Source organism: Ruegeria sp. 6PALISEP08, from assembly GCF_001238295.1.
Classification (GTDB): domain Bacteria; phylum Pseudomonadota; class Alphaproteobacteria; order Rhodobacterales; family Rhodobacteraceae; genus Ruegeria.
The window spans coordinates 171,593-283,388 of the sequence record NZ_LGXZ01000003.1 but is presented as its reverse complement, the minus strand read 5'-3'; the positions used below and the strand labels follow the sequence as shown (position 1 = coordinate 283,388).

Sequence of the window (111,796 nt, the reverse complement as noted above, 5' to 3'; positions counted from 1 at the left end):
CAATACGGCGATTACGGCCGAACCCGACAGGGCAGTTGCGATCAGTGAATACAGCATAGCGGCAAGGCGAAACATGGCCGGGCTTCCTTTTGGTGACTTCCGGTCAAACGTCACACGATTCGAAGGTATTTCGCTTTGATTTGGGTCAGATGCGAAATGTATCTGTGTCAGGAATTGATAAGCTCACCGCCTCCATTCACCCAATCCACCAGGCCGCCCAGGTTGTAGACCTGCTGATACCCCATGTCCTTCAGCAGCTTGCCAGCCAACGCTGCACGCCCACCCGAGGCGCAATGCAGAACGATGGGGCGATCTTTGCGCAGTTCCGGATCATGGGATTGCAGCGTGTCATCTGCGCGAAACTCCAGCATTCCTCGTGGGATATGATGCGCCCCCGCAGCGCGACCTGTGGCCTGTAGTTCCGTCGCATCGCGAATGTCCAGCAACAGCCCGCCCTGCTCCAGAATCGTCTTTGCCTGCGCGGTATCAATCCGCGCGACCACCGCGTTGGCGGCCTCCATCATGTCTTTGACCGTCACCGGCATGCGTGTTCTCCTTCACCTCACCTGGCAAAGGTTAACATGCGAAGTTTGGAAGGTGTAGCCGTGACGGACGCAGTTGCCTCAATGTTCACGAAACGCGCGCGACATGCTGTCTGACACGGGCTTGGCGATATAGGCGGCAAAGGTCCGTTCTTCGGTCTGGATCATGATTTCAGCCGGCATCCCCGGCGTTGGAATAAAGCCGCTGACCCGTTGCAATTCATCCGGTGTCAGGGAAATGCGCGCCAGATATACTTCCTGTGGGCTGCCCGAGGTCTGTTCAGGCAAAGCATCAGCAGAAATATAGAAAACCTCGCCATACAACACTGGCGTCGTGCGCTGGTTCAAAGCGATCAGACGGACCGAGGCTATCTGCCCTTGTACCACACTGTCGATTTCGGTGCGGGGAATCTGCGCCTCGATGATCAGAGGCGCATCGGCGGGTAAGATTTCGGCAATGGGTTCGCCGGTCTCAATGACACCGCCCGGAGTGTGGTAATGCAACCGAACCACCGTGCCGGTCACAGGCGCCCGGACCACGGCCCGATCCAGAACGTTGCGCGCCTGACGAGATTTTTCACGCACGCTTTCCAGATCGGCTTCGATCACGCCCAGTTCATCCAGCGCGGCTTCACGATAGGCAGATCGGGTGCGCATGATCTGTTCGTCGTATTTAAGCAGCATCTGGTTTATTTCGGCAGCTTCAGCCTGCAAGCGCGCCTGCTGTCCCTCCGCCTCGGCCTGAACGCGACGAATTGTGTTCAAGTCACCCTTGCGAACCAAACCCTTTTCGTACAGCTGGCTCTTGGCCTCGTACTCCTCCTGCAAAATCTCGGCACGCCGCATCATGCTGTCCAGCTGAGCCTCAAACCCGCTGGACCGGATTTTCAACGCTTCCATGTTCCGTTCCAGCAGCGCGACATCGTTCAGAAGAGTCTTGCGCGACACATCAAAGCTGAGCTTTTGCCCATCGAGAATAGTCATGATTTCGACATCGTCAGACGCCTCGATAAGGTCCTGAGAAAACACAAGGCGGTCGCGTTCACCGTATTCGGCCAGCAGCCTTTGGGTCATGGCTTGCAGGCGCAGTTTGCGGATGAACAGCTCGCGCTCATTGGCCTGCGCCGAGGTTTGGTCCAACGTCATCAGCACCTGACCGGCCTGAACCGACTGCCCTTCGACCACCTTGATATCTTCGATAATTCCACCCTCAAGATGCTGAACGATCTTATTGCGACCAGTGGCAACAAAACTGCCTTGTGCGATTACCGCGGCTGCCAGCGGGGCGCTGAAAGACCAGACCCCAAAACCACCAAAGCACACCAAAAGCATGACGAGGCCGATAGCGATCAGCCGGTTGATTGAGCGCGGAACCTCGGCATACCAGAGCTGAGGGTCATCGGCAGAGTTTTTCACAGGTACGAGGTCATTCATGGTCAGCCCCCCTGCTGGCCTTCAATTCCGGTTTGCTTACGCGGCGCGTTGAGCTGTTGCAGAACCTGATCGCGCTGACCGAACAGGGCCACGCGCCCATCGGTCAGCAGCATGATCTTGTCGACCACGTTCAACAGCGTTGGCTTCTGCGTGATGACAACTACGGTGATCTTGCTTTCGCGCGCCTGTTCTATGGCGCAGGCCAGTGCCTTGTCGCCGGCGACGTCGAGGTTTGAATTTGGCTCATCCAGCACGACCAATCTCGGGTTGCCAAAGAACGCACGCGCCAGCGCAATGCGCTGCTTCTGTCCGCCCGACAAAGGCGAGCCATCTGCGGCCACTACGGTCTCATATCCTTGCGGCAGGGTTGCGATCATGTTGTGAACATCGGCCAGTACGGCGGCGTCGTGGATTTGTTCGTCGGTCGCATCTGCCCGCATCCGGCCAATATTGTCCTTTATCGTGCCGGGGAACAGTTGAACATCCTGTGGCAGGTAGCCGATGCTTTCCCCGAACTGGCGCGGGTCCCAATTTCGAATATCCATCAAGTCCAGCCGCACACTGCCTGATGTAGGCAGAATGGACCCGACCAGCGTTTTCCCCAGCGTGGTTTTACCGGCGCCGGAATTACCAATGATGGCCAGCGTTTCACCGGGAGTCAGCGAAAATGTGATCCCGTTCAAAACCACACGTTTGGTTCCACCGGGCACATATAACAAGCGTTCTACATCCATACGGCCTTCAGGACGCGGCAGGCGCAGCTTTTCGAATTGCAGGGCCGAGGTCGACAGCAAAGCCTTGATCCGCCCATAAGCCCCGCGTGTCAGCAAGTAGCTGTTCCAGCCCTCAATCGAGCCTTCGATGGGGGCAAAAGCACGCCCTGCAATAATCGAAGCAGCAATCACCATCCCGCCGGTGATCTCTCCTTGCAACGCCAGATACGCACCCCAACCCAGAATTCCGATTTGAGTCAGTAGCCTGACAGCCCGTGAGATCGCCGCAAAGATCACGTTTCGGTCCTGCGCACGCACCTGCCATGTCAGCGATTGGGCGGTGTCGCGCCCCCATATCCGCACGGCCTCGGGGATCATGGCCAGCGCGTTGATGATCTGGCTGTTGCGTGACATCGAATCCAGATGCTGGTTCGCCAGGGACTGCGCCTTGTTGGCCTCGGCAAAGGGTTTAGCCGTCATTTTCTGGTTGATCAGAGCGATCGTCATAAGCAGCAGCGCGGTCACGATAACAATCATGCCCAGCTGCGGATGCACCAGGAATATCATCAGGATGAACAAGGGCGCGAAAGGTACGTCCAGGAATGAGATCAGAGTACCCGACACCATAAAGCCGCGCAGTTGCTGCAAATCGCCAAGCGTCTGATATTCGCGCCCATTGCCGTGCAACGAGGCATGGGCCGCAGCGCTTAGCACCGGTGCGCCCAGGCGGGCCGCCACTTCGACCCCTGTGCGCATCAGCATGAACCGGCGCACCGCGTCGAAGGCCGACTGAAAGATCACCGCGCCTGCGACGATTGCGGTCAGCATGATCAGAGTATCCAAAGACCGGCTGGTCAGAACGCGGTCACTGATCTGAAACAGATAGATCGGGATCGCCAGGATCAGGATATTGGTGGCGCAGGTCAGAACCAGAACAAAGGCAAGGTTGCGCCAGATCGCCCGGATCGACACACGCAGGGTGCGTTGAAAATCCTCGGGCGGGGTGCGCTTGTGAAAAGTTTGGGGTGGCCCTTTGCCATCACCGCCGCCGGTCTGATTATGCAGCAGTGGCTGGTTCGCCTCGGCCTCGATCGTGGTGCCCATGCGATTTTCGCCGGCTGCGCGAGCAGAGGGGGTCTTACGCGCAGTCGTTTCCTCGGCGGTTGACTGATCGGGACCACCAGCGTCGGCCAATGGCCGCCACCCGCCGGGTCCTTGTCCTGAGCGGGTCGCGGCTGCGCACGCCGATGGGGAGGATCAGCGCGCCGTTCTTCGCGTGAGTGGTGTTGTTCTTCGGATTGCTTCATTGTCTCAGATTCAACTGAAGTGTTCGGGTCCGGGTCTGACACACGCATCTGTTGTGTCAGATGCAAACGTGGTGCCGGTCTTGGTCCTTGGGGCGCGGGTCTTACCCTTTCGCCAAGACTTTGGATTTGCGGCCCTCCTCCGCCCTGCCTGTCCAGCGGGCTGGACAAATACGGGCGGCGCGACGTGAATACGATCGACATTTATTAACCTTTTGGTCACTCGGTAAAAATACAGGAAAAATCAGGCCAGCAAGGTTTGCAGGCCATCGTCGTTGGTCGTGGGATCGGTTGTTGGAGAGGTCAAAGCCAACGCAGCATCAGGCTGCGCGATGCTCATATCGCTCATTATGGCGGCGATGGCTTCATTGGTCATTGTCGTTATGTCTTCGTTGTTCGGCATATCCAGCAAGCTGGCCTGATGCAGCATCAGATCGGAATATGCCCCGTTGGCGGCCATGATTGTCGAATCCACACCCATCTTGGTCACACTTGCGCTATTCAACAGGGCGTTGCTGCCAGCCACCACCTGTGTCTGGGGCGCATCAGGGCCGGACAGTTCGATGTCATCCTGATCCTGCATTACGGTGGTCTGTTCGACGACGTTCACCTGCAACAGATCTCCGTCGATTTTGAGAACGCGTATCTGCTCCATTCCAGCGAAATTGGGATCATTCAACAACGCATCCTCAAGCGCAGCTATGTCGTCTTCAGCCAGTGCCATAGTGTCAGACATTTCGTGGGACATGTCCTGATAGGTATCGTCCCCTACCGTTTTGACAGAGGCTTCGTTCATGACCAGATTTTCGTCGTCCCCGGCCTCGTCTCCGTCCGCTGCCGGGTCCATGCCGCCGCTGATGACGTCGTCATCCACCAACACGATCGTCTGGTTAACAACGTCTACCGAGATCATGTTTCCGTCGATGATGATCACATCATAGTAATTGCCCAGCTGGATCAGGTCAGAGACATTGTACATTTCGTTGTCGCCCAGCGCGTACACGGTCGACGAAGCTGAAATCTCGGTCTCGATTTGGTCGATATCTGTAGCGTCGATATCCTGCTTGATGAAATTCGCGACAACCAGATCACCCTGAACATGGTCGACGATAACAATCGGTGCCGCACCCGCAGCGCCTGACGTTGCACCAAGCCAAGGTGCTGTTTTGGATTCGACCTCGATTTGCGACGTCTGCACGATGTTGGTGCCACTGCCTGTTCCCGGAGCACCTTGATCCCAGTCGGAAACAACAGCGACCTGGCTAATGGCCGTCAGGCTAACCGCCTGCCCTCCTACGGCTATGATTGGGGCATCCACCCAGGCGACAGTCGCCGCCATTGCATTGATTGCCACGTTGCCGCCGGTCACGACCAAATGCCCATCATCAAATTCAGGGTCTTTTGACTGATCCCATTCATCAGGAAACGGAAGTTCAGCTGAGTCACTTGCATCTTCGGGCTGGTGGAATTCGGGTAACAGGTCTTTCCATACCGGTGCGTCTGCCACGTGTTCGCCATTGACGATCACACCCAACGCTTCACTGCCGTGAAACTGGTGCACCGTCACGCCCTCTATGTCTGAGGTCATCGGGGTCGTCATCTGTTCGGCAAGCGCGTCGAGCATTTCCGTCGATTGGTAGTCCGCGAGTGAAAAAGATGGCGCGGCAACGGCGTGCAGCGACAGCGCCATGTCCAGCATCTGCTTACCCTGGGCCATAAGCGCCTCGGGATCCCGAAAGTCGCCCTCGCCCACAACGTCATTGTCGCGCATGAAAACAGTCTGCACGGTGACGGTTACTGCTGATCCCAACGGCACTGTTTCTGGCGGTAGAATGATCAATTCGACAAAGGAAGACGGGCCAGTATCGCCTATTTCGCTCTCTGGCACAAAACGAACGGGTTGCCCGGGGCCGTCGACAATAATCACCGATTCCGACACCGGCACACTGGGCGCATTCGGCAGCGGCATTTCGGGGTCAGAAGGTTGAAAGCTGTAGGGCAGAGCTTTGTACACGCCCGCAGGAATATCCAAATCTGCCTTGATATGGATCGAGGCCGGATCTTCCAGCCCCTCAATTTCGGCTTTGCGCCTCAGCGCTGTAAATTCCTCGTACTGGTCCCTCAGCCGGGACTGTTCGATTGTAAGCTCAAAAGTTCCAACAAAATGCGCTATCGTTTCAGAAATACTGTCAAGGGCCATGTCGGTTTTCCTTTATACCCGTGCCGGCAAAAATTTCCGCTTTGGGTCAGTTGGGCCGAGGCCGCGATTTACGGCCTCGGCAGTTTTGAAAGATCAACGGGGCCCGAAAATACGAACCCCGCTATTTGACTTAAACGTCAGTGTCGTCGCTTGCAGACGAAACGTTCATCGAGCCGCCAACCATGGTCGTATCGACCGAGTTGCCAAGCACGTTGGCACCCATAATGATCGACTGATTGAAGGCTGAAGTATCGACCACTGCCGCTGCCGAGGCATAGGACTCGCCGGTCACGATACCATCGCCACCATTGTTCGCGCCCCACGTTCCGCCATTGCCGCCTGCTCCACCGTCGCCGGAATAGGCCCCGGCCGCGCTGCCGCCCGTGATGGTGCCACCCATGGTGTCACCCGAGGTTGCGCTGCCCATCGAGGCTCCGCTGGTTCCGCCATTTGCGGCTGACGCGCCACCGGCACCACCAGCACCCGAGTTGGCTGCACCCGTTGCGTCACCAGATCCGGTCGAGGTCGCATCGTTGTCAGAGCTACCCGCGCCACCATATCCGGCAATCGCTTCGGCCAAGCTGTCAGCGGCACCATTGGTGTCCGCATCTCCGAATACATCAGCGGCTCCGCCATCACCTGCGGTATTGGCCGCATCAGCAGATCCCGCACCGGTACCGCTTGAGGTAGACGTCGGAGTTGTGCTGCCACCTGCTCCACCGTCACCATCAGCAGCCGATGTACCGGAACCCATTGCATCTGCTGCGCCGTCGGCTGTATTCGAACCGCCGTCACCGCCGCTGCCATCCGTGGCTTGCGAGTTGCTGGCTGAACCGTTCACGTCACCTGGACTCTGGTCGATATCCGGTCCGCTTGCCGACTGATCACCAACGCCCTGGGCGTCGGAAGTTGCGTCCGCTGTTCCACCGGAACCATCGCCACCCGAGCCATCGCCAGCCGTACCATCACCGCCAGAACCATCTCCTCCGGTTCCGTCGCCGCCGGTTCCGTCACCGCCTTCGCCGGGTTCGGCATCAATCATGCCAAGCTCTTCCTGCAGTTCCATGATCGCGGCTTCAAGCAACGCGGCAAAGCCACCTTCGCCGTCACCACCGGTTCCGTCACCACCTGTTCCGTCACCACCGGTTCCATCACCGCCGGTGCCGTCACCACCGGTTCCGTCACCGCCTGTGCCATCAGCCGAGCTGTCCGCGCCACTGTCTGCCGTGCCATCGGCAGTGTTATCACCCGCAGTGGCGTTATTGGCTTCGGTGTCGCTGTCGCTGGTGTTCGAGGCTGAACCTTCTGTCGCAGCGCTACCGTCACCGCCGTCTGATCCGGACGCATCCGTGGCATTGTCCGCCGTACCGGTACCGGTTCCGGTTGAATCGGAATCACTGTTGCCGCCATCTGCGTTGCCCGATGAGCTTGCACCTGACAGGCCAAGCCCCAGACCCAGACCAAACGAGTCCGAGCTGCCACCGGCACCGCCAGTACCAACGCCATCGGCGCTCGTGCTGCCATCGTTGTCCGAAGAAGACGAGCTGTCAGCAGCACCGCCATTGCCGCCCGAGCTGTCGCCCGTCGCGCCGGCTTCGGATGTCCCCACGCCCATGCTTGAGTTGGACGCGTCACCCGAAGAGCCTCCGTTTCCGCCGTCCGAGTCCCCGTCAGCACTGCCGGTATCGCCACCAGCGGCCCAGGCATGGCTGCCCAATGTTGACGAGTCTGCCGCGCCACCAACCGTGGTGCCTCCGTCGCCAGAGTTTCCTCCATCCGCATTCGCTCTGATACCTTCAGCTGCCGTGGCAGTACCGCCATTGGCGTTGCCGTTCTGGGTAAAGCCCGCATTGTTCGACACGGTCGCTGAATCCAGTGTGTCATCATCACTTAAGCTGGCAACCTGGTTGTTGACGGATGACATGGCCGTACCGGCACCATCCATCGAGATGTCCAGATTCATGTCATCGCCGGGATCATAGGTCAGGTCGCGGCCTGCGGTGATCACATCACCAACTGTTGCCGAGTCTCCAAGATCCAGATCGACCTGGTCATCGTCACGCGGAATCCACTCACCACCACCAAAATCGATATTGATGGCGTTGTTGTTCGAGTTGTCGTTGCTGTCATCACCAGCATCCAGCGTCTGCGACTGGTCTTGACCCTGATCCTGGCCCTGGTCCTGACCTTGGTCTTGACCCTGTTCCTGACCCTGTTCCTGGCCCTGATCCTGACCTTGGTCCTGATCCTGACCCTGATCGTTCGAGTTGTCGACATTCTGATCTTGCTGCTGTTGTTGCGCTGTCAGATCGGCCTCAACAAAGGCTTCCTCTACAGGAATTTCAACATTGACCGGAGCATCCAGGTTTTCGACGTTAATTTCATCGACGGTCGTTACATTGGTATTATTCGTATTGCGTCTCATGACAAAATCCCATTTCTGGAACGCCAGACCGCCATTCATCTACAAAGCGGCATCAGGCGCGGTTGAAACAAAATAAACCACACGCAGCGAGACAAGCGCTGAATGCGGACGTTGCGTGTTTATTCGAAGCCACCTCCTTTCCCGGTTAAACCGAAAGCGTGACCCCCTAAAAACAAAGCTGAAATAAGCAAGGATTGGTCACGTCAGGGACAGACACTTCATAAATTGAAGCTTGACCATGTTCGCAGCGACGAAAGCCTGCGGCTAGCTGACTGAAAGTATTATTGCCGCCTTAACCTTGATTTTGTTCACTATTTTTAGAAAACACCAAAAAAGAAACCTGATCGGCGCTCAGGTTCTAGACAAAGATACTTTCAAAAAAATAATACCATTGTTTCCAATGGTTACACAAAGCGAGGTGTAAAAACCTAACCAATAGTTCTAGGATATCAGAGCCAATCTTGCACCATCAGGTTGTAAATATTCGAGATTTAAGTTACGATTAGACATGTGTAATTAATTGATTAGTTAACGTTTTTTATTCCGAATATCTCCTTTGAATTACTCAATTTCTGGTTACGCCTGTTTTGTAGGGGGCAATAATGAGTAAGTCTTGTTTGAAAGAAACTTCCAGTCAGAGCATCTGTTCCGAAGAGTTATCGATCGTCTTTATTGGGAAAGAACTCTTCTATTCCAATCAAACACTCAGAAGTGTCCAGACCGAGTTCGGCGTGCGCGCAAAGCGGTTCGAAACGCTTGAGGCAATGAGCGACCAAGACCCGGCCGGAAGCAAGATCATCGTTGTCGACCAGATGATGATTGATGATCTGCTGTCGCGTCCCAAAGCCTATACCAAATGTACAGGTTCGGGCTGTCTGGCCATTGCCTACCGCAAAGAGGAACCGGCCCGGCGTCTGTTTCAGGGATGGGATCGCACGCAGTTGGGCGAGATCGGGTTTCTGCCGATGAACGTTGCACCAGATGCATGGCGCGCAATCCTCAGACTGTTGATGCATGAAGAGTTGTACTTGCCGAGCTTCCTGGCTGATTGCGTGGCCGTCACACAGCAGACCCCCTTGCCCAATGCGATACAGTCGCCACCGCCCGCGCCAAATGGCAGCGAGCTGCAGTCGCGCTACTCCAAGCTGACGCGCCGCGAGAAACAGGTGCTACAACTGGTCTCGCACGGCAAAAGCAACAAACTGATCGCAGCCAAGCTGGGGATCACCGAACATACGGTCAAGCTGCACATGCACAACGTCGTTGGCAAGATCGGTGTCAGCAACCGGACCGCTGCGGCTCATTTCTTTTTTGAGGTCGCGCCTCATGCGGCGCAGCTGTCCGCTCTTGACTGACACATTCGAAACCCGGTTCGACCACCTGATCCTTTTGGTGGGCAGGTTGAACTATATGTGGACCAACACCGAAAGCCTGTTGATCCACCTGATTGCGGGCCTGACAGGGGCGTCCAAAGATGTGTCTGTCATAATCTTTCTGACACTGAACACCACCCGTGCGCGAATCGATCTGGTCGAACGGTTGGCCAAGATGGACGGACGACCGCCCCAGATCCGCGACCCGATCCTTGCACATACACAGCGCCTGACAAAGCTTTCGGGCATCCGTAACAAGTACAACCATTGTATCTATTCATTCGACCCCGAAAGCGGAAACCCAAAGACCATCTTGATGCGGATCGCGGATCGCAAAACCGACATCAAACTCGGCCGCGAAGATACCGTAGATGACGAGGCACTGCGCGAGATAGAAAGTGTTGTCCAGAAGCTGTCGGCAGCAAACCGGGACATTTGGAAGCTGATCCAGGATCTGGGCTATCCGGTATAAATCAGACGCCCAGAGTCCGCTTGAAGTACCTGTGATACTCGGTGATTTCGAGAAGGTGGTCTGGTGCGGGCGGTGGGACTCGAACCCACACGGGCATACGCCCTTCAGATTTTAAGTCTGATATGTCTACCATTCCATCACGCCCGCACGGCGCAGCCCTGTCGGGCCTTTCAGTTTCCTTACAATCACAACTGGATGAGAACAATGCGCTTTGACGCAAAAGCCGCGAATTGTGGCCGGAAGCCTAATCAATAGACAACCACACTCCTCAACCTGAAATGGGAGAGGCGCTGCCCCTCCCCGGTTTGAAACTGCTCACATGCCCAGCGCTTCTTTGTACATCTCCAGAACCGCCTCTTCCTCGGCGATGTCGTCCTTGTCCCGCTTGCGTAGTGCGACCACTTTCCGCAGTATCTTGGTGTCGTAACCCCGTGCCTTGGCCTCGGCCATGACTTCTTTTTGCTGCTCGGCCAAGTCTTTCTTTTCCGCATCCAGACGCTCGAACCGTTCGATGAACTGGCGCAGCTCGCCTGCAGTCACGCGATAGTTGGCGGCGGCCTGATCTTCGATGATGTCTTCCATATGCGTCTCTCCCAAAGGCTGAAAATCTGATGCAGGATGCCGGATACAATGCTGCCGCCCGGGTCGCAAGCACCCAATCCCCAGGGCGCACTTGTACGACCTGCCCTGATCCTTTAAGCGCGGGGTCGGTTCACGAGGAAATGTGGGGCATCATGTTCGAATTCATCACCTGGGGCGGTGCAGCCCTTTCTCTGGCCGGGCTCTGCGGTCTTGTCTGGTGTATTCTTCGTGTGATGAAAGCGCGCAAAGCCGGTCTGTCGGATGACGAATTGCGCGCGGTTGTTCAGGGCGTGCTTCCCTGGAACCTGGCCTCATTGTTCTTATCGGTTATTGGACTGATGATGGTCATCCTCGGGATATCCTTCGGATGACCGCCCGTTCAGATAGGTAAGTTATCGAATTGCGCTTCCATCGCGTCTTCGCACAACGCGGCGTCCAGTCGACGCAGGCGAGATGGCACAGGCATCCTCTGCCGCCGCATACGGTCAACAACTTTGCTCACACTCGGCTGAAGCGCCAAACGCGTATCCAAGCACGCGTTCCTGAGCTTTTGTTCAAGCTGCTCTGCTTCGGAATAAAGACCATTTGCTGTCATAATATCCTCCCAGGTGTTGCCAGTATTCCAGATATAGGTAACGGGAATGCGACCCGCAGATAATAACATAAACTTGTGCGAGAATTCGCCTGACATAAACGTAATTTCGGCAATTCAGCGCAGATGGGCTAAGGTTTAATCCATTTTAATCGAATCTGCCTTGATGCGCATCAAATTCAGATTGGCGGTTGCGTCACATTCCAATTTACATATATGATATTGGCAACCGCAACGGAGGACCTCATGACGCCCACAGTGAAAGCGTTTTTCGACGATCAGACCTTTACTGTGTCCTACGTTGTTCACGAACCACAAGGACGCGCCTGCGCCATCATCGACAGTGTTTTGGATTTCGATCATGCCTCAGGGCGGACGGCGACAACGTCAGCGGATCAGATCATCGATTTTGTGCGCAGTCGCGAACTCAAGGTTGAGTGGATTCTGGAAAGCCATGTTCATGCCGATCACCTGTCTGCTGCCCCCTACGTGCAACAGGAACTGGGCGGCAAAATCGGGATCGGCGCTCAGATCGTCGCTGTACAGGACACGTTTGGCAAGGTTTTCAACGAAGGAACCGAATTCCAGAGGGATGGCAGCCAGTTCGATGCATTGTTCTCGGAAGGCGACAGCTTTCACATCGGCCAAATGCGCGGAGACGTGCTGCACACCCCGGGGCACACCCCGGCCTGCCTGACCTATGTCATTGGCGACACGGCCTTTGTGGGCGACACGCTGTTCATGCCCGATTTTGGTACAGCGCGGTGTGACTTTCCCGGTGGTTCTTCGGCGACCCTGTATGAATCGATCCAGAAAATTCTGACGCTGCCAGATGAGACACGCATCTATGTAGGCCACGACTACAAGGCCCCGGGCCGCGAAGAATACGCGTGGGAAACGACGGTAGGCGAGCAAAAGGCGCTGAACGTCCATATCGGACAGGGGTGCAGCATCGAAGAGTTTGTGGAAATGCGCGACGCACGTGATGCGACCTTGGCCATGCCACGCCTGATCTTGCCCTCTTTGCAGGTCAATATGCGCGCAGGACAGATGCCCCCGGCAGATGAGGAAGGTGATGTCTTTCTGAAACTGCCGGTCAACAAACTCTGACGCGTGTTAGCAAAGGGATAAACCTTATGAATATAGATTGGGTTTGGGGCCTGTGCGGCGGTCTACTGATTGGGCTGGGCGGAGCGGTTTACCTGCTTGGCAATGGCCGGATCATGGGCGCCAGCGGCATTCTGGGCGGCCTTGTTGACGGTAGCGCCCGAGATACGATGGCCGAGAAGTTGGCCTTTGTTGCTGGCCTGATCGGTATGCCAATTCTGCTGCGCCCGCTAATCGCGCCCGAGGTCCAAACGCATCTTACCAACAACTTGGGCCTTGTTGTCATAGCTGGTTTGCTGGTTGGCGTCGGCACACGTATCGCCAATGGCTGCACATCTGGTCACGGAGTGTGCGGCATTTCACGGTTTTCTCTGCGCGGAATCGTGGCCACTGTCTTTTACATCCTTGCCGGAGGCGTGACCCTCGTTCTGCTGCGCCATATTTGGGGGCTGATCTGATGCGCCTTTTTGTTGCACTGATTGCCGGATCACTGTTCGGGGCCGGATTGCTCATCTCGGGCATGACCGACACGACAAAGGTTCAAGGTTGGCTGGATGTGTTTGGCCAATGGGACCCGACCCTGGCCTTTGTGATGGGCGGAGCCATCCTGCCGATGTTGATCGCATGGCGATTGACAATCGGGCGTAAGGCTTTGATCGGGGACGATTTTCCACCCCCCGCCCAATCCGAAGTGGATCGCAGGTTGGTTGTAGGATCGGTTCTGTTCGGGATGGGCTGGGGTCTGGTCGGACTGTGTCCTGGACCGGCCATGGCCTCGCTGAGTTATGGCGGGCTCGGCGGTCTGGTTTTTCTGGCCGCGATGATCGCAGGCATGTTCGCGGCCCCAATGCTGGGCGCGCAACTGGACAGAGCTGCAAACGCAGCCTAAGGAAATGGCATGGAGATTCGACCGATCACCCCCCGCTATGCCGTATCGCCGCAAATCACAGTTGAGGATGTGCCGGCGATAGCCGCTGCCGGTTTCGTCAAGGTGATCTGCAACCGGCCCAATGTTGAAGTACCTTCCATCATGCAGTCCGACGCAATCGGAGATGCCGTGCGTGCTGCTGGTATGGAGTATGAAGTGCTGGAACTGACCCATCAGACCATGTCGCCCGAAAATGTGAAGCGGCAACGCGATATGGCGGAAAGCTGCAGCGGTCCTGTGCTGGCCTATTGCGCATCGGGTACACGGTGTTCGGTCGTCTGGGCCTTGGGTCAATGCGACCACATGAGTCCGGATGACATCCTGAGCGCGACGACCGATGCCGGATACCAGTTGGAAGGTCTGCGCCCGGCTCTGGAGCAACTCCGCGGCACCTCCGGCTAGGCCCCTAGTCTTCCCTGCTTCCTGGTTCTTGTGTGTCCAGCCCGGCAAGGTGAGAGATTTCGGCAACCATCCGTTCTGAATCTTCAATCAACGTATTATCCGGCACGATCTCTGTGCCTTCTGGTATCGACGCAGGTGGCAAAATGTCCATGGTGTTGGTGATTGGCTCTTGCACATTGTCCTGCGGGCGAAGCCTTCCTCGGCTTTCAATGAATTCCTGTGCCTCGGCACCGCTGAGCGCAGGTAGGGCGGCATGTTCATTCAGACGCACGGCTCGTAAACCGCCGCATTGGCCCAGGCGACCGACTCCTGCCCGCGTGCGGTCAATTGTCAGAACCACCGTTCGATCCAGACGCGCCCCAGGCAAAGGCAGAACATCATCAATCCGCATCGCGGACAGCGCGGACAAAGGCAGGGTCATCCGGCACAAGGCTGCATTCAAGTCAGCCCGCACCACGCCCGAGGATTGCTCAATCCGTGGGCCGGAATGTTCCAGATCCTGCTCAGCCACCTCCAGCGCAGCGGATGTTTCGGGTAAAAAGACCGATATGTGCCCCTGCCGCACCCCATTTGCCAGATCGACGGTCAGATCATAGCTGCGGTACACCTCATGGGTCATGGCCAGAGACAACTCGCGCAGGTTTGCCGCGCGTGTCGAATATTCATGCCCGGCCAGACAAACCGGTTCGTCGACCGTATCGATCAGGTCAGCAGATCGGGTCAGCGCCGCTTCGATCAGGGGTGCCGCCATAGCGGCATCCGTATCGGTAAAGACCCGTGGGGCCGGGTCGTCAGGCATCACTTCGCCAATCGTTTGGGTCTGGACGATGGCGGACACCAAATGCGGGTCCAGACACACCGCCGAGCGCCCTTCAACCCCCTCAAAGACCAACAACAGCCAGTCCTGACCAATCGTTTCGCCAAGATCTTCCGCCGATCGGCTGGATTGTTTGGCCCCGATCACCGCGAGCGGCAAGTTCAGGCGATCCCCCGCAGCCCGCGCGAACCCCAAACGCAGCGCCCGTAAACCCGAGCGTGGTCGGTCGCCCAAATCCTTCTTCCCAACGGACAGTTTCCGCGCCAAAGCGGCATTGACGGTTTCTGACATGTCGCCTGATCACCAATTGTTCCAGCAATTGGCAACAGGTGTACACCGCCGGACGTTACGAAGTTCTTTATGACCGTGTCACTGCGCGGCCTGTCGATGGGCCAATGGCAGACTGACTCGAAATGCTGCCCCGCCCTGCCCCGGCAAATAGCTGATCTCGCCCCCCAGCCGCTGCATGATCTCGCGGCAAATGGCCAGACCCAGTCCCGCCCCTCCGGCTTTGTCGCCGCCAACGCGCGCGAATTTCTCAAACACCATCGAGCGCGCACCGGGTGGAATGCCGCTACCATTATCGATGAAATCAATGATAATGCGCCCGCCGACGTCATATGCAGAAATGGTCAGGACGGGCTCTTCCGCGTCACAGTATTTTTGCGCGTTAGAGATCAGGTTGATGAATACCTGCCCCAACCTGTCCAGGTCCGTGTGCAAGACAATCCGCTCTGCTGCGCGTGCGCGTCTCACGCTGATCTTGCTACCTGCCCCGGCCAGTGCGCTGGACACCGCGCGATCCAGAAGCGAACGCAAGCTGTCATCGCTGATGTTAAGGTTGACCTGACCATTCTCCAGAACGCTCAAGTCCAACAGATCGTCCAGCAGACGGGTCAGGCGCAACGCTTCGTCATGGATGATCGTGGCGTATCTGGTCTGTTCGTCCCCGCTCAACCCCTCGGCGTCGCGCATGATCTCGGAAAACGCCCGAATCGAAGTCATGGGCGTGCGCAATTCGTGACTGACCTGACTTAGGAAACTGTCTTTTTGCGCCGACACCTGCGTAAGTTTGGCATTTGCTTCACGCAGTTGCCGTGCCGTCCGGCTGAGTTCTGACGACTTCACTTCAAGCTGGCTGGAATACTCCAGCAGCTGCGCCGATTCATCGGCAACTGCCAACAGGTCTTCGACCGATACCGACGAGCCGCCTACGATCTGTCCGATCATCGCATGAGCTGTGGCCGTTCCAACCGACCCGCTCAACTCACGCTCCAAACGGCCAAGGAATGCCGGTGTCGGTTCGGGAAGGTGCGAACGCCCTCCCTGTTTCTCGGCCTCGGCCTGAAAGAACTCCTGCGCGGGACCGGTGCCCAGAATACGTTGGGTCATGATCATCAGATCTTCGCTTTGCGCGACCGATCCGGACCAGCCACGTGGCGCGACCGAATGATCGAACACATTGACAAATTGCGCGCCCTGTAACCGCTCCAACGGGCTGGGAAAGCTTAACAATGAGGCCACGCAAAACGCGATTGTGTTCAGCAACAGCGACCACATCACGGAATGGACGATCGGATCGATTCCTTCGATCCCGAACAGAGCCTGCGGGCGCAGCCAGCCTAAGCCGAACAACCCGTTCTGCAGCACGGATTCTGGCATCGACGCGCCACTCATGCCGGGCAACAAGAGAGTGTAAATCCACAGCACAAAGCCAACCGTCAGCCCCACCAGAGCCCCAGTTCGCGTGGCCCCGCGCCAAAACAGACCGCCAACCAAAGCGGGCAGAATTTGGGAAATCCCAGCAAAAGCGACCAACCCGATCGACGCCAGCGCCGCACCTCCGCCAGACAGGCGGTAGTAGAAATAGCCCAACGCCATCACCACGGCGATGGACACGCGGCGGGCCATCAAAACGATATTGCGCACATCGCCCGAGACCGAGCCCGTACCCTCTTGCGTGTTCAACCAAATGGGCATGACGACATGGTTCGATACCATCGTGGACAATGCCATGGCTGTTACGATGACCATTGAGGTTGCAGACGAAAATCCACCAATGAAAGACAGCATTGCCAGCCAGTCGTTGCCCTGCGACAGGGGTACGGTCAGAACGAAAAGGTCTGGATTGGCCCCTTCTGGTAAAAGGTCCAACCCCACAACTGCGATGGGAACGACAAACAAGCTCATCAAAAGCAGATAGAGAGGAAAAGCCCAAGCAGCGGTTCTCAGGTGGCTTTCATCATCATTCTCGACCACCATCACCTGAAACATACGCGGCAGACAGATAAAGGCCGCCGCCGACAGGAAAATGAAGGTCGTCCACCGCCCGGCATCAACATGCCACTGCCCGATCTCCGACGCGTCGATCCGCTCCATCATGGGCGCGATACCACCAGCGATGCCCCATACGACAAAAACGCCGACCGCGATTAACGCAAACAATTTGACGACGGCTTCTACCGCGATGGCCGTGACCACCCCGTGGTGGCGTTCATTCACGTCCAGATTTCGCGTTCCGAAGAGGATGGCGAACACGGCCAAGCCAGCCGCAACCCAGAACACGCTGGACCCTTCGCGATACAGGCCCGATGGATCGGCTTCGGCGAAGATCGAGAAAGACAGCGTAATCGATTGTAGCTGTAGCGCGATGTAAGGTGTGCCGCCCAACACCGCCAGAATGGTGACACAGACCGCCAGCGTGTTTGATTTGCCATAGCGAGACGACAGCAGGTCCGCGATAGAGGTCACTCTTTGGCTGCGTCCCACACGCACCAATTTGCGCAGCCCCCACCACCAACTGACCATGACCAGTGTAGGGCCAAGGTAGATCGTGACAAACTCCAACCCCGACCGCGCAGCGTTGCCCACGGCGCCGTAGAAGGTCCAAGCGGTGCAATAAATCGACAACGACAATGTGTAGATCAGCGGCGAACGCAGCCATTTCCCACGCCCCGCCGCGGCCATGCGATCCGCAGCGAACGCAACGGCAAACAGAAAGACGACGTAGCCCAGACAAACCAGAATCAGAACGTTTACAGTGGCCATCACTCGGCCCCTGTATCAGGGTCCTCGGGCGTGCGCATACGGCGCGCAACAAAGCCGAAGATCAGGCCAATCACGATCAACGCGCCCCAGCAGACGAAGATGTAAAATATTGCTGAGGACAGAGGTACGGCCGCATCACCGCTGGACTTGTCCGGCCAAAGAAGCGGCAGCGCGAACAAGAGCGCCCCAAGAAACGGCAAAAGCCGGGCCGCATCGGTCAGCCTGCGACGGCGATAGCTTTGACGTTCCAGAAAAAGCGAGGGTCTCACATTTGGCGGCTGACCTTTGTCGCTCTCGTCTGACATTACATTTGGGTCGCCTGCGCGTGAAGATCACGCACAGCCGTCAACACTTCGGCGTTGGAAAACGGTTTGGTCATAAAGCGGCTGACGCCTGCATTTTCCGCCATTTCCCTGTCGCGCGACTGCCCCCGCGCCGTCAGCATCAAGACCGGAAGGCTTGCAAGCTCTTCCATCTCTCTGAGATCGCGCAGAATATCCATGCCGCTTTTACCCGGCAGCATGACGTCCAGAATAACCAGATCGGGCTGAGCCCCCTGAATAACCTGAAGCGCATCGGTGCCATCGCCATGAATCTCGACCTGCCAACCCTCGCGGGTCAACAGGAACCGGATTGCCTCGGCAATGTTCGGCTCGTCCTCGATCAGCAGAACCTTACGGCTCATATTTTCAATTCCTCCCAAGACCGGTCGCCCATCCCAAGGCCGGTCACAGCCAGATTAAGCGTTCTGTCAGGAAAGTGTCAAAAACCTTCGCTCAAAATCGACGGCTCGCGGCGTGCGGTGCAGGTGTTGCTGGGACAGACCCGGCAGTTCGACCCGACCTTTGTGACTGCTGCGTCGCCGGTTGTTTCCTGCACGGGGCGCACCAACATGACGGATCGATAGGCCGGATCCTGATCATATCCTGCTACCGTATGCGGCCAGGCATAGGCGAAACACTCGAACGTGGCCGAGGCCCGCCCAGTTTGCACAACGTGCTTGCGCACCGGAACCAATGGGCGGTTCAGAGCGGTAAATACTGGCCAAAGGGGGCAAGCCTCGCCATGTCTTGGCATGGCAAATCCCGAAACCGGCTTAAGGAACAAGATGCTGCCGGATGCATCGCACAACACCATGCCAACCGGTTCAGACACGATACTTTCGGGCAAGAGTGCCACGCGCCGGAGGGCCGTCGCCATATCGACAGAAAAGTGACGTGCCAGGTCAATCGGGTCCGGGCCTTCGCCTTGAACAAATGAAGCAACTGCATCCAGTGGCATGGCTTGGGCGTCAGCGCGGAGTGTTTCTAACATATCACGCGCAACAGCCCGGGCCGCAGCAGTGTTGAGGTTGCCCAGATCAACTGAATCGACCTCACCCCCGTCCTCCAACTCTGGGAAAATGAAATTACGGGTCTGGAAGAACGCTTCAACCTCTTCCAACGGCACACCGCGCGGGTCGACCGCGGTATCGCTTTCATCCAGAAACGTCACCAACGCCTTGGAACTGTCTGCCAACCGTTCGGCATCCTGATGCAGGTTTTTATGAAACCGTTCGCGCCATTCCGCTTCGATATCTTCGGTGTCAGCAAGAATCGCGGCCGTAGACCGAATCGCGGCTGCGGTTGACAGAACCTCGTGCATCGAGTCTGCAAGCTGGGGGTCATGGGTCAGCCGGTCCGACAGTATTTCGACATTGCGTTCCAACGAGACGACACGGCGATGCATTTGTGCCAGCACCGCCGCCCAACCGGGAAAGCGTCCGGCGAATTCTTCCAGACCGTCCAGCTCGGCCTGTTGGCCAACCGCATCCTCCGCCGCTTCGCGCAGCGCTGAAACCAAGGTGGCCTCGATCCCCTGCGTCAGCACAGAAGGTTCCACCGATAGCGCTGTGGCGATATCCACCAACAACTTGCCCCCAATCCGACGGCGATTGTGTTCGATCAGGTTGAGATAAGAGGCTGAAATCCCTGCCAAACGGGCCAATTCCGCCTGCCTGAGCCCGGCAATCTGCCGCCGCTCGCGTATGCGGCTTCCAGTCAAAGTGTCACGCATGTTTGCATCCTCCTGACCAACGTCCAGCCGATCATCCAGGCATTATTTGCGAAACATACTATATATTTCTTCCACTTAGTTCAAAATTTTCAGGTTCAATTTACATCCTTTACACGATCAAAATGCACTCTCCGACAGCGCAGTATGTCATCATCGTGCAAGATATTGCTTCACCCCTTCTCTTCTGCGCGGTTTCCCGGCACGATACGTGAATGAGCGACCCTGCCTTTGAATACGCGCCTATCGGCCTTGTAGAGTTGGAAAATCGGATTATCCGGCGCTGTAATCTGCAATTCGCGCGCACGTTCGGCGGAGAAGAAGTGGACTATCGCAACATGCCACTGCTGCACCTCTATCCCTCGGTAGCTGATTGGGAACGGATCGGAGAGCGCAGCCTGCAGGTGATGCGCGACACCGGATATTACACCGATGAACGCGTCATGCGGCGGCGTGATGGCGATCTGTTCTGGTGCCGTGCTCGTGGCCGCTCACTCACCCCCGACGACCCGTTCCGGCACGGCATCTGGAGCTTTTCAGACATCTCGGAAGAACGGCCTTTGGTTGAGTTGACGGTACGTGAACGCGAAGTCGCCATCCTGTCTTGTCGCGGCTTGTCGGCCAAAGAAATCGGCGCTGAACTGGGGCTGAGTTTTCGCACGATCGAAGCCTATCGTGCCCGCTTGCTTGAAAAGTTCGGCGCGCGGAAGTTGTCTGAGCTGGTTGCGAAGCTGTCGGGAATGCCTCTGTGACCCGACCCACCCAATAATTTAAGCTGCAAACCTGTTTGTGATGGTGCGAGTCGGCGCTTTTCATGCAGGGCTGCTTGGCCTATAACCCTGCGTAATTTGATCAGAGCCCGCGAAAAAACAAACGGGCCAAAGGGGAACCGTCGAGGACACTCATGACAGATACCAAACACGAAGCGGATGTTGCATTCATCAAAGCTCTGGCAGAGTTGCTGCGCGAAAACGATCTGACCGAACTGCAGGTCAAGCGTGAATACGGCGAGGAGGACAGCCTGAATGTGCGGGTCAGCCGCATGACACAGACCGTCGCCGCTCCGGTTCAGGTCGCAGCGCCTGTTGCGGCACCGGCCCCGGCTGCTGCTCCTGCTGCGGCAGAGGCGCCCGCTGCACAGGAAGATCCGGCAAGCCATCCTGGCGCTGTGACATCGCCCATGGTCGGCACGGTGTACATGCAGCCAGAGCCTGGTGCACCTTCGTTCATCAGCGTTGGTGCCACGGTATCCGAAGGCGACACATTGCTGATCGTCGAAGCGATGAAGACCATGAACCACATCCACGCGCCTAAGTCGGGTACGATCAAGCGGATTCTGGTTGGCGATGGCGACGCTGTGGAATTCGGCACCCCTCTGGTCATCATCGAGTAAGGCGGGCCCATGTTCGACAAGATTCTGATTGCCAACCGAGGCGAGATCGCCCTGCGCGTCATCCGCGCCGCGCGCGAGATGGGGATTAAGACGGTCGCCGTCCATTCCACCGCCGACAGCGACGCGATGCATGTGCGCATGGCGGACGAATCGGTGTGCATCGGCCCCCCGCCCTCGCCGCAAAGCTATCTGTCCGTACCAGCGATTATCTCGGCCTGTGAAATCACCGGCGCGCAGGCGATCCATCCCGGCTATGGCTTCCTTTCCGAGAATGCCGAATTCGTGCAGATCGTCGAAGACCACGGCCTTACCTTTATCGGTCCCACTGCGGAGCATATCCGCGTCATGGGCGACAAGATCACTGCCAAGGATACGATGAAAGCCTTGGGCGTGCCCTGCGTTCCCGGTTCCGACGGAGGCGTACCTGATCTGGCAACCGCCAAGAAGATCGGTGAGGAGTTCGGCTATCCCGTGATCATCAAGGCCACAGCCGGTGGCGGTGGTCGCGGCATGAAAGTCGCGCAGACCGCTAATGAGATGGAAAGCGCCTTCATGACTGCGCGGGCCGAGGGCAAAGCTGCCTTTGGCAATGACGAAGTCTATATCGAGAAATACCTGACCACGCCGCGCCATATCGAGATTCAGGTCTTTGGCGATGGTAAGGGCAAAGCTGTGCATCTTGGCGAACGTGACTGCTCGCTGCAGCGCCGCCATCAGAAGGTGTTCGAGGAAGCCCCCGGCCCCAGCATCTCCCCCGAAGAACGTGCCAAAATCGGGAAGATCTGCGCCGACGCCGTGGCCAAGATCGACTATATCGGCGCGGGTACCATCGAATTCCTCTATGAGAATGGTGATTTCTACTTCATCGAAATGAACACCCGTCTTCAGGTGGAACACCCTGTGACTGAAGGCATCTTTGGCGTCGATCTCGTGCGCGAGCAAATCCGTGTCGCCGCTGGCGAGGACATGTCATTCGGGCAGGACGACCTGGAAATCAACGGCCACGCCATTGAGGTTCGGATCAACGCTGAAAAACTGCCGAACTTCTCACCCTGCCCCGGTAAGATCACCGCGTATCACGCGCCGGGCGGTCTGGGCGTACGGATGGATTCGGCGCTTTATGATGGCTATTCCATCCCACCTTACTACGACTCGCTGATCGCCAAGCTGATCGTTCAGGGCCGCGACCGGACCGAAGCGCTGGCGCGTCTGGAGCGCGCGTTGGGAGAGTTGATCGTAGACGGCATCGACACCACAGTCCCTCTGTTCCACGCCCTGCTGCAGGAACCCGACCTGCAAAGCGGCAACTACAACATCCATTGGCTGGAGCGCTGGCTTGCGGAGAACATGGAACAGTAACCGCCAAGGACCGGAGGGCACACGCCTTCCGGTTCCCGCTTACCCAAAATGAGCTTATCCGCCGAACTTCTGCTGCATGGGTACTCCATTGGCGTTTTTCCGATGGCCGAACATCGCGATGATCCCGAGCTGTTCTGGGTCGATCCAAAGTTGCGCGGCGTTTTCCCATTGGATGGGTTCCACATTTCCCGCAGCCTTTCTCGCCGCATCCGCAATAGCGGGTTGGAAATCACGATCAATCAGGACTTTTCAGGGGTCGTGGATGGCTGCGCCGACCGGGCCGACACCTGGATCAACGCCGAACTGCACGGCCTCTATCGCCAATTGCACCAGACAGGGTATGCCCATTCTCTTGAAGTCTGGGACGGCACTGCACTTGTAGGCGGTGTCTATGGCGTGACCTTGGGGGCAGCATTTTTCGGAGAAAGCATGTTTTCACGCCAAACCGATGCGTCGAAAATCGCCCTTGCCTATCTTGTGGACCGCTTGCAACAGACCGGGTTTCATCTGTTTGACACGCAGTTTCTGACCGCGCATCTGGCGTCTCTGGGAGCCATCGAAATCCCGCGCAGTGCTTACAAAAAGGAACTGGAAGAGGCTCTGAACCGCAGCGCCGAATTCACGGCGCCGATCCGTCAGTCTGCTGCGGGGGTAATACAGCGGATCACCCAAACGTCGTAGCGTGCATGATCCAGTGCGTTCAATGCCGGGGACGTCGCAATCATCCAGCCGTCGAACAGTTGATCAGCCTTCCCGGTTTCCCAGATGGTCAGGTAAGCAAATGCGTCACCCGTCGGGTTGTCCACCGGAAAACGGCAATCTCCCAACGCAACATCCAAGCCAAAAACAGATTCGGTCTGACCGTTTTGCATTTCAACATCGACGGTCTGCCCATTGACCTTGTCCAGCCCGCGCAGCATGGCCCCCGGGCCAGATTGAACCTTTTGTTGCGCGGCAGCGCCTGTCGTTGCCAACAGCAGGGCAATCAAAGCAGCACGTATCATTCGCTGCCATCTCCGGCCACAAACTTGACCAAAAGTGAGATCAGGCTGACCGCACCTTGTGTATCTTCGATTTCGCCTCCGGGCTCGAAAAAGAACGGCGACCCGCCCGGCATGACCTCGACAAAGTTGCCTCCCAGCAACCCCTCGGATGAGATCACGATGGCGCTGTCATCCGGCACGAGAATGCCGTCGGCAATGGTGAAGGTCGTGTCTGCTCGATAAGTATCAAGGTTCAACGTCACGCCTGTCACGGTTCCAATCTTGACGCCCGCAAGCCGGACATCCGTCCCGACACCGACCCCTTCCAGCGACCTGAAAGACGCGCCAAGTTCATATCCGGCCGCCCCCTGTGACAGACCCGTCGATTGGCTGGCGTAAACGCCAAATGCCAGCGCACCGGCCAACACGACGCCACCGACAACAACTTCGGTCCAATTATGGCTCGACATCTTCGCCTCGCTTATTCCGGGCTCCAGGCCTCATAATCCTTGCGCTCGACCGGTTCGGCCCGACGCAACGATCCTGCTGGCGAATAAGCCAGTGCGGTTCCGGTCAGGTTCTCCTGATGTGGCTTTTCCCAGGATTTATGCGGCAAAGGCTTGTCTGTCGGAGGCTCATCCCAGGTGCGGTGCAACCAGCCGTGCCATTCCGGATCAACTCGGCTGGCCTCGGCCTCGCCGTTGAAGATCACCCAGCGCCTGCTGTCATCCGCCGTGCGATAAAACACATTGCCTTCATTGTCTTCGCCCACTTTGACGCCTTTACGCGACGTGTAGATCTGCGTGTTCAAAGTTGACCCGTTCCACCAGGTCACGGCTCGCAAAAGACTGTTCAGGATTCCCATCGGGTGCCTCCGGCATTTCGGTCGAGAAAAGGTATGGACCAAAGGCTCGCCAAGGTCCAGTGCCACAGGGGATACCTGCGTCACTCCGGCAGAAACGCGGTCACTTCAATCTCGATCCTGTATTTCGGATCGATCAGGCCACATTCAATCATAGTCGCAGCCGGAGGATTTGCGCCGAAGGTCTCGGCCAGGATCGGCCAGCAAGGCTCAAATTCCGCGCGATCCGGCAGCATATACGTCACGCGCACAACATTTTGAAAACCTGCTCCGGCCTTTTGCAGAGCGGCTTCAATGATGCTCAACGCGGAACGGCATTGCGCTACAATATCTTCGCCCTGCCCAACTGTGCCAGCCACATGAACCCAACCACAAGCGACTACTGCGCGGCAGTAACCCACTTTCGTTTCGAATTCACCACCGGATGAGATGCGCTGAATCGTCATGCTGCTTCCACTTTGTTGCTAGAAATCCGCAGACCGCCGTACCGAAAAAGGGTCCCTGCGTTCATCTGTTCAAAGAAACCGGGGGAATTGCTCGAAATACGGCGGGGGCAGCGCCCCCTTCCATCTTGTCTCAAGCAGCTACCACAGCCGGACTTCTTATCCAGCCGATGCTGATTCCGGGGCCGCGTCCGCATAGATGAACAGAGGCTGCGACTCGGATATTACTGCCTCTTCGTTCACCACAACTTCGCTGATATTCTTCATGCCCGGCAGTTCGAACATGGTATCCAGCAGAATGTCTTCCAAGATCGACCGCAGGCCCCGTGCGCCGGTTTTACGCTCAATCGCCTTCTTGGAAATCGCTTTCAACGCATCATCCGTGAAGTCCAGTTCGACATCTTCCAACTCGAACAGGCGCTGATACTGCTTGACCAAGGCGTTCTTGGGCTTTGTCAGAATGGTGACCAGAGCATCTTCGTCCAAATCCTCCAGCGTTGCCAGAACCGGCAAACGTCCCACGAACTCTGGAATCAGACCGAATTTCAGCAGATCTTCTGGTTCCAGATCCTTAAAAATCTCGCCGACGCCACGATCGTCATTTTCGCGTACATCGGCGCCAAAACCCATGGCCGAGCCCTTGCCACGCTGCGCTATGATCTTATCCAGACCGGCAAAGGCACCGCCGCAGATGAACAGGATATTAGTGGTATCCACCTGCAGGAACTCCTGCTGTGGATGCTTGCGCCCGCCCTGCGGCGGAACGCTGGCCACTGTGCCTTCCATCAGTTTCAGCAAGGCTTGCTGCACGCCCTCGCCCGACACGTCGCGCGTGATCGACGGGTTCTCGGACTTACGGGTGATTTTGTCGACTTCGTCAATATAGACAATGCCGCGCTGCGCGCGTTCGACGTTATACTCACTGGCCTGAAGCAGCTTGAGGATGATGTTCTCGACATCTTCGCCCACATAGCCGGCTTCGGTCAGCGTGGTTGCGTCGGCCATGGTGAATGGCACGTCCAAAATGCGGGCCAAAGTCTGGGCCAACAATGTCTTACCGCAACCGGTCGGACCGATCAGCAGTATGTTCGACTTCGCCAGTTCAATATCGCTGCCGGCTTTCTGAGCATGGTTCAGACGTTTGTAGTGGTTGTGAACCGCCACCGACAGAACCCGCTTGGCTGTGGCCTGACCAATCACGTAATCGTCCAGAACCTCGCAAATATCCTTGGGCGTCGGAACACCGTCAGACGACTTCAGCCCACTTGCTTTGGTCTCTTCGCGGATGATGTCCATGCACAGTTCGACACATTCATCACAGATGAACACGGTCGGGCCTGCGATCAGTTTTCGCACCTCATGCTGGCTTTTCCCGCAGAAACTGCAGTAGAGCGTGTTTTTCCCGTCGCCGCCTGAATTCGTCGCCATGATCTACCTTTCGGGCTTCGTCTCTGCACCCCGGAAAGGATGCGCTTACGCCTGTTTGTGCAGCTTAGGCCAGCGCTCTGGCGGCTACAATCTCAAAATGACCCCCGCGCCGGTGGCGCGGAGTGTTGGGCTCAGGCTTCTTCCGCATCCATTTTTGCGCGGTTTTCGACGATTTCGTCGATGTGACCCCAATCTTTCGCCTCTTCCGGGCTCATGAAATTGTCACGGTCCAGCGCCTTTTCAACCGCCTTTTTGGTCTGTCCGGTATGACGCACGTAAATGTCATACAGGCGATCCTTCAGCTTTTGCGTCTCGGCTGCGTGAATCATGATGTCACTGGCTTGGCCCTGATACCCGCCGCTGGGCTGGTGGACCATGATCCGGCTGTTGGGCAGCGAGAAGCGCATTCCCTTCGCGCCACCGGCCAGCAAAACCGACCCCATCGAGGCCGCTTGACCGATCACCAATGTGGAACATTTCGGCTTGATGTACTGCATTGTGTCGTAAATCGACAATCCGCTCGTCACCACACCACCGGGCGAGTTGATGTAAATTGAGATTTCCTTGTTCGGGTTCTCAGCCTCAAGGTGCAACAGCTGCGCGACCACCAGATGACTCATGCCATCGTGAATCGGGCCGTTGATGAAGATGATCCGCTCTTTCAGCAGACGCGAAAAAATATCGTAAGCGCGTTCGCCCCGGCTGGTCTGCTCGACGACCATTGGGACAAGCGTATTCATATATGTATCTACTGGATCGAACATTAGGAACCTGCCTGCTTTGCTTCGGATCGGGACACTATCCCAACAAGTATTACCCGAGTCTTAGTGTCGGCTCGGGGGGGCTGCAAGGGGGTGCAAGTGAGAACGCCGCAGGATTGTGGGGTGCGTCAGTCCCGGATGCAATTGCCCTGATCCTTGGGTTTACGAGCGAGGGTCAATCGGCCATTCGGCTCCGACCGTTTTGGTGAACAGGGGAAAAGCCCACTTGGATTCCCTTACACTCATCACAGTGTTTTGATTTATTCATATGGAACAAAATGACCAAAACATGTAAGGAATGGGTTGCGCCACTCACGCGTGACAGAACAAAAACACGCCCGCTGAACGGGTTCGCAAGGAAAGTTATCGATGGCACTTCCCCAGCTGTCTCAGGACATATCCCCAGCAGATATGGACCGCATGGTCGAGAATGCGACGCGCGCGTCCAATTTTCTCAAGGCAATCAGCCATGAAGGTCGCCTTATGATCTTGTGTCACCTGGTGTCAGGTGAAAAATCTGTAACTGAACTGGAACAGCTGTTGTCCGCCCGGCAAGCCGCAGTATCACAGCAGTTGTCGCGCCTCAGGTTAGAAGGGCTGGTTGTTCCACGTCGTGAAGGGAAGGCCATCTTTTATCGTTTGGCCGATGACCGCCCGCAGCGGATGCTTGAAGTTGTCTACGAGCTGTTCTGCACTGACGCCTCCTAAGTACTGGTTTCGCAAGCAGAAAGGTGTTACCGAGACATCATCGAGCACCAAGGAGACGAACATGATCCGTGTAATTTTGATTGGCCTGAGCCTGTTTGCCATCTCCGCCTGTGAGACCGCAAAAGGCGCAGGCAAAGACATTGAAAAGGCCGGAGACGCCATTCAGGGCGCTGCAACAGACGTGCAGGAAAACCTGTAAGCACTGCTCTTTGTGTGCTCCACAGGCATCCAAGCAAATCAAATGTCTGGCGGTTGCGTCTGCGCAATCGTTCAGCGACCTTCGACCAAGCGGTCCCGGAGCTTCCCTGTCAATCGCCAATTCGGGGCCCTTTTGCACACGCAAAAGAGCCCCGATCCCGTTCAGCAGGGGTGAGTGGTAGCCTGTATGAAACCGTGAGCCGGCAATGGAAAAGGCGTCAGGTGCTCAGACGCGGTCTTTGCATGTATCCTTGCGGATACGCCTGACGCCTTACCGGGTCGATGCACCCCAAGGGGCACCCCGATCCTTGTGCTACGGCCCCCTGAGGGGCTGCAGCCGCCGCTTTAACCCCGAAAGGTTATTGCAGCACGCATCGGCTTTCTAAGAGGACGATCACCCTGACCGAACATTACGCTCGATCTCGGCTGATCCCAACGGTAAGTCTTTGAAGTTCTGAGAAAATACCAAGACCCCCTCGATCCCTCCAAACCTCTGGACCTTTGCGTCCCACCTTCGGTTCCGAAGACCCTAGGCAGTGACAGAACTGTTACACTCCGGCCCGCGTCCGACAAGAAAATAGCACTGCAGCATGAAAAATTGACGGGGATAAAGTGTTGATATCCGCCGGGACACTTCTGTGGATAATCCGAGAAAGCGCGGCATCGCGCAGGGTTGATCGGGGGTTTGTTCAAACGCGAGGCAACCACTCATTTTGCAGCCAATGCTGCACGTGCAAACGCCTTCGCACGGCCAATTGAGCGAAAATCGCTGGGTTTATGCAGCCTTCAGACCTCGATTTTCCGAATCGTAAAGCCCGTGCGACTCACCGATCTGCTGCATCTATTTCACACCAGCACCGCGGAACCGTGCGGATGGAACCGAGGCCGGATGGCACATACGTCACCACACGCGAAGCCGCGCTGAAGGTCCGCGATATCAGATGACCCGGGCCGAGGAACGCGGCATTCCAACCCGAGGCGGTCTGTATCCTGTCGCGGGCGGTAAGCGTGCCACCCGGCCCACCTCCCTCCCTGGAGGAGACGATGGTTCCAATGTTGAGAAACGGTCCGACCCGGTCGGCTAACCTACCACTCCGCCGCATCATCAGTCGGGCGACGGTCCATACCCCTTACCGCCCGGACCGGGCCGGAACCGCTTCAGTTCACCTGACGTTCCAGAACGGTGCTATAGGTCGTTCCGTTCCGCAGGCTACGGAAATCGGCATAGATCTTGCCGTCTTCATACCGGGCATCGATCAGCGCATTGGCCCCGATCACCAGCGGTGAGGTTTCAACGATGCCGATAGACCCCGAGCCATCGAGGCTGATGGTTCCGGTGGCCTCGTATTCATTCCATTCGGTATCGCCATCACGACGCCACTTGCTGGGCCCCCAGAAGACATTGTCTTCCTGCATCTGGACGTCGAGCATCCATTCGGCCTGATTGAACCGGGGTTCGTCGCCCTTGTAGTAATGGCTGGGCTGGACGGTCGTGTAGCTACCCAACCATGTGCCACGCAGATCGGGCGTGGTATCGGCCAAAGCGGCCGTTCCAAGGCTGAGGGTCGTGGCCAAAGCGGCTGCTCCGGCAGTCATGTATCTGGTCATGGGCTCTCTCCTTTTCGTCTGGCAAACAGATTGGGAGGGCGCACACGGGTTGCAACTTACCTAAGGGAAACTTCATGATTGATTAAGCGGAGGCTTAGACTTGGAACTCAGGCCCAGGCCAGAGCTGTCCCAACAATGACCAGCGCGATGCCGATCCCCTCGCGATAGGAAAAGTTTTCGCCGAACAGGAAATACGAGGCGATGGCGATCAGCACCACCTCGGCCCCCAGAATACCGGTATAGATGATGCCCAACCGTTCGTTGCGCAGCGCGGCGAGTTCCAGCGTTGCGGCGGCCAGCAACGTGGCGACGATCAGAAGGGTCAGGCCAACACCGGGGAGTTTCCACCAGAACTTCATCGAGATCATGGCAACGGAATAGAGACCCGCCGACCCGAGGGCGATGAGGGGGATCATGGATGTTGACATAGGGGCCTCCTGCCGAGGTTGCCGTTGGGTCAACAGTAGCAGGTTGGCGGGGTTGGGGCTGTGAGGTTAGTCACAGACCCGGTCAGAACACAATCGCGATGAGTTCGGCCAGCCCGATCAGGCCCAGCAACACATTTGATGTCAGGATCAATCCCTTCATGTTGCGTGACATGACGCCTTTGGCAAAGTTTGTCTGGGCAAAAGCTTCATCGAAATCACTGCGCAGGTTTTCGACGTCTTCCAGCGCGGTCTTTCCGGCGAGAATGCCGTAGGCGGCGGTTGCAATCACCAAAACGATCAGGACCAGCGAAATCCCTTCCGGGCCGAACCCGATGATCGCGGCGATGGCGATATAGGCAAAAATCGTTGTGCGCATGATGTGATAGTAATGGTCCAAACGACCCTTGGTGATTTCGGAGCGCAGTTGAGCGTCCATGGCACTTCCCCCTTGGCAATTCGTTGTTTTCAATGAAGGGAGTTTATCACTCTTTGCGGGATTTCAGAAATTTAAGAAGACGGTTGATCAACAAAACAGAGGGCAGTGCCGGCCTGAGGGGGTGAGGCCCGTCTCGGAAACGGTCCAGTGGAGTGAGAAAGCTTCCCGGAAACCATCCAGTGGATGGTTTCGCTTTCGAACGGGCGGAGCCCTCAGGGCCGAACGGGCGGAGCTCCGGGGCGCAAACACGCCGCCCGTTTTGCCGGAGGCAAACCTTCGGTTTGACGGGGGCGGGTCATGCCGGAGGCATGCCTTAAGCATGACGCGGCCCGGCGGTGCTGCCAAAGCGCTGCACTAAAATTTTGAAATTTCACCAAACGATTTAACTGCAAATATTCAGTTTGGCATCCAGCGTCAATTAAACGGGCTTCAGACAAATCGAGTAGTTTTGTGAACTCAGATTCACTTTCGAAATCGGGATGCGCTCATCCACTCGACGTCGAATAAAATCGGGAATTCTATCGTCAGAATTTGCACCCAGAATGACCTCAACTGGTTCTAACGCCGATAACGGCTTATAGCCCGGCCTTGGATCAGACAGAGAGTGCGCTCTCCATTCTTTTTCATACTTCCATTCATCAGGTTTTTGATAGGCGAGTGCGAGTAGTACTTCGTTTTGACTATAATTACCTACTTTGCCTTTGACCCCGTCCGCAAACTTCAACAAATCGATCATCGTAAGTTTCGGGCGTTTAGACGAGTATTTGACATCCAATGGAAACCTATCATCGAACTTTTGCATGAGGTCCTCACGAACTCGATACTTGATACAATAACCTCGATGAGAATTGGAATAGTGGCTCCACATAAGAGGGCTATCCCAACTTTCGGAAAAGCAGCAGATGAAGGCCTTTCGCCGTTGCTCCTGCAAAAGCGCTTCGCCAGTCTGCATAACCCGTTCAATGTTTGCTAAAGTTGGCCTGTAAGCCCTGCGGATTCTTCTCCGTTCCCCGGGGGATGATATCTTTGGAAATAACTTAGAAACTGTTTTCTCTTCGACGATTAGTTTTCCAGGCCGATGTTTCTTGAAGTAATCGACTATTTCTTGTGCGGAACTAGACTTAAAGCTTGGATTACAGTCGAAAGGATCATTTTGGCCAAGTAACGATGAAAAATATACCCTTCTGAAACCAATCGCTTGCTTCAAGTCCTGACAAGCGTAGCGCGTTGAATTGGAACGATATCGATACAAGAATTCCGGGAAATTATTGGTGCTTTGGGTTACATTAGTGCTCATAGAACGCCGTACACCTTAAATGTATGAAACAACCAAATTAGGACACCGGAATTGCGCGCCGCCTCTCGTAAGAGGACAGCATTAACTATCCATCTTCAACGCTGAAATAAACGCCTCCTGCGGAATATCCACCTTACCAAACTGGCGCATCTTCTTTTTGCCAGCTTTTTGTTTATCCAACAATTTCCGCTTACGTGTTGCGTCGCCGCCATAACACTTCGCGGTCACGTCCTTGCGCAGCGCCGAGAGGGTCTCGCGCGCGATGACCTTGCCTCCGATAGCGGCCTGGATCGGGATTTTGAACATGTGGCGCGGGATCAGGTCCTTGAGCTTTTCGCACATCGCCCGGCCCCGCATCTCGGCCCGGTCGCGGTGAACCATGGTCGACAGCGCATCTACGGGCTCGTCATTCACCAGCACCGACATCTTGACCAGATTATCCTCGGTATAACCGGTCATCTGATAATCAAACGACGCATAGCCCTTGGTCACCGATTTCAGGCGGTCGTAGAAGTCAAAGACGACCTCATTCAGCGGCAGGTCATAGACGACCATGGCGCGGCTGCCCGCATAGGTCAGGTCCATCTGAATGCCGCGGCGGTCCTGACACAGTTTCAGCACGTCGCCGAGGAATTCGTCGGGCACCAGAATGGTCGCCTTGATGCGCGGTTCCTCGATATGGTCGACCTTGGACGGATCAGGCATGTCGGCGGGGTTGTGCAGCTCGATCATTTCGCCGTCTTTCATGTAGACGTGATAGATCACCGACGGCGCGGTGGTGATGAGCTCGATATCATATTCGCGTTCGATGCGGTCGCGGATGACCTCAAGGTGCAGCAGACCAAGGAAACCGCAGCGGAAGCCAAAGCCCAGCGCGGCAGAGGTTTCCATTTCAAAGCTAAAGCTGGCGTCGTTCAGCGCCAGCTTGTCGATCGCGTCGCGCAGGTCTTCGAATTCGGCGGAGTCCACGGGGAACAGACCACAGAACACCACCGGCTGTGCGGGTTTGAAACCGTCCAGCGCCACTTCGGCTCCGTTGCGGTCATTGGTGATGGTGTCGCCCACACGGGTGTCGCGGACCTGTTTGATCGAGGCTGTCAGAAAGCCGATTTCACCGGGGCCGAGGCTGTCGACCATCTCCATCTCCGGCCGGAAAACGCCGACGCGGTCGACATGGTGCAGGGTGTTGTTCGACATGAACTTGACCCGCATGCCCTTTTTCAGCGTACCGTCCATGATGCGGACCAGAACGATCACGCCGAGATAGGCGTCGTACCACGAGTCCACCAGCATCGCCTTGAGCGGCGCATCCAGATTGCCCTTCGGTGCGGGCAGATGGGTGACAATGGATTCCAGCGTTTCGTGGATGCCCTGCCCCGTCTTGGCGCTGACCTGAATGGCGTCGGTCGCGTCGATGCCGATCACATCCTCGATCTGTTCGGCCACGCGGTCACAGTCGGACGCGGGCAGGTCGATCTTGTTCAGCACCGGCACGATCTCATGATCGGCATCGATGGCCTGATAGACATTCGCCAGCGTTTGCGCCTCGACCCCTTGAGTCGAGTCCACAACCAACAGCGATCCCTCGACCGCGCGCATCGACCGGCTGACCTCATAGGCAAAGTCCACGTGGCCGGGGGTGTCGATCAGGTTCAGCACATATTGCTCACCATTGTCGGCGGTATAGTCGATGCGGACCGTGTTGGCCTTGATGGTGATGCCGCGTTCCCGCTCGATATCCATGCTGTCGAGGAGCTGTTCCTTCATGTCACGGTCCTTGACCGTTCCGGTCTCTTGGATGAGCCGGTCAGCAAGGGTGGATTTGCCATGGTCGATATGCGCGACGATGGAGAAATTGCGGATATGAGCGAGGTCTGTCATGGAGTGGGATATGTCGGGAGTTTTGTCCCTCGTCAAGCATTGAAGCGTTGCATAAAAGGTCCCACCCGCGCCTTTCTGTTCAGTGGCATTTACCCGAATTCAGTGAATAGTTAAGATGATCGCATCATCTGGCCGTTTCAAAAACAGAAAGCAGGGAAGACTTGGCCGATTATTCGATCTTTGTGTTGGGTGAAGGTCAATTGTCCGTCTCTGTGGCGCAGGGTCTGGACGGGATCAATCAGGGCACGGGGATACATCTTATAGGTGAGACGATTACCATTAATTCGCGCGCTGCGACTGAGGTTTTCATCACGGATGCTGGATCGGACACCAACTTTTCCGACAATGATGGTAATCAGCGGTTAAACGGCGACCAGACAATCGATGGCACGCTTTTCTCCAGCGGCACGCGTGTTGAAGCCGAATATGGTATTACGCTGACTGATGGAACAACCACATGGCAGGCGGTTGCGTTCAACGTGAACAACTCATCGCCGTCATATGCGACTGTTGAGGGCATCGCATTCATTGGAGGACCGGGAAGTTTTCCGCCGGCAGGAGTTCCCCTGACGGTCGTAAGTACACAGGAAGGCCCCAACTTTGCATCAAGCGCATATGCCAGCCCCATTTGTTACTGCCGTGGGACACTGATTGAAACCAAGTCCGGATATCGACCTATTGAAGTGTTGAAACCGGGTGATGTGATTTGGACCCGCGACAATGGCTATCTACCCGTCTTCTGGACAGGTGAACAGGATGTCATCACGGCCGGACGATTCAGAATGGTCGAAATTCCCGAGGGAACGCTATCGAATTTCGCACCTTTGAAAGTGTCTCAGCAACACAGGATACTGGTCACGCACCCTTTGGCAGAAATTCTGTGCGCCGAGAACGAAGTGTTTGTTCCAGCCATCAGCCTTGTTGATGCGGGCATTGCAACTTTGTGCAGGGAGAACAGTGCTACCTACCATCATCTGCTGCTCGAGACCCATAACGCCATTAACGCCAACGGTGCAATTTCCGAAAGCCTTCTACTCGCACCAACCACCGGCAGTCAGAACGCGGACGATCTGTTCTTTCGCGGATTGGTCGATCAGTTTTCGTATGCAATTGAAACTGCAAGACTGACGTTAAAGAGAAAAGAGGCAACATTCTTGATCAACAGTATCTTGTCCGTTGATCCGAACTCCAGTTTGATTCATACTCCGGCGCAGACCGAGAAGGGCATCAGACCCGTCCGGGCAGGCAAACACGAGGCATGAGCATGAAACAGTTCCTCTTAATCGCATTCTGCGCCACGTCGATGGTGGCGGTGCAGCAACCGGCTGAAGCGGCGCAAATTAAACGCGCGTGTCTGGCGTCGGACCGGTCGGCGGCGACACGGGATCGGTGCAGTTGCATTCAGCGGGTGGCCAATCAGGCCTTGACCCGCAGTGATCAGAAAACCGTGGCCAAGTGGTTCACCGACCCCCATCAGGCGCAGGAGTTGAAGATGTCGCAGACCGCGCGTGACGATGCGCTGTGGGATCGTTATCAGAACTTCGGCCAGATGGCGCAGGCGATCTGTAACTAACCCGTTCACAATCCTTGACCTGATGCCCACTGCGCCTCAGTAAGGACGCAGTGAAAGGTGGAGTGCATGGTGATGAAAGGGCTGACCCTGCGAGGTCTCGAGGTGTTCGAGGCGCTGGCGCGGACGGGATCGGTGGCGCAGGCGGCCGAGATCACCGGGCTCAGCCAGCCGTCGGTCAGCCAGCAGTTGCGTAATCTGGAAAAGGCGCTGGGCACCGAACTGGTCGATCACGGGCGTCGACCGATGCGGCTGACGCAGGCCGGGCGCAGCTTTCTGGCGCGGGCCGAGGCGGTGCTGGCCGAATTGCAGATGGCGCAAAGCGAGCTGTCGGTCATGGAACTGGGTCACCTGACCACGCTGTCCATCGGATTGATCGACGATTTCGACAATGACCTGACCCCCCGTCTGGCCACCCTGCTGACTGACAGCCTGTCACGGTCCAAATTCAAGCTGATCACCCTGTCCAGCCTCGATCTGTTCGAGGCCCTGGCCGAGCAGCGGCTGCACATGGCTGTCACTGCCCATAGTGGCGAGGTGCTGGAGGGTGTGGTTGAGTACCCGCTGGTCCGTGATCCGTTCATTCTGGTGGCCCCGAAAGGCTCGGGCGGGGTTGAGGCTGTGCAGGAGGGGCTGCCGTTTCTGCGCTATGCACGCGAACAACTGATCAGCCGACAGATCGAGGCGCATATGGCGCGCGGGGCGCAGGAGTTCGAAGAGCGGTTTGAGATCGGATCGCATCTGGCATTGATGGCCATGGTTGCCCGGGGCCTGGGCTGGGCGATCACAACGCCGCTGGGCTTCATGCGTGCGACGCGGTTTCATGACGGGCTAGAGGCATACCCTGCCCCGTTCGGGGATTTCTCGCGCACGATTTCATTGCTGGCCCGCACCGACTGGTCGGATCAGGTGCCTCGGGAAGTCGCGGGCATGACCCGCCGGCTGATGCAGAACCAGATCATTGAACCAGCCCTGACCAAACTGCCATGGCTGAGCGGGCAATTGAAGGTGATCGGCGGCTAACGCTCCAGATGGGCGGCCAGACCGTCGACTGCCGTTTCGATCAGATCCAGCGCGCCATCGAAATCCCGCGTGTAGTAAGGGTCGGGCACGCAATCGGCTTGGGTGTCAGTGGCAAAGTCCGTCAGCAGGCGCACAGGTGTGTCGTTGCCAGCGGGGCGTAGTCCCTCGATATCCGCGATATTGTTGGCGTCCATACCCAGGATCAGTTCGAACCTTTCGAAATCAGCAGCGGTGAATTGCCGGGCGCGCAGGTCGCTGAGGTCGAAGCCCCTGGCTTTTGCGGCGGCCTGCATGGGGCCATAAGGCGGGTTGCCTGCATGCCAGCCCATGGTTCCGGCGCTATCGGTTGCGTGGTGCGGTGCACGGGCGCGAAAGGCGCCCTCGGCCGCGGGCGAACGGCAGATATTGCCCAGGCAGACAAAGAGGATACGGTGTGACATGAACAAGCTGTACCGCGCGGAGGAGAAATGGAAAAGATCGTCATTCTGACCGGAGCCGGAATTTCCGCCGAGAGTGGGCTGAGCACTTTTCGCGACGAGGGCGGATTGTGGGCGCAGCACCGGATCGAAGATGTCGCCACGCCCGAAGGCTTTGCCCGCAACCCGGCCTTGGTACAAGGGTTTTACAATGCCCGCCGCGTTCAGGCTGCTGGTGTACATCCCAATGCCGCCCACAAGGCGCTGGCCCGGCTGCAACAGGACTGGCCCGGTGAAGTGATGATCGTCACCCAGAACGTGGACAGCTTGCATGAAGCGGGCGGCGCGCGGGGCGTCATTCACATGCACGGAACACTGGCCGGTGCTTTATGCTCGGCCTGCGGTCATCGCTGGACCGCGCCGCCTGAGATGGCGGTTGGGGAACCCTGCCCTGCCTGTGCGCAGCCCACCGCCCGGCCCGATGTGGTCTGGTTCGGCGAAATGCCTTACTGCATGGACGAGATTTATGACCACTTGGCCAGTGCGTCGCTCTTTGCTGCTATTGGAACATCAGGTCAGGTCTATCCCGCAGCGGCTTTTGTTCACGAAGCACGGGAGGCGGGCGCGCGAACGGTTGAGATCAATCTGGAACCAACGCTGGGCGCATCCGGGTTCGACGAGCGCGTTGTCGGCAAGGCCACTCAGACGGTTCCACGATGGGTCGACCAGCTACTTGCGCGACGCTCATAAGATGCAGACAACGCTTGCTTAATCTGTGTAAACTATCTCCGAAACGACTGGAGGACGAGCCATGACGGAACAAGATCCCCAAAGCGGTGAAATTATGGAAGACAGCAGTATGGCCGGGCGCGACATGTTGGGGGAGCAACTTTCCGACCTGTGGTGGACTTTTCTGCTGCGTGGAATTCTGGCGGGGCTTGTCGGCATTGCGGCCCTGTTCTGGCCGTCGGGTAGCATCGCATTGCTGCTGCGGTTGGTCGGCGTTCTGCTAGTCCTTGACGGCGGCCTGACGCTTTTGGGTGTCGGGCGACGCGGCGTATTGGGCGGCGCCGCAATCGGGGCGCTTGTGATCGGGCTGATCCTGCTGATCTGGCCGGAAGGTACGGTCAAACTGGCCTTTTTCCTGTTGGGCGCATGGGCGCTGATCATCGGAATCGGTTCGCTGGCAGCCGCCGGGCAGATGCACGAGAGAGACCCGCAGCGCGGCTCCATGCGTGTCTCAGGGTTCGTTGCGCTTGTCGTCGGGCTTGTTTTGATGATCTGGCCAGCCGTCGCGCTTGTGGCTTTGGGATGGGGCATCGCATTTTCAGCGCTGGCCATGGCAGCTGTCATGTTCTGGCTGGCATCCCGTTTCCGTCAGGCGGGCGACCGTGTCGGTATGAAGACTATCAACAAATAGGCCTACACCTGATAAACGCCATCAGGCCGGGCAATACCCGGCCTGATGCATGGATGACAGCCGCAGCGCGGCCCGAAGACAGGCGTTGACCTAGTTGGAATGTGATCCGTGGCCGCCCTTGTCTTGACGATCCAGATCGACGGGGATTTCGATCTCAACCTCACCCGCCTTTTCAAAGATCAGCGTTACCGGAACTGTGGCGTCCTGTTCAAACGGAGCGGTCAACCCCATGAACATAACGTGGTCGCCACCGCGCTTCAGCATGTGGGTCGCACCCGCCGGAATGGCAAAGCCTTCTTCGACATGCACCATCTTGGCAACGCCGTTGTCATCGACCTTGTGTGTGTGCAGCTCGACCCGGGCAGCGGCTTCAGACGTCACGCCAACAAGACGGTCGTCTGTATCGCCCTGATTCTGGATCATCATGAACGCCGCACCGGCTTTGGCGGACTTGCCCGACGACCGGGCATAGGCGTCATCAACTGTGATGGTGCCTTCGGCAAAAGCGGGGATAGCCATGGACACGGTGGCCAGAGTTGCAAGCAGAGTAGTTTTGAGGGACATCGTGCCTCTCCTGTGTATATGGTTTGAAAAGGATTGGTTCTCAAACCAGTTCAGGCGGCGCGCGCGCCGGAGCGCCCGATGCTGGCAGGGTGATCTGGTGACCAAGATGCCTCAACGGTGCAGGCTGCGCCTGTTCCGGAGCTGCGGGCAGAGCAGGATCGGCGACGGCAATCGCACCCAGCAATGATAGTGCGTATTCCGGGCAGTAATGCGGCGGCGCGGTGGGTTGACCGCTTTCGTCCATATAGACAACAACAGGGCCAGTGCCGGTGCACAGCACCATCTGCCCCACGGCCTTGTCCATACCCCGCGACATGGCAAGGCCCTGCCCGGTCAGAACCAAGAGCAGAGAGAGGACAACAGGCAAAAGTCTTACAATGGCAGGTCTCATTCTGACCCGGGTATAGGTCAGTCAGCAGAATAGCTTCAAGCGCCAAAGGGTCGCGCTTGAAGCTGATCTCAGTAATCTATTCCCGGTCTTTTCACCTTGCTTGTATTGAAGCTGGTGTGTGACCGGTTCACCCTGCGCTGCATCCGCGTACAAGCGGAAATTGCCTTGCGAAAAACCGTGGTCAGAAACAGGAAAAGGTAGAAACTTTTTAACGTCATAATTTGGCCCCCGCCTGATGAGTGATTTTGACGCTAGGTCAGATTCGAATCTCTGTATGTGAAGCAATTCACCAATCGGGGAAAATAATTTCGAATTTGAGAACAATGCCGATTGCCACTAGGCACCCACAATAAAAAAACCCCGCACCAAAAGGTGCAGGGCCTTGAAATCCATAAGTAAAAAGGCTTAGGCCGTGGCTTGTGCCTTGGCGATTTCCTTTTTCACTTTCAGAGCGTTTGCCGACAGTTCTTCGTCTTTGGCTTTGGCCAAGAACGCGTCCAGACCACCACGGTGATCAACCGAACGCAGAGCAGCGGCCGAGATGCGCAGCTTAACACCGCGTCCCAGAGTCTCGGACTGCAGGGTAACGTCGTTCAGGTTTGGCAGAAAACGACGACGAGTTCTGTTTTTGGCATGGCTGACATTGTTGCCAGTCATCGGGCCTTTTCCGGTCAGTTCGCAACGGCGCGACATGGTTTCTTCCTTTGTTTCTGGAGGCCGGGCACAAAGCCCTCGGCCAAATCACAAGGGGCACAACCCGAAGTCGCGCCCGAAAACTGGTTGGATGCGTGTAGTGGGAATCACAGGGAGGGTCAAGACGGGCTGCGCGAAATCTTTCATTTTGCGCAGCGCGTAGAATCCCCGCCCGTGCCCAACTGTCAGGTCAGCGCGCTGAGCAGTTCTTCCGCCGCCTTAGCCGGGTTCAAATATCCGGCAGAGACTTCGGCGTTCAGGCGCTCCATCTCAGCTTTGGCCTGCGGTGTATCGAGGCGCGCAAGAAGAGCATGGCGAACTTCTTGGTCGAACCAATAGCGCGCCTGCGCCGCGCGGTTGGCCTCCCAAATACCATGGTCGCGGCGCCATTGGGTCAGGGTTTGCATCTCATCCCATGCCTGCTCCAGCCCGTGCTCTTCAACCGCTGATGCTGTCATGGCCTTGGGGAAGCCTTCCGGGTCCTGCGGGCGTTTGCGCAGCAGTCGCAAAGCGCCCGCATAATCCGCGCAGGTGCGTGTGGCGGTGGCCTTCAGGTCGCCATCGGCCTTATTGATCAGGATGATGTCGGCCATCTCCATGATACCGCGTTTCACCCCCTGCAATTCATCTCCGCCCGCTGGGGCCAACAGCAGCAGGAACAGGTCCGACAGTTCGGAGACAACCGTTTCGGACTGCCCCACACCGACAGTTTCGATCAGCACCACGTCATAGTCCGCTGCTTCACACAGGGCGATGGCCTCTCGGGTGCGACGGGCAACGCCACCAAGATGGCTCTGGCTGGGCGATGGCCGGATGAAAGCATTTCTTTCACGGCTCAAACGTTCCATCCGGGTTTTATCGCCCAGAATCGAGCCGCCCGAACGGGCCGAGCTGGGATCGACCGCCAATACGGCCACACGCAGCCCCTGCCCCGTCAGCATCATGCCGAAGCTTTCGATAAAGGTGGATTTACCCACACCGGGAGTCCCCGACAGACCGATACGCAGCGCCTGACGCCCCGATCCGGCAAGCTGCGCCAATAGCTCGCTGGCCTGTGCGCGATGATCGGCGCGGTTGCTTTCGACCAGAGTGATCGCGCGCGCCAGCGCCCGGCGCTCGCCCTTCAAAATCCTGTCACCTAGGCTGTCTATCTGCATACTCATCCCGATCTTTAAGGCAGGAATAGTTGCCTTTGTCCGGGGGTGTTTGTCCAGACCGGAGGAGACAGGAAATGCGATCAATGCAATGGCTGCGTCATTTCGTGCAGTGCTTTATCCTGATCTGCCTGCCCGGCATAGCCCGGGCAGAGACGGGCCAAAGCCAGTTCTCGCGACGTGCGCTGGGGGTCAAGGTCGGGGAAATGTCACTCAGCTCGAACACGACGCCTTCACAGTACGCCGTGTCAGCTCGGTTAGCCACAACCGGGCTGGCCGGAACGCTGAAACGCATCCTCTTTGTGATAGTGGCCTCTGGGCGTCGCAACGGTAACCGTTTCTTACCTCAGCGTTACATCGAGGACATGGACACAGGTCAGCGAGGTTCCCGCGCTCGGCTGGTTTACTCTGGCGGTGTTGCACGCGCCAGTGGCCCAAAGATCGGTGATCGCGGCCCTTATGCCGTGACCGACGGGCAGCAACGCGGGGCGGTCGACCCGCTGACCGCGATTTTCATGGGTTTGCGACATCAAAGCCCTGCAGAGTTATGCCGACTGCGCCAAAGAATCTTTGATGGGGAACGGCTGACACAAATCACACTAACCCAACGTAGCGAGGCAGATGGGCGTGTGTTCTGTCGAGGCCAGTTTACACGGTTGGCAGGATGCGCACCGGGCGACCTGTCCCAGGGTAACAGCTTTCCAGTGCTGGTAATCTACGAACCACTTGACTCTGTGATGCGGGCTATGCGGGTTGAAGCCCAGACCATATAGGGTGCCGCAGTTGTTCTGAGAAAGCAGTTGTTCTGAGAAAATAGCGCGAACTGGACGCCACCTGCGCGATGGCGGATAAGGGCCGGATGACGACACGCCTACCCATCGAAGACGCCATTCCCGAACTGCTGGACGCCCTGCGCGCGCATGGGCGCGCGGTGCTGCAGGCCCCGCCCGGAGCAGGCAAGACCACGCGGGTCCCCCTGGCGATGTTCGAGGCGGGTCTGTGCGACGCAAAGATCGTCATGCTGGAACCCCGGCGGCTGGCGGCACGGGCCGCGGCAGAGCGGATGGCAGAGACACTGGGTGAGCGCGCAGGCCAGACGGTTGGGTATCGCGTGCGCGGCGATGCGAAAGTGTCCAAGCACACACGGATTGAAGTAGTGACCGAAGGCATCCTGACCCGGATGCTGCAATCCGACCCTGACCTGCCCGGTATCAGCTCGGTGATTTTCGACGAATTCCACGAACGCTCTCTGAACGCCGATCTGGGGCTGGCGCTGTGCCTTGAGGTTGCAGGTGCGTTGCGGGATGATCTGATACTGCTGGCCATGTCTGCCACACTGGACGCTGAGCCAGTTGGCCGGTTGATGGAGGCACCGCTGGTCACGTCACAGGGGCGTAGTTTTCCGGTCGAGACGCGCTGGCTGGATCGCCCCTTGGGGCCGCAGGTGCGGCGTCTGGATGCACTGGTTGATCTCGTGGTGCAGGCCGAGCGTGAAACGCGCGCCGCGGGTGGCGGCCTATTGGTGTTCCTACCCGGTGAAGGTGAAATCCGTCGGGCTGAAGCCGCATTGAAAGCCCGGCTACCCGAGGCATGCGCCGTGCATCCGCTTTTTGGGGCAATGCCCTTTGCCGCCCAGCGCGCTGCGATTGCCCCTGCCAAGACCGGGCGAAAAGTGGTGCTGGCAACGTCGATTGCCGAAACCTCTCTGACCATCCCCGATATCCGAGTGGTCGTTGATATGGGGCAAGCACGGCGGGCACGGTTTGATCCGGGTTCAGGCATGTCGCGGTTGATCACAGAACGCGTGACGCGGGCCGAAGCGACGCAACGCGCAGGCCGCGCGGGCCGGGTGGCCGAAGGCGTATGCTATCGGCTGTGGTCAAAAGGTGAAGAAGGCGCGCTGGCTGCCTACCCGCCTGCCGAGATCGAGGCGGCAGACCTGACTGGACTGGCGTTGGAACTGGCGCTGTGGGGCGCGGATGCCAGTGATCTGACCTTTCTGACACCACCGCCCGACGGAACTATGGCCGAGGCACGGGCTTTGCTAAGGATGCTGGACGCACTGGACGAAAAGGGGCGGATCACTGAACACGGGCGAGCCCTGGCCGCGCTGCCTCTGCATCCCCGACTTGGTCATATGCTGGTGCGCGCAGGCTCACAGGCCGCCCCATTGGCAGCCCTCATGGCCGAGCGTGACCCCTTGCGCGGCGCCCCGGTCGATATCGCGCTGCGGCAAGAAGCGCTGCGGGATGTGCGGGCATTCCAACGCAACCGCGTCTGGCAGGTGAATATCGGTGCCGTGGATCGAATCAAAACCGAGACCAAACGGCTGCGGGCGCGGGCCAAAGACGGGCCCGAGCACCTGAGCCCGGCTGCCATGGCCGCCCTCGCTTATCCCGATCGTGTCGGACAACGGCGCAAGGGGGAAGCGCCACGCTATGTGCTGTCGGGTGGCAAGGGCGTTGTTCTGGACAATGGCGACACGCTGGCGGGTGCGCCTTATTTGGTTGTGACCGATACGGATGGGAACCCACGCGAAGCAAAAGTACGCATGGCCGCGCAGATCTCGGAACAAGAGATCCGGGATTTGTTTTCCGATCAAATCGCCTGGGCTGACAGTTGCACTTGGTCGAAACGCGAACGCCGGGTTATGTCCCGACGACAGGAGCGGTTCGGAGCGATCACGCTGGATGAACGCATCTGGAAGGATGTCCCGGACGAAAACGTCGCGCGAGCGATGCTGGACGGGGTCCGCGATCTGGGGCTGCGACTGGACGGGGCTGCCGGCCGATTGGCGGCCCGGGTCGAACTGGTGCGCGCGGACGGGACCGACCTGCCCGATTTCTCGACCGACGGCCTGATGGCCGAATTGGAGGATTGGTTGCTGCCGATGCTCTCGGGTGTCAAAAGCGCCGAGGACTGGAAGCGCTTCGACCTGTTACCCGCCTTGCGCGCCCGATTGGATTGGACACAGACGCAAGAACTGGACCGGCGTGCTCCGGGATCGTTTGAAACCCCGCTGGGGCGCAAGGTTCCGATCGACTATAGCGCAACAGTGCCCGAGATTTCGGTCCGGTTACAGGAATTGTTCGGCGTATCTCGCCACCCGGTCGTCGGGGGCACGCCACTGAAGATCACCCTGCTGTCCCCGGCCCAAAGGCCGATCCAGATCACCCGCGATCTGCCCGGATTTTGGGCTGGCTCATACGCAGATGTTCGCAAGGATATGCGGGCGCAATATCCAAAACACCCCTGGCCCGAAGACCCAACGCAGGCTGATCCCACACTGAAAGCCAAACGCAGGCGTGATTGAGGTGGTCAAAACAGGATCCAATACACACGGTTTTCTTCAATTCACCGCCTGAGACGGCTCGTAATCAAAGAAACCCTGAAGATATCATTGAAATACAACAATAGCACTGTTAGGTCCGTCCAGTTCCGATGACATAACTTGGTTGAAGCGCTGCTTAATGGGTTCAACACTGCGAAAACTCTGGGAAGAGGTTGGACGACCTCTGTTCCTGCGCCCACAGCGGGTGCAGTTTGCAGCATTGTGCACCCGCATTCATGACGGTCAGGACGAAGTTCTGCTGATCACAAGCCGTGACACCAAACGTTGGATCATCCCGAAGGGTTGGCCTATCGATGGTCTGAATGGGGCGGAAACGGCCTTGCAGGAAGCTTGGGAAGAGGCCGGAGTACGCGCGAATACGGTTCACAACGATCCCGTCGGTCATTTCACTTATGACAAAATCCTCAAAGACGGTTCGGCACTGTCGGTTTTGACCAATGTCTACCGGATTCCCGTACAGGCGTTGGCCGATGATTTTCCCGAAGCCGATCAGCGTGAACGCGGCTGGTTTTCCCCAACCGAAGCAGCAACGCGCGTTCAGGAACCCGAGTTACAGGCGCTGCTGCGGCAAATGTAACGAATTCGCAACAATTTGATGGCACCCAGCTTGCCCCTGCAATGGGAAACCGTTACCTGCGGGCGATCTTCAAATTTCTGACCAAACCGATGTCTGACTCAAACCCAAAACCACGTTGGCAGGCGCTCGACAGCGACCTGCACCGAATTTCCCGCGTCGAGACCGCCAATATACACGTGTCGCGCCCCTTGTTGGCCCCGGGGATCGCGCTGGCGTTCATGGCGCTGGCGGGGTTGACTGCGGCTGTTCTGTTTGGTCAGGCCGACGGCGGCCATATCATCATCGCGGCGGCTGCTTTTGGGGCCTATATGGCGATCAACATTGGCGCCAATGACGTGGCCAACAACATGGGTCCTGCGGTTGGTGCGAATGCACTGACAATGGGCGGAGCCATTTTGATTGCCGCCATTGCCGAAAGCGCGGGCGCGTTGCTGGCTGGAGGGGATGTGGTCTCGACCATCTCCAAGGGGATTATCGATCCGGCCTCGGTGCAAAACAGCGATGTGTTCATCTGGGCCATGATGGCGGCGCTGATCTCGTCGGCAATGTGGGTCAATCTGGCGACCTGGGTCGGCGCACCGGTGTCCACCACGCACTCGGTCGTGGGTGGGGTTATGGGTGCCGGGATTGCAGCAGCGGGCCTGAGCGCGGTGAATTGGGGCACGATGAGTGCAATTGCAGCCAGCTGGGTAATTTCTCCGGTGCTAGGAGGCGTGGTTGCAGCCGGTTTTCTGGCGCTGATCAAGAACAAGATCCAGTATCAGGACGACAAGATTGCTGCGGCACGCAAGTGGGTGCCGATCCTTGTGGCGGTGATGGCGGGGGCCTTTGCCACCTATCTGTCCGTAAAAGGTCTGAAACGGATCGTGAAAATCGATCTGGAGATGGCTCTGCTGATTGGTTTAGGCACAGGGCTTCTGGCCTGGTCTGTGACCGTTCCCTGGGTTAAACGCAAATCCGAAGGGCTGGAGAACCGCACCCGGTCGCTGAAGACACTGTTTGGACTTCCACTTGTGATATCGGCCACGTTCCTGAGCTTTGCCCATGGCGCGAATGACGTCGCCAACGCGGTTGGTCCGCTGGCGGCGATTGTTCACGCGGCAGAGTTTGGTGATTTCGCCTCGAAGGTTTCAATCCCGCTTTGGGTGATGATCATCGGCGCGTTCGGAATTTCATTCGGTCTGTTCCTGTTCGGTCCCAAGCTGATCCGGATGGTGGGCAGCCAGATCACCAAGCTGAACCCGATGCGCGCCTTCTGCGTTGCCCTGTCGGCGGCGATCACCGTGATTGTGGCCAGTTGGCTGGGCCTGCCGGTCAGTTCGACCCATATTGCCGTTGGTGCGGTCTTTGGCGTCGGCTTCTATCGCGAATGGCATTCCGAGCGTCGGCGCAAGCAGACGAACCTTCAGCGCACTGCTACCCAACAACTGGCCCCCGAAGAATACCGCCGCCGCAAACTGGTGCGACGGTCGCATTTCATGACCATCGTGGCAGCATGGGTTGTGACCGTGCCTGCTGCCGCAACGATGTCAGCCATAATCTATTGGATGCTGACCGCCTTCACCTGACGGGTGCGGTCACATCCGGATCTGATCCGGGGTCAGCTTATGATCGGGCGCGTGTTTGATCAGGTCGGACACTTGAATGCAGATCGGCGTCGGCACCCCAGTTTCGCGGCCCAACCTTATGATATGGCCTTGCAGACTGTCGATTTCCGTCTGCCGTTCGGCCATCAGATCATAAGCCATCGAGGTTCGGGCATTGGGATCAATGGTCAACATCCGGGCCGCAATGCGGGTAAACAGCGGTGTCGGGAGCCGCAGGATATGCGGGGTCATCCAAACTGGCAGCGGCGTGGTTGAGGCCGCTGGATGCCCTGATGCCTTGAGAACCGAAAGTGCCTCAGCCATCTGATCAGCCATAAGGTTGCGCCAATCGCGGCTTGTCAGTTGATCCACAATCGTAAGGCCGGACAGTGCATTCAGCGCATTGTTCAGATTGATCAGCAACTTGCCCCATTGCACCGCCTCGATCTGGTCACTGGCCAAGACCGGCAGGTCAGGGCTGTCAAGACGGGCGGCCAAATCGCCGGGGCCGTTTTCGATGACAATCTCGCCCGATGTTGCCCGGTGATAGGACGCGGGGCCGTTGGGCACCACGTTAAAGGGCACCATCCCGGCACGCACATCAAGCCTTGGCAAGGCGGTGCGCAAGGTCGCAGCATTTTCGATCCCGTTCTGCCAGGACAGGACAGGAGAATTCTGCGGCGCCTCGGCGGCGATCAGATCGGCCATATCCGCCGTGGCCCCCGATTTGACGGTGACGATCACCAGTTCGGCATCTCCCAAACATGCGGGATCGTGGCAGAGGGTTAAGGAACTGGTCGGCGCGGTGTAATCGAGCCCGTCAAAGTCGGTGACCGTCAGCCCGTGTTGACGGATCGGGTCCAGCACACGGGCGCGGCCCAGCAAGGTGACGGAATGGCCCACCCGGGCCAGCAATGCGCCGCAATAACACCCAATGCTGCCCGCACCTGCAATAACGAGTTTCATAAAACCCTCTCAGAAACACCTGAAAGGATCACCGCAAATGGACCGTTACACAACCCCGCCGCTATCGAGGTCGATTGTCAACGCGCCAACCGTGGCTTGGTACGTTCAAGCTCTTCAGAAATAGGGATAAATTCCCGATCGTCACTCGGCGGCAAGTGGAACGCGCCATTGGCCCAATCGGCGCTTTTCCACTCACGCGTTGCGGTTTCGATCTTTTCTTTCGAAGAGGACACGAAGTTCCACCAGATATAGCGGTCTTCATTCAGGGTCGCGCCGCCCAGCAGCATGAGCCGCGCACCCAAGGAACCCGCCTTAACCGACAGTTTGTCACCGGGGCGGAACACCATCATGCGGCCTTCGTCAAACGTGTCGCCTGCGATCTCGACCAAACCCTGCGTGACGTAGACGCCGCGATCCTCGTGATCATCGGGCAGCGGAAAGGAGGCGCCGGGTTCAAGCTGCACGTCCAGATAGAAGGTCTCGGACAGCATGGTGACCGGACTGGTTTGGCCATAGGCCGAACCCAGGATCAATCGGGCACTGACGCCCGCGTCTTGAAGATGCGGCAGCGCGGCCTGTTTGTGATGCTCGAAATCAGGGGCCATATCCTCGTGCGCTTCGGGCAAGGCAATCCAGGTCTGGATGCCAAACAGGCTGTGTTTCTTGCCGCGCGTCTCGTCACTGGTGCGTTCGGAATGGGTTACGCCGCGGCCTGCGACCATCCAATTGACCTCACCCGGATATATCATTTGGTGGGTGCCGAGGCTGTCGCGGTGCTCGAACTCGCCCTGATAAAGATAGGTAACGGTGCCCAGTCCAATATGAGGGTGGGGGCGCACGTCGATACCGCCTTCGGTGATGAATTCGGCGGGGCCCATCTGATCGAAAAAGATGAACGGACCCACCAGTTGCCGTTTGACCGAAGGCAAGGCCCGGCGCACCTCGAACCCGCCCAGATCACGGGCGCGTGGAATAATCAATGTGTCCAACGCCGGGTTTTCCAAGAGACATTCTGGATTGTGGGTCGGATTCCAACTCATTGCATCACTCCCTACGCTGCACATGGCAAAGCTGACCATCGTTCGCTCATGCAAGAGATGGCCGCATCTTTCGGTCAATAAAGTGCACAAACGCACAGACTGGGTGCATTGCCGGTCTAATTAGCGGGGCCAGAGTCGGGGAAAAAACGGGCCATTGATCCTATCCCCCTCGCCGTAGCCAGCGGCCTCGAACTGCGCGCGCTCATCTTTGGCCCAGTCGCCACGGAATCGTATGACGCCATCTGGTGCAGTCATGCGCAGCGTGAAACGGCGCACCGTTTCCGACGGGGTGATCGAGGACAGCCCACCATGCAACGTCCGCATATCGAAAAAGATACAATCCCCAAGCTCCATATCCCATTGTAACAGGTCATAGGCGTCCGGGTCCGCGTTTACATCAGGTGGCGGGTGATAGGTTTGCCCGGCAACCTCAGTCGTTTCATAACTTGGGTGCCCATCAGCAAAGCGCACCCGCATGAAAAGCTTGTTCCACAGGTGTGATCCCTTGACGAAGGCGATACCGTTTTCCTTTGTTACCGGCTCCAACGGCAACCAAAGAACACACATGGTGCCTTCGAAATCGAAATAGGACAAATCCTGATGGAAAGGGGGACGCGAAGTTGATCCAGCTTCACGAAGAAACCAGTTGTCCATAACTAGGTTGATGGACGGTGCCCCCAACAACCCTGCGGCAAGCGGCGCACAGGGTGAGTTGTGAACGAACTCGGTAAATTGTGGGATTTTGTTCCAGGCCCAGTAATCCTCGAAATAGCCGGGGGTGTTCGGATCTTTGGTATGGCGGGTGAAATTATCGGTTGGATTATCAAGGTCGGCGTCGATGCCTGCGCGCAGCAACGACAGCCAGTCGGACGAGAATTTTGACCGAAGAACAACGGCCCCGTCACGCTGGAACGCCGCAATATCTTCGACTGAGACCTGATCAGTTCGCGTCATGGCATGACCTTTCGATTCAGACACCATGAGCGCAAGCTTCGCACCTTATAAAACGAAACGTCAAAGAGTTTCGGTCCTGTGGCCTCTGTCCGCCTCACAGAAGAGTGAGAGTAGCCCTTTCTGAATCTAGTTGTCTCGGAATCTGCCGGAAACATGCTATCTTACTTCTCGTTATCGGACCAAAAGTAGTAGCGGATTGGAGGTTTCTCGATGACTGACGCGTTGCTCTCCCGTCGCTCACTGATCACCCAAGGTGCCGCCGTTGTGGCAACCGGGACCTCGGGGCTTTTGTTGCCAGCACGCGCAAGCGGGCTTGTGCCAACGCCTTCGATGCGGGGCGGATCGAACAATTATCGCCCCGGTGCACCAATCGTGGACCAGATCGGTGGCGGTGGGTTCTGGATGACCGGCACGGTGCGGCGCGCAGGGGACGGAGCCCCCCTGCCCGGCCAGCGCATTCAAATCTGGGCACATACAACCGAGGGGCACGAGCGCGATCCGCACAGCCACGGCGCCACATTGACGAATGCGAAGGGTGAGTTCCGGCTGGAGATGCCGCAAATCGTGCCCGCCTTTGGTCAGCCGCACGGGCATCTGGCTTATGACAGTGAGGAGTTCGAGACCGTTTTCCTGCGCCCCGTGATGTCGAGCGCAAAAGACAAGACGTTAGCCGCGCATTTTGTGTTGCAGCCGCTCTGAAACGTGGTGAGGAGTATTGTTATCTGGGCGGTATTGGGTACCGCTGTTACCGTGCCAATCATCGCATCGGCCTTTAGCCCTTACCTGGCGTGGCGTGACCCGATCTACATTCTAGCCGGATTTGCGGGCATCATCGGGATGTGCCTTCTGCTAATGCAACCCTTGCTAGCCGGACGCTGGCTGCCCGGACTTTCACCGGTGACAAGCCGACACTGGCACAGATGGTGCGGCCTGGCACTGATCGCGGCCATCGTAACCCACGTCACCGGGTTGTGGATCACAAGCCCTCCGGACGTGGTGGATGCCTTGCTTTTTGTTTCAGCCACTCCTTTTTCGGCCTGGGGCGTAATCGCCATGTGGACCGGCTTTGCCGCTGCACTGATGGGGGTTTTACGTCAACGCTTGCGCCTGCGGTTTCTAGTTTGGCGTCTGGGTCACGTCACTTTGGCCATCGCAACCATTCTGGGCAGTGTTGCCCATGCATTACTCATCGAAGGTACGATGGAGATCATCACCAAGATCGCCCTGTGCGGTCTTGTGATTTTGGCGAGCGTCGGAACGCTCGCCAGATTGCGGGTTTGGGAAGTACGACGGCGTTAAACGCCAAGGCACCAGCGCATAACCGCTTTTTGCGCATGCAGGCGGTTTTCAGCCTCGTCAAAAATGACCGAGTTCGGACCGTCCATCACCTCAGAGGTTGCCTCCTCCTCGCGGTGGGCAGGCAGGCAGTGCATGAACAACGCATCCGGCTTGGCGTGGGACATAAGTTCCGTGTTGACCTGATAGGGGCGCAGCAGGTTGTGGCGGCGTTCCTTGGCAGACTGGGAATCGTGCATCGAGACCCAAGTGTCCGCGACCACCAAATCAGCCCCTTCAACGGCCTTGAATGGATCCCGCTCGACTACGATTTGAGACCCCTTCTGCCGCGCGAACCCCATGAACTCTTCTTCGGGGTCGAATTGCGCAGGGCCGGTGAATGTTAGGTCGAACCCGAACTGGCCTGCGGCGTGAAGGAAAGAGGCGCAGACATTGTTGCCATCGCCAGTCCAGACCACCTTTTTGCCCGCGATGGGGCCACGATGTTCCTCGAACGTGAGCACGTCGGCCATGATCTGACAGGGATGGGTGCGGTCGGTCAGGCCGTTGATAACCGGCACGTCTGAATACTCGGCCATTTCGGTCAGGATGGTCTCGTCAAAGGTCCGGATCATGATCATGTCGACATAGCGCGACAGGACGCGGGCGGTGTCGGCAATCGTCTCGCCATGGCCCAGTTGCATGTCCTTGCCGGACAGCACCATGGTCTGACCACCCATCTGACGGACGCCCACGTCAAAAGAAACACGGGTCCGGGTCGAGGGTTTTTCAAAGATCAGCGCGACCATGCGACCGGCCAGCGGCTGATCACTGTCGAGCGCTGCCTTGGGACGGCCCAGGCGCGCCTGTTTCATCGCGCCCGCCTGATCGATCATGGCCCGCAGGTCGGTGGCATCGGTTTTGTGGATGTCGAGGAAATGGTTCATTTTGCTTCGCTTTTGGCTGATGGCGGGTGGGGGCCAGCCCCCACACCCCCGGAGTATTTGGGAAAAGATGAAGCTCAGGCAGTTGCGAGCTGGGTTTCGATCTGTTTAGCAGCTTTGTCGAGGCGGATCATGGCTTGAGCGATGTCATCCTCGGTCAGTGTCAGCGGCGGCAACAGGCGGATCACGTTGTCGGCGGCGGGGACGGTGATAACCTCGTTGTCATAGCTTGCACTGACCACATCGACATTGGCAGGTCTGCATTTGAGACCGAGCATCAGTCCACAGCCGCGGACCTCTTCAAAGACTTCGGAATGATCGGCAACCAGACCTTCGAGTTTCTGGCGCAGAAGCCCGGCCTTTCGGTTGACACCTTCGAGGAAGGCCGGGGTTGCCACCTGATCGATCACGGCGCAGCCTACGGCGCAACCCAGCGGGTTGCCGCCATAGGTCGAGCCATGGGTGCCCGCTGTCATGCCGGATGCCGCGTCTTCGGTTGCCAGAACAGCGCCGAGAGGGAAGCCGCCACCGATACCTTTGGCCACCATCATGATGTCAGGCGTGATCCCTGCCCACTCATGCGCGAACAGCTTGCCGGTCCGGCCAACGCCGCATTGCACCTCGTCCAGGATCAGCAGCAGACCGTTTTCATCACAGATCTGACGCAGCGCTTTGAGTTCGGCATCAGGCACCGGGCGGATGCCACCTTCGCCCTGCACCGGCTCGATCAGGATGGCCGCGGTTTTGTCGTCAATCGCATTGGTGACGCCGTCCAGGTCACCAAAGGTCAGGTGCACAAAGCCGGGCAACAGAGGACCAAAGCCCTTAGTCATCTTTTCCGACCCGGCGGCAGCAATGCCTGCGGAGGAGCGGCCATGGAATGACCCGTCGAAGGTGATGATTTCAACGCGCTCAGGCTGACCTTTGTCATAGAAATACTTGCGGGCCATTTTCACGGCCAGTTCGCAGGATTCCGTGCCGGAGTTCGTGAAGAACACCGTGTCCGCAAAGGTGTGCTCGACCAGCTTGTCGGCCAGCGCCTGTTGCTGCGGGATGTTGTACAGGTTCGAAACATGCCACAGTGCGTGGGCCTGCTCGGTCAGCGCGGCCACAAGCGCGGGGTGCGCATGACCCAGCACGTTCACCGCGATCCCGGCGCCGAGATCCAGAAAACGTCGGCCATCCGCCTCGGTCAGCCAGGCGCCTTCACCCTTCACGAAAGTCAGGGGCGCACGGTTATAGGTCGGCAGAACGGACGGGATCATGGGATCATCCTTTTCAGATAGTATGAGCCTCGTGAGTGATACACGAAGGCCCTGTTCGTCAACAGATTTGGTGAGGTTTGTGCCTAATTGGAAGGCACATAAGATCAAACAGGCCGGTTACGCAAAGATGCGTCGGCGTCGGAGCAGTTGGATTTGCACGCGTTTGATCATGGCCGCCCGTATAGCGATGGTTGTGCAGGTTGGGAAGCCGCTATTTTGCAAGGGTCGCATTTTGCGCTTGCCAAAGCACCTGCAACCACGCACCGGTTGGCCATGTTTGAACCCAGACGCCATAATCCACCGCTGGCCGCTGCGCTGATCTTTGTCGCCACTGCTTTCATCGCGGCAACAACGCTGCTGGCCAAGGCATTGGGAACAGATGCTTTGGGCCCACCTTTGCACGCGATGCAAATCAGTCATGGGCGGTTTCTGTTTGCCCTGCTGGCAATCCTGTCCGTGGTTGCGATCCTGCGGCCCCGGCTGGTGCGGCCACATTGGGGGCTTCATATCGGGCGAACCAGCTTTGGCTGGGCCGGTGTGACTTTGATGTTTGCCTCGGTGGCCTTCATTCCGATGGCGGATGCGACAGCTATTTCCTTTCTGAATCCCGTCTTTGGCATGGTTCTTGCAATTCCGCTGTTGGGGGAGCGGGTAGGCCCGTGGCGCTGGCTGGCCGCAGCCGTTGCCCTGATCGGTGCGCTGATCTTGCTGCGCCCAACGCCTGCCAGCTTTCAGCCTGCTGCCCTTTTGGCGCTGTCAGCCGCTGCGCTGATCGGGATGGAGCTGATCTTTATCAAGAAGCTATCGGGCCGCGAGCCGCCGATCCAGATTCTGTTGATCAACAACTCGATGGGGTTGGTGATCGCCACCATTGCGGTCAGTTTTGTCTTTCAGATGCCAACCCCGCAGCAATGGGTTGCATTGGTGGGGATCGGCGTCCTGATGGCTTGTGCGCAGGCGTGTTTCGTCAACGGCATGGCGCGGGCGGATGCGTCTTTTGTGGCCCCGATCAGCTATGCAACACTGATCTTTGCCGCCCTTTACGACTTTGCGGTGTTCGATGTGATCCCCGACTGGATCAGCCTGATCGGGTCGATCACCATTCTGGCCGGCGGGCTGATTCTGGTTTGGCGAGAAGCGGTACAGCGGCAAGGGTAACAGGCAAAACACAGAGCCGACAAACTGTCAGCAAAGATAGTTTGGCTTGCTTCAAGCTTTCAACCTGTACCCGGTGCGCAACATCTGCCAGGTGATGAGCCCGACCACCAATGTCGCAAACGCGCAGACCGCCATGCCCAGCCACGGAGAACTATCCGACACCCCGATTATTCCGTAACGCAAACCGTCGATCAGATAGAAGACCGGATTCAGATGGGTCAGACGGTTTAGGACCGGGGGCAGCGCGTCGACCGAGTAAAATGTGCCCGACAGGAAGGCCAACGGCGTCACAACGAAGTTGGTGATCGCCGCCATTTGGTCGAACTTGTTTGCAAAGATACCGGCAAACAATCCCAGCGCACCCATGAATGCGCCTCCAAGTACCACAAAGATCAGCGCGACCAACGGATGCTGAGGGGCGATAGAAAGCAGAACCAACAACGCGATTGAGATCACCAGTGCAATCATCACACCACGGGCGATGCCCCCCGCGAGATAGCCCAAAAGAATCTCAAGCGGTGATAGTGGCGGCATCAAAGTATCAACGATATTGCCTTGTACTTTGGCGATCACCATTGAAGATGAGGTATTGGCAAAGGCGTTCTGGATCACCGTCATCATCATGATCCCCGGGGCCAGAAACATCACAAATGGGACGCCCATGACATCAGGTCGACTGGGTCCGATGGCGATGGTAAAGATCAGCAGGAACAACCCTGCCGTCACCAGCGGCGCCAGTACGGTCTGGGTCCAGACCGCCAGAAAGCGCAGGGTCTCGCGCTGTGCCAGCGTGTAAAGTCCCATCCAGTTGACTGCTCCGAAGCGGCGCGCGGTCTGATCTGCGGGATTCTGCATGTTTTGCCCTCAACCTGATTCGAAGACAGCTTGTAACTCGGGCTGCAGTGTTTAGAATAGGGGCTGAGACGAATTTCCAAGGCGGCCCGAATCCGGGGCCGCTTTCCGCTTTTGAAAGGCTAACGATGTCCTGGACAGACGAGCGTGTAGAACTGCTGAAGAAGATGTGGGGCGAAGGCCAGTCGGCCAGCCAGATTGCCAAGGAACTGGGTGGCGTGACCCGCAACGCGGTGATCGGCAAGGTGCATCGCCTGGGCCTGTCCAACCGGGCAACAGGCGCATCCCCGGCCAAGGCGGAACCGAAAGAAAAACCGGCACCCGCCCCCAAGGCTGAGGCCAAGCCCAAACCCACGCCCAAGACCGAACCGGCGCGCCCGGCCCCTGCCCCGACCGCCGAGGCAAAACCCGCCGTTCCGGCCCGCCGCCAGATCATCCCCGCCGGTCAACCGCTGCCGCCGCAGCCTTCGGCCAATGAAATCAGCCCCGAAGCGCTGGCCAAGGTCAACGAGATCGAGAAGAAGGCCAAGAAGCTGACCCTGATGGAGCTGACCGAGAAAACCTGCAAATGGCCCGTGGGCGACCCCGCGACCGAAGATTTCTGGTTCTGTGGCCTGCCGGTTGAAGCAGGCAAACCCTATTGCGAGGCCCATGTGGGCGTGGCCTTCCAGCCCATGAGCTCGCGCCGCGACCGACGTCGGTAAAGCTCATGCGCCAGGATCCGACAGCGATAGAGGATACCTGGCTAGCCCGGGCAAAACGCCTGTTGGCGCTGGCCGAAACCGGCCAGCATTTCACCAAGGATCCGTTTGACCGCGAACGCTATGACGAGATCGCAACCATGGCTCGTGCCATTCTGGCAGATCTGGGTCAGGTTCCAATTTCGCGGATCGAAGGACTGGTTTCGGAACATGCGGGCGGCTATGCCACGCCCAGTATCGATATTCGCGCCGCAGTGATCCGGAACGGTCGCATCCTTTTGGTGCGCGAGCGCAGTGACGGGCGCTGGTCGATGCCCGGCGGGTTCGCGGATATCGGCAGCTCTCCGGCGGAAAACATCGAACGTGAGGTCTGGGAAGAGGCCGGTCTTCGGGTTCGGGCCCGACGCTTGTATGCTTTGCGCCACAAGGCGCGGCACCCCTACCCGGCAGATGCGCGGGACTTCTATAAACTGTTCTTTTTGTGTGACGAAATCAGCGATAGCGATCCACAGGCTGGCGTCGAAACCAGCGAGGTGGCCTTTTTCCAAAAGAATGCGCTGCCAGAGTTGTCACTGGTGCGAAACCTCAGGCGGGATGTATTGGAAGCGTTTGAAGCGTTTTCCCTCGATCCCGGCGCAACGTCATTCGACTAACCTTACTGCGCCGGATGCGACGGCAGATTCGGCATCGCGACCCAACCGGGCAGCTCGTCCGGCGATACCGAGACATGTAGGCGCTCTGACTGATCTCGCCCGACTTTGCGGTGTTTGCGCAGAAGGAAAATCTTGCCCCAGCCGCGCCACGTTCCAACCGACCGTGCTTGAGTATCTATGGGAAAGCGGTCGCGCCAGCCCTCAGGCAACGGCAATCCGTGCATCTCCGCCTTATCCAGCATCCAGATCAGGGAAATGTTGCTGAGCGGTCGCGCCTCTTCAAAGCCGTTCAACTGCCCGCCGATGTCACCGTGGGTGCCCCGAAACCAGACCTGTTCCACATGACCTTTGAACTCGGGCGTGCATTTCCACAGCACCGGGTCGAACACCTCACGCGTCTCGTCCAATGCCATGGCGTGATAGCCGTGGCGGGTCGAAGGGCCCAGTTGATGGCTGTGAAAGGCGTGGCGTTCCTCGGCCCAGCGCCAGAGCAGCGGCAGCCGCAGGCCCAACGCCTTGACAGTGTCCCAGACGCCGATCATCTCGATCTCAACCCCTTCATGGCAGAACTTCCGTCGGAAATCGCGCGCGGCGGTGCCGCTGGGATTGCATTCATAGTGGCGATAGGCTTGTTGAATGTTGCGCTCGGTCGCGTGTTCGGCCTTGAGCAGACCGATCATATCGATCACCCCTGCCAGACTGCGCACGCCGTAAGCCCCGCGTGAGTAGCCGATGAAATAGATCCGGTCCCCAGGCTTGTAGCGTGAGGCCAGATAGCCATAGGCACGACGAATTTGGCGGTTGATACCCCGGCCCATCATCACATCCAGCGAGGATTTCCAGTTTTCCCACTGCACGCCCGCTTCATAAAACACCGAAACTTTGCTGCCCATCTCGCAACACAGGCGCAAGGTTTGCCCGGCATGTGTCTCGAACCCCGGTTCGAGCGTCGACATTGTGCCGTCCAGGATGATGACATGGCTGAGCGGTTCGCGGTGCCGCGTCTCGGCGGAATGCTCGGACCGCAAGGGCCGTCCAAGCCATCCCAGAACCTTTCTACTCAGCCGCGACAGTTTCATGCGTCAGCAATTCCCATACTCTTTGAGGTGTGAAAGGCATATCCGCCTGTCGCACCCCATGATCCCAGAGCGCATCCTGAACCGCGTTTGCCACTGCAGCCAGCGCGCCCACTGTGCCGGCTTCGCCGCACCCTTTCATCCCCATCGGGTTTGAGGTTGACGGAACCGGCGCCGAGGTAAACTCAATCATGGGTATGTCCGCTGCACGGGGCAAGGCGTAATCCATAAACGAAGCCGTGAGCAGTTGCCCATGTGCATCGTGCACAACATGTTCGCTCAGGGCTTGTCCGATACCTTGAACCACCCCGCCATGCACTTGCCCTTCGGCAAGCATTGGATTGATAAGATTACCAAAATCGTCAACGACTGTATAACAGTCAACCCATGTCTCTCCGGTGTAAGAATCGATCACGACTTCGGCAACATGCGCGCCGTTCGGATAGCTGCGCGCATCCAGGTTGGCGCGGGCCTCATGTTGCAGCAGATCCAAACGCCCGTCGGCGCGGGCCATTTCAGCGGCTTCGGTCAGCGTCGGCGTCAGGTTGGACCCCGGCACGCGGAATGTCTCGTGGTCAAAACTCACATCACTTTCCTCGACCCCTATCTTATCGGCAAGATAAGGCGTGAATGCGGCGATTATCTTGTCAACGGTGGCGAGCGTGGCGGCGCTTTGCACCGTAACCGAACGCGACCCACCGGTGCCGCCACCATGGCCGAGCCGGTCAGTATCGCCTTGAATGACAGTGATCTGGTTCATGGGAATTCCGGTCTGGTCGGACAGGAATTGGGCATAAACCGTCTCATGCCCCTGCCCGTTCGATTGTGTTCCGACGTACAGGTTCACGGTGCCATCCTCGCAAAACTCGACCTTCGAGTTTTCGGAAGGGTCCCCTAAAATGCTTTCGATATAGTAACAGAGGCCCTGCCCGCGTATCAGCCCCCGTTCGGCATCCGCAGCCTTGCGCGTTTCAAACCCGATGGTCTGGTCAGCCGCGCGGTTGAGGACCATGTCGAAGTCACCAACATCATAGGTTTCACCCGTGGAGGAGGTGTAAGGGAAATCGCCGGGGCGGATAAAATTCTTGCGCCGCAATTCCCACGGATCAACACCCAGTTCGCGCGCCGCGCGATCCATCACGCGTTCCAGAACATAGATCGCCTCGGGCCGCCCAGCCCCACGATAGGCATCGACCTGCGTTGTGTTGGTATAAAAACCCTCGGCCCGCAGATAGGTGGTTTGCACGTCATACACGCCCATCAGCACCTTGCTGAACAGGCTTGTCTGAATCGCCTGCCCAAAATGGCTGTTATAGGCGCCAAGGTTCACCTTGCTGTGGACCCGGTAGGCGGTGATCCTGTGATCGGCGTCAAAGGCCAGTTCGGCCAGCGACGTCAGATCGCGACCATGGTGATCGGACAGCATCGCCTCGGACCGGTCTGACATCCAGTGAACCGGTTGGCCCAGCTTCATCGCGGCGACGGCAACGCAATAGTATTCTGGATAGGGCATCACTTTCATGCCAAACCCGCCACCCACATCCGGGGTGGTGACGCGGATATCTTCCGCATCGAGCTTCATTTTTTGCGCCAGTTGCGCCTTCATCGCCCAGACGCCTTGCCCGCCATACGAAAAATGCAGACGCCCGTCAGACCAGTCGGCCTGACAGCCGCGTGGTTCCAGCGAGCTGATGATGACCCGGTTGTCCTGCACGTTCAGCGAAACCGTATGGGCGGCGGACAGAAAGGCAGCCTCGGTGGCGGCTTCATCCCCCAGACCCCAGTCAAAAGCACGGTTATCGGGCGCTTCCGCGTGCAATGTCTCACCTCCCGCCTCCACGTCCAGCTTTGCAGGGCGCTCTTCCGTGTCCATCCAGATCAACTCAACCGCGTCCAGCGCCTGTACAGGTGTGTCCGCGATGACCACCGCCACCGGTTCACCCACAAACCGCACACGGTCCTTGGCCAGCATGTGCCGATCCGGGGCCGCCGCCTTGGATCCATCGCGATTCTGCAGAACGGCGGCACTCAGCACGGTATCGATCCCCGTTGCCGCCAGATCATCCAGTGTCATGACCAGTCGCACACCGTCAGCCGCCCGTGCGGCCTCAAGATCCAACGCTGTGAGGTCCCCATGGGCCACCGGGCTGCGGAAGAAGGCAGCAAACAGAGCGTTCGAGGGCACCACATCATCCATGTAACGCCCCTGCCCGGTCAAAAACCGTTGATCTTCGGTCCGTTTGACCGGCTGGCTTTTACCGAACTTTTCCATGGGATGCTCCTGTCGTTGCCTCGAAGGCGACACTAGCCCTACGCCCAATTATGTCCAGCGCCCTAACCATTGGCGTGTGCGACAACTGTGTCGCAAACGGAATTGCAGGATCCGGCACGGGATTCGTAAGCTTGCCCATAACAAAGCCTGTGGGAGATTATTAATGCCCAAGCCTGTCACACTGACACAGGGCCGTCTGGACGCCCAAACGGTGGAAGCCTACTGGCAGGACGGGTTCGCCTTTCCCATCACTGTCTTTTCACCGGAGGAAACAGAACAGTTCCGTGCCGAACTGGAAGAGATCGAAGACACATGGCGCGAAACCGACCTGCCATTGCCCTTGACCATGTACAAGCGCCTGAACGCCCATGTGGTGATGCCCCTGGTGTCGCGCATCGCATTGGACCCAAGGGTTCTGGACGTTGTCGAAGGCGTTCTGGGACCGGACCTGCTGTTGTGGTCTGCGGAATTGTTCATCAAAGAGCCGCGCACGACACAGGTGGTCGGCATGCATCAGGATCTGACCTATTGGGGCATGGGTGAAACACCTGATCAGGTGACCGCCTGGATCGCACTATCCCCCGCAACGGTTACCAGTGGATGCATGGATTTCGTCAAAGGCAGCCACAAGAACCCGATCCTGCCCCATAATGACACGTTTTCGGACAATAACCTGCTGTCGCGCGGCCAGGAGGTCGCCGTCGATGTGGCAGACGAGGACAAGACGCATATCGAATTGCAGCCGGGGCAAATGTCGCTGCACCATGGCTTGACGATCCATGGTTCGGGGCCCAACACCTCGGATGACCGACGGATCGGTCTTGCGATCCGGTACCTGAACCCAAACGCCCAGCAAAAAGTGGCTGACCGCGACTATGCCGTTTTGGCACGGGGCGAAGATCGGGTGGGGAATTTCATCCATATCGATACGCCAACAGAGTTGTTTTCGACGCCAGCACTGGAGCTTCACGCCCGTATCCAAGAAGATCAGACCAAGGCGATGGCGCAGGGCGCATCGCAAACCACACGCCTGTACAAAGCCGAGGCGTCCGGCACGCCGTGAATCCGGTAAGAGTCACCGCGCAGACCCTTCCCCTTTTGCCATCCTTTCGCTATTGCAATCGCTGACCCGAATTTGTTGACGCAGGACGCATCCAATGGCGATGGAAAAGACATTCAACGCGGCCGAGGCCGAGGCCCGCATTTATGAGGCCTGGGAACAGGCCGGAGCCTTCAAGGCAGGCGCGAACCGCTCGCGCGACGAAAGCTTTACCATCATGATCCCGCCGCCCAACGTAACGGGGGCTTTGCACGTTGGCCATGCCTTCAACAACACACTTCAGGATATTCTGATCCGCTGGCACCGGATGCGCGGCTTTGACACGCTGTGGCAGCCCGGTCAGGACCACGCCGGTATCGCGACGCAGATGCAGGTGGAAAAGTTGCTGGCTGCCACCCAGCAACCCGGTCGGCGCGAACTGGGCCGTGAGAAGTTCCTTGAGAAAGTCTGGGAATGGAAGGGCGAATACGGCGGCACGATCATCGAACAGCTGAAACGTCTGGGCTCATCCTGCGACTGGTCGCGCAACGCGTTCACCATGGCCGGTGCGACGGGTGATCCGCGTACGGGGCATGAGAACTCGGCCAATTTCCACGATGCGGTGATCAAAGTCTTCGTCGATATGTACGAAAAGGGTCTGATCTATCGCGGCAAGCGTCTGGTCAACTGGGACCCGCAATTTGAGACCGCGATCTCGGATCTTGAGGTCGAGAACATCGAAGTCGCGGGCCACATGTGGCACTTCAAATACCCGCTGGCAGGTGGTGAAACCTATACCTATGTCGAGAAGGACGAGGGCGGGAATATCGTGCTGGAGGAAGAGCGCGATTACATCTCAATCGCCACGACCCGCCCGGAAACCATGCTGGGTGATGGTGCGGTTGCGGTTCATCCGTCGGATGAGCGTTACGCGCCAATCGTCGGTAAACTCTGCGAAATCCCGGTTGGGCCGAAAGAGCATCGGCGTCAGATCCCGATCATCACCGATGACTATCCCGATCCCGATTTCGGCTCGGGCGCAGTGAAGATCACCGGGGCGCATGATTTCAACGACAACATGGTGGCTAAACGCGGCGGCATTCCGATGTACCGCCTGATGGACACCAAGGGTGCCATGCGGGCTGATGGTGCGCCTTATGCCCAAGAGGCGGGCAAGGCACAGGAATACGCCCGTGGGCGTGAATTCACCGAGAATGAGATCGACGCGATCAACCTTGTCCCCGATCACCTGCGCGGGCTCGACCGGTTCGAGGCCCGGGCGAAGGTGGTGGAAGAGATCACCGCCGATGGTTTGGCCGTGATGACCCGCGCCGACGATCCAGTTCTGGGCACCAAGCTAGGCGAGGATGATGATCCCACAGCGCTGGTACCGCTGGTCGAGAGCAAACCGATCATGCAGCCGTTTGGCGACCGCTCGAAAGTTGTGATCGAGCCTATGTTCACCGACCAATGGTTCGTGGATGCCGAAAAAGTCGTCGGCCCCGCGCTGGATGCGGTCAAGGACGGCACGGTCAAGATCATCCCCGAGTCAGGCGAGAAGACCTATTACCACTGGCTGGAAAACATCGAGCCCTGGTGCATCTCGCGCCAGCTGTGGTGGGGGCATCAGATTCCGGTTTGGTATGGGCTAGACCTGTCTGCCGATGACTTCATCGACGACGAGAGTGACGGCGACCTTGATCTGGTCGAGATGGGTCGTTTGCTGAATGAAGGCGGCATGCTGCACCGTGGAAATGTCATGGAATGTGCAGCGAGCCTTGAGGCCGTTACCGAAAAATTTCTCGACGATAATGCCAACATTCCCAGCCCTCTGAGCCACGCGACGGTTATCGAAGTCGCCGACAAGCAGGAAGCGATTCATCAATTCGCCGAAAGCCTTGCTCAGTACGCAGTTGAACAAGACCCGACCAAGCTGGTCTACCCGGTTTGGCGCGACCCCGATGTCCTCGACACCTGGTTCTCCTCCGGTCTCTGGCCCATCGGTACGCTGGGCTGGCCCGAACAAACCGAGGAGTTGGAACGCTACTTCCCCACGGACGTTCTGATCACCGGTTTCGACATCCTGTTCTTCTGGGTTGCCCGGATGATGATGATGCAACTGGCCGTGGTCGATCAGATCCCGTTTCACACCGTCTACCTGCACCAGCTTGTACGGGACGAGAAGGGCAAGAAGATGTCCAAGACCACCGGCAACGTTATCGACCCGCTTGAAATTGTCGACGAATTCGGTGCCGACGCGCTGCGGTTCACCAATGCTTCGATGGCGGCGATTGGTGGTGTGCTGAAACTGTCCCGCGAACGCATCACCGGCTATCGCAACTTCGGCACCAAGCTGTGGAATGCCGTCCGTTTTGCCGAGATGAACGAGGTTTTCACCGACGCCGTTCCGCAACTGGACGTGGCCGACCTGAAACCCAAGGCCGCCGTGAACCGCTGGATCATCGGCGAAACCGCCCGCGTGCGGGAAGAAGTCGACGCGGCGCTGGAAAGCTATCGCTTCAACGACGCGGCCAACGGGCTTTATGCCTTTGTCTGGGGCAAGGTCTGCGACTGGTACGTGGAACTGTCGAAACCCCTGCTGCAGGGCGATGACGCCGAGGCACAGGCCGAGACCCGCGCCACCATGCGCTGGGTTCTGGATCAGTGCATGGTCTTGTTGCACCCGATCATGCCCTTTGTCACCGAAGAGCTGTGGGGCCTGACCGGCAATCGTGCAAAGATGGTCGTCCACGCCGACTGGCCGACCTACGCCGCCGCTGAACAGATCGACGCGGATGCGGATCGTGAGATGAACTGGGTGATCTCTGTAATCGAAAACACACGCTCGGCCCGCGCCCAGATGCGCGTTCCGGCCGGTCTTTACGTACCGATGCTGGTGACCGAAATCGATACAAACGGTCAAGCGGCCTGGGACCGCAACGAAGCGCTGATCAAACGTCTGGCGCGGATCGACAGCCTGACCAAGGCGGATGAACTGCCCAAAGGTACCATCTCAATCGCCGCCCCCGGCGCCTCTTTCGGCCTGCCGCTAGCCGATATCATCGATATCGGTGCCGAAAAGGAACGGCTTGAAAAAGCCAAAGGCAAGCTTGCCAAAGAGCTCGGCGGCCTGCGTGGACGTCTGAACAACCCCAAATTCGTGGCCTCGGCCCCGGAAGAGGTTGTCGCCGAAGCCAAAGCCAACCTTGCCGCCCGCGAAGAAGAAGAGGCCAAACTAAGCGAGGCGCTCGCCCGTCTGGCCGAAATCGCCTGATCTTCATCTTTTTCCAAATACTCAATTTCCGAACCCCGCCGCTGATCCGGCGGGGTTTGCTTTTATCCGCAAAGCGCTTGCCCGTCCCTGCCCCCGCTTGTTAGCAATCGGCAATCGCAACCGTCCGAGGTCGGCATGACACACACAGCCCCACCGTTCCAGACAATCTCCACCGGGCTGGTTGTTGCCATTGTCGGGTTCTTCAGTTCCTTTCCCATCGTGCTGCAGGGCATGGCCGCAATGGGCGCATCCCCAGCGCAGGCGGCGTCTGGTTTGATGATGGCCGCCGTTGCCATGGGCCTGACCGCCATCGTGCTGAGCCTATGGTATCGTCAGCCGATCAGCGTGGCCTGGTCTACGCCGGGTGCGGCGCTGCTGGCGGTGTCTGCCACACCGGCCCTCGGGTTCGCCGAGGCGACGGGTGCATTCCTTTGTGCAGGGGCGTTGACCGTATTGGCGGGGCTCTGGCGGCCCTTGGGACAGTTGGCTGCGGCGATACCCACAACGCTGGCGCAGGCGATGCTGGGCGGCGTGTTGCTGCCGCTCTGCATCTTGCCCTTTCAGGCTGCGGTTGAACTGCCGTGGCAAACCTTGCCTGTGATTCTAACATGGTTCCTCGCAGGCCGGATCAATCGTCTGTTCGCCGTACCAGCAGCGGTAATTGCTGCGGCTGTCGTCGTGGTATTGAACGCAGGGGATGCGTCGCTGACGCCGACGCAGTGGATCGCGGCCCCGGTCTGGACCACACCCAATTTTTCTGTGGCTTCAGTCATCGGAATCGCCGTTCCGCTGTTCATTGTCACAATGGCCACGCAGAACATCCCCGGCATCGCGGTGATCCGCAGCTTTGGCTATGCGCCGCAGACAGGCAAGCTGTTCTCGGCGGTCGGCATTTCCAGCATCCTGTCCTCACCGTTTGGGGCGCCCGCCACCTGCCTTGCCGCGATCACCGCTGCGATGTGTTCGAATGAAGACAGCCATCCAGACCCCGCACTGCGCTATTGGTCTGCCGTGATGGGGGGCGTGTTCTATTGCCTGTTCGGGGTGTTCGCCGTGGCCATCACCGGATTCGCCATTCATGCTGACCCGATGCTGATGGGCACGCTGACCGGTATTGCCTTGATCGGCGTAATGGCCAATGCCACCTCAGCCGCGCTGGAGGTTCCTGCTGAACGTGAAGCGGCCATCCTGACCTTTGCCATCACAGCCTCGGGCATCACTGCGTTTGGCCTGGGCGCGGCGGTCTGGGGTCTGCTGGCGGGCGGGATTGCCTATCTGGTGTCGCAACGGGTCAGATAGACAGTTTTGTTGGTGCCGCAGATCGCTTAGAATACGCCCATGCTTGGGAAACTGGGAAAACTGGTCGAACGCCAGATCAAAAAGGCTCAGGCCGAAGGTCAATTGCAGGGTTTGGACGGCGAAGGCCAACCGCTGCCCGACCGGTCATCAGAAGCCATGAGTGACCCGGCCATCGCCGCCGGTCATCGGATCATGGCGCAGGCTGGGGTATTGCCGGAAGAGTTCGACATCAAGAAACTGCTCGATGCAGCGCGACAAAACTATGCGACCTTGACGGACCCTGCCGAGCGAAAAGCCGCAATGGCCCATATCGCCGATCTGGAAATGCGTTACAACATGGCCCGCGATGCGAGGCGGGCCTTTATGCGCTGATCATTTGAACTCGGGCTTGCGGCCCTGCATCCGCGCCATCACCACTTCCATCTGGTCGGGCTTGCCGATCAGTTCCACCTGCTCAGCCGATTCCGCCATCAATACGTCGGCGCGACCCTGAGATTCGGCTATTTCGATCAGACGTTTGGCGGCACGAATGGCCGAAGGGCTTTGACCGACGATGTTTTCAGCAATGGCCAAAGCTTCGGTCAAAGGATCATCAGAAAGCTGCGTAACAAGACCCCAATCAGCCGCCTGAGGCGCACCGATAGGGCGTGCCGTATAGGTCAGAAGGCGCAGCACGTCCGAACGGACCAGCCGGGGCAGCAGAACCATACCGCCCATATCTGGGATGATGCCCCATTTCATTTCCATCACGGCCAGTTTCGCTTCGGGATGAGCAACGCGAATATCCGCGCCCAGCGCGATTTGCAGGCCACCACCATAGGCCACGCCCTGAATGGCGCAGATCACCGGAACCGGGACGCGGCGCCAAATCAGGGCCAGTTCCTGCATCTCATTGGCGTCCTCATGACTGCGGGTCATCAGCCATTCCGTGGGGTCCATATGAGCCATCTTGGCAAAGCTTGCCATGTCGAGGCCAGCGCAAAAGCTCTTGCCCTCACCGGAAAGAACCACAGCCCGGGCATCCGAGGCCGCGACCTCTTGCCCCGCGGACAGCAGCGCCTTGATCATCGCGTCGTCCAGTGCGTTCATCTTGTCGCCGCGGGTCAGGGTGACATGGGCAACATGGTCTTTGTAGGTGACAGATACGCGTGACATGGGGGACCTCCCGAAATTCAATTGCCCCAACAATGCCCGGCCCGGCGACCGAATACCACTGCGACGTCAGGGCAAATCGCTGACGGGCATCCGCCCGAACCACGGGGAATCGAGGGTCATGACATAGAACTGGTCGCCTACGACCTTGCCCCCGGTTGTGATACCTAAACGGCCCTGCGGGTCTTGCAGCGTGCGCAAGATGCGACCTTCACCGTCGAACTGCACCATCATGCCACGATGGATAGGTGCAGGGCGGACGGCCGGACCGAGCCGCCAGATCACCTTGCGCAAAAGCGGGTATGGCATCAGCGCCTCTGACGGTACGCGTGGGCTGGCAAACGCCATCCAATAGGTGCCATCGCCCTGCGCCTCGATGTTATCGGGATACCCTGGCAGGTTATCCATCAGAACGTCTTGCTGCCCGGCCCTGGGACCGCTCAGCCACAACTTGTGCACCCGTGCACGACCCGTTTCTGCGATCAGCAAAAAGTCTTCATCCGGGGAAAGGGCAACGCCATTGGTGTAAACGAACCCTTCGGCGATCTTCTGGGTGGTGCCGTCGGGTGTGTGGCGCGCGACGTAGCCGGTGTCGGACTGCTCCCAAATGGTCAGGACCGAGGTAGGCTTGGTCCCCCCCATTGTTTCAGGATCAAAACGGTCAGAGGAGTTCGAGAAATATATCGTTCCATCCTGCGCCACATCCAATTGGTTGGCATAGATCACCGGCACTCCGTTGATGTCAGCTACCACTGTTTCCAACGAGCCTGGCCCTGTCCAGCGCATCACGCCGCGAAAGCTGTCAGCGATGTAAAGCGCGCCGTCAGGCCCGGCCTTAAGACCCAGAGGACGTCCGCCCAGACGGTCGACCTCAACGGGTTCTTCTCCGTCGATGCGATAGAGGACCCCTGTCAGGCTGGTTGTGTACACCGTTCCATCAGGCATCACGGCGATATCTTCGGGGCCAATCTCTTCCCCTGGAAGGCGGATAAGCTGTGCGGCATCCAGTGCCGTGTTTTCCAAGAAGTCCCCTGTAAACCCAGCATCTTCCGGCATCTCAACAGCGACGGGCGTAACCGGGACGGGCCAGAACAAAAGATAGGCGAGGCCCAAGAGAATAACAGCGAAGAGAATGCGCATCTGTGATCCTTTATTCAAAATCTTTTCCAGCGTGCCGGATGCCGCACGCTTGCTCAATGTTCGGGCTTGGGGTTATCTGCGCACATGACCGGACCTCGATACACCCTGCTTGCCCAATCCCTGCCCGCCACCGTGCCCTTTGTCGGCCCCGAAACGCAAGAGCGGCAGCGCGGTGCGCCGTTTGTTGCGCGTCTGGGTGCGAATGAAAGCGTGTTTGGCCCCTCACCACGGGCCATCGAGGCTATGACGCAGGCTGCATCTGAAATCTGGATGTATGGCGATCCCGAAAACCATGACTTGCGCAACGCTCTGGCAGACCATCATGGGGTGACGCCAGAGAATATCGTTGTGGGCGAAGGGATTGACGGGCTTCTGGGTTATCTGGTGCGTCTGCTTATCGGTCCTGGAGATGCCGTGGTGACATCGGACGGAGCATATCCAACCTTCAACTATCATGTGGCCGGGTTCGGAGGTGATCTGCACAAGGTGCTTTATTCCGGCGATCACGAAGACCCGGCGGCGTTGTTTGCAAAGGCGGCCGAGGTCAGCGCCAAGCTGGTTTATCTGGCCAACCCGGACAACCCGATGGGCAGCTGGCATTCGGGTGCCGATATCGTAGAGGCGATGGAAGCCTTGCCGGAAGGCTGCCTGCTGGTTCTGGATGAGGCTTACGTGGAATGTGCGCCCGAGGGGACGGCGGCCCCCGTCAGCGTGGATGATCCCCGCGTGATCCGAATGCGGACGTTTTCCAAGGCCTACGGCATGGCCGGTGCACGCGTCGGTTATGCAATGGGTGCGCCCGAACTGATCGCGGCCTTCAACAAAGTGCGCAACCATTTCGGTATGAACCGTGCGTCGCAAGCCGGGGCTTTGGCGGCTTTGCAGGACGGCGCGTGGCTGGAGCACATTCAGGCACAAATCGCAGAGGCGCGTGAGCGGATCGGCGCGATCGTCCGCGAGAACGGGTTGGAACCCCTGCCTTCGGCCACCAATTTCGTGGCGATTGACTGTGGGCAGGACGGGGTGTTTGCCAGGGCCGTGCTGGATGCATTGGTCGCGCAAGGGGTTTTTGTTCGGATGCCGTTTGCGGCTCCGCAGAACAGGTGCATTCGGGTAAGCTGCGGTGACGAGTCCGATCTGGAGGCTTTTGCGACAGCTTTGCCCAAGGCGCTTGCAGAAGCGCGGGCAAGGACAGACTGATCTTTTTTCCTTTGGGTTAGGAAGTATAGGGGGGCTGTCTGCCCCCCATCGCGCCACAGCGCGATTCCCCCCGAGGATATTTCCAGCCAGATGAAGAGGCGGATCGGATCCAGCGCGCAAGTGTTTTGTCAGGTGGCCAGCACGGCGGCAGCGGCCTCGAGGGCCCCCTTGCCACGTGGAATACCAAGTGCGGTCATGCCCGTTTCCATACCGCCCAGAATGGCCATCACCATCTGCCCGTTGATGTGGCCCATATGGCCGAGGCGGAAACAGCCGTCATAGTCTTCCATCCCCAACCCAATGCCCAGTGTCAGGCCCAGCTGGGTTTCGGTGTAGGAGCGTAAGGCCGTTCCGCGTCCATCGGTCAGACGCAGAGCGGTAACCGCGTGACTGCGGTGGGCGCGGTCAGCGACGTTCATTTGCAGCGCGCCTTCTTCGGCCCATGTCTCACACGCCGCCCAAATGGCCTTGGCCAGGTGTTTGTGGCGGGCCCAGACCTGTTCGATCCCTTCCGAGTGGATCAGGTCCAGTGAAGCGCGCAAGCCGTAGAGATGATGTGTCGGCGCAGTGCCGTTGAAATACTGGTAGAACAAGTCAGGATTGGCGCGCGGCTGCCAGTCCCAGTATTGCGAAACACGCGGCATGGTGGCTCGTTTTGCCTGCGCTTTTTCGTTGTAGAAAACAAAGCCGACACCCGCCGGGACCATCAGACCTTTCTGACAGGCGGTGACCGTGACATCGACACCCCATTCATCCATCTCGAACCGGTCGCAGCCCAGCGAGGCGATACAGTCTGCCATCAACAGTGCGGGGTGTTCCAGATCGTCCAGAAGCTTGCGAAGCGCCGGGATGTCGTTGAGGATTGAACTGGAGGTATCCACATGCACCGCCAGAACGGCCTTGATCTGGTGCTTCTCATCAGCGCGCAACGCGTCTGCGATCCGGTCGAGATCCCAAGCTGAGGATGTTCCGAAGTCGATCAGCTGCACCTTTGCCCCGATCCCTTCGGCCATTTCTGCCCAGCCATGGGTGAACCGACCCGAAGCAGGTGCCAGAACGGTTTCGCCAGGCGCGATGACGTTGGACAGCGCCGCTTCCCATGTGCCGTGACCATTGGCGATATAGATGGCTACGTTGTGTTGTGTTCCAGCAACCCGACGCAGATCGCTGGTCAGGGCAGGCATCATATCGATCAGTTCCCCATCATAGATATTGGGCGACGGGCGATGCATGGCCTGCAGAACCGCGTCCGGCATGACCGAAGGACCGGGGATGGCCAAATATGTCCGCCCCTGGGAAAGGGAAACTGTCTGTTTCATGGGGTCAACCTGTATGAGTTGACGCCCACATTACCGAGAGGCCGCGCGGCGTCAATCCGCCAGCTTCGACGCCTCGTGCGCGAGTGTTTCAATCCCGGCCCAATCGCTGGCTTCGACCATTTGCTTCGGCGCGACCCAGCTGCCGCCAGCACAGATCACATTGGATAACGACAAGTAATCACGAGCGTTTGTGGGCGACACTCCTCCTGTGGGGCAGAAACTGATTTGCGGCAGGGGTGCACCGATAGCTTTGAGCGCAGGAGCGCCGCCCGAGGCCTCGGCGGGGAAGAATTTCAGCATGTCATAGCCTTTTTCCAACAGGGCCATCGCTTCGCTTGCCGTGGCGGCACCGGGCAGCAGCGGAAGGCCCTCGGCCTCGCACGCTGCAATCAATGCGTCGGTTGCGCCCGGAGAGACACCAAATTGGGCGCCCGCTTCTTTGGCGGCACGGACGTCTTCGGGCGTCACCAGCGTGCCTGCGCCGACCACGCCACCGGGCACCTCGGCCATGGCACGGATGGCTTCCAGAGCAGCCGGTGTGCGCAAGGTGACTTCCAGCGCCGGCAGACCACCAGCCACCAGCGCCTCGGCCAACGGGCGCGCCTGCGCCGCATCATCAATGACCAATACTGGAACGATGGGCGCCAGAGCGCAGATTTCGCGGGTGCGTTGGGTTTTCGTCATCACTTATGCTCCGAATATGCTGGCACCTGTGTCGGCGGACCCGACATTCTGCCGGAACGCACCGAAGAGGTCGCGCCCGACACCGTGTTGATTGGCTGAAAGATCGACAGTGGCGGGGGATCGGTCCAGTACGCCTTCGGTCAGGATTTCCAACTGACCCTGCACCGCATCAACGCGCAGGATGTCACCATCATGCAGACGCGCTATGGCACCGCCGTCCAGCGCCTCGGGGCAGACATGGATGGCTGCGGGAACCTTGCCCGACGCTCCGGACATGCGGCCATCGGTGACAAGCGCTACTTTTTGTCCCCGACCCTGCAGGATCGACAGAATGGGGGTCAGCGAATGCAACTCGGGCATCCCGTTCGCCTTGGGGCCCTGGAAGCGTACGACAATGATGACATCATCGGTGAACTCTCCGGCCTTGAAGGCGGTTTTGACATCGTCCTGATCATGGAATACGCGCACGGGGGCTTCGACCACCTGATGTTCAGGAGCGACTGCTGAAACCTTCATAACCCCGGTGCCCAGATTGCCCGTCAGGCGCGACAGACCGCCGGTTGGTTGGAACGGGTCTTTGGCCGTGCGCAAAATCTTGTCGTTCAGGCTGTGTTCGGTGCCGTCCTGCCAGACGAGGTCTCCTTCGAGCAGTTTGGGTTCCTTGGTATAGTTTTGCAGTCCTTGCCCCGCGACGGTCAGCGTGTCTGGATGCAAAAGCCCATTGTCCAGCAGTGTACCGATCGTATAGCCGAGACCGCCAGCGGCGTGATAGTGGTTCACATCGGCCAGGCCGTTGGGATAAACGCGTGCAACCAATGGCACCACGGCAGAGATGTCGGAAAAATCTTGCCAATCCAGCACGATACCACCCGCCCGCGCCATAGCGATCAGGTGGATCAGCAGGTTGGTCGATCCGCCCGTCGCCATCAACCCCACGATGCCGTTCACAAAGGCACGCTCATCGAGGATCTGGCAGACCGGCGTGTAGTGGTTGCCCAACGCGCTAAGCGACAGGGCGCGGCGCGCGCCTTCTTCGGTCAAGGCATCACGCAAGGGCGTGTTCGGATTGACAAAGCTGGATCCCGGCAGGTGCAGGCCCATGAACTCCATCAACATCTGGTTGGTGTTGGCCGTACCATAGAAGGTGCAGGTGCCGGGGCCGTGATATGCGGCCATTTCAGCGGCCATCAGCTCTTCGCGGCCAACCTCACCCGCAGCGAATTTCTGACGGACCTTGGCTTTTTCGTCGTTCGGCAACCCGCTGGTCATGGGCCCGGCAGGTAGAAATACCGCAGGTAGGTGGCCAAAGGCCTGCGCACCAATGATCAGTCCGGGGACGATCTTGTCACACACGCCAAGGAATACCGCCGCATCAAAAGTGTTATGGCTGAGCGCCACGCCAGTCGCCAGCGCGATCACATCGCGCGAGAACAGCGACAGTTCCATCCCTGCTTCGCCCTGCGTAACGCCATCACACATAGCTGGCACGCCCCCTGCAACCTGAGCGGTGCCGCCAGCTGCGCGGATCGCATGGCGTATCAGTTCGGGATAGCGCTCGAACGGCTGATGCGCGGACAGCATGTCGTTATAGGCTGTGACGATGCCCAGATTGCCTGCTGTGCCAGTGGCCATGGACTGCTGGTCTTCACCCGCACCTGCAAAAGCATGAGCCTGACCGCTGCAAGACAGATGCGCGCGGGCCGGGCCTTTGGACCTGGCCTGGTCCATTCGTTCCATGTGAGGATCGCGCAGATCGGCGCTGCGGTTGACGATCCGTTTTGTGACGTCGGCAATTACTGTGTGTACCATGATTACCCTCCGATCTGACGCCACCGGCGTCCATCGCGATGCATCAGCATCAGTGCTTCTTCGGGACCTGAACTGCCCTGATCGTACCGGGACGGGCGGTCTCCGCGCTGTTCCCAGCCGTGAATGATGGGATCGACCCAAGCCCAGGCGGCTTCGGCCTCGTCGCCGCGCATGAACAGTGTCTGATCGCCACGGATGACATCCATGATCAGCCGCTCATAAGCGTCCGGGGCTTGTGCTTCGGCCCCAAGGGCATCGGCAAAGCTCATGTCGAGGGCCACGTCCGACAAGCGGAAGCCACCCGGCCCAGGATCCTTGATCGTGGTGCGCAGAGTGATGCCTTCGTCAGGCTGCAAGCGGATCACCAGCACGTTTCCGTGCAACGGGCCGACATTGGGAAAAATCGTGTGTGGCGGATCGCGGAAGAAAACCGCGATCTCGGATTCGCGCGCGCGCAGGCGTTTTCCGGTGCGCAGATAGAACGGCACACCTGCCCAACGCCAATTGCCAATATGGACCTTGAGGGCAATGAAGCTTTCGGTTCGGCTGGCGGGATTGCCGACATGATCGACATAGCCGCCCTCGCCCTTGTCCGCCCGGTATTGGCCGCGTGCAATATCTTTGGGCTCGACCGGCTCCAGCGCTTCGATCACCTTGACCTTTTCATCACGCACGGCGTTGGGCGCGTATTTCGAAGGTGGCTCCATCGCTGTCAGACACAGCAATTGCACCAGATGGTTCTGAATCATATCCCGCATTGCACCGGATTGATCGTAATAGGCCCCGCGCCCTTCTACGCCCACGGTCTCGGCCACGGTGATCTGAACGTGATCGATATGGGTGGAATTCCATAGCGGCTCGAACAGCGAATTCGCGAAACGAAGCGCCATCAGGTTCTGCACGGTTTCCTTGCCCAGATAATGGTCGATCCGGTAAATCTGGTGTTCTTCAAAACAGGCGCGCAAGCCTTCGTTCAGCGCCTTGGCCGATGCAAGATCATGACCAAACGGCTTTTCGACCACGATGCGGCTGTCGGGTGTGGCCAAACCGGTGTCATGCAAACGCTGCGCAATCCCAGCGAACAGGCTTGGCCCCACCGATAAATAAAAGGCCCGCACAACATCATCACGCACCAGTTTTATCAGATCAGACCACCCGGCATCGCCCATGGCATCCACGGGCACGTATTCAACATGTGCCAGGAACCGGTCCAGTGTCTCGGCAGAAAAATCCGGAGCAAATTGCTGCATCGAGGCGCGGACCTGCTCGCGGAACCCATCGCTGTCGATTTCCGACCGCGCCGTACCGATGATCCGCGCGCCTTTGGGCATTTGCCCAATCGCAAATCGATGGTACAGGCCCGGCAGGATCTTGCGTTGCGCCAGATCGCCTGTGGCCCCAAACAGCACCAGATCGAATGGTTCTACCGGAATTACGCGTGAAACCATCACGGGCTCCTTCTGAGTGTGCCGATATCAACCTAGCATGGCGCGAGACCGCACAATACAAAGTATGTTATCGCTAACATTGCCTGTCAGATAAAAAGCCCGCGCGAAAAAATCAAGCAGAGTTTCCCAAAACGGATCTTTTTGCGCCCTAACCCTGATTGCGCAGCCATTCCATCACAGCCGGGCGCACGCTTTGCTCGCCGCGATGGCGGGCATCGGCAATTATTTTACGCACCTCCGACAGATCACAGCGCAACAGCAGACTTTTAACCGGACCGATGGAGGCTGGACGCATCGAGAGCGTCCGTATCCCAATCGCCGCCAGACACAGCGCCTCGACCGGGCGGCCTGCGTCCTCGCCACAGAAGCTGAGCGGGGTGTCCGAGATATCGCAGCGCTCGACAATCCGCTCCATCAAGCTCAGGAAGCTGACGTTCAGTGTGTCGTATCGCCGACGGACCAGTTCGTTCTCACGGTCGGCCGCGAAGAAAAACTGTTTAAGGTCATTGCCACCGATCGAGATGAAATCCACCTCGTCAAAAAACTTCTGAGGGGCAAAGGCCAGCGACGGTGTTTCCAGCATCGCGCCGACTTCAAGCATTTCTGGCAGGACGTGGCCCAACCGTTTCTCGCGCTCGATGGTTTTGTTCACCTCCCACCGGGCTTCGCGGAACTCATCAGCTTGCGCCACAAAGGGGAACATGATGGTCAACGGACGACCATTGGCAGCGCGCAGAAGCGCTTGCAACTGCATCCGCATGACACCGCGTTTGTCCAGGCCTACCCGAATGGCGCGCCAGCCCAGCGCGGGGTTTGGTTCGGCCACATGTTTCATGTAGGGCAACACTTTGTCCGACCCGATATCGAGGGTGCGGAACACCACCCGTTTGTCGCCCGCCGCATCCAGAACACGTTGATATTGGGTGACAAGCTCCAACCGTTTCGGCATCTTGTTGCGGATCAGGAATTGCAGTTCTGTGCGGAACAGGCCTACGCCTTCGGCGCCCGAGGTACCCAGCGACGGCAGGTCAGCCATCAGGCCCGCGTTCATCACCAAGTTGATGCGCGCGCCATCTCGTGAAACACAAGGGGTTTCTCGGATCGAGGCATAGCGTTCCTGCGCCTTGGCCTGCATGGCGATTTTATCACGAAATGCACTGACCACGGTGTCTTCGGGGCGCAGATGCACAACGCCCTGATCACCATCGACCAGAATATGATCGCCGTTCAACGCCTCGGTCGTGATCCGACCCACATGCACCACAAGCGGAATCGCCAGTGCCCGCGCCACGATGGTTGCGTGGCTGCCGACCGAGCCTTCCTCAAGCACAATCCCTTTCAGCGCCCGCCCATATTCCAACAGGTCTCCGGGGCCGATATTGCGGGCGATCAGGATCGGATCAGGTGGCAGGTCGGCGCTGTCGGTCTTGCCCTGCCCGGTCAGAATCCGCAACAGGCGGTTGCTGAGATCGTCCAGATCCGCCAGCCGTTCGCGCAGATAGGGATCGGTGACCTGCCCCATGCGTGCCCGCGCCTGCGATTGTTCCTTTTCAACTGCAGCCTCAGCGCTGAGGCCAAGGGCAATGTCCTCTTCCATCCGGCGCATCCAGCCTTTGGAATTTGCGAACATGCGATAGGCTTCCAGCACTTTGAGTTGTTCGGTGTCGCCGTTCTGAGAAATCTCGAGCATCTTGTCGACACCGACACGCAACTCATCAACCGCCTCGATCAGACGCTCGCGTTCCGTGTGCGGGTCTTCCGCGATCGGGTTGGTGACGACCACGCGAGGTTCATGAAGCCAGACATGCCCTTCGGCTGATCCCTCCTGCGCCGGGCCACCACGCAACAGAACCGATTGCTGGTGCAATGGCGACAGGGCTGCGCCCTCGCCCACAAAAGCACCAAGTTCCGCCATTTCGGCCAGCACCATAGCGACCACTTCCAGCGCATAGACTTCGTCAGCGGAAAACTCGCGCGCTTCACGCGACTGAACCACCAAAACACCGAGCTTTTCCCCAAGGCGCTGTACCGGGACCCCAAGAAAGGACGAATACCTTTCCTCGCCTGTTTCCGGCATGTACCGGAACCCTTTTTGGGATGGCGCATCCGCCGTATTGACCACCTTGCCGAATTTGGCGACGCGCCCCACCAGACCCTCGCCCATACGCATTCGCGTCTTGTGGACCGCTTCAGGAGAGAGACCTTCGGTCGCGCACAGCTCCAGCGTCTCTTCATCGCGAAACAGGTAGACCGAGCACACTTCGGCCCGGATGCTGTCGGCAATTAAGTGGGTGATCCGGTCAAGACGCTCCTGACCGGCGGCTTCGCTCGCCATCTCTTCGCGCAGCCGCCGCAACAGCTTGCGGGATTCTGTTTCGGTGCCGTCCGCCATGGCCCACCCTGTCTAGTGTGTCAGGCGAGACCCGTGGCTTAAAAGCTCAGGCCGCCTTATCCAGTTCAAAGGCATCATGCAGCGCCTGAACAGCAAGTTCCATGTATTTCCTGTCGACCAGAACGGAAATTTTTATCTCAGAGGTTGTAATGACCTTGATATTGATCCCCTCATCCGAGAGCACCTTGAACATTTTGGCCGCAACGCCCGACTGCGAGCGCATACCGATTCCCACAACCGAAACCTTGCAGACGTCGTTATCCGCGACTAGATCGGCATAATTCAGTTCGCCTGCCTCTTTGATCGCCAGCAACGCCTTTTCGGCGTGGGCCACCTGATCGGTCGGGCATGAGAAGGTCATGTCGGTGCGCCCCTCATCCGAGATGTTCTGAACGATCATGTCAACGTTCACGCCCTCATCACTGAGCGCGGTGAAGATGATCGAGGCGATACCGGGGCGGTCGGCCACCGATACGACGGTCATCTTGGCTTCGTCACGGGAATAGGCCACACCGGCCACAACATTGGATTCCATGATATCCTCCTCGTCGCAGACCAAAGTACCGGCCTCGTCGGATTGTTCTTCGAAACTTGAAAGAACGCGCAGTTTCACCTTATAGCGCATCGCCAGTTCGACCGAACGGGTCTGCAGCACTTTTGCCCCCAGCGAAGCCAGTTCGAGCATCTCTTCGAACGAGATCCGGTCAAGCTTGCGCGCCTTTTCACAGATGCGCGGGTCAGTGGTATAGACGCCATCCACATCTGTGTAGATGTCACAGCGTTCAGCGCCGAAGGCTGCGGCAAATGCCACAGCCGTAGTGTCCGAGCCGCCACGACCCAGCGTAGTGATACGGCCTTCGGGGCTGAGGCCCTGGAAGCCCGCGACAACAGCCACACGCATTCCTTCACCGAATTTCTGATTCAGGTTCTCGGTCGGGATTTCCTCGATCCGGGCCTGGCTGTGGGCGCTGGTGGTCAGCAGCGGTACCTGCCAGCCTTGCCAACTGCGCGCCGGGATGTCCATTTCCTGTAAGGTCAGGGCCATCAGGCCAGCGGTGACGTTTTCACCCGAAGACACGACAGCATCGTATTCACGCGCGTCAAACATGGGCGACGTCTCATTCACCCAGCCCACCAACTCGTTGGTTTTGCCCGACATGGCCGAGACGATTACGATCACGTCATAACCCTTGGCAACTTCAACACCGATGCGCTTGGCGGCACGGCGGATGCGGTCCAGATTGGCGACTGATGTGCCGCCGAATTTCATTACGAGTACTGGCATGGGGGCAAAAGTCTCCGCGCCTTGGATTAGAAGTTCCGTGCCTCATAAGCGAGGGGCACCGCAAGGGCAAGGGCGCAAAAGCCGTCTGCCTACGGCGCAGGGCCGCTTTACATTATGCAGGCGCGATGTCAGCCTATGGACAACAACCAAATCAAGAGGTTCTTCATGTTTCGCCTAGCCCTTGCCGTCGCCCTTATTTCGTCGCCTGCCTTGGCTCAGGTCGCAAGCGTTGCTGGAACCGACGGCAAAAACGCATTGGGCACAGTGCCTTGCGCCGCAAACGCCGGTGATCCGCTGCAAAGCTGCAATGCAGAGCTGCGCCGCCACGATGACGGCACGACAACCCTTGCTGTTGGCCTGGGCGGTGGGCAGGTGCGCAATATCTATTTCAAGGACGGCGTCCCTGAATCCAGCAGTTCGACCTCGAAGATGTCCTATGAAACGCGCGGCGATCTGTTGGTGATCTATATTGATCCTGGCGAAGTCTACGAAATCCCCAAGGCAGCGCTGACCCCTCAATAAGCGTGCTGCTGTCCGTCATAGGTTTCAAAGCACCCTGTGGTGGCCAGTGACAAATCATCGAACCGCTTTATCAGGCCGGACACGGCCTGATCGACGTCGATATCCGCTGTCGCTCCGCCCATGTCTGTCTGAACCCAGCCCGGATGGTAGATACCAACGGCAATACCGTCTTTTTTGAGGTCAGTCGCCAGATTACGTCCTAGATTCAACACCGCCGCCTTGGACGCGCGATAGATATAGCTGCCGCCCGGAGCACGGGTATGCGACGCCATTTGTGACGAAAGGATCGCCACCTTGCCGCCTGACGCGCGCAAGTTGGGCAACAGCGCTTGCACAGTCAGAAACACGCCAGTGACATTGGTCGCAAAGCTCTGCGCCCACATGTCAGCCGGGTAGTCGTCAATCGTGTGCCCCTTGTCCAGATACACTCCGGCGTTGCAGATCAGCAAATCAACAGGCTGGTCTTTCAACTGTTCTGCCATGGCCGATTGCTGCAAGGGATCAGACACATCAAGGCGAACCTGCAAACTGTTGTCACGTGCTGTTCCGGTGACGTTTTCACCCCGGTTGACGTAACATTGCGCCAGAGTTTGCCCGATGCCGCGATTAGCACCAGTGATCACGATGTGCATGGTTCAATTGGTCTTTCTGCTGGGGACAAACGGTAGTGGGGCCACCGGTACGCCGTCTTCGATCAGCGATTTCGCCTCATCTGGCTTGGCCTCGCCATAAATGGCGCGGTCCGGGGCTTCGCCCAAATGGATCTTACGCGCCTCGTTGGCGAATTCCTTACCTACATAATCCGAGTTCTCTTCGACATGGCGGCGTATCTTGGCCAGAACCTTCTCGATTTCCGGAGCCGGTGTGGCCACATCAATCTTGTCGTCCGCAGCGGGCAGTTGTTCCAGCTTCGGCTGCGCATTTCGTGCCGGACGGACACGCGGAGTCATGATCGCTTTTTCAACCTGCGTGCACCCGCAGACTATGCAAGTCACCATCCCCGTCGTGGCCAACTTGTCATAGGCTTCAGCGGATTGGAACCAGCTGTCGAACGTGTGGCCTTCAATGCATTTCAACGCGTATTGAATCATGTTCAGTCCAAAAAATTGATTGGCGAATAGATACCGACCAGAATGACAATATCAAGCCTCTCTGGCCCAATCTTAATGTGCGTAAGGCTTAAAGTCTCGTAACAGTTCGGCAAGCTCCGGAGAATGCATCTTGAGAGCTGCTTTTTTGAGCGGATACCACTTGCGTTTGCGCATCCCCTGTTCAGGGAAATCCTGCGAAACGGACCGCACAAGAACGGGGAAGACATCCACCAGAATCGGTACAGGCGGGCGATTCAGCCGGTGCTTGTGGTGTAAAAACTGCCCCAGCCGCCCCCCACTGCTTTGACCGGCCACACCTGCTTCTTCCCAAGCTTCCTGCAATGCCGTGTCAGCGCGTGATAAGCCGGGGATAAGCCAGCCTTTGGGAATAATCCAACGTTGCGCCCTGCGTGTCGTTATCAGCAAGACCTCGGGTCGATTGCCTTTGATCCGGTAACACAGCGCTGCAGCTTGCTGCAAAACGGGCTGTTCCGCAGCAATGAGATTTTCAAGACGCAGCAGCCGTGGCTTCATCGTTTGATGGTCCCTTCAGCCAGCACCTAATCCCTTCGCACTTGAGGTCAGTGAATACTCATTTTGTGGAAGGTTCGCGCAAGGATACCACATGATGTAGAATCCGCCAAGTCAGGCGCTTATGCTAAGGATTGATCTACATGCGGGACGAGAGTTGCCGCACCAGATCATCATGTGGAATATCGGCGTCGATTGCCAGCCGCCGCAGACCAAAATGCACACGCGCGATCTGCTGATAATACCGCGTGTAGACATAGTTTGTCCCGCCTCCGGCCAAAGCCCCAAGGACAGGAACTGACTGGGCTGCCAGTTTTTGCCCCAGCACAATCGAAAAGCGCGGCGCAACGGCAGCGATCAAACGCTGCATGGCCGGTCCCGTCAGCGTCAGACGCACCGAGAAAAAGCCAAGATCTGCACCGTCGTCATGTGACAGCGGACCAGCTGCGGACAGCACACGTACACAGTCGAACTTTACGTTTTCTGCAGATGGATCGAACCCTTCGCGGGCGGCGGCCCCCTGAATGGCGCGCAGCAGCATGGTGGTCGTTGCAGGCAGTTCCATCAGGGATGTGGAAACACCGCCCAGCCCCCCGGCCGCACCCATGGCCGTGGTCACGGCGGTGTTCACCCAAGGCTGTTGATCGGGAACAGCGCGCCGTGAACCCTGGGCCGCGTGCATCGCCAGCCACAAAGCCTGCTCGGTCGCTCCGGTCAGGCCATGCCGCACTGGTTCCGGCAATTTTTCCAGCAATGACTCGGCCGAGCCACCTAGCTTGTTCAGCAGTTTGACACCAGCCCCTCCGGCAGATCGGTAGTGATCCGCCAAACGATCCAGCTCGGCGTCTGTATCTACGTTTTCGACAAGAACCACGTTTTGCATTCACGCCCTCCTGCCTTTCAACATCGGCGTTGCGCGGTGTGGATTCAATAGGTCAGCGGCTCCAGCGGGTCACTGTCCCCTGAACGCCGCACCAGACACCGGGCACCAATTCCAACCCCAGAACACGGTCCGGGTTGGTGGGCGGCGGCATCACAACCCCTTGCAATCGGGTAAAGCCAAACCGTTTGTAATAGGATTCATCCCCCACCAACATGACGCGCTGCCACCCACGAGCTTGCCCGGCTTCGACACCGGCATGAATCAGAAATCGGCCCAACCCCTCGCCCTGATGGGTCGGGTGCACAGCAACCGGCCCCAGCAGCAGAGCATCGTGATCGCCAACATGGACGGGCCAGAACCGGATCGCACCGGCCAGAATGCCCTGACCGTCGCGCGCAACCAGAGACAGGCCCGCAACCGGAGGCACATCATCGCGCAACCGATATGACGACAATGCCTCACGACCCGGTGCAAAACACAGGTCATAGAGGGCTTCGACCTCCCACCAATCATCCGGCTCTTCCGGCCTGATCCCGAATTGCTGCACCCTGCCCTCTTTTCCTTGCTGGAATTCGCCCTAGCACTTCGGTACGCCTTGGGCAAACGCTTGGAGATCAGATGTTCTATCGCCCCGAAGACGGCCATGGCCTGCCGCACAACCCGTTCAACGCCATTATCACACCGCGCCCAATCGGCTGGATATCAACCCGGGATGCGGACGGGATCAACAATCTGGCGCCTTATTCCTTCTTCAACGGAGTTGCTTACACACCGCCACAGGTGATGTTTGCCACAACTGGTACCAAGCATGATCAGGATGGTGGCAAAGACAGTGTTGCCAATATCGAGGCAACGGGAGTTTTCTGCGTCAACGTGGTGGCCCATGCCCATCGTGATGCGATGAATGCCAGTTCCGAAGGTTTGGGAAAGCATGTTGACGAGTTCGCACATGCTGGGCTGACGCCAGTTGAATGCCAGACCATCCCTTGCGCCCGTGTCGAAGGGGCTCCAGCAGCCTTGGAATGCAAGCTGACGCAGATCGTGACCCTGCCCGGAGTGGCGAACCGGGTTGTGTTCGGCGAAGTGACAGGTGTGCATCTGCACGACGACCACCTTCGGGATGGCAAATTTGACGTGACTTCTTTCAAACCACTGGCACGGCTTGGGTACAGGGACTATTCGGTCGTGTCCGAGTTGTTCAGCCTTTCAAGACCGGATGACTAATGCCATTACCTGACGCATCGCGCCGATACCCAGTAACACTGCCGGACGGCTCGGATTACCCGGGGACGGTCTTCCTGTCTCAGGCCATCGACCACCCCAGAATAGAAACCGGTGATTACAGCTATGCGTCGGATTTCGACGTGCCCGAAGACTGGGCGAAACGGCTTGCCCCTTACCTGTTCCCGTTTTCCCGCGAAAAACTAGTTTTGGGTAAATTCTGTCAAATCGCCCACGGCGTCCGGTTCATCACTTCATCGGCCAACCACGCCATGGACGGGGCGACTTGTTACCCATTTCCGGTTTTCGATCCCGCAAAGCTGCTGGAGTATCAGCCGGACAGGCGCGATACCGTGATCGGCAATGATGTTTGGATTGCCTATGGCGCTTTGATCATGCCGGGGGCAAATATTGGCGACGGAGCAATAATTGGAGCAGGCTCTGTCGTGCGCGGAACGATCCCGCCTTATGCGGTCGTCACAGGCAACCCAGCCGAAGTGCGCCGATTTAGGTTTGACCGGGACACCATTGATCGATTGCTCGCCTTGAAATGGTGGGACTGGCCTGCCGATAGGATATCAGAGGCCGAGGATGCATTGTTGTCGGGCAATATCGAGGTGCTTGAACAAATGGCTCCATGAAAAAGGCGGCCCTCAAAGCCGCCTTTTGAAATCAGTGCCCGCCCAGAACGCCGGTGCGGACGGAGTAATCGACCGCCAGTTCGTAATCCGGGTCGTCGTCACTGTCGACCATCAGGTGACCAGCTTTGTTCAGCAGCTTGTGACAATCGCGGCTCAGGTGGCGTAGCATAACGCGTTTGCCCGCAGCCTCGTATTTTGCAGCGATGTTTTCGATGGCCTGAAGGGCTGACTGATCCACGACTCGGCTTTCGGCGAAATCGACGATGACAGTTTCAGGGTCGTTCGGGACATCGAACAATTCGATAAAGCCTTCCGACGATCCAAAGAACAGCGGCCCCTGAATTTCATAGACTTTCGCACCTTTCTCGGTCTCGGATTCGCGCGTGACGGCGTGAATGCGTTTGGCGTTGTTCCAGGCATAGGCCAGCGCCGAGACAATGACGCCGACCACAACCGCAACAGCCAGGTCTTCCATCACCGTCACGACAGTCACCAGAACGATGACGAAAGCATCCGTCATCGGCACTTTGCGCATGATCTTGAACGAGTTCCACGCGAAGGTGCCTATCACCACCATGAACATCACGCCGACCAGCGCGGCCAGCGGAATTTGCTCGATCAGAGGTGAGGCAAACAGGATGAAGACCAGCAGGAAAAGTGCCGCCGCGATACCTGCGATACGGGTACGTCCGCCAGATTTCACGTTGATCATCGACTGACCAATCATCGCGCAGCCGCCCATACCGCTGAAGAAGCCCGTTACAATGTTTGATGCGCCCTGAGCGATACACTCCTGAGACGCCCCGCCGCGCTTGCCGGTGATCTCGCCAACAAGATTCAGGGTCAGCAGGGATTCAATAAGGCCAATTGCGGCCAGAATGACAGCATACGGCAGGATGATTTCGAATGTTTCCCAGTTCAGCGGGACCATCGGAATGTGGAATGCAGGCAGGCCGCCTTCAATCGACGCCAGATCGCCAACGCGCGGGACATCCAGACCGAATCCGATCACCAGAGCTGCAACCACGAAAATTCCAGCCAGAGGCGCGGGAATAACGCGCGTGATGCGCGGCATGACCCAGATCACAACCATGGTCAGCGCCACAAGCCCTAGCATGGTGTAAAGCTGCATTCCCGACAGCCACTCACCACCGCTCATTCCATGACCGGTGTTTTCCATGGTTCCGGGCACCTTGAACTGCCCCATCTGGGCCAGAAAGATTACGATAGCCAGACCGTTCACAAAGCCCAGCATCACCGGATGTGGCACCAGCCGGATAAATCGCCCCCAGTGCATCGCCCCGGCAATGACTTGGAGAATCCCCATAAGAACAACGGTCGCAAACAGATATTCGACCCCATGCTCGGCCACCAGCGCGACCATGACAACCGCCAGCGCGCCGGTCGCGCCCGAGATCATGCCGGGCCGTCCGCCGATCAGCGCGGTAATCAAACCCACCAGAAACGCCGCATAAAGACCAACCAGAGGGTGCACGCCCGCCACAAAGGCAAAAGCCACGGCCTCGGGCACCAAGGCAAGAGCAACGGTCAGACCTGACAACAACTCAATCCGCAAGCGAGAGAAGGTCAGCCCCTCATCTGGCACCCAGCGCAGATCGGGCATGGCGACGCGTTTGGCAAAACTTGCCAGCAAGGCTCGGGGCATTGGTCAGTCCTATTGGGTTTTATGTTCGCGCGAAGGCGCCGTTGTAGCGGACGCGAGGGCATTGAGCTACTGCAGTACGTGGGATACAGCCATGCGCCCCACGCATGTCTTGGCCTCGCGGCAACGTGATTTGCGGGACCGTGGTCGAACGACCAACTCTGAGATCATGCGCTGGATCATCCTCTTTTTCCTCTCTGCCCTTCCCGCCTTCGCGCAGGACCTGCAAGGCAATGACACAGCCGGAAACTGGCGCGTGACCCATCACGAGATTTTCGGCATTTGGAATTCGATCTGCGACGAGCGCGAAGAAAATGGTGCGCTGAAGCAGCGGTGCTACATCCGGCGGGCAGAGGTTTTTTCACTTAGGCCCAAGTTTGCAGCGCAGTTCGTGTTCATTACGCCCGAACCCAACGGATTCAAAGTGGAATTCGGGATGGAGCCCGGCACCTTTTTCAGCCCATCTGGGTTTCGCATCGACAAGGGTGAAGAAACAATCTGGCGCACAAGGCGGCCGGGGTGTCTGACCGGGCTTGGCTGCATCTTCGAAGATCGGCGGGCTGAAGACATTTTGCAAGCAATGCTGACTGGGGATGCGTATCGCTTTGTCTTTCGCGACAGGCACGGGCAATCACAGGATTTAACCTGGCCTTTGGACACGTTCGGCACGGCCTGGGCTGACTTCACAGCGCAGTCGCAGAAGCGTAACCTGTTGCCGAAACAAGACTAACCCTCTTGTCAAACCGGGCCGCAACCCGCACAAATCCTACAGTATTCAAGATGTGGAGCAGGACAGTGACCCAAACCAAGATTGCCGTCATCGGCGGATCAGGCATCTATGACATTGATGGGCTGGAGAACTCGGAATGGGTCGAGGTTGAGACCCCATGGGGTGAACCCTCGGACCAGATCCTGACCGGGTCGCTGGAGGGTGTCGAAATGGCCTTTCTGCCACGTCACGGGCGTGGTCATGTGCATTCACCGACAGATGTACCCTATCGCGCCAATATCGATGCTTTGAAACGGTTGGGCGTAACGGACGTGATCTCGATTTCGGCCTGTGGATCATTTCGCGAGCATATGGCACCGGGCGATTTCGTGATTGTCGATCAGTTCATCGACCGGACTTTCGCAAGAGAAAAGAGTTTTTTCGGCACAGGATGCGTCGCCCATGTCAGCGTCGCGCACCCCACCTGCCCGCGCTTGTCGGACGCCTGCGAAACTGCAGGCAAGGCAGCAGGCATCACCATCCATCGCGGCGGCACCTATCTGGCGATGGAGGGACCTCAATTCTCGAGCCTCGCTGAATCCAAAATGTATCGCGAGCAATGGGGCTGCGACGTGATCGGCATGACCAACATGCCCGAAGCCAAACTCGCCCGCGAAGCCGAACTCTGTTACGCCTCGATCGCGATGGTCACTGACTATGACAGTTGGCACCCCGACCATGGTGAGGTGGACGTGACGACCATCATCGCCACCCTGACCGGCAATGCCGACAAGGGCCGCGCAATGGTCAAGGGCCTGCCCTCCCTGTTGGGAGGTGAGCGCGCACCCTGCCCGCATGGCTGCGACAGAGCATTGGAATATGCGATCCTGACCGCCCCCGAAAAACGTGACCCGGCGCTGTTGGCCAAGCTGGATGCAGTGGCCGGGCGCATTCTCTAGAGCCGCGTTAGGGCACGCGCGCCATGGCTGTCAGCAGGTCCTTTTCGCGGATCACGTTCAGCAAATCCCGAACCCTGACATCAACCGATTGCCCGTAGGTTTCCGGGCATTCGGGATCCGAGTCCAATCTCGCGTCAGGGTTGACACCGTCGCAATGCATCAATTGTGAAAAATCACCCACAGTAATCCCAGCGGGTCGAAAATTCACACCGATTGTGACTCTCTGCACCCTGTCGCGATCCGGGAACGCACCCGGTTGCAATGTGATCAGTTGCGTTTCAACCAGCGATTTCGTGACAACGCAGACTTTGTCGCGCGCCATCAAGGCCGCGACCATCTCACATGCGCAATCATCTTCTGTATCCGGCATCACGTTGGTGTTCTCCAGCCTCGAAACAGTTCCCTCAAAGGCGACGCGCCGACTTGCGGACGACATGTCGTGACCAGGTGCAGTGGCGTTTTCACCGTCGGAAAACCACGACTGTACGAGTTCGACCAACTGAACAAAATTCGGAAGCGCTTCGGTCAGGCCGTTCACATATTCGGAATTCTTGTAATAGGTGTTTTTGTCATCCTCATCAATTTCAAGCGGACACAGTTTGGTCATACGCTGCCCGTCGGCCGAGACACGTACCAGATCGCCAGCTTCGAAAGGTGCGGCGTTCAACAGGACGTTCATCCCGTTATACTTCACCACATCCCCCTTGTGCACGTCCGACATCACGAAATAGGCAAACCAACCCGCCACGAAAAACCCTGCCACCAGAGCAACCGAGACCAGTGTTAAAACTAACTTACGGGTCATGTCGCACCTATGGGTTTGGGCAACAGAAACCGTTTCCACAGGCATATTTGCCCGGACCACACAAAGCCAAGGAAACCGAGGGAACGCTGATCAAAGATGCGCAGACAAGCAAGCAAAGGAAAAATCTCATATCTAATCTCCTTAAAAAAATATCAGAATAGCACAAAACACTATACAAATCGAATCTCGCTGAACCCTAACCTGAACCAGAATGTCTGATCTCAGCCGAAGTCTGGCGGGCGCAGGAATTGTCAGGCAGCCGCAGTTTGGGTAAGCAAAACTTCAGGAATGTGTTTCGAGAAGAACCTTATGTCTTTAGAACTCTGGCTGGCCTTTGTCGCTGCTTCGACCGCCTTGCTGCTGATCCCCGGCCCGACCGTGCTGCTTGTGCTCAGCTATGCTCTGTCCAAGGGGCGCAGTGTTGCCATGGCATCGGCTACCGGGGTCGCTGTGGGTGATCTGGTGGCCATGACCGCCTCGCTGCTGGGGTTGGGCGCATTGGTATTGGCCTCGGCAAACTTGTTTTCAGTGCTCAAATGGATTGGGGCCGCCTATCTGGTCTGGCTTGGGATTAAACTGCTGCGCAGCGCCCCGGCCAGCGGGCTGAACACGGTCGATACCGGGCGCGATGTGACGGCGCGCAGTGTGTTTGGCCATGCGGCGGCCGTAACTGCGTTGAACCCGAAGTCCATCGCCTTTTTTATCGCCTTTGTGCCGCAATTCCTGCGCCCGGCCGATCCGCTGGGTCCCCAATTCACCATTCTGATCGTGACCTTTGTGGGATTGGCTTGGCTGAACGCGTTGGCTTACGCATTGCTGGCCGACCGGCTGCGGCGGCTGATTGGCCGCGCCAGCGTCATCACGGCAATGACACGTTTTGGCGGGCTGACCCTGATCGGGATGGGCGTGGCCACAGCGGTTCTGCGCCGCCCGGCCTGAGGCGCCCTCAATCCTCGGCGTGGTCTTTCATGAAACCGCGAATAAACCTGCGGATTTCACGTGCGGCCGAGGTGTCAAGCTCCTTGCATAACTCAACAAAAGCGTCGCGTTCGTCCTTGTCCAAGCGCAGGACCAATTGACTGTTTTTCTTGGTTGATCCCTTGCCGTCTTTCTTAGCCACGCGCACTGTCCCCAACAAAAGTTTGCAATTTTAGACGATACATTGTATATACATAGCATAGTGATTGTCGTTATCGAGCACCTAACAACAATAAAAGGAATATGGCAATGAACCTTCATGCTGCTCAGGCATTTCTTTTGCGAGATCAACGCAATTGGCGCAAACCGCACCTTTCGTGGCTGCCGTCCACGCTGTACCGCTATTACAGCCTGCCGAAAGCCATAATCTCGCGCCGTTCCTGATCGCGCATTTGAATTGTTCCTTGCATGGCTAACCCTCATGGGCGAAACACACTTTGGTGTTTGAGGCAAAAAGGGTTGGCCCATGTCCAAGAGCAAAACTGTAAAAGATTACATCCGTACCATCGTCGATTTCCCGCATGAGGGGATCATGTTTCGTGACGTGACCACTCTGTTTGCCGACCCGCGCGGGTTTCGAATGGCAATTGACCAGATGCTGCACCCCTATGCCGGCGAACGAATTGACAAAGTTGTGGGCCTTGAGGCGCGCGGTTTCATTCTGGGCGGCGCGATTGCGCATCAACTGAGCGTTGGTTTTGTGCCGATCCGCAAAAAAGGTAAGCTGCCCGGCACAACAATCAGTCAAGACTACAAATTGGAGTATGGTGAGGCGATTGTTGAGATTCACGACGATGCCATCCAACCCGGCGAAAAGATTCTGGTGGTCGACGATTTGCTGGCCACGGGCGGCACTGCAGCAGCAGGCATCAAGCTGATCGAGCGACTTGGAGGCGAGATCGTCTCGTGCGCGTTCATCATCGACCTGCCCGAGTTAGGAGGGCGCAAAGTTCTGGAAGAGATGGGAATGGACGTGCACATCCTGTGCGAGTTCGAAGGACTCTAACCCAGATACCTTCACAAAAGCGTGACTGGAAAGCAAAAACCGCGCTGGCTTAGCGCGGTATCTCATTTCTTCAATCCACAAATCAGCGCAAAACAAGTGATCTTGCTGTGAACGTGCCGCGTACTTCGGATGATGCTGTTTGAAGCATTCTAACCTTGGGAGTTTAAGTTATGTTCCGCAAATTTGCCGCTGCCGGTGTAGCCTCGATCCTGTTCAGCACCACTGCATTGGCCGATGGTCACGGCAAGGACATTGTTGACACCGCTGTTGCCGCTGGCAGCTTTGAAACACTCGTCGCCGCTGTGCAGGCCGCCGAACTGGTGGAAACACTGAAAGGCGAAGGTCCGTTTACCGTATTTGCCCCCACCGATGATGCATTTGCGGCTCTGCCCGAAGGAACGGTCGAAAACCTGTTGAAGCCGGAAAACAAAGATCAGCTGGTTGCCATTCTGACCTACCACGTTGTGCCGGGCAAAGTGATGTCAGGGGATCTGAGCGACGACATGACCGCCGCAACTGTTCAGGGCGGTGATATCACCATCGATCTGGATTCGGGTGTGATGGTGAACGACGCCAACGTTGTTCAGGCTGATATTGAAACCAAGAACGGCGTGATTCACGTGATTGACAAGGTGATCCTGCCTGCGTCGTAAGAGATTTCCGAACACGGCCCGGGTCTTGGGCCGTGTTCATTCATTCAGGACCGCGCCGGGGTTCATGATGCCCTGCGGGTCCAACGCCGCCTTGATGGCCCTCATGGCGCCCAGCTTAACCGGGTCGCCATAGCGCTCAAGATCGTCCGTCTTCAAGCGCCCCACCCCATGTTCAGCACTGACCGAGCCGTCATATGCGTCAACAAGATCATGCACCGCTTGTTTGATCGCGCCTCTTTGACCCTCAAACTCTGATCGGTTCTGTCCTTTCGGCGGGAACACGTTGTAATGCAGATTTCCATCCCCAAGATGGCCAAAGCAATTGATCCGAAATTGCCCACGGTCAGCGATCATCTTTCCACCTTCGCGAATGAAGTCGGGAATTCTGGAAATCGGGATCGATATATCATGGCTCGAGACCGAACCGACCAAACGATTGGCTTCGGGGATGCGTTCACGCACCGCCCACAAATCGGCGCGCTGCGCCTCACTTTGCGCAATGACCCCGTCCTGAACCAGACCAAGGCTTTCTGCATGGTCGTAAAGGTTCTCCAGCGCATCTGACGATGACTGCCCTTTTGCCAGACCCAACTCGATCAATACGCTCCATTCCGGCGGCGCGCCGAAGGGTCGACGAACATCCGGCAGAACCTCAGTCAGGAAATCCAGCCCCTGCCGGTGGATCAGTTCAAAGGTGCTGACGGCCTCACCCACCTGATCCCGTGCCAGCGCCAGCAAGTCGATGGCCGCTTCGGGCGAAGCAACTTGAAACATCGCAGTGCCAACGGCGGCAGGTCGGGGAAACAGCTTGAGCGACGCGGCGGTAATGATCCCCAACGTGCCCTCGGCCCCGATCAGAAGGTCCCGCAGGTCGTAACCCGTGTTGTCCTTTCGCAACCGGCTGAGACCATGCCAGATCTCGCCATTGGGCAGCACCGCCTCAAGTCCCAGACACAGGTCGCGCGCGTTGCCATAGCGCAAGACATTGACGCCCCCGGCATTGGTCGACAGGTTGCCCCCGATCCGGCAGGACCCCTGCGCCGCCAACGACAGCGGAAATAGACGGTCCGCCGCCTCAGCCGCGGCCTGAACGTCTTGCAGAATGGCCCCAGCTTCGGCGATCAGGATGTTCTCGGTCGGAAAAACAGACCGAATGGCATTCATTCGTTCCAATGCGATCAGCAAGGGCTCCTGGCCCTCTGACATCACCTGCCCGCCAACCAGACCTGTACCGCCGCCGTAGGGTACAACCGGCACCCGCTCCACCAAAGCCAACCGAACCAGCGCGGCAACCTCTTCAGCGGTGCGAGGCAAAGCCAACACACCGATCTGCCCGGCAAACCGCCCGCGCGGTTCTTCCAGATACCGTTCTTCAACGGGGCGCAGGATTTCGTCGCCCAATTTCGAACGGATCAGTGCAGCAAAACTGTCATCAGCGGGGTTCAAACTCATACGTTTTCAATGCCCAAGCAACGCGGTTGCGGCAAGCCCTATTCCAGATCAATCATATACTGCGGCTCCAGCACAATGACCGTCGGTCGATCTGGGAGATCCCTCAGAGATACGGTAATCTCTGACACCCCGTTACGTTCAACTGGAAATGTATCCCGAATATCGACCAGAAACCTGTCCAGCGAGAACCCCGAAAACCAGTGCATCGGAATGATCACCGAACTCTTCAACCGCTTCAAGACCGAGATCATGTCCGGCAAAGGCATTGTCGTCCCGCCATCAACCGCGGCCATAACCACATCCAACCGCCCCAGCGCAGCAAACTGTTCGTCTGACGGCACATGATGCAGATGACCCAGATGACCGATACATAGCCCCTCGACCTCGAACACAAAGATCGAATTCCCGCGCTCTTCGACACCGCCATAGGCTGAACGAATATCGGTCGAAACATTGCGCACCAGCAACTCTCCTAGATCAAGGTGATGCTCAATACCCTGCCCGAACTCGCCCCATCCCGGCAAAACATGCGGGATCGCCGGGTCGGGATGGGCCGTCCAATGGGTAGAGTGGGCATGGTTCATCGTCACAACGTCGGGGATAAGGTCAGCGCTGCCGATGAACCCGGTGAAGTCGGTCACGGCATTCAGCCCACCCCGCGTCTGAATCAGAAAAGACGCGTGCGCGATATAACTGATCCGCACCGAAAATTCCGGCACCGGGTCTTGCCAGGCAGCTTTGTGAAGGTACTCAATCCCCGGCGCGGCATCTGCGATCGCAATACAATGGCTCGGCCGCCGATCCTGCGCCGCGGCCCCGCCCGAAATCACCATCAATGCCGCAACCAACCAGCGCATACGGCAAGTGTAGCGCAGAACGCGCCCAAGTCATGCCCCTTGTTCATCTGGCCTAAAATACTTCGGGGAGGGCGCGGCTTGCCGCAAATGGGGGCAGAGCCCCCTACCCAGCGTCGGTTTTCCCGCGCCGGTCGGACCGCAGGCTGGCATACAGAACATGCGTCCGCCACCGCCCGTTGATCTGGAGGTAGGACTGCGCAACGCCTTCATATTTAAAGCCCGAGCTTTCCAGCAGCCCGCGCGACGCCTGGTTTTCGGGCAGGCAGGCGGCTTCAATCCGGCTCAGATCCAGACGAGTAAAGGCGTGATGCACCATGGCCCCGATCGCCTCGCGCATGTATCCCTGACGGGCAAAAGCCTGGCCGGTCCAGTACCCTAGGGTACCGGCCTGCGCGGGCCCACGCCGTATGTTGTCCAGCGTTATGGCCCCAACCAAGACATCGTCTTCCCGGCGAAACAGAAATAGCGGTATGGCAGTCCCGCTTGCGACCGAGCGCTGCGCCCAATAGACCCGGTTGGTAAACGATTTGCGGCTTAGATGGTCGTTTGCCCAGATCGGCTCCCACGGTGTCAAATAACCCTGTGACGCCCGTCGCATCGCCGCCCAGCCATTGAAATCGGAATGGGCAGGCGGGCGCATACTCAACCGCGCGGTTTCGAGTTTCAGCTTGCGTCTGCCCAACAGCATCACGCCGCCCGCCTCTCCTGCAGTTCAGCCAGTGTCGGCGCGCCTGAAACCGGACCATACAGCGCCAGTGCCGCCGGGGCTTGCAGGGCCATGGTCTCCGCGAAGGCGCGCACATCCTCGGTACCAACCGCATCGATCTTGGCAACGGTATCCTCTAGCGAAGGCACCCGGCCCCAGATCTGCACCAGCCGTGCCAGACGCTCCGCGCGGTTCGACGGGCTTTCCAGCCCCATCAGCATCCCGGCCTTCATCTGGGCGCGGGCACGAGCAACCTCTTCCGGGCTCATGTCTTCAGCGGCGCGTTTCATCTCATCGATGGTGATCGCTGCCAACTCACCCACCTGATCCGCCGAAGTTCCGGCATAGATCGTGGTGGTTCCGGTATCAGCATAAGCACCAGCCTGAGCAAAGATCGTGTAACACAGCCCACGCGTCTCGCGCACTTCCTGAAATAGACGCGAAGACATGCCACCACCCAGAGCAGTCGAATAAATCTGTGCTGTGTAAATAGCATCGTCGCGGTAACCCGGGCTTTCCAGCGCCAGTGCGAAATGAGCCTGTTCCAGCTCTTTCTCTTGCCGCGCTTCGCCGCCAGTGAAACGGGCCATTTCGGGGATCAGACCTTTGCGCGGCTGCAAATGGCCAAACATCTCTTCGGCCACTTTCATCAGCTGATCATGATCAACAGCGCCAGCCGCCGACAGAATCATCTGTTCCGGCCCATAGTGCTGGGCCACGAAACCCGACAGATCCTCGCGTGAAAACGCGCTGACCCGTTCGGTCGGGCCCAGAATGGTGCGGCCCAAAGGCTGATCGTGATAGCTCTGCTCTTGCAGCCAATCAAAGATCACGTCATCGGGCGTGTCATATGCCTGACCGATTTCCTGCAGGATCACGCCACGCTCGACCTCGATCTCGCGCGGATCAAATACCGGGTTGAGAACGATGTCACCGATCACGTCCATCGCCAACGCCACGTCGTCCTTGAGAACGCGCGCGTAATAGGCCGTCACCTCGCGCGAGGTATAGGCGTTGATGTAACCGCCCACATCCTCGATCGCTTCGGCGATCTGCAGCGCCGAACGTCGCTTGGTTCCCTTGAACGCCATATGTTCAAGAAAGTGCGCAATACCGTTCTGTTCGATGCGCTCATGCCGCCCACCTGCGGTCACCCAGATGCCGATGGCTGCCGATTGCAGCCCCGGCATATGTTCACTGACGATACGAAAGCCGTTCTTCAGTTGGTCTTGTCTGACAGTCACTCAGCGATATGCCTTCTGATATGATCCTCAAGGGCGCCCAGATCATTGGCAATGCGGGTCACCCGTTCCGGACGTTCATACAGATCAGACATGCGGGATGGAAGAGGCGGATGTACGTCGCTCGCCTTCTCAACCGCCGCCGGGAACTTGGCGGGGTGTGCAGTTGCCAGCGTGATCATCGGAATGTCGGCGGCACGCTGGTCTTCTGCTACTTTGATGCCAATCGCGGTATGCGGGCAGACCAGTTCCGCGCTATGAGCCAGCGTAGAATTGATGGTGGCAAGCGTTTCTTCTTCGGATACACGCCCCGAGTCAAAAATCTCACCCAGCGCTTCCATCGCGCCCTGGCTGACATTGAAACCCCCGTTCTTGAGCTCATCCATCAACTGCGCCACGGCGCCGCCATCCTGGCCATAAGCATAATACAGCGCCCGTTCAAAGTTCGAGCTGACCTGAATATCCATCGACGGGCTAATCGACGGGATGGTGTCGCCCTTGAAATACCCCTCGCCCGACAGGCAGCGGTGCAAGATGTCGTTCTGATTGGTCGCCACGACCAGCCGATCGATCGGCAGGCCCATGCGCTTGGCTAAATACCCTGCGAAGATGTCGCCAAAATTGCCGGTCGGCACCGTGAAGCTAACCTTACGATGCGGTGCACCGAGGCTGACGGCGGCCGTAAAGTAATAGACAATCTGCGCCAGAACCCGCGCGAAATTTATCGAGTTCACCCCCGCCAGTTTCACGCTGTCGCGAAACTCGAAATCGTTGAACATATCCTTCAGCGCTGCCTGACAATCGTCGAAATCGCTGTCCACTGCCAACGCATGCACGTTGCTGTCCGCAGGTGTTGTCATCTGGCGGCGCTGCACCTCGGAGACACGGCCATGGGGAAACAGGATGAACACATCCACTGCATCCAGCCCCCGGAAGGCCTCGATGGCTGCCGATCCGGTATCGCCACTGGTCGCACCCACGATGGTCACGCGGTCGCCACGGCGTTTCAGGGCCACCTGGAACAGCTGACCGATCAGTTGCATGGCGAAATCCTTGAAGGCCAACGTGGGGCCGTGGAACAACTCCAGCAGGAAATGGTTTTCGTTCAGCTGCTTTAGCGGCGCGCGGGCGTCATGGCCGAAGCCTTCATAAGCGCGGGTGATGATGGCCTTGAACTCATCCTCGGCAAAGGACTCGCTGACATAGGGCCACATCACGCGGAACGCGATCTCTTCGTACGACAAACCTGCCAAGGCTGCGATCTCGTCCTGCGACATCACTGGAATCTCGGCAGGCAGATACAAGCCGCCGTCGCGGGCCAATCCGGTCAGCATCGCCTCTTCAAAAGTCAGTTCGGGCGCCTGCCCACGGGTCGAGATGTATTTCATGTCGCGTCACTCTCAGAATTGGCGCGGCTGCGCCACAGGAAGTATCCGGTCATCGCGGCCCAGACCAGAGCCAGACCAAACCAGGTGATTGCATATTGCAGATGATCGTTGGGGATGCCCACCGTATCAACCGGCAAGGGCGTCACGTTCGGGTCGGTCTCGGACCGGGCGATCAACAGCACCGGTTCGGCGCCCAAAGCGGCAGCCAAATTGGGCACGTCGCGGGCAAACCAGATATTGGCTTCTATATCAGCTTCGGGCGTATAGCTGTCGATCTCATCCGGCCAGTGCAGGTTGCCGGTGATTTCCATCGGACCAGTCAGGCGATCCGCCTGTTTGGCGGTTGTCGGAATATAGCCCCGATCCACCAAAATAGTCCGGTCCCTGGTGCTGAAAGACTGAATGATCCGATACCCTGCCCCGACGTGCTTGACCGAGACGAGAACATGAATTTCGCCTGGCTCCAGCTCGCCCGAAACGGTCACCGGAAGGTATTTGTCTGCGCCCACTGAGACCTGTGGCGGCAAGGCGACGGGATCGGCTGAGATTCGGCGCTCGATTTCGCTCAGCACGTTCTGTTTCCACGCCAAACGCTGCATCTGCCAGATACCCAGCCACAGCAGCACCCCCAGACCAGCAAGGCCGAAGATCAGCAGGAACAGAATGCGGCGCATGTCAGGAACAAACCTCGTTGCAGGAACCGGCGTCTTGTTAAGGGGGGCGTGCACCAAATTGCAACCACGCAATTGTATGGGGCGCAATCTTGCGCCCGTAATAGAGAAAAAGCCGCCCCGAAGGGCGGCTTTTGCAATTGGATCACCTGAACAGCGTTACATCAGCGGGGCTTGACCCCAGATGTAGACGGCGAAAAACAGGAACAGCCAGACAACGTCAACGAAGTGCCAGTACCAGGCGGCCGCCTCGAACCCGACATGTTTCTCGGGCGTGAAATCCCCCTTCAGAGCCCGGATCAGACAAACCGACAGGAAGATCGTACCGATAAGCACGTGGAAACCATGAAAACCGGTTGCCATGAAGAAGTTCGAATAGAACTGATCTCCGCCGAATTTCCAGCCTTCATGAGCAAGCAGTTCATAGTACTCAAATGCCTGCAGACCCGTGAATGCGACACCCAGAGCAATACCAATGGCCAGACCCTGCACCAGCGCCTTGCGGTCATTGCCATGTACCAACGCATGGTGTGCCCAGGTGATGGCACAGCCTGACAGCAGCAGGACCAGAGTGTTGATCAGCGGCAGGTGGAACGGGTCAACCGCGTGGATATCTGGCTGGATGTATTCAGTGCCCGCATAGTCGTACATCGGGTACATGCGATGTTTGAAGAACGACCAGAACCAGGCGAAGAAGAACATCACCTCGGACATCACAAACAGGATGAAACCATAGCGCAGGCCGATGCGGACGACGGGTGTGTGATCGCCCTGGCGGCTTTCAACCACCACTTCGGACCACCATGCGAACATGGTGTATAGCACCGCGACCAGACCGGCCCAGAACATCCACGGCGTAATGCCATGCATCCAAAGGACGGCTCCGAACAGCATCACAAAGCCACCAACGGCTCCGATCAGAGGCCAGATCGACGGGGCCAGAATGTGATAATCGTGGTTTTTAGCGTGTGCCATCAGCGTCCCTCACCTACAGGCGTTAGTTCTTTGTTGTCTCAGCCTGCACGTCAAGGGCAGCGTAGCCCTCCGGCAGGTCAATTTCGTAGAATGTATACGACAGAGTGATCGTATGAACATACTTGGCTTCAAGATCATCGACCATTTCAGGATCGACGAAGAAAGTTACCGGCATCTCTACGCGTTCGCCGGGTTGCAGCACCTGCTCTTCAAAGCAGAAACAGGCAATTTTCTGGAAATACCCCCCCGCCGAATAGGGGGCCACGTTGTACGAGGCCTGACCGGCAATCGGGCGGTCCGTTGGGTTATAAGCCTCATAAAAGGCCAAACCGGTCTCACCGATGCGCACTTCCATCTCGCGTACAACAGGCTTGAATTCCCAGGCCATGTCCTTGGCCTTGGAGGCGTCAAACCGTACGGTAATGGTGCGATCCAGAATGTCATCGGGCGCTGCTTCGGCCACACCTGTGGTGCCACCAAACCCTGTCACCCGGCAGAACCAATCGTAAAACGGCACAGAAGCCCAGGCCAGGCTGCCCATCAGAACAACCACACCGACAGTCTGAACAACCGTTTTCTGGGGGCCGGTCAACGCCATCAGTTCTGAATCTCCTGTGTTGCCATACCGAAATCCGTGCCCGACACCTTTACGACCGTCAGCCCGAAAATGATCACGATAAAGGCAGCCAGTGTCAGAGCAACGCCCAGATTGCGGCTGAAACGGCGCTGATGCAGTTCGTGGTTTTTGCTCAGACTCATGACCAGCCTCCCAGCCCATAGGGTTTCAGCAGCGCCTCAGACAGAATGGCGCCGAAATGCAAGAAGAGGTAGAGCAACGACAATTTGAAAAAGCTGCGCTCGACCTTGAAGTTGTCGACCTCGGAATCCTCTTCCGTCCGACGCGAGATTTGCCAAGCGCCCCGCAGGAACAACGCGTTCAATACCAAAGCAACGGTCAGGTAAATTGGTCCACCAATGCCAGAGAACGCGGTTCCCACCGCCAGAATGGCCAGCAAAGCCGTGTAGAAAAGTATGTGTACCCGTGTGGCGCGGCGACCATGCGTGACCGTCAGCATCGGCACGCCCGCATCGTCATAGTCCGAGCGCATGAACAGAGCCAACGCCCAGAAATGCGGTGGGGTCCACATGAAGGTCAGGGCAAACATCAGCCACGGCTCAACTGACATCGACCCGGTTGCGGCGACCCAACCAATGACGGGCGGGAATGCACCTGCAGCACCGCCGATGACGATGTTCTGCGGTGTCGAACGCTTCAGCCACATCGTATACACAACGACATAGAAGAAGATGGTGAATCCCAGGAACGCGCCTGCAAACCAGTTGGTTGCAAGGCCCAGCATGATCACCGAAAGACCAGACAGCGCCAGACCGATGGCCAGCGCCTCGCCCTCTTCTACTTTGCCGGACGGGATCGGGCGGCCCTTGGTGCGTTTCATCACCCGGTCGATATCCGCATCCCACCACATGTTCAAAGCGCCAGAGGCCCCGCCGCCGATAGCGATGAACAGGATGGCACAGAAGCCGACAACGGGATGTACGGTAACAGGCGCCGCCAGCAATCCGACCAGCGCCGTGAAAACGACCAGAGACATCACACGCGGCTTCAGCAGGGCGAAGTAATCGCCAAAGCTGGCCTCGTCCGCCTGGGCTGTCGCGGTGCTGGCATTGATGCTTGCGTCGGTCATTTTCGGTCCTTCTGGGGCGAAAGCTGCGCGGTTCACCCGCGCAGCCTGCTTTTCATATCAGGTGGGGACTATCCCTGCCCTTAGCGCGCTCAGTTCGAAGCGACCTGATAACTTTGTGGCAGTCCCGCATATTCGTCGATCGCACCTTGTAGCCACTGGTCATAGGCTTCTTGACTGACCACTTTGACGGTGATCGGCATATAGGCGTGGTCTTTGCCACAAAGTTCCGAACACTGGCCGAAATAGATGCCTTCTTTCTCGGCTTCGAACCACAGCTCGGCCAGGCGTCCGGGCACACCGTCCTGCTTCACACCGAAGGACGGGATGGTCCAGGAATGGATCACGTCAGACGCCGTGACTTGCATCACGATGACCTTACCAACCGGAACAACAACGGCGGTATCGGTGGCCAGCAGCCATTCGTCGTCGCTGTAACCCGCGTCGGCCAGCTTGGCACGCATGGCGTCATCCAGAACAAACGGGGTCACGTCCGCATCGGCTGGGCGCGCACCTTCATCCAGGGTCGCAGGGTGGCCGAGAAGATAGCTGTCGAACGCAAAATCGTGATCAACATACTCGTAAGTCCAGTACCACTGGTTGCCGACCACCTTGATGACAATGTCGCCTTCAGGAATTTCCTGCTGCTTGAACAGAACCGGCAATGAGAACGCGCCGATGAACACCAGAATCAGGATCGGACCCAGGGTCCAGGCAATTTCGACCGGGGTATAGTGCGAGAACCCCGCCGGGGTCGGGTTTGCGCGTTTGTTGTAACGCACGATGCAGTAAATCAACAATCCGGCAACCAGCAGGCAGACGGCGGTGATGATCACCAGAATCATGCCGTCCAGACGCTGAATTCCTGTGGCAAGGCTGGTGGCTGCTGGCTGAAAACCCATGCCGCCGTCGACCGGCTTGCCAATAATCTCAAGCTCCTGAGCCATGGCGGGAAGGCTGGAGAGGGCTGTCATAAACCCTGAAAGCATCAAAGCATTCTTCATATTCTGTCCTGATCGTTTGATCTTTGCGTCCCTGGCGAAAAGGTGTGAATCGGTCGCACCTCTCCCGTTGTCTTTGGCCGCGTTAAAAACCATATTCCTTCGGGTAGATAAAGCAAAATGCTTGCGTCAAACAGACGCTATTTTTGATCTGGATCAAACCCGAAAGGTCACAACCCATGCCCGACGCCCCATTTCGCCCCTTTGAAAGCGCCCTACCGCATGATGAAGCGCTATCTATTTTGCAATCGGCGACCGCCGGGGCTGAGGACGGAGAACTGTTTGTCGAGCGTCGAAAGTCCGAGTCATTGGTGTTTGATGACGGGCGTCTGCGCACTGCTTCTTATGATGCCTCCGAGGGATTCGGCCTGCGCGCGGTCCAAGGCGAAGTCGCAGGTTACGCACATTCAACGGACGTTTCGATTCCTGCGCTGAAGCGGGCTGCTGAAACCGCGCGTCTGGCCGTTGGGGATGGCGGCGGGACGCTGGCCGGGGCACCCCGGCCCACCAACACGCGCCTCTACACCGACGATGACCCCATCGACTCTGCTGAGTTTCCGGTCAAGATCGAAACCCTGCGCGAGATCGATGCCTTTGCCCGCGATATGGATCCGCGCGTTGTGCAGGTCAGTGCAATGATTTCGGCCGCTGTTCAAGAGGTCGAGATTCTGCGCCCCGATGGCGTGATGGTGCGCGATGTACGTCCGATGACACGCGTGAATGTTTCTGTGATCGTGGAACAGAACGGACGCCGCGAAAGCGGTTCGGCAGGTGGCGGCGGGCGCGTGGGCCTGAGCGGGTTGATTGATCCGGCAGATTGGCAGGCCAAGGCCCGTGAAGCCCTGCGTGTTGCCTTGGTCAATCTGGATGCGGTCCCGGCCCCCGCAGGTGTGATGGAAGTAGCGCTTGGACCCGGCTGGCCCGGTATTCTTCTGCACGAAGCCATCGGCCACGGATTGGAGGGGGATTTCAACCGCAAGGGCAGCTCGGCCTTTGCCGGGCTGATGGGTCAGCAGATCGCCTCAAAAGGTGTAACCGTTGTGGATGACGGCACCATAGCCGATCGTCGCGGCTCGATCACCGTGGATGATGAGGGCACGCCCAGCTCTCGCACGGTGCTGATCGAAGACGGTGTCCTGACCGGCTATATGCAGGACCGCCAGAATGCGCGGCTGATGGGTGTCGCGCCCACAGGCAACGGGCGGCGGCAGAGCTATGCGCACAAACCCATGCCACGTATGACCAATACGATCATGCTGGGGGGCGAGTCCGATCCTGCAGCTTTGGTCGCGGATATCAAGGACGGCATCTGGGCGGTGGGATTCGGCGGCGGTCAGGTGGACATCACCAATGGCAAGTTCGTTTTCTCGTGCACCGAAGCCTACCGGGTCGAAAACGGCAAGATCGGCGCGCCCGTCAAAGGAGCCACGCTGATTGGTGACGGGCCATCCGCTTTGAAACGTATCCGGGGGCTCGGCAACGACATGGCGTTGGATCCTGGCATGGGCACCTGCGGAAAAGATGGGCAATGGGTACCGGTGGGCGTCGGGCAGCCGACCGTCCTGATGGATGGGCTGACTGTTGGCGGCTCGGCGGCCTGAGTCGCAAAAGACTGTAAAACACGGGCACAGGGTTAACCTTGCGCCCGTGCGCCAAACCCACAAACCGTTGAAAGGTGCTTTGCTTCAAAAAATTCAGCTTTTGGATTCTCATTTTCTTTCAATAGCTTAATGTAATTTTGAGTAACAATTTCGGGCAAATACAGATCTAATTTTCCACGATTTACAGGCTGTTAACCCGCCTTCTTGTAAACCAGTTTTGCAACAAGGCGGAGCACCGGATGACCGAAGAGCAGCTTTCTTCCAATCACCCCCCACTCCCACCCACCACGGAAGAGGACCGGTTTTCGTGGCTTCGCCTTTTGCGTTCTCGCAAGGTTGGTCCGGCGACGTTTCGCCGACTTCTGCGGGAGCATGGCTCGGCGCAGAACGCGCTGGCCGCGCTGCCCGAAATGGCACGCGCCGCCGGAATAGAAGGGTATGAAATCTGCCCCCCCGGCGTGATCGAGGCGGAGCTCAAGGCCGCAAAAGCCGCAAAAGCGCGGCTTTTGTGCCTTGGGTCCGCTGCTTTCCCATCAGCCTTGAATGATCTGAACGATGCGCCCCCGATACTGTGGGCGATCGGCAACGTTTCCCTGCTGCAACAGCCAGCAATTGCGATGGTCGGTGCGCGAAACTGTTCCTCGCTTGGTGCACGGACGGCCCGAGGGTTGGCCACCGATTTAAGCGGCAAGGGACATGTGATCGTCTCTGGCCTGGCCCGTGGAATTGATACGGCAGCGCACATGGCAGCCCTGACTTCCGGCACCATCGCTGTCATGGCGGGCGGCGTGGATGTGATCTATCCGGCAGAGAATACAGAATTGGCCCATGACATCGCCTCCGAGGGGCTGCGCCTGTCGGAACAGCCGATGGGCGTGACACCTCAGGCCCGGCACTTCCCCCGTCGTAATCGGATCATCTCGGGCCTCGCGCAGGCTGTTGTCGTGGTCGAGGCTGCCGCCAAATCCGGCAGCCTGATCACGGCACGCGATGCCTTGGATCAGGGGCGCGAGGTTCTGGCCGTTCCCGGCCACCCCTTTGACGCGCGGGCCGCCGGGTGCAATCTTTTGATTCGGGATGGGGCTACCCTGGTCCGGTCCGCTGAGGACGTGATTGAAGCCTTGCCGCCAAAGGACAACCTGTTTTCACGTCACCCTGAGCGGCCACCTACCCCCGTCGTGCACCCCACCCAAGACTTACACATTCAAATCCTTGAACGACTTGGCCCCTCACCCATTGCAGAAGACCAGTTGTTGCGCGACATCGCGGCCTCGGCTGGTGAGCTTGGCCCTGCATTGGTCGACCTGGAACTGGAGGGGCGAATCCAGCGGCAGCCTGGGGGTCTATTGTCCCTGGCAGGCTGATTGTACCACGTTCCAGAAACATAGTGTTGGCCCGTCCGGTGACGCAGGACCTGTAATAGTGACTTGAAATCACGTTGTTTTTCGGCCTGCAAAAGGAACGCATTGACAATTCCCGCTTGCCCCACACATTTTGCACCACCATAGAAGGCGTCAAATTCGTCGAGCGAGGTTTCCCCTTAAATGCCTGTAGTTGTTGTAGAATCTCCGGCCAAAGCTAAAACAATCAATAAATATCTCGGCCCCGACTACACAGTTTTGGCCTCTTACGGCCATGTGCGGGACCTTCCCCCGAAGGATGGATCAGTCGATCCCGAGCATGAATTTTCCATGAAATGGGAAGTCGGCAATGACAGCCGCAAGCATGTCAAAGCCATCGCTGACGCGCTTAAAGAAGACAACGCACTGATCCTCGCCACCGACCCTGACCGTGAAGGCGAGGCGATCAGCTGGCACCTGCAGGAGGCGCTGACCAAACGCCGCTCGATCAAGAAAGATACGCCGGTCAGCCGAGTAACTTTCAATGCCATCACCAAAGAAGCCGTCACTCAGGCGATGCAGAATCCGCGTCAGGTCGACATGCCGCTGGTCGAGGCCTATCTGGCCCGCCGCGCATTGGACTATCTGGTGGGCTTCAACCTGTCGCCCGTTTTGTGGCGCAAGCTGCCCGGTGCGAAATCAGCTGGGCGCGTCCAATCGGTCTGTCTGCGTCTGATCGTCGAACGCGAGATGGAGATCGAAGCGTTCAAGCCAGTCGAATACTGGTCGGTCAAAGCACTGTTCGAGACTCCGCGAGGTCAAACCTATGAGGCGAGACTGGTCACGCTGGCAGGAAAAAAGCTGGACAAACATGATCTGGCCAATGCGACCCAGGCGGAACTGGCAGTACAGGCCATCACCAGCCGCGCACTCAGCGTCACTTCGGTCGAGGCCAAGCCCGCCGCTCGAAACCCCAGCGCGCCATTCATGACGTCAACCTTGCAGCAGGAAGCAAGCCGCAAGTTCGGTATGGGTGCACGCCACGCGATGCAAGTCGCGCAGCGGCTCTATGAGGCGGGCTACATTACCTACATGCGGACCGACGGCATCGACATGGCGCCTGAGGCCGTGGTGGCAACGCGGGATGCCATCGGGGATCGTTTTGGCGCAGAATATGTTCCGGACAGCCCGCGCATCTACAAGAACAAAGCCAAGAACGCGCAGGAAGCGCACGAGTGTATCCGCCCGACGGATATGGCCCGCGACGCCAAGGCGCTGAAAGTCACGGATGACGATCAGCGCAAGCTTTACGATCTGATCTGGAAGCGTACCATCGCCTGTCAGATGGCCGCCGCCCGTTTGGAACGGACCACCGTCGAGATTGGCAGCGACGACGGTCAGGTCGGCCTGCGCGCCACCGGTCAGGTGGTTCTGTTTGATGGCTTCATGCGCGTTTATGAAGAAGGTCGCGACGATGTGGCCGATGACGACGAAAAGCGCCTGCCGCAAATCATGCAGGGCGATCCGGCGCGTTTTGCCAAGACTTCCCTAAAGGATCAGTTCGCCAAGGCGACCAGCGACAGCGGTGACAGGGTCGCGAAAGAGGCGGTCCTGTCCGAGAACGAATCCGTTCTGGCCCTTCAACACCACACTCAACCGCCCCCGCGCTATACCGAAGCGACGCTGGTCAAGCGGATGGAAGAGCTTGGGATCGGACGGCCTTCGACCTATGCCTCGATCGTAACGACGATTCAGGACCGGGAATATGTACGCAAGGACAAGAACCGGCTGATCCCCGAGGAAAAGGGCCGGATCGTTACGATTTTCCTGCTGAATTTCTTCCGGCAATATGTCGGTTACGAATTCACCGCCAATCTGGAAGAAGAGCTGGATGACGTCAGCGCCGGGGACCGTGACTACAAGGACCTGTTGGGCAAATTCTGGCGCGATTTTTCGGCTGCAATTGGTGAGACGTCCGAGCTGCGTATTTCCGAAGTGCTGGACAAGCTGGACGAAGCACTGGCGCCGCAGTTGTATCCGCCACGCGAGGATGGATCGGATCCGAGGATTTGCCCGAAATGCGGCAACGGCCAGCTGCACCTGAAGACCTCGCGCACCGGCGGTTTCGTCGGTTGCGGCAATTACCCCGAATGCACCTATACCCGCCCCATCGCAGGTGAAGGTGCCGAAGGTGAAGAACGCTTGCTGGGTGAAGATGCAGGTGATGAGATCTGGCTGAAATCCGGTCGTTTCGGTCCTTACGTTCAGCGCGGCGAACCCACGCCCGAGAACAAGAAACCTCCACGCGCCTCTTTGCCACGCGGGTGGAGCAAGGATGACATGGATTTGGACAAGGCGCTGACGCTGCTGTCCCTGCCCCGCCAAATCGGCGAACACCCCGAGGGTGGCATGATCAGCTCGAATTTCGGGCGGTTCGGGCCATACCTGATGCATCAGCTACCAGAAGACGCGAAGCCGGTTTACGCCAATCTCAAGGATCCCAACGATGTGTTTGAGATCGGCATGAACCGCGCAGTCGAGATGCTGGCCGAAAAGCGTGCCAATCCGGGTCGCGGACGGCGGGCGGCGGCGAAACCGCTGAAAGAACTGGGCGAGCATCCCGATGGCGGAGCTATGCAGGTTCTGGACGGGCGCTATGGGCCTTATGTGAAGTGGGAAAAGGTCAACGCAACCATCCCCAAGGACATCAAGCCTGAAGACGTAACCCAGGAAATGGCCATCGAACTGGTGAATGAACGTGCCTCCAAGAAGGGCACCAAGAAAAAGGCGGCCCCTAAGAAGAAGGCAGCAGCCAAGAAGGCGGCGGAGTAGGTAGAAATACCAACACTCCCTTGGTTTCATTGACTTCCCAATGACGTGGCGGCACAACCTGCCCATCACCATGTCATTGGGGGAGTTTTCCATGAAAAAAATCTATGCCAATGCCACCGAAGCGCTCGATGGGGTGCTGACGGATGGCATGTTGATCGCCGCGGGCGGCTTTGGCCTGTGTGGCATTCCGGAACTGTTGCTTGAAGCTATAAAAGAGTCGGGCGTCAAAGACCTGAGCTTTGCATCGAACAATGCCGGTGTGGACGATTTCGGTATCGGCATCTTGCTGCAGACGAAGCAAGTCAAAAAGATGATCAGTTCGTATGTCGGCGAAAACGCTGAATTCATGCGCCAGTATCTGAGCGGTGAGTTGGAGCTGGAATTCAACCCGCAAGGAACACTGGCCGAGAGGATGCGCGCGGGTGGTGCCGGCATTCCCGGCTTCTATACCAAAACCGGTGTTGGCACCGTGATTGCCGATGGCAAGGAACATAAGGACTTCAACGGCGAGACCTACATCCTTGAAGAAGGCATCTTTGCCGATCTGGCCATCGTCAAGGCGTGGAAAGCCGACGACACAGGAAACCTCGTGTTCCGCAAGACAGCCCGGAATTTCAACGTCCCTGCGGCGACCTGCGGTAAGATCTGCGTGGCAGAAGTGGAAGAGATCGTTCCGCGCGGCTCGCTCGACCCTGACTCGATTCATCTGCCCGGCATCTATGTGAATCGCATCGTTCAGGGCAGCCATGAAAAGCGCATAGAACAGCGCACCACCCGCAAGAAGGAGGAAGCATAATGCCCTGGGACCGCAATCAGATGGCCGCGCGCGCGGCAGAGGAACTGGAAGACGGCATGTATGTGAACCTCGGCATCGGTATTCCGACGCTGGTGGCCAACTATGTGGGTGACAAGGACATCACCCTGCAATCCGAGAACGGTATGCTGGGCATGGGCCCCTTCCCGTTTGAAGGCGAAGAAGACCCGGACCTGATCAATGCGGGCAAGCAGACGATCACCGAACTGTCCCGCACGGCATATTTCGACAGCGCCACATCTTTTGCCATGATCCGCGGCGGCAAAATCGCAGCAGCGATTCTGGGCGCAATGGAAGTGGATGAGAAAGGCGACCTGGCCAACTGGATGATTCCCGGCAAGCTGGTGAAAGGTATGGGCGGTGCAATGGATCTGGTCGCTGGTGTTGGCCGGGTGATCGTTGTGATGGATCACACCAACAAGCACGGCGACAGCAAGGTTCTCAAGGAATGCACCCTGCCACTGACCGGCAAAGGCGTGGTCGATCGCATCATCACCAATCTGGGTGTGCTGGATGTGGTCGAAGGTGGCCTGAAGATCGTCGAACTGGCTGATGGGGTCAGCGAAGACGAGATGCGCGCAGCTACACAAGCGACACTCGTTTCCTAAAAGAACTAAGGCCCGCCGGATCAAGGCGGGCTTTAGTCAGTTTGAGGTCTGGAACACGCACCCGTCAGAAATCAGATCGGGCGGCGTGGCACACAAGGCCTTTGCGATCTGGAATGCGGCCAGAACTTTGGGCACATAATCCCGTGTTTCTGAGTAGGGTGGAACGCCGCTGTGCTTGCGCACAGAACCTTCACCCGCGTTGTATCCGGCCAATACCAGAATCGGATCATTCCCGAATTCTTCCATCAGCCAGTTAAGATACTTCACACCCCCGGCTATGTTCTGAGCTGGCTGAAGGCTGTCTTTCACACCGAAACGAGCTGCCGTGGCGGGCATGAGCTGCATAAGCCCCTGTGCGCCCGCAGAACTGATCGCATCCACCCGCCCTGCGGACTCGACCGAGATCACCGCCAGGACAAGGGCTGGCGAGACATTCGTTCCAACAGTTGAACGCAGGATCTCTTTGCCTTGCTGCTGCGCAATGTTCTGAAGCGTTTGCAGGCGGGGAGACCGCACGCTGGTAGCAGCAAGGGCAGAAATAGCCGCATCAAGACGCCCGGCCCCGCCCTGACCGATTTCGGGCGAGATCCTGTCCCAGAACGCCTTGTACGACCCTTTGGGATCACGCTTGGCTTGTGTCTCTGGTTGAACGGGTTGGGCAACTTCTGTCCGTGCGACGACATCCGGCACAGATATCTCTGCCCCTGTGCTGGGTGCTGAAGGGCGTGTCGCATGTTCTTCCGCAGTGATTTGCACCGTCACCCGGGGACGATCGCCGGATTTGGGGGCCTTGATCCTTTTGTACACGCCGCGGGGTTCAGCTTCGGTCGCGCCAACCGATGGGGCACCCGATAGAAGAAACGCCAGTACACCGGCGCAATGAAGTGCGGTCCGGAGAGTCATTTGCCTGCCTCATGTTTTCTTTTTAGGCGATTTGAACTCCGAATCTTCGCGCAAAGCCAGAAAAACAAAGCGAAATGGGGCAATTTCGCCTCATTTGACGCAATTTTGCATCGCCAAAGGATGAGTGAACCAGCTTAGGGAGAATTTTTTTCATTTTATTTCAAGGTGTTACAAATTTCATGACCAAAAAGTTAAGTTGCACGAAAAAAAATCTGCGTTTGGCCCAATTCCTGCCACGCCTAACAGGCAAACATAGTCCCATACCGAGACGATCGGGAGCGGACTGAGAGAGAAAGCTCTGGAAGACGCCGAGGTTCACTAAACTTTTTTAGATCCTTTAGGAGGGACGTAACATGATCAAGTTCATCAAGAACTTCCGCAAAGACGAAGACGGCGCAGTAACAGTTGACTGGGTTGTTCTGACCGCAGCAGTCATCGGCCTGGCAGCCGTTGCATACCAGCAGATTTCGGCTGGCGCGACTGGCCTGGCTACCGATGTGAACACCGCGCTGAACGCAGCGTCGCTGAGCACCGGCAGCAACACCGCAACAGGTGGTATCACGACTGCAGGCTCCAACTAAGCTTCTGCTTTTATAAGAATTCGAGACCGCGCCTTCTTGGCGCGGTCTTTTTTTTGCGATGCATGACCACCCACTTGAAGTCAAAAGACTTGAGCTAGAACCAGCACGAATAGCTGGGCGCTTATCCCAAAAAGTCGCGATCCCGCATCTGTGTCTCTGCACAAAATTGCTGTCAAAAAGCGCGAAGCCCTCAACCATTCCAACAAAATCAATTTTTGGCCCGATTTCCGCCATTCGAGCGAACCAGTTATGGGTGACGCTACGGAAAACACATACGTAATAGATTGGAGAGAAAGTCATGCTCAGGTTCCTTAATCGGTTTAAGTCCGACGAAGCAGGAGCGGTGACAGTTGACTGGGTGGTATTAACCGCTGTGGTCATAGGATTGTCGGGTGCGACCTTCCTCGTCATCAGCTCAAGCGTTGACGGCATGGGTGGCAACATCAATGAGGCCATGAGTAGTTCTGTAGTCAGCACCGGCTCAAACAGCGCAGCCGGTGGCCTTGTCACAGAGGGAACCAACTAAAGCTCAGCAGGCTTACGTATTGGCCCGTTTTTCCCGACATGGTGCCGAGCTGGCTGAACAAAAAACGCTGCCCCCCTCAACGGAGCAGCGTTTTTTTTGCCGTCTGCAATCCCGCGGAAAGCAGACAAATGGACGACATTTCTGAGCCAAATTGTGCTGAAGATAACGCGAAATCTGATAATCAGACATTTTTGTCCCACATTTCGACACAATTTGTGGCTAGGCATTAGGCTGTTTCAAAGCGACCTCTTGGCCGCTAAGAATTCGACCAAACAATAAAAGAGGTACTCGCATGCGAGCGGTATTCGGACTTGTCCTGATTGTCGGCGTTGCTCTGGCCGGGGGTGCTGTCTATATGGCACGCAACTATATTTCGGCCTACCAGAACGAGCTGGCCCTTCAGAGACTCGCCGCAGAAGAGGCGCTGGCCAATGCTCAGGTCGAAGTCATCCCCACGGTAACAGTTTACGTCTCGAATCGCCTGCTGAAATACGGTGAGCGTCTCACTGAAGAAGACATCCGCGCCGTGGACTGGCCGGAAAACGCTATTCCTGAGGGCACCTTTTCCGAGATCACAGCTCTGTTCCCGGAAAGCGGCCCCAATGAGCGTTTTGTTCTCAGGACAATGGAAAAAGACGAAGCGATCATGGGCGTCAAGATCACCGAACCCGGTGAAAAGGCTGGCCTGACGTCGCGCCTTGAAAAAGGAATGCGCGCCTTCGCGATCAGTGTTGACGTCGCCTCGGGCGTGTCGGGCTTTTTGCGGCCGGGTGACAATGTTGACATCTATTGGACCGGCACCAGCGGCACTGTGGAAGGCAACGGCAACGGCGGCATCACCCGTTTGATCGAAACCAGCGTTCAGCTCATTGCCGTCGACCAGACAGCCGGTTCCGACGTTGCCAACACAACCATTGCACGGACGGTTACGGTCGCAGTTACACCGCAACAGGTTGCGGCACTGGCGCAAGCCCAGAATTCCGGACGACTGTCCCTGGCACTGGTGGGTGTCGCAGATGAATCCGTTGCATCCACGATTGAAGTCGACCAGCGCAAGCTGCTTGGCATTCAAGACGCAGCCCCGGAGCCAGAGAAACAAGTCGAGCAAGTTTGCACGACCCGCATCAGACGTGGCGGCGAGATCGTAAATGTGCCCATTCCCTGCACAAACTAACGCCAATTCAGAACCTTACAAGATCGGAGCCGCGCCGTGTGCGCGGCTCTTTTCTTTGTGAATGTTGCCATTTCTCCACATAAGGAAAATTCCGGAAACCATTGATTATTGCAATAAATTCGGATTTCGCGCAGTCTCCTTTCCCATAGGGCATAAGACCCAAAAAACGAGGCGTGATCGGAGAGGCAGGTCACATGACATTACGTTCCTGGATCAGCGCAACCCTGCTGGGGTTGACGCTTGTAGCAAGTCCTGTCGGAGATTCCGCCTGGGCTGAAACTTTGCGTGTGGTGAAGAAGGGCACGGTGGAAACACTTGATGTCCCGATGAATCGCGCGATCGTCGTTGAAAGCGAGCAACCCTTTGCAGAGCTCAGCATTGCCAACGCGGGCATTGCAGATATCTCATCCCTGTCGGACCGGACCATTTACGTTCTGGGTAAGGCCCCGGGCCTGACGACACTGACCCTGTTTGACGGGGCCGGCAACCTGTTGGCCAACGTCCGGGTGCGAGTCTCGCCCGATGTTTCAGAATTCAAGGAACGTCTGCGTCAGATTCTTCCCGATGAACCAATCGAAGTTCGAACCGCCAATGATGGCATCGTGTTGTCTGGAACGATTTCAAGCGCGGCCAAGCTGGCACGCGCGCTGGAATTGGCTGAACGCTATGCTCCTGAGCGCGTTTCGAATCTGATGTCGGTCGGTGGCGTTCAGCAGGTCATGCTGAAAGTACGCTTTGCGGAAATGAACCGCTCCGTCGCCAAAAGCCTGACAGCATCGCTTGGTTTCAGCGGTGGAGACGTAACTGGTGGTTTCAACTCGCTCAACAACCAGTTTTCACTTAACAACGCTCTCGCAAACAACATCCCGGCCGTGCAAACAAACACTGGAGCGATTCTGTTCGGGTTTGGCGCTGGTTCGACGCAGGTTCGCTTGTTGCTAGAAGCGCTTGAAAGCAAAGGTCTGGCCCGCAGCTTGGCTGAACCCAATCTGTCGGCCCTATCTGGGCAGGAAGCAACGTTTTTGGCGGGTGGCGAGGTTCCGATTCCCGTGCCGCAGGATGACGGTGTCGTAGCCATCGAGTACAAGGCGTTCGGTGTCGAGATAGATTTCATCCCTCGCGTTGTAGATGGCGACCTGATCAACCTTGAAATGGGAACAGCAGTTTCAAGTATTGATCAAAGCTCAGATTTTACAATCAACGGCGATTCCGTTCCCAGCTTCATCACCCGTCGAACCACGACCACGATCGAGTTGCGCGATGGTGAAAGCTTTGCCATTGCAGGGCTCATTCAGGATGATTTTGCAGATCTGAGCAATCAGGTGCCGTGGCTAGGCGATGTACCGGTTCTGGGTGCTTTGTTCCGCAGTTCCAACTATCAGCGGCAGCAGAGCGAACTTGTGATTATCATCACTGCGCACCTAGTTACGCCGACACGTGGAGAGGCACTTGCCCTTCCGACCGACCGAGTCAAACCGCCCAGCGAATTTGACCTGTTCGTCAATGGCAGGGTAGCGCGGACGCAGCGTGCTGGCGCCGGAGGGGCATCAGAAGTTGCACGGCAAGACTTCGGCAGTTCCTACGGCTATGTCCTAGATTGATCAGGAGGATCGGACCAATGCAAAAGTGGATCATCACACTGGGTCTTACGGTCGCTGTCGCCGCATGTACGCGCGAGGCCGGATACGAGATCGATGCTGGAACATTCGGCAACGCAACATTGAACAACATCCAGGTACAGAACGGTGAACTGACATATGCTCAGATTCTCGGCCGCCGCTTTGCCGCAGATGTGCCAAGTCAGGTCAACTTTGCGTTCAATAGTTCGCAACTGGACGCATCGGCCCAACGTGTTCTGTTGCAACAAGCCGACTGGATCAAACAGTTCCCCGAAGCGCGATTCCGTGTTTACGGGCATACGGATGCAGTGGGATCGACCAGCTACAACAAAAGCCTGGGTATGCGCCGCGCGCAGGCAGTCGTGGCTTTCCTTGAACGGCAGGGTATCTCACGTTCACGCCTTGAAGCAGTCGTGTCCTTTG

General features: G+C 57.9%; 115 protein-coding genes and 1 tRNA gene (2 of these 116 cut by a window edge). 50 read left to right on the top strand and 66 right to left on the bottom strand.

The features are described 5' to 3' along the window. The 6 genes from ALB80_RS06850 to ALB80_RS06825 form a co-directional block, all read right to left on the bottom strand. A protein-coding gene (locus ALB80_RS06850) for a hypothetical protein (RefSeq protein WP_050603277.1) crosses the window boundary here: on the bottom strand, positions 1-75 show its 5' portion. The gene continues 111 nt to the left of window position 1, outside the view; only the first 75 of its 186 coding nucleotides appear in the window; its start codon is at positions 73-75; its stop codon lies beyond the left edge, outside the window. A gap of 92 nt (positions 76-167) precedes the next feature. Continuing rightward, on the bottom strand, positions 168-545 hold the full coding sequence (locus ALB80_RS06845; RefSeq protein WP_050603276.1) for a rhodanese-like domain-containing protein: 378 nt from the start codon (positions 543-545) through the stop codon (positions 168-170). Positions 546-623: 78 nt separating this feature from the next. Continuing rightward, positions 624-1,976: an HlyD family type I secretion periplasmic adaptor subunit gene (locus ALB80_RS06840; RefSeq protein ID WP_050603275.1), complete on the bottom strand. Its 1,353-nt coding sequence runs from the start codon at positions 1,974-1,976 to the stop codon at positions 624-626. Positions 1,977-1,978: 2 nt separating this feature from the next. Further along, positions 1,979-3,883 (bottom strand): type I secretion system permease/ATPase, encoded by a 1,905-nt coding sequence (locus tag ALB80_RS06835; protein ID WP_083445220.1) that lies wholly within the window; start codon positions 3,881-3,883, stop codon positions 1,979-1,981. 354 nt (positions 3,884-4,237) lie between these two features. Beyond that, positions 4,238-6,193, bottom strand: a complete 1,956-nt coding sequence (locus ALB80_RS06830; protein WP_050603274.1) for a type I secretion protein — start codon at positions 6,191-6,193, stop codon at positions 4,238-4,240. A 130-nt stretch (positions 6,194-6,323) separates the two neighbouring features. Beyond that, the gene (locus tag ALB80_RS06825; RefSeq protein ID WP_050603377.1) at positions 6,324-8,618 is read right to left on the bottom strand and encodes a hypothetical protein; all 2,295 of its coding nucleotides are present in this window, start codon (positions 8,616-8,618) and stop codon (positions 6,324-6,326) included. Positions 8,619-9,220: 602 nt separating this feature from the next. On the opposite strand from ALB80_RS06825, the gene ALB80_RS06820 reads away from it, so the two are divergent. Both ALB80_RS06820 and ALB80_RS06815 read left to right on the top strand, forming a co-directional pair. Continuing rightward, positions 9,221-9,973, top strand: a complete 753-nt coding sequence (locus tag ALB80_RS06820; RefSeq protein ID WP_083445218.1) for a response regulator transcription factor — start codon at positions 9,221-9,223, stop codon at positions 9,971-9,973. After that, positions 9,966-10,463 (top strand): hypothetical protein, encoded by a 498-nt coding sequence (locus ALB80_RS06815; protein ID WP_083445225.1) that lies wholly within the window; start codon positions 9,966-9,968, stop codon positions 10,461-10,463. The genes ALB80_RS06820 and ALB80_RS06815 overlap by 8 nt, the downstream gene beginning before the upstream one ends. Positions 10,464-10,524: 61 nt before the next feature. On the opposite strand, the gene ALB80_RS06810 is transcribed toward ALB80_RS06815, so the two are convergent. Both ALB80_RS06810 and ALB80_RS06805 read right to left on the bottom strand, forming a co-directional pair. Next, positions 10,525-10,610, bottom strand: a tRNA-Leu gene (locus ALB80_RS06810). Between the two features lie 168 nt (positions 10,611-10,778). Next, complete coding sequence (locus tag ALB80_RS06805; protein ID WP_050603271.1) at positions 10,779-11,045, bottom strand: DUF2312 domain-containing protein; 267 nt, start codon at positions 11,043-11,045, stop codon at positions 10,779-10,781. 152 nt (positions 11,046-11,197) lie between these two features. Here ALB80_RS06805 and ALB80_RS06800 point away from each other — a divergent pair, with 152 nt between their 5' ends. After that, positions 11,198-11,416, top strand: coding sequence for a hypothetical protein (locus ALB80_RS06800; protein ID WP_050603376.1), 219 nt, complete (start codon positions 11,198-11,200; stop codon positions 11,414-11,416). 8 nt (positions 11,417-11,424) lie between these two features. Here the strand turns inward: ALB80_RS06800 and ALB80_RS06795 are convergent, their stop codons facing one another. Next, positions 11,425-11,640, bottom strand: a complete 216-nt coding sequence (locus ALB80_RS06795; protein ID WP_050603375.1) for a hypothetical protein — start codon at positions 11,638-11,640, stop codon at positions 11,425-11,427. Positions 11,641-11,883: 243 nt separating this feature from the next. Between ALB80_RS06795 and ALB80_RS06790 the strand changes: the two genes are divergently transcribed. From ALB80_RS06790 to ALB80_RS06775, 4 genes are read left to right on the top strand one after another with little or no spacing between them, the layout of a single operon-like run. Continuing rightward, positions 11,884-12,747: an MBL fold metallo-hydrolase gene (locus tag ALB80_RS06790; protein ID WP_050603270.1), complete on the top strand. Its 864-nt coding sequence runs from the start codon at positions 11,884-11,886 to the stop codon at positions 12,745-12,747. 26 nt (positions 12,748-12,773) lie between these two features. Further along, entirely contained in the window at positions 12,774-13,202 is a 429-nt protein-coding gene (locus tag ALB80_RS06785; protein WP_050603269.1) for a YeeE/YedE family protein, read from the top strand. Continuing rightward, positions 13,202-13,633 (top strand): DUF6691 family protein, encoded by a 432-nt coding sequence (locus ALB80_RS06780; protein ID WP_050603374.1) that lies wholly within the window; start codon positions 13,202-13,204, stop codon positions 13,631-13,633. The genes ALB80_RS06785 and ALB80_RS06780 overlap by 1 nt, the downstream gene beginning before the upstream one ends. Before the next feature lie 9 nt (positions 13,634-13,642). Continuing rightward, positions 13,643-14,074 (top strand): TIGR01244 family sulfur transferase, encoded by a 432-nt coding sequence (locus ALB80_RS06775; protein ID WP_050603268.1) that lies wholly within the window; start codon positions 13,643-13,645, stop codon positions 14,072-14,074. 4 nt (positions 14,075-14,078) lie between these two features. On the opposite strand, the gene ALB80_RS06770 is transcribed toward ALB80_RS06775, so the two are convergent. The 5 genes from ALB80_RS06770 to ALB80_RS06750 form a co-directional block, all read right to left on the bottom strand. Then, entirely contained in the window at positions 14,079-15,182 is a 1,104-nt protein-coding gene (locus ALB80_RS06770) for a FliM/FliN family flagellar motor switch protein (protein ID WP_050603267.1), read from the bottom strand. A 78-nt stretch (positions 15,183-15,260) separates the two neighbouring features. After that, complete coding sequence (locus ALB80_RS06765) at positions 15,261-17,939, bottom strand: sensor histidine kinase (protein ID WP_050603266.1); 2,679 nt, start codon at positions 17,937-17,939, stop codon at positions 15,261-15,263. Then, on the bottom strand, positions 17,939-18,244 hold the full coding sequence (locus ALB80_RS06760; RefSeq protein WP_050603265.1) for a hypothetical protein: 306 nt from the start codon (positions 18,242-18,244) through the stop codon (positions 17,939-17,941). Before ALB80_RS06760 ends, ALB80_RS06765 begins: the two co-directional genes overlap by 1 nt. Then, a complete protein-coding gene (locus tag ALB80_RS06755; protein ID WP_050603264.1) occupies positions 18,244-18,624 on the bottom strand; it encodes a response regulator transcription factor in 381 nt (126 codons plus the stop codon). The genes ALB80_RS06760 and ALB80_RS06755 overlap by 1 nt, the downstream gene beginning before the upstream one ends. Before the next feature lie 77 nt (positions 18,625-18,701). Further along, the gene (locus tag ALB80_RS06750) at positions 18,702-19,994 is read right to left on the bottom strand and encodes a helix-turn-helix domain-containing protein (protein WP_050603263.1); all 1,293 of its coding nucleotides are present in this window, start codon (positions 19,992-19,994) and stop codon (positions 18,702-18,704) included. 212 nt (positions 19,995-20,206) lie between these two features. Between ALB80_RS06750 and ALB80_RS06745 the strand changes: the two genes are divergently transcribed. From ALB80_RS06745 to aat, 4 genes are all read left to right on the top strand, one after another. Continuing rightward, on the top strand, positions 20,207-20,743 hold the full coding sequence (locus tag ALB80_RS06745) for a LuxR C-terminal-related transcriptional regulator (RefSeq protein ID WP_050603262.1): 537 nt from the start codon (positions 20,207-20,209) through the stop codon (positions 20,741-20,743). Between the two features lie 152 nt (positions 20,744-20,895). After that, the gene (gene accB / locus ALB80_RS06740) at positions 20,896-21,384 is read left to right on the top strand and encodes an acetyl-CoA carboxylase biotin carboxyl carrier protein (RefSeq protein WP_050603261.1); all 489 of its coding nucleotides are present in this window, start codon (positions 20,896-20,898) and stop codon (positions 21,382-21,384) included. A 9-nt stretch (positions 21,385-21,393) separates the two neighbouring features. Continuing rightward, positions 21,394-22,743 carry an acetyl-CoA carboxylase biotin carboxylase subunit gene (accC, locus tag ALB80_RS06735; RefSeq protein WP_050603260.1) on the top strand — a complete coding sequence of 450 codons (1,350 nt, stop codon included), beginning with the start codon at positions 21,394-21,396 and terminating at the stop codon, positions 22,741-22,743. Positions 22,744-22,791: 48 nt separating this feature from the next. Continuing rightward, positions 22,792-23,424, top strand: a complete 633-nt coding sequence (aat, locus tag ALB80_RS06730; protein ID WP_050603259.1) for a leucyl/phenylalanyl-tRNA--protein transferase — start codon at positions 22,792-22,794, stop codon at positions 23,422-23,424. Here aat and ALB80_RS06725 read toward each other — a convergent pair. From ALB80_RS06725 to ALB80_RS06700, 6 genes are all read right to left on the bottom strand, one after another. Continuing rightward, a complete protein-coding gene (locus ALB80_RS06725) occupies positions 23,379-23,747 on the bottom strand; it encodes a DUF2155 domain-containing protein (protein ID WP_050603258.1) in 369 nt (122 codons plus the stop codon). The two genes, aat and ALB80_RS06725, sit on opposite strands and share 46 nt — an antisense overlap. Further along, positions 23,744-24,196, bottom strand: coding sequence for an outer membrane lipid asymmetry maintenance protein MlaD (gene mlaD / locus ALB80_RS06720; RefSeq protein WP_050603257.1), 453 nt, complete (start codon positions 24,194-24,196; stop codon positions 23,744-23,746). The genes ALB80_RS06725 and mlaD overlap by 4 nt, the downstream gene beginning before the upstream one ends. A gap of 11 nt (positions 24,197-24,207) precedes the next feature. Continuing rightward, complete coding sequence (locus ALB80_RS06715; RefSeq protein ID WP_050603256.1) at positions 24,208-24,591, bottom strand: NADH:ubiquinone oxidoreductase subunit NDUFA12; 384 nt, start codon at positions 24,589-24,591, stop codon at positions 24,208-24,210. 80 nt (positions 24,592-24,671) lie between these two features. Continuing rightward, entirely contained in the window at positions 24,672-25,034 is a 363-nt protein-coding gene (locus ALB80_RS06710) for a RidA family protein (RefSeq protein ID WP_050603255.1), read from the bottom strand. Between the two features lie 156 nt (positions 25,035-25,190). Then, positions 25,191-26,459, bottom strand: coding sequence for an ATP-dependent Clp protease ATP-binding subunit ClpX (gene clpX, locus ALB80_RS06705; protein ID WP_050603254.1), 1,269 nt, complete (start codon positions 26,457-26,459; stop codon positions 25,191-25,193). Between the two features lie 131 nt (positions 26,460-26,590). Next, positions 26,591-27,223, bottom strand: coding sequence for an ATP-dependent Clp protease proteolytic subunit (locus ALB80_RS06700; protein ID WP_050603253.1), 633 nt, complete (start codon positions 27,221-27,223; stop codon positions 26,591-26,593). A 366-nt stretch (positions 27,224-27,589) separates the two neighbouring features. On the opposite strand from ALB80_RS06700, the gene ALB80_RS06695 reads away from it, so the two are divergent. After that, positions 27,590-27,928 (top strand): helix-turn-helix transcriptional regulator, encoded by a 339-nt coding sequence (locus tag ALB80_RS06695; RefSeq protein ID WP_050603252.1) that lies wholly within the window; start codon positions 27,590-27,592, stop codon positions 27,926-27,928. A gap of 61 nt (positions 27,929-27,989) precedes the next feature. Further along, entirely contained in the window at positions 27,990-28,127 is a 138-nt protein-coding gene (locus ALB80_RS21765) for an entericidin A/B family lipoprotein (protein ID WP_083445217.1), read from the top strand. A 1,157-nt stretch (positions 28,128-29,284) separates the two neighbouring features. Here the strand turns inward: ALB80_RS21765 and ALB80_RS06690 are convergent. From ALB80_RS06690 to lepA, 5 genes are all read right to left on the bottom strand, one after another. Beyond that, complete coding sequence (locus ALB80_RS06690) at positions 29,285-29,734, bottom strand: hypothetical protein (protein WP_050603251.1); 450 nt, start codon at positions 29,732-29,734, stop codon at positions 29,285-29,287. 107 nt (positions 29,735-29,841) lie between these two features. Continuing rightward, the gene (locus ALB80_RS06685; protein ID WP_050603250.1) at positions 29,842-30,162 is read right to left on the bottom strand and encodes a hypothetical protein; all 321 of its coding nucleotides are present in this window, start codon (positions 30,160-30,162) and stop codon (positions 29,842-29,844) included. Positions 30,163-30,244: 82 nt separating this feature from the next. Next, positions 30,245-30,598, bottom strand: a complete 354-nt coding sequence (locus ALB80_RS06680; protein WP_050603249.1) for a hypothetical protein — start codon at positions 30,596-30,598, stop codon at positions 30,245-30,247. 418 nt (positions 30,599-31,016) lie between these two features. After that, positions 31,017-31,895, bottom strand: coding sequence for a DUF2971 domain-containing protein (locus ALB80_RS21760; RefSeq protein ID WP_083445216.1), 879 nt, complete (start codon positions 31,893-31,895; stop codon positions 31,017-31,019). Between the two features lie 81 nt (positions 31,896-31,976). Next, positions 31,977-33,776: a translation elongation factor 4 gene (gene lepA, locus ALB80_RS06670; RefSeq protein ID WP_050603247.1), complete on the bottom strand. Its 1,800-nt coding sequence runs from the start codon at positions 33,774-33,776 to the stop codon at positions 31,977-31,979. Between the two features lie 161 nt (positions 33,777-33,937). On the opposite strand from lepA, the gene ALB80_RS06665 reads away from it, so the two are divergent. From ALB80_RS06665 to ALB80_RS06655, 3 genes are all read left to right on the top strand, one after another. Next, entirely contained in the window at positions 33,938-35,038 is a 1,101-nt protein-coding gene (locus tag ALB80_RS06665) for a Hint domain-containing protein (RefSeq protein ID WP_050603246.1), read from the top strand. 2 nt (positions 35,039-35,040) lie between these two features. After that, the gene (locus ALB80_RS06660; RefSeq protein WP_050603373.1) at positions 35,041-35,349 is read left to right on the top strand and encodes a hypothetical protein; all 309 of its coding nucleotides are present in this window, start codon (positions 35,041-35,043) and stop codon (positions 35,347-35,349) included. Between the two features lie 66 nt (positions 35,350-35,415). After that, the gene (locus tag ALB80_RS06655) at positions 35,416-36,369 is read left to right on the top strand and encodes a LysR family transcriptional regulator (protein WP_050603245.1); all 954 of its coding nucleotides are present in this window, start codon (positions 35,416-35,418) and stop codon (positions 36,367-36,369) included. On the opposite strand, the gene ALB80_RS06650 is transcribed toward ALB80_RS06655, so the two are convergent. Beyond that, the gene (locus ALB80_RS06650) at positions 36,366-36,809 is read right to left on the bottom strand and encodes a low molecular weight protein-tyrosine-phosphatase (protein ID WP_050603372.1); all 444 of its coding nucleotides are present in this window, start codon (positions 36,807-36,809) and stop codon (positions 36,366-36,368) included. The genes ALB80_RS06655 and ALB80_RS06650 overlap by 4 nt on opposite strands. 27 nt (positions 36,810-36,836) lie before the next feature. On the opposite strand from ALB80_RS06650, the gene ALB80_RS06645 reads away from it, so the two are divergent. Together ALB80_RS06645 and ALB80_RS06640 are read left to right on the top strand one after the other, a co-directional pair. Continuing rightward, a complete protein-coding gene (locus ALB80_RS06645; protein ID WP_050603244.1) occupies positions 36,837-37,535 on the top strand; it encodes an NAD-dependent deacylase in 699 nt (232 codons plus the stop codon). Between the two features lie 61 nt (positions 37,536-37,596). Continuing rightward, positions 37,597-38,205, top strand: coding sequence for an HdeD family acid-resistance protein (locus tag ALB80_RS06640; RefSeq protein WP_050603243.1), 609 nt, complete (start codon positions 37,597-37,599; stop codon positions 38,203-38,205). 90 nt (positions 38,206-38,295) lie between these two features. Here ALB80_RS06640 and ALB80_RS06635 read toward each other — a convergent pair whose 3' ends face one another. The 4 genes from ALB80_RS06635 to meaB all read right to left on the bottom strand — a co-directional run bounded on the left by ALB80_RS06635 (position 38,296) and on the right by meaB (position 41,010). Continuing rightward, positions 38,296-38,769, bottom strand: coding sequence for a copper chaperone PCu(A)C (locus ALB80_RS06635; protein ID WP_050603242.1), 474 nt, complete (start codon positions 38,767-38,769; stop codon positions 38,296-38,298). A 40-nt stretch (positions 38,770-38,809) separates the two neighbouring features. Continuing rightward, positions 38,810-39,160 (bottom strand): hypothetical protein, encoded by a 351-nt coding sequence (locus tag ALB80_RS06630; RefSeq protein ID WP_050603241.1) that lies wholly within the window; start codon positions 39,158-39,160, stop codon positions 38,810-38,812. A 405-nt stretch (positions 39,161-39,565) separates the two neighbouring features. Further along, positions 39,566-39,853 carry a 50S ribosomal protein L28 gene (gene rpmB, locus ALB80_RS06625; RefSeq protein ID WP_050603240.1) on the bottom strand — a complete coding sequence of 96 codons (288 nt, stop codon included), beginning with the start codon at positions 39,851-39,853 and terminating at the stop codon, positions 39,566-39,568. A gap of 185 nt (positions 39,854-40,038) precedes the next feature. Continuing rightward, complete coding sequence (gene meaB / locus ALB80_RS06620; protein WP_050603371.1) at positions 40,039-41,010, bottom strand: methylmalonyl Co-A mutase-associated GTPase MeaB; 972 nt, start codon at positions 41,008-41,010, stop codon at positions 40,039-40,041. Between the two features lie 74 nt (positions 41,011-41,084). On the opposite strand from meaB, the gene ALB80_RS06615 reads away from it, so the two are divergent. The 4 genes from ALB80_RS06615 (at position 41,085) to ALB80_RS06600 (ending at position 46,504) form a co-directional block, all read left to right on the top strand. Continuing rightward, the gene (locus ALB80_RS06615; RefSeq protein ID WP_083445214.1) at positions 41,085-41,780 is read left to right on the top strand and encodes a DUF3108 domain-containing protein; all 696 of its coding nucleotides are present in this window, start codon (positions 41,085-41,087) and stop codon (positions 41,778-41,780) included. A gap of 86 nt (positions 41,781-41,866) precedes the next feature. Next, on the top strand, positions 41,867-44,320 hold the full coding sequence (hrpB, locus tag ALB80_RS06610) for an ATP-dependent helicase HrpB (RefSeq protein ID WP_050603370.1): 2,454 nt from the start codon (positions 41,867-41,869) through the stop codon (positions 44,318-44,320). Between the two features lie 157 nt (positions 44,321-44,477). Then, entirely contained in the window at positions 44,478-44,936 is a 459-nt protein-coding gene (locus ALB80_RS06605) for an NUDIX hydrolase (RefSeq protein ID WP_050603238.1), read from the top strand. 89 nt (positions 44,937-45,025) lie between these two features. Further along, complete coding sequence (locus tag ALB80_RS06600; protein WP_050603369.1) at positions 45,026-46,504, top strand: inorganic phosphate transporter; 1,479 nt, start codon at positions 45,026-45,028, stop codon at positions 46,502-46,504. Positions 46,505-46,513: 9 nt separating this feature from the next. Here ALB80_RS06600 and ALB80_RS06595 read toward each other — a convergent pair whose 3' ends face one another. The 3 genes from ALB80_RS06595 to ALB80_RS06585 all read right to left on the bottom strand — a co-directional run bounded on the left by ALB80_RS06595 (position 46,514) and on the right by ALB80_RS06585 (position 49,482). Then, positions 46,514-47,488 carry a 2-dehydropantoate 2-reductase gene (locus tag ALB80_RS06595; protein WP_050603237.1) on the bottom strand — a complete coding sequence of 325 codons (975 nt, stop codon included), beginning with the start codon at positions 47,486-47,488 and terminating at the stop codon, positions 46,514-46,516. Between the two features lie 77 nt (positions 47,489-47,565). After that, on the bottom strand, positions 47,566-48,528 hold the full coding sequence (locus tag ALB80_RS06590) for a pirin family protein (RefSeq protein WP_050603236.1): 963 nt from the start codon (positions 48,526-48,528) through the stop codon (positions 47,566-47,568). A 120-nt stretch (positions 48,529-48,648) separates the two neighbouring features. Then, the gene (locus ALB80_RS06585; RefSeq protein ID WP_050603368.1) at positions 48,649-49,482 is read right to left on the bottom strand and encodes a phytanoyl-CoA dioxygenase family protein; all 834 of its coding nucleotides are present in this window, start codon (positions 49,480-49,482) and stop codon (positions 48,649-48,651) included. A gap of 210 nt (positions 49,483-49,692) precedes the next feature. On the opposite strand from ALB80_RS06585, the gene ALB80_RS06580 reads away from it, so the two are divergent. Together ALB80_RS06580 and ALB80_RS06575 are read left to right on the top strand one after the other, a co-directional pair. Then, a complete protein-coding gene (locus ALB80_RS06580; protein WP_050603235.1) occupies positions 49,693-50,181 on the top strand; it encodes a twin-arginine translocation pathway signal in 489 nt (162 codons plus the stop codon). A gap of 6 nt (positions 50,182-50,187) precedes the next feature. Continuing rightward, entirely contained in the window at positions 50,188-50,781 is a 594-nt protein-coding gene (locus ALB80_RS06575) for a ferric reductase-like transmembrane domain-containing protein (protein ID WP_157054151.1), read from the top strand. Here the strand turns inward: ALB80_RS06575 and argF are convergent. Continuing rightward, entirely contained in the window at positions 50,778-51,704 is a 927-nt protein-coding gene (gene argF, locus ALB80_RS06570; protein ID WP_050603233.1) for an ornithine carbamoyltransferase, read from the bottom strand. The genes ALB80_RS06575 and argF overlap by 4 nt on opposite strands. Positions 51,705-51,778: 74 nt before the next feature. After that, positions 51,779-52,966, bottom strand: coding sequence for an aspartate aminotransferase family protein (locus ALB80_RS06565; RefSeq protein ID WP_050603232.1), 1,188 nt, complete (start codon positions 52,964-52,966; stop codon positions 51,779-51,781). A 273-nt stretch (positions 52,967-53,239) separates the two neighbouring features. On the opposite strand from ALB80_RS06565, the gene ALB80_RS06560 reads away from it, so the two are divergent. After that, a complete protein-coding gene (locus tag ALB80_RS06560) occupies positions 53,240-54,124 on the top strand; it encodes a DMT family transporter (RefSeq protein ID WP_050603367.1) in 885 nt (294 codons plus the stop codon). A 51-nt stretch (positions 54,125-54,175) separates the two neighbouring features. Here the strand turns inward: ALB80_RS06560 and ALB80_RS06555 are convergent, their stop codons facing one another. Then, positions 54,176-54,979, bottom strand: a complete 804-nt coding sequence (locus ALB80_RS06555) for an ABC transporter permease (RefSeq protein ID WP_050603231.1) — start codon at positions 54,977-54,979, stop codon at positions 54,176-54,178. Positions 54,980-55,104: 125 nt separating this feature from the next. Here ALB80_RS06555 and ALB80_RS06550 point away from each other — a divergent pair, with 125 nt between their 5' ends. Both ALB80_RS06550 and ALB80_RS06545 read left to right on the top strand, forming a co-directional pair. After that, on the top strand, positions 55,105-55,680 hold the full coding sequence (locus ALB80_RS06550; protein WP_050603230.1) for a GcrA family cell cycle regulator: 576 nt from the start codon (positions 55,105-55,107) through the stop codon (positions 55,678-55,680). A gap of 5 nt (positions 55,681-55,685) precedes the next feature. Then, positions 55,686-56,330, top strand: coding sequence for an NUDIX hydrolase (locus ALB80_RS06545; protein ID WP_216597663.1), 645 nt, complete (start codon positions 55,686-55,688; stop codon positions 56,328-56,330). 2 nt (positions 56,331-56,332) lie between these two features. On the opposite strand, the gene ALB80_RS06540 is transcribed toward ALB80_RS06545, so the two are convergent. Both ALB80_RS06540 and ALB80_RS06535 read right to left on the bottom strand, forming a co-directional pair. After that, on the bottom strand, positions 56,333-57,409 hold the full coding sequence (locus ALB80_RS06540; RefSeq protein ID WP_050603229.1) for a DUF2235 domain-containing protein: 1,077 nt from the start codon (positions 57,407-57,409) through the stop codon (positions 56,333-56,335). Beyond that, positions 57,387-59,678, bottom strand: coding sequence for a xanthine dehydrogenase family protein molybdopterin-binding subunit (locus ALB80_RS06535; RefSeq protein ID WP_050603228.1), 2,292 nt, complete (start codon positions 59,676-59,678; stop codon positions 57,387-57,389). Before ALB80_RS06535 ends, ALB80_RS06540 begins: the two co-directional genes overlap by 23 nt. Before the next feature lie 163 nt (positions 59,679-59,841). On the opposite strand from ALB80_RS06535, the gene ALB80_RS06530 reads away from it, so the two are divergent. The 4 genes from ALB80_RS06530 (at position 59,842) to ALB80_RS06515 (ending at position 65,662) form a co-directional block, all read left to right on the top strand. After that, positions 59,842-60,741, top strand: a complete 900-nt coding sequence (locus ALB80_RS06530; RefSeq protein WP_050603227.1) for a phytanoyl-CoA dioxygenase family protein — start codon at positions 59,842-59,844, stop codon at positions 60,739-60,741. 94 nt (positions 60,742-60,835) lie between these two features. Then, positions 60,836-63,991 (top strand): valine--tRNA ligase, encoded by a 3,156-nt coding sequence (locus tag ALB80_RS06525; RefSeq protein ID WP_050603226.1) that lies wholly within the window; start codon positions 60,836-60,838, stop codon positions 63,989-63,991. Between the two features lie 135 nt (positions 63,992-64,126). After that, positions 64,127-65,290, top strand: coding sequence for a benzoate/H(+) symporter BenE family transporter (locus tag ALB80_RS06520; RefSeq protein WP_050603225.1), 1,164 nt, complete (start codon positions 64,127-64,129; stop codon positions 65,288-65,290). A gap of 39 nt (positions 65,291-65,329) precedes the next feature. Continuing rightward, positions 65,330-65,662 (top strand): DUF1992 domain-containing protein, encoded by a 333-nt coding sequence (locus ALB80_RS06515; RefSeq protein ID WP_050603224.1) that lies wholly within the window; start codon positions 65,330-65,332, stop codon positions 65,660-65,662. Here ALB80_RS06515 and ALB80_RS06510 read toward each other — a convergent pair whose 3' ends face one another. Further along, complete coding sequence (locus ALB80_RS06510; RefSeq protein WP_050603223.1) at positions 65,663-66,445, bottom strand: crotonase/enoyl-CoA hydratase family protein; 783 nt, start codon at positions 66,443-66,445, stop codon at positions 65,663-65,665. It abuts the gene before it with no gap. A 66-nt stretch (positions 66,446-66,511) separates the two neighbouring features. Further along, positions 66,512-67,582: an SMP-30/gluconolactonase/LRE family protein gene (locus tag ALB80_RS06505; protein WP_050603222.1), complete on the bottom strand. Its 1,071-nt coding sequence runs from the start codon at positions 67,580-67,582 to the stop codon at positions 66,512-66,514. An 84-nt stretch (positions 67,583-67,666) separates the two neighbouring features. Here ALB80_RS06505 and ALB80_RS06500 point away from each other — a divergent pair, with 84 nt between their 5' ends. Beyond that, positions 67,667-68,782, top strand: coding sequence for a pyridoxal phosphate-dependent aminotransferase (locus ALB80_RS06500; protein WP_050603221.1), 1,116 nt, complete (start codon positions 67,667-67,669; stop codon positions 68,780-68,782). Positions 68,783-68,910: 128 nt separating this feature from the next. Here ALB80_RS06500 and ALB80_RS06495 read toward each other — a convergent pair whose 3' ends face one another. From ALB80_RS06495 to ALB80_RS06470, 6 genes are all read right to left on the bottom strand, one after another. Continuing rightward, positions 68,911-70,101: an alanine--glyoxylate aminotransferase family protein gene (locus ALB80_RS06495; RefSeq protein WP_050603220.1), complete on the bottom strand. Its 1,191-nt coding sequence runs from the start codon at positions 70,099-70,101 to the stop codon at positions 68,911-68,913. Positions 70,102-70,152: 51 nt separating this feature from the next. Beyond that, a complete protein-coding gene (locus tag ALB80_RS06490; protein WP_050603219.1) occupies positions 70,153-70,785 on the bottom strand; it encodes a bifunctional 4-hydroxy-2-oxoglutarate aldolase/2-dehydro-3-deoxy-phosphogluconate aldolase in 633 nt (210 codons plus the stop codon). Between the two features lie 3 nt (positions 70,786-70,788). Beyond that, the gene (edd, locus tag ALB80_RS06485; RefSeq protein ID WP_172677864.1) at positions 70,789-72,594 is read right to left on the bottom strand and encodes a phosphogluconate dehydratase; all 1,806 of its coding nucleotides are present in this window, start codon (positions 72,592-72,594) and stop codon (positions 70,789-70,791) included. A 2-nt stretch (positions 72,595-72,596) separates the two neighbouring features. Then, positions 72,597-74,042 (bottom strand): glucose-6-phosphate dehydrogenase, encoded by a 1,446-nt coding sequence (gene zwf / locus ALB80_RS06480; RefSeq protein WP_050603218.1) that lies wholly within the window; start codon positions 74,040-74,042, stop codon positions 72,597-72,599. Between the two features lie 148 nt (positions 74,043-74,190). After that, entirely contained in the window at positions 74,191-76,434 is a 2,244-nt protein-coding gene (ptsP, locus tag ALB80_RS06475) for a phosphoenolpyruvate--protein phosphotransferase (protein WP_050603217.1), read from the bottom strand. Between the two features lie 46 nt (positions 76,435-76,480). Beyond that, positions 76,481-77,719: an aspartate kinase gene (locus ALB80_RS06470; protein WP_050603216.1), complete on the bottom strand. Its 1,239-nt coding sequence runs from the start codon at positions 77,717-77,719 to the stop codon at positions 76,481-76,483. Positions 77,720-77,884: 165 nt separating this feature from the next. On the opposite strand from ALB80_RS06470, the gene ALB80_RS06465 reads away from it, so the two are divergent. Beyond that, positions 77,885-78,241 (top strand): hypothetical protein, encoded by a 357-nt coding sequence (locus ALB80_RS06465; protein ID WP_050603364.1) that lies wholly within the window; start codon positions 77,885-77,887, stop codon positions 78,239-78,241. Here ALB80_RS06465 and ALB80_RS06460 read toward each other — a convergent pair. The 5 genes from ALB80_RS06460 to ALB80_RS06440 form a co-directional block, all read right to left on the bottom strand. Then, complete coding sequence (locus ALB80_RS06460; protein ID WP_050603215.1) at positions 78,235-78,873, bottom strand: SDR family oxidoreductase; 639 nt, start codon at positions 78,871-78,873, stop codon at positions 78,235-78,237. The genes ALB80_RS06465 and ALB80_RS06460 overlap by 7 nt on opposite strands. 3 nt (positions 78,874-78,876) lie before the next feature. Further along, complete coding sequence (locus tag ALB80_RS06455) at positions 78,877-79,332, bottom strand: DUF1178 family protein (RefSeq protein ID WP_050603214.1); 456 nt, start codon at positions 79,330-79,332, stop codon at positions 78,877-78,879. A gap of 72 nt (positions 79,333-79,404) precedes the next feature. Continuing rightward, complete coding sequence (locus ALB80_RS06450) at positions 79,405-79,866, bottom strand: NUDIX hydrolase (RefSeq protein WP_050603213.1); 462 nt, start codon at positions 79,864-79,866, stop codon at positions 79,405-79,407. Positions 79,867-80,002: 136 nt separating this feature from the next. Continuing rightward, entirely contained in the window at positions 80,003-80,746 is a 744-nt protein-coding gene (locus tag ALB80_RS06445) for an EcsC family protein (RefSeq protein ID WP_050603212.1), read from the bottom strand. A 52-nt stretch (positions 80,747-80,798) separates the two neighbouring features. Then, positions 80,799-81,293 carry a GNAT family N-acetyltransferase gene (locus ALB80_RS06440; protein WP_050603211.1) on the bottom strand — a complete coding sequence of 165 codons (495 nt, stop codon included), beginning with the start codon at positions 81,291-81,293 and terminating at the stop codon, positions 80,799-80,801. Between the two features lie 71 nt (positions 81,294-81,364). Between ALB80_RS06440 and ALB80_RS06435 the strand changes: the two genes are divergently transcribed. After that, a complete protein-coding gene (locus tag ALB80_RS06435) occupies positions 81,365-81,970 on the top strand; it encodes a flavin reductase family protein (RefSeq protein ID WP_050603210.1) in 606 nt (201 codons plus the stop codon). After that, complete coding sequence (locus ALB80_RS06430; protein WP_050603209.1) at positions 81,970-82,608, top strand: CatB-related O-acetyltransferase; 639 nt, start codon at positions 81,970-81,972, stop codon at positions 82,606-82,608. The genes ALB80_RS06435 and ALB80_RS06430 overlap by 1 nt, the downstream gene beginning before the upstream one ends. Positions 82,609-82,639: 31 nt before the next feature. On the opposite strand, the gene ALB80_RS06425 is transcribed toward ALB80_RS06430, so the two are convergent. Next, positions 82,640-84,274 (bottom strand): SulP family inorganic anion transporter, encoded by a 1,635-nt coding sequence (locus tag ALB80_RS06425; RefSeq protein WP_050603208.1) that lies wholly within the window; start codon positions 84,272-84,274, stop codon positions 82,640-82,642. A gap of 91 nt (positions 84,275-84,365) precedes the next feature. On the opposite strand from ALB80_RS06425, the gene ALB80_RS06420 reads away from it, so the two are divergent. Both ALB80_RS06420 and ALB80_RS06415 read left to right on the top strand, forming a co-directional pair. Further along, the gene (locus tag ALB80_RS06420; RefSeq protein WP_253276829.1) at positions 84,366-85,001 is read left to right on the top strand and encodes a hypothetical protein; all 636 of its coding nucleotides are present in this window, start codon (positions 84,366-84,368) and stop codon (positions 84,999-85,001) included. 65 nt (positions 85,002-85,066) lie between these two features. Beyond that, positions 85,067-85,939, top strand: a complete 873-nt coding sequence (locus tag ALB80_RS06415) for an S-methyl-5'-thioadenosine phosphorylase (RefSeq protein WP_050603207.1) — start codon at positions 85,067-85,069, stop codon at positions 85,937-85,939. Between the two features lie 7 nt (positions 85,940-85,946). On the opposite strand, the gene ALB80_RS06410 is transcribed toward ALB80_RS06415, so the two are convergent. Further along, positions 85,947-86,744, bottom strand: coding sequence for a hypothetical protein (locus ALB80_RS06410; protein ID WP_050603206.1), 798 nt, complete (start codon positions 86,742-86,744; stop codon positions 85,947-85,949). Between the two features lie 309 nt (positions 86,745-87,053). On the opposite strand from ALB80_RS06410, the gene ALB80_RS06405 reads away from it, so the two are divergent. After that, positions 87,054-87,683: a LysE family translocator gene (locus ALB80_RS06405; protein ID WP_050603362.1), complete on the top strand. Its 630-nt coding sequence runs from the start codon at positions 87,054-87,056 to the stop codon at positions 87,681-87,683. A gap of 7 nt (positions 87,684-87,690) precedes the next feature. On the opposite strand, the gene ALB80_RS22380 is transcribed toward ALB80_RS06405, so the two are convergent. Further along, positions 87,691-87,864, bottom strand: a complete 174-nt coding sequence (locus tag ALB80_RS22380; RefSeq protein WP_172677863.1) for a hypothetical protein — start codon at positions 87,862-87,864, stop codon at positions 87,691-87,693. A 324-nt stretch (positions 87,865-88,188) separates the two neighbouring features. Between ALB80_RS22380 and ALB80_RS06395 the strand changes: the two genes are divergently transcribed. Both ALB80_RS06395 and ALB80_RS06390 read left to right on the top strand, forming a co-directional pair. Beyond that, positions 88,189-88,728, top strand: a complete 540-nt coding sequence (locus tag ALB80_RS06395) for an adenine phosphoribosyltransferase (RefSeq protein ID WP_050603204.1) — start codon at positions 88,189-88,191, stop codon at positions 88,726-88,728. Between the two features lie 170 nt (positions 88,729-88,898). Continuing rightward, positions 88,899-89,381, top strand: coding sequence for a fasciclin domain-containing protein (locus ALB80_RS06390; RefSeq protein ID WP_050603203.1), 483 nt, complete (start codon positions 88,899-88,901; stop codon positions 89,379-89,381). 36 nt (positions 89,382-89,417) lie between these two features. Here the strand turns inward: ALB80_RS06390 and ALB80_RS06385 are convergent, their stop codons facing one another. The 11 genes from ALB80_RS06385 to coxB form a co-directional block, all read right to left on the bottom strand. Next, complete coding sequence (locus ALB80_RS06385) at positions 89,418-90,833, bottom strand: FAD-binding oxidoreductase (RefSeq protein WP_050603202.1); 1,416 nt, start codon at positions 90,831-90,833, stop codon at positions 89,418-89,420. A gap of 38 nt (positions 90,834-90,871) precedes the next feature. Continuing rightward, positions 90,872-91,690 carry an MBL fold metallo-hydrolase gene (locus tag ALB80_RS06380; protein ID WP_050603201.1) on the bottom strand — a complete coding sequence of 273 codons (819 nt, stop codon included), beginning with the start codon at positions 91,688-91,690 and terminating at the stop codon, positions 90,872-90,874. A gap of 103 nt (positions 91,691-91,793) precedes the next feature. Next, positions 91,794-92,378, bottom strand: coding sequence for a GNAT family N-acetyltransferase (locus ALB80_RS06375; protein WP_050603200.1), 585 nt, complete (start codon positions 92,376-92,378; stop codon positions 91,794-91,796). Further along, positions 92,378-93,640 carry a pitrilysin family protein gene (locus ALB80_RS06370; protein ID WP_050603199.1) on the bottom strand — a complete coding sequence of 421 codons (1,263 nt, stop codon included), beginning with the start codon at positions 93,638-93,640 and terminating at the stop codon, positions 92,378-92,380. Before ALB80_RS06370 ends, ALB80_RS06375 begins: the two co-directional genes overlap by 1 nt. Then, a complete protein-coding gene (thrC, locus tag ALB80_RS06365; RefSeq protein ID WP_050603198.1) occupies positions 93,637-95,025 on the bottom strand; it encodes a threonine synthase in 1,389 nt (462 codons plus the stop codon). The genes ALB80_RS06370 and thrC overlap by 4 nt, the downstream gene beginning before the upstream one ends. Further along, on the bottom strand, positions 95,022-95,699 hold the full coding sequence (locus ALB80_RS06360; protein ID WP_050603197.1) for an SURF1 family protein: 678 nt from the start codon (positions 95,697-95,699) through the stop codon (positions 95,022-95,024). Before ALB80_RS06360 ends, thrC begins: the two co-directional genes overlap by 4 nt. 156 nt (positions 95,700-95,855) lie before the next feature. Beyond that, on the bottom strand, positions 95,856-96,671 hold the full coding sequence (locus ALB80_RS06355; RefSeq protein WP_050603196.1) for a cytochrome c oxidase subunit 3: 816 nt from the start codon (positions 96,669-96,671) through the stop codon (positions 95,856-95,858). A 22-nt stretch (positions 96,672-96,693) separates the two neighbouring features. Continuing rightward, complete coding sequence (locus ALB80_RS06350) at positions 96,694-97,269, bottom strand: cytochrome c oxidase assembly protein (RefSeq protein WP_050603195.1); 576 nt, start codon at positions 97,267-97,269, stop codon at positions 96,694-96,696. Then, positions 97,269-97,430, bottom strand: coding sequence for a hypothetical protein (locus ALB80_RS22375; protein WP_172677862.1), 162 nt, complete (start codon positions 97,428-97,430; stop codon positions 97,269-97,271). Before ALB80_RS22375 ends, ALB80_RS06350 begins: the two co-directional genes overlap by 1 nt. Then, complete coding sequence (cyoE, locus tag ALB80_RS06345; protein WP_050603361.1) at positions 97,427-98,377, bottom strand: heme o synthase; 951 nt, start codon at positions 98,375-98,377, stop codon at positions 97,427-97,429. The genes ALB80_RS22375 and cyoE overlap by 4 nt, the downstream gene beginning before the upstream one ends. Positions 98,378-98,466: 89 nt before the next feature. Next, positions 98,467-99,378 carry a cytochrome c oxidase subunit II gene (coxB, locus tag ALB80_RS06340; protein ID WP_050603360.1) on the bottom strand — a complete coding sequence of 304 codons (912 nt, stop codon included), beginning with the start codon at positions 99,376-99,378 and terminating at the stop codon, positions 98,467-98,469. Between the two features lie 176 nt (positions 99,379-99,554). Between coxB and tldD the strand changes: the two genes are divergently transcribed. From tldD to ALB80_RS06315, 5 genes are all read left to right on the top strand, one after another. Continuing rightward, positions 99,555-100,976, top strand: a complete 1,422-nt coding sequence (gene tldD, locus ALB80_RS06335; protein ID WP_050603359.1) for a metalloprotease TldD — start codon at positions 99,555-99,557, stop codon at positions 100,974-100,976. Between the two features lie 239 nt (positions 100,977-101,215). After that, positions 101,216-102,340 carry a DNA-processing protein DprA gene (dprA, locus tag ALB80_RS06330; RefSeq protein ID WP_050603194.1) on the top strand — a complete coding sequence of 375 codons (1,125 nt, stop codon included), beginning with the start codon at positions 101,216-101,218 and terminating at the stop codon, positions 102,338-102,340. A 180-nt stretch (positions 102,341-102,520) separates the two neighbouring features. Continuing rightward, positions 102,521-105,148 carry a type I DNA topoisomerase gene (gene topA / locus ALB80_RS06325; protein WP_050603193.1) on the top strand — a complete coding sequence of 876 codons (2,628 nt, stop codon included), beginning with the start codon at positions 102,521-102,523 and terminating at the stop codon, positions 105,146-105,148. Positions 105,149-105,239: 91 nt separating this feature from the next. Then, the gene (locus ALB80_RS06320) at positions 105,240-105,944 is read left to right on the top strand and encodes a CoA transferase subunit A (RefSeq protein WP_050603358.1); all 705 of its coding nucleotides are present in this window, start codon (positions 105,240-105,242) and stop codon (positions 105,942-105,944) included. After that, a complete protein-coding gene (locus tag ALB80_RS06315) occupies positions 105,944-106,570 on the top strand; it encodes a 3-oxoacid CoA-transferase subunit B (protein ID WP_050603192.1) in 627 nt (208 codons plus the stop codon). The genes ALB80_RS06320 and ALB80_RS06315 overlap by 1 nt, the downstream gene beginning before the upstream one ends. Positions 106,571-106,606: 36 nt before the next feature. Here the strand turns inward: ALB80_RS06315 and ALB80_RS06310 are convergent, their stop codons facing one another. Beyond that, positions 106,607-107,473, bottom strand: coding sequence for a lytic transglycosylase domain-containing protein (locus ALB80_RS06310; RefSeq protein ID WP_050603191.1), 867 nt, complete (start codon positions 107,471-107,473; stop codon positions 106,607-106,609). Positions 107,474-107,826: 353 nt separating this feature from the next. Here ALB80_RS06310 and ALB80_RS06305 point away from each other — a divergent pair, with 353 nt between their 5' ends. The 5 genes from ALB80_RS06305 to ALB80_RS06285 all read left to right on the top strand — a co-directional run. Beyond that, entirely contained in the window at positions 107,827-108,054 is a 228-nt protein-coding gene (locus ALB80_RS06305; RefSeq protein ID WP_050603190.1) for a Flp family type IVb pilin, read from the top strand. Positions 108,055-108,352: 298 nt separating this feature from the next. Next, positions 108,353-108,580, top strand: a complete 228-nt coding sequence (locus ALB80_RS06300) for a hypothetical protein (protein WP_050603189.1) — start codon at positions 108,353-108,355, stop codon at positions 108,578-108,580. A gap of 292 nt (positions 108,581-108,872) precedes the next feature. After that, positions 108,873-109,754 (top strand): Flp pilus assembly protein CpaB, encoded by an 882-nt coding sequence (gene cpaB, locus ALB80_RS06295; RefSeq protein ID WP_050603188.1) that lies wholly within the window; start codon positions 108,873-108,875, stop codon positions 109,752-109,754. A gap of 194 nt (positions 109,755-109,948) precedes the next feature. Next, on the top strand, positions 109,949-111,355 hold the full coding sequence (locus tag ALB80_RS06290; RefSeq protein ID WP_050603187.1) for a type II and III secretion system protein family protein: 1,407 nt from the start codon (positions 109,949-109,951) through the stop codon (positions 111,353-111,355). A 17-nt stretch (positions 111,356-111,372) separates the two neighbouring features. Next, positions 111,373-111,796 carry the 5' portion of an OmpA family protein gene (locus tag ALB80_RS06285; protein WP_050603186.1) on the top strand. It continues 209 nt past the right edge of the window, so only the first 424 of its 633 coding nucleotides appear in the window; its start codon is at positions 111,373-111,375; its stop codon lies beyond the right edge, outside the window.

Excerpts from the sequence above, each read along its gene's own strand:
- ALB80_RS06845 (WP_050603276.1), bottom strand. The coding sequence starts at position 545 with ATGCCGGTGACGGTCAAAGACATGATGGAGGCCGCCAACGCGGTGGTC.
- ALB80_RS06840 (WP_050603275.1), bottom strand. The coding sequence starts at position 1,976 with ATGAATGACCTCGTACCTGTGAAAAACTCTGCCGATGACCCTCAGCTC.
- ALB80_RS06830 (WP_050603274.1), bottom strand. The coding sequence starts at position 6,193 with ATGGCCCTTGACAGTATTTCTGAAACGATAGCGCATTTTGTTGGAACT.
- ALB80_RS06825 (WP_050603377.1), bottom strand. The coding sequence starts at position 8,618 with ATGAGACGCAATACGAATAATACCAATGTAACGACCGTCGATGAAATT.
- ALB80_RS06820 (WP_083445218.1), top strand. The coding sequence starts at position 9,221 with ATGAGTAAGTCTTGTTTGAAAGAAACTTCCAGTCAGAGCATCTGTTCC.
- ALB80_RS06805 (WP_050603271.1), bottom strand. The coding sequence starts at position 11,045 with ATGGAAGACATCATCGAAGATCAGGCCGCCGCCAACTATCGCGTGACT.
- ALB80_RS06800 (WP_050603376.1), top strand. The coding sequence starts at position 11,198 with ATGTTCGAATTCATCACCTGGGGCGGTGCAGCCCTTTCTCTGGCCGGG.
- ALB80_RS06795 (WP_050603375.1), bottom strand. The coding sequence starts at position 11,640 with ATGACAGCAAATGGTCTTTATTCCGAAGCAGAGCAGCTTGAACAAAAG.
- ALB80_RS06790 (WP_050603270.1), top strand. The coding sequence starts at position 11,884 with ATGACGCCCACAGTGAAAGCGTTTTTCGACGATCAGACCTTTACTGTG.
- ALB80_RS06785 (WP_050603269.1), top strand. The coding sequence starts at position 12,774 with ATGAATATAGATTGGGTTTGGGGCCTGTGCGGCGGTCTACTGATTGGG.
- ALB80_RS06780 (WP_050603374.1), top strand. The coding sequence starts at position 13,202 with ATGCGCCTTTTTGTTGCACTGATTGCCGGATCACTGTTCGGGGCCGGA.
- ALB80_RS06775 (WP_050603268.1), top strand. The coding sequence starts at position 13,643 with ATGGAGATTCGACCGATCACCCCCCGCTATGCCGTATCGCCGCAAATC.
- ALB80_RS06770 (WP_050603267.1), bottom strand. The coding sequence starts at position 15,182 with ATGTCAGAAACCGTCAATGCCGCTTTGGCGCGGAAACTGTCCGTTGGG.
- ALB80_RS06765 (WP_050603266.1), bottom strand. The coding sequence starts at position 17,939 with ATGGCCACTGTAAACGTTCTGATTCTGGTTTGTCTGGGCTACGTCGTC.
- ALB80_RS06760 (WP_050603265.1), bottom strand. The coding sequence starts at position 18,244 with ATGTCAGACGAGAGCGACAAAGGTCAGCCGCCAAATGTGAGACCCTCG.
- ALB80_RS06755 (WP_050603264.1), bottom strand. The coding sequence starts at position 18,624 with ATGAGCCGTAAGGTTCTGCTGATCGAGGACGAGCCGAACATTGCCGAG.
- ALB80_RS06750 (WP_050603263.1), bottom strand. The coding sequence starts at position 19,994 with ATGCGTGACACTTTGACTGGAAGCCGCATACGCGAGCGGCGGCAGATT.
- ALB80_RS06745 (WP_050603262.1), top strand. The coding sequence starts at position 20,207 with ATGAGCGACCCTGCCTTTGAATACGCGCCTATCGGCCTTGTAGAGTTG.
- accB (WP_050603261.1), top strand. The coding sequence starts at position 20,896 with ATGACAGATACCAAACACGAAGCGGATGTTGCATTCATCAAAGCTCTG.
- accC (WP_050603260.1), top strand. The coding sequence starts at position 21,394 with ATGTTCGACAAGATTCTGATTGCCAACCGAGGCGAGATCGCCCTGCGC.
- aat (WP_050603259.1), top strand. The coding sequence starts at position 22,792 with ATGAGCTTATCCGCCGAACTTCTGCTGCATGGGTACTCCATTGGCGTT.
- ALB80_RS06725 (WP_050603258.1), bottom strand. The coding sequence starts at position 23,747 with ATGATACGTGCTGCTTTGATTGCCCTGCTGTTGGCAACGACAGGCGCT.
- mlaD (WP_050603257.1), bottom strand. The coding sequence starts at position 24,196 with ATGTCGAGCCATAATTGGACCGAAGTTGTTGTCGGTGGCGTCGTGTTG.
- ALB80_RS06715 (WP_050603256.1), bottom strand. The coding sequence starts at position 24,591 with ATGGGAATCCTGAACAGTCTTTTGCGAGCCGTGACCTGGTGGAACGGG.
- ALB80_RS06710 (WP_050603255.1), bottom strand. The coding sequence starts at position 25,034 with ATGACGATTCAGCGCATCTCATCCGGTGGTGAATTCGAAACGAAAGTG.
- clpX (WP_050603254.1), bottom strand. The coding sequence starts at position 26,459 with ATGGCGACGAATTCAGGCGGCGACGGGAAAAACACGCTCTACTGCAGT.
- ALB80_RS06700 (WP_050603253.1), bottom strand. The coding sequence starts at position 27,223 with ATGTTCGATCCAGTAGATACATATATGAATACGCTTGTCCCAATGGTC.
- ALB80_RS06695 (WP_050603252.1), top strand. The coding sequence starts at position 27,590 with ATGGCACTTCCCCAGCTGTCTCAGGACATATCCCCAGCAGATATGGAC.
- ALB80_RS21765 (WP_083445217.1), top strand. The coding sequence starts at position 27,990 with ATGATCCGTGTAATTTTGATTGGCCTGAGCCTGTTTGCCATCTCCGCC.
- ALB80_RS06690 (WP_050603251.1), bottom strand. The coding sequence starts at position 29,734 with ATGACCAGATACATGACTGCCGGAGCAGCCGCTTTGGCCACGACCCTC.
- ALB80_RS06685 (WP_050603250.1), bottom strand. The coding sequence starts at position 30,162 with ATGTCAACATCCATGATCCCCCTCATCGCCCTCGGGTCGGCGGGTCTC.
- ALB80_RS06680 (WP_050603249.1), bottom strand. The coding sequence starts at position 30,598 with ATGGACGCTCAACTGCGCTCCGAAATCACCAAGGGTCGTTTGGACCAT.
- ALB80_RS21760 (WP_083445216.1), bottom strand. The coding sequence starts at position 31,895 with ATGAGCACTAATGTAACCCAAAGCACCAATAATTTCCCGGAATTCTTG.
- lepA (WP_050603247.1), bottom strand. The coding sequence starts at position 33,776 with ATGACAGACCTCGCTCATATCCGCAATTTCTCCATCGTCGCGCATATC.
- ALB80_RS06660 (WP_050603373.1), top strand. The coding sequence starts at position 35,041 with ATGAAACAGTTCCTCTTAATCGCATTCTGCGCCACGTCGATGGTGGCG.
- ALB80_RS06655 (WP_050603245.1), top strand. The coding sequence starts at position 35,416 with ATGGTGATGAAAGGGCTGACCCTGCGAGGTCTCGAGGTGTTCGAGGCG.
- ALB80_RS06650 (WP_050603372.1), bottom strand. The coding sequence starts at position 36,809 with ATGTCACACCGTATCCTCTTTGTCTGCCTGGGCAATATCTGCCGTTCG.
- ALB80_RS06645 (WP_050603244.1), top strand. The coding sequence starts at position 36,837 with ATGGAAAAGATCGTCATTCTGACCGGAGCCGGAATTTCCGCCGAGAGT.
- ALB80_RS06640 (WP_050603243.1), top strand. The coding sequence starts at position 37,597 with ATGACGGAACAAGATCCCCAAAGCGGTGAAATTATGGAAGACAGCAGT.
- ALB80_RS06635 (WP_050603242.1), bottom strand. The coding sequence starts at position 38,769 with ATGTCCCTCAAAACTACTCTGCTTGCAACTCTGGCCACCGTGTCCATG.
- ALB80_RS06630 (WP_050603241.1), bottom strand. The coding sequence starts at position 39,160 with ATGAGACCTGCCATTGTAAGACTTTTGCCTGTTGTCCTCTCTCTGCTC.
- rpmB (WP_050603240.1), bottom strand. The coding sequence starts at position 39,853 with ATGTCGCGCCGTTGCGAACTGACCGGAAAAGGCCCGATGACTGGCAAC.
- meaB (WP_050603371.1), bottom strand. The coding sequence starts at position 41,010 with ATGCAGATAGACAGCCTAGGTGACAGGATTTTGAAGGGCGAGCGCCGG.
- ALB80_RS06615 (WP_083445214.1), top strand. The coding sequence starts at position 41,085 with ATGCGATCAATGCAATGGCTGCGTCATTTCGTGCAGTGCTTTATCCTG.
- hrpB (WP_050603370.1), top strand. The coding sequence starts at position 41,867 with ATGACGACACGCCTACCCATCGAAGACGCCATTCCCGAACTGCTGGAC.
- ALB80_RS06605 (WP_050603238.1), top strand. The coding sequence starts at position 44,478 with ATGGGTTCAACACTGCGAAAACTCTGGGAAGAGGTTGGACGACCTCTG.
- ALB80_RS06600 (WP_050603369.1), top strand. The coding sequence starts at position 45,026 with ATGTCTGACTCAAACCCAAAACCACGTTGGCAGGCGCTCGACAGCGAC.
- ALB80_RS06595 (WP_050603237.1), bottom strand. The coding sequence starts at position 47,488 with ATGAAACTCGTTATTGCAGGTGCGGGCAGCATTGGGTGTTATTGCGGC.
- ALB80_RS06590 (WP_050603236.1), bottom strand. The coding sequence starts at position 48,528 with ATGAGTTGGAATCCGACCCACAATCCAGAATGTCTCTTGGAAAACCCG.
- ALB80_RS06585 (WP_050603368.1), bottom strand. The coding sequence starts at position 49,482 with ATGACGCGAACTGATCAGGTCTCAGTCGAAGATATTGCGGCGTTCCAG.
- ALB80_RS06580 (WP_050603235.1), top strand. The coding sequence starts at position 49,693 with ATGACTGACGCGTTGCTCTCCCGTCGCTCACTGATCACCCAAGGTGCC.
- argF (WP_050603233.1), bottom strand. The coding sequence starts at position 51,704 with ATGAACCATTTCCTCGACATCCACAAAACCGATGCCACCGACCTGCGG.
- ALB80_RS06565 (WP_050603232.1), bottom strand. The coding sequence starts at position 52,966 with ATGATCCCGTCCGTTCTGCCGACCTATAACCGTGCGCCCCTGACTTTC.
- ALB80_RS06560 (WP_050603367.1), top strand. The coding sequence starts at position 53,240 with ATGTTTGAACCCAGACGCCATAATCCACCGCTGGCCGCTGCGCTGATC.
- ALB80_RS06555 (WP_050603231.1), bottom strand. The coding sequence starts at position 54,979 with ATGCAGAATCCCGCAGATCAGACCGCGCGCCGCTTCGGAGCAGTCAAC.
- ALB80_RS06550 (WP_050603230.1), top strand. The coding sequence starts at position 55,105 with ATGTCCTGGACAGACGAGCGTGTAGAACTGCTGAAGAAGATGTGGGGC.
- ALB80_RS06545 (WP_216597663.1), top strand. The coding sequence starts at position 55,686 with ATGCGCCAGGATCCGACAGCGATAGAGGATACCTGGCTAGCCCGGGCA.
- ALB80_RS06540 (WP_050603229.1), bottom strand. The coding sequence starts at position 57,409 with ATGAAACTGTCGCGGCTGAGTAGAAAGGTTCTGGGATGGCTTGGACGG.
- ALB80_RS06535 (WP_050603228.1), bottom strand. The coding sequence starts at position 59,678 with ATGGAAAAGTTCGGTAAAAGCCAGCCGGTCAAACGGACCGAAGATCAA.
- ALB80_RS06530 (WP_050603227.1), top strand. The coding sequence starts at position 59,842 with ATGCCCAAGCCTGTCACACTGACACAGGGCCGTCTGGACGCCCAAACG.
- ALB80_RS06525 (WP_050603226.1), top strand. The coding sequence starts at position 60,836 with ATGGCGATGGAAAAGACATTCAACGCGGCCGAGGCCGAGGCCCGCATT.
- ALB80_RS06520 (WP_050603225.1), top strand. The coding sequence starts at position 64,127 with ATGACACACACAGCCCCACCGTTCCAGACAATCTCCACCGGGCTGGTT.
- ALB80_RS06515 (WP_050603224.1), top strand. The coding sequence starts at position 65,330 with ATGCTTGGGAAACTGGGAAAACTGGTCGAACGCCAGATCAAAAAGGCT.
- ALB80_RS06510 (WP_050603223.1), bottom strand. The coding sequence starts at position 66,445 with ATGTCACGCGTATCTGTCACCTACAAAGACCATGTTGCCCATGTCACC.
- ALB80_RS06505 (WP_050603222.1), bottom strand. The coding sequence starts at position 67,582 with ATGCGCATTCTCTTCGCTGTTATTCTCTTGGGCCTCGCCTATCTTTTG.
- ALB80_RS06500 (WP_050603221.1), top strand. The coding sequence starts at position 67,667 with ATGACCGGACCTCGATACACCCTGCTTGCCCAATCCCTGCCCGCCACC.
- ALB80_RS06495 (WP_050603220.1), bottom strand. The coding sequence starts at position 70,101 with ATGAAACAGACAGTTTCCCTTTCCCAGGGGCGGACATATTTGGCCATC.
- ALB80_RS06490 (WP_050603219.1), bottom strand. The coding sequence starts at position 70,785 with ATGACGAAAACCCAACGCACCCGCGAAATCTGCGCTCTGGCGCCCATC.
- edd (WP_172677864.1), bottom strand. The coding sequence starts at position 72,594 with ATGGTACACACAGTAATTGCCGACGTCACAAAACGGATCGTCAACCGC.
- zwf (WP_050603218.1), bottom strand. The coding sequence starts at position 74,042 with ATGGTTTCACGCGTAATTCCGGTAGAACCATTCGATCTGGTGCTGTTT.
- ptsP (WP_050603217.1), bottom strand. The coding sequence starts at position 76,434 with ATGGCGGACGGCACCGAAACAGAATCCCGCAAGCTGTTGCGGCGGCTG.
- ALB80_RS06470 (WP_050603216.1), bottom strand. The coding sequence starts at position 77,719 with ATGCCAGTACTCGTAATGAAATTCGGCGGCACATCAGTCGCCAATCTG.
- ALB80_RS06465 (WP_050603364.1), top strand. The coding sequence starts at position 77,885 with ATGTTTCGCCTAGCCCTTGCCGTCGCCCTTATTTCGTCGCCTGCCTTG.
- ALB80_RS06460 (WP_050603215.1), bottom strand. The coding sequence starts at position 78,873 with ATGCACATCGTGATCACTGGTGCTAATCGCGGCATCGGGCAAACTCTG.
- ALB80_RS06455 (WP_050603214.1), bottom strand. The coding sequence starts at position 79,332 with ATGATTCAATACGCGTTGAAATGCATTGAAGGCCACACGTTCGACAGC.
- ALB80_RS06450 (WP_050603213.1), bottom strand. The coding sequence starts at position 79,866 with ATGAAGCCACGGCTGCTGCGTCTTGAAAATCTCATTGCTGCGGAACAG.
- ALB80_RS06445 (WP_050603212.1), bottom strand. The coding sequence starts at position 80,746 with ATGCAAAACGTGGTTCTTGTCGAAAACGTAGATACAGACGCCGAGCTG.
- ALB80_RS06435 (WP_050603210.1), top strand. The coding sequence starts at position 81,365 with ATGTTCTATCGCCCCGAAGACGGCCATGGCCTGCCGCACAACCCGTTC.
- ALB80_RS06430 (WP_050603209.1), top strand. The coding sequence starts at position 81,970 with ATGCCATTACCTGACGCATCGCGCCGATACCCAGTAACACTGCCGGAC.
- ALB80_RS06425 (WP_050603208.1), bottom strand. The coding sequence starts at position 84,274 with ATGCCCCGAGCCTTGCTGGCAAGTTTTGCCAAACGCGTCGCCATGCCC.
- ALB80_RS06420 (WP_253276829.1), top strand. The coding sequence starts at position 84,366 with ATGCGCCCCACGCATGTCTTGGCCTCGCGGCAACGTGATTTGCGGGAC.
- ALB80_RS06410 (WP_050603206.1), bottom strand. The coding sequence starts at position 86,744 with ATGACCCGTAAGTTAGTTTTAACACTGGTCTCGGTTGCTCTGGTGGCA.
- ALB80_RS06405 (WP_050603362.1), top strand. The coding sequence starts at position 87,054 with ATGTCTTTAGAACTCTGGCTGGCCTTTGTCGCTGCTTCGACCGCCTTG.
- ALB80_RS06395 (WP_050603204.1), top strand. The coding sequence starts at position 88,189 with ATGTCCAAGAGCAAAACTGTAAAAGATTACATCCGTACCATCGTCGAT.
- ALB80_RS06390 (WP_050603203.1), top strand. The coding sequence starts at position 88,899 with ATGTTCCGCAAATTTGCCGCTGCCGGTGTAGCCTCGATCCTGTTCAGC.
- ALB80_RS06385 (WP_050603202.1), bottom strand. The coding sequence starts at position 90,833 with ATGAGTTTGAACCCCGCTGATGACAGTTTTGCTGCACTGATCCGTTCG.
- ALB80_RS06380 (WP_050603201.1), bottom strand. The coding sequence starts at position 91,690 with ATGCGCTGGTTGGTTGCGGCATTGATGGTGATTTCGGGCGGGGCCGCG.
- ALB80_RS06375 (WP_050603200.1), bottom strand. The coding sequence starts at position 92,378 with ATGCTGTTGGGCAGACGCAAGCTGAAACTCGAAACCGCGCGGTTGAGT.
- thrC (WP_050603198.1), bottom strand. The coding sequence starts at position 95,025 with ATGAAATACATCTCGACCCGTGGGCAGGCGCCCGAACTGACTTTTGAA.
- ALB80_RS06360 (WP_050603197.1), bottom strand. The coding sequence starts at position 95,699 with ATGCGCCGCATTCTGTTCCTGCTGATCTTCGGCCTTGCTGGTCTGGGG.
- ALB80_RS06355 (WP_050603196.1), bottom strand. The coding sequence starts at position 96,671 with ATGGCACACGCTAAAAACCACGATTATCACATTCTGGCCCCGTCGATC.
- ALB80_RS06350 (WP_050603195.1), bottom strand. The coding sequence starts at position 97,269 with ATGGCGTTGACCGGCCCCCAGAAAACGGTTGTTCAGACTGTCGGTGTG.
- ALB80_RS22375 (WP_172677862.1), bottom strand. The coding sequence starts at position 97,430 with ATGAGTCTGAGCAAAAACCACGAACTGCATCAGCGCCGTTTCAGCCGC.
- cyoE (WP_050603361.1), bottom strand. The coding sequence starts at position 98,377 with ATGACCGACGCAAGCATCAATGCCAGCACCGCGACAGCCCAGGCGGAC.
- coxB (WP_050603360.1), bottom strand. The coding sequence starts at position 99,378 with ATGAAGAATGCTTTGATGCTTTCAGGGTTTATGACAGCCCTCTCCAGC.
- tldD (WP_050603359.1), top strand. The coding sequence starts at position 99,555 with ATGCCCGACGCCCCATTTCGCCCCTTTGAAAGCGCCCTACCGCATGAT.
- dprA (WP_050603194.1), top strand. The coding sequence starts at position 101,216 with ATGACCGAAGAGCAGCTTTCTTCCAATCACCCCCCACTCCCACCCACC.
- topA (WP_050603193.1), top strand. The coding sequence starts at position 102,521 with ATGCCTGTAGTTGTTGTAGAATCTCCGGCCAAAGCTAAAACAATCAAT.
- ALB80_RS06320 (WP_050603358.1), top strand. The coding sequence starts at position 105,240 with ATGAAAAAAATCTATGCCAATGCCACCGAAGCGCTCGATGGGGTGCTG.
- ALB80_RS06315 (WP_050603192.1), top strand. The coding sequence starts at position 105,944 with ATGCCCTGGGACCGCAATCAGATGGCCGCGCGCGCGGCAGAGGAACTG.
- ALB80_RS06310 (WP_050603191.1), bottom strand. The coding sequence starts at position 107,473 with ATGACTCTCCGGACCGCACTTCATTGCGCCGGTGTACTGGCGTTTCTT.
- ALB80_RS06305 (WP_050603190.1), top strand. The coding sequence starts at position 107,827 with ATGATCAAGTTCATCAAGAACTTCCGCAAAGACGAAGACGGCGCAGTA.
- ALB80_RS06300 (WP_050603189.1), top strand. The coding sequence starts at position 108,353 with ATGCTCAGGTTCCTTAATCGGTTTAAGTCCGACGAAGCAGGAGCGGTG.
- cpaB (WP_050603188.1), top strand. The coding sequence starts at position 108,873 with ATGCGAGCGGTATTCGGACTTGTCCTGATTGTCGGCGTTGCTCTGGCC.
- ALB80_RS06290 (WP_050603187.1), top strand. The coding sequence starts at position 109,949 with ATGACATTACGTTCCTGGATCAGCGCAACCCTGCTGGGGTTGACGCTT.